Origin of the sequence: Micromonospora sp. NPDC005194 (genome assembly GCF_040608335.1) — a bacterium.
Classification (GTDB): Bacteria; Actinomycetota; Actinomycetes; order Mycobacteriales; family Micromonosporaceae; genus Micromonospora.
Genome location: NZ_JBEXIA010000002.1, coordinates 112,078 through 226,377, shown reverse-complemented (window position 1 = coordinate 226,377; position 114,300 = coordinate 112,078). Strand labels below are relative to the sequence as shown.

Sequence of the window (114,300 nt, the reverse complement as noted above, 5' to 3'; positions counted from 1 at the left end):
CGCAGAGCCGGGGCGCCAGGGCGAGGGTGTTGTTGCCGTCGTCCCACTGCTCGCGTTCCGCGGTGACCGGGTCCAGGCCGGTGTCGATGACCCGGAGCTGGTCCAGGTCCATCGCGTCGGCGGCGGCCCGCAGGAAGGGCGCCGGGCCGTCCACGCGCGGGTCCTCGCCGTCCGCGCCGGCGATCACGGTGTACGCCGAGAGCGTGCTGGCGATGTTCGGATACATCAGCACGGCGTCGGCGTCGACCATCGTGCACACGGTGTCCAGGTGCATGGTGGCCCGCTTCTGCGCGATCGGCACCACCAGGATGGTGTGGGCCAGCCCGGCGGCGAAGACCTGCCGGCCGAGGCGTTCGGCGCCGGCCGGGGTGGTCCGCTCGCCCACCCCGACCGCCAGGACGCCCGGTGCGAGCAGCAGGACGTCCCCGCCCTCCAGGTGCTCCAGATTGGGGCGGTAGACGAACTCGGTGCCGGCGAAGCGCGGATGGTGGCGGTAGATGGCGTCGGTCAGGGTGGTCTCCCGGCGGCGGGCCGGCATGGCCAGGCTGGTGACGCCGACCCGGTCACCGATCCACAGCGACGAGTCCCGGGTGAAGAGCAGGTTCGGCAGCGGGTCGATGACGAAGTCGTGCCGGTCCATCAGGGTGTAGACCAGCCCGCCCGGCCGCTCCGAGCTGATCCGCAGCTCCTCGTGGGCGAGCCCGGCGGTGAGCACATCGGCCAGCGCGGCCGGGTCCAGATAGGCGAGGTGGTCGGCGACCCGGGCGCGGAGCGTGTCGCCGAGTCGACGGGAGCGCAGCACCTCCTCGGTCAACTCGGCGCGGGCATCCTCGACGGCCAGCGTCTCGGCCAGCAGGGTGGCCAGATAGAGCACCTCGACCCCGCGCTCGCGCAGCGCGGCCGCGAACGCGTCGTGCTCCTCCTGGGCGCGGCCGACCCAGGGGATCGCGTCGAACAGGAGTGAGTCGTTGTTGCGAGGGGTGAGCCGGGCCAGTTCCGGGCCGGGCCGGTGCAGCAACACGGTGCCGAGCCGGCCGACTTCACTGTCGACGTAGTGGGTCACCCCCGCAGCGTAGGGCAGGGTTTGGCGGCATCCGACAAAAGAACTGTGGATGAATATGGCATTCATCCACAGTCACTCCGGCGCTCCGGCTTGCCGAACACCGGGAGTGGCAACGTAGGGTAGTGAGGACATAACTTCGAGGGACCTTTTGCCGGAGGTCGACGACGATGACTGTCTTTCCCGCACGACGAGCCGTACCGACCGCCAGGGCACTGCCGCCCATCGCGGTGCCCCACCCCCGCGTCGAGTCGCCCGGGGCTCTGGAGCCGGTCCGTCCGACACCGCTCGAATGGGCCCGCCGACGCCGTGCCGAGCGGGGAGCCCGTCGACTGGAGGCGGCCGGAGCCCGCGCGCTCGGCCAGCTCGACCATCTCGGGCCGGCCTGGCACGTCATCGAGTGGCCCCGCACCGACGTGGCGGACGTCCTGCTCGACCGCACCCAGGAGGACCGCGCCGGGTTCCTCGCCATCGGGCCGAGCGGCCTGTTCGCGGTGACCATCGCCGACCACGGCCGGGCCCGGGTGCTCGTCGCCGGGGACGTCGTGCAGATCAACGGCAAGCGGCCTCCGTACGTCACCGAGGCCCGGCGGGACGCCAGGCGGGCCAGCAAGGCCCTCTCCGACGCGGTGGGGCTGACCATCCCGGTGACGCCGGTGCTGACCTTCGTGGGCTCCGGCGTGATCAGCGTCTACGGCCTTCCGAAGGACTGTCTGATGGCCACCCACCGGGAACTGGATCGGCTCCTCGTGGCCGGTGGCAGCCGGATCAGCCCGGCCACGGCCGAGAAGCTGTCCCGGGTGGCACAGCACCCGAGCACCTGGCTGAACGGCACCTACCGTCCATCCGCCGACTACCGGTGGTACGACGAGGGCCGAACGGCCGCTGACAAGCCGGCCCACCGCCGGTAACGTCACCGGCGACGCCACGCGGCCCCGGTCCCCCACTACCCACCGGCTCCCGCGCCGTCGCCGGCCGCCCCGGTTCGAGCTGTGCGGTCCGGTGACCTGGTGCGCTCGGTGATTCCGTCGGCGACCGGCTAGCGTGGACAGTCCGTCGGTGGACATAGGAGGCGCGGTGGCCCACGTCGAACTCTCGCTCTCGGAAGTGTTCGTGCCGTCGGCGCGGGCCTCGACAGAGCTGGAGTCCGACAACGTCGGCCAGTGGTCCTCGACGGTCGACCGGGCCGATGAGCCCTGCCTGCTGATCGACGCCGACACCCGGGTCGTGGCCATCTCCGCCGCCGGCTGCGAGCTGCTCTGTCTGGGCGACCCGGCCGGCCTGATCGGGCGACCGCTGCTCGACGGCGGCCTGCGACTGCTGGATTTCACCGCCAACCGGGGCGAGCTGACCGAGGCCGAGATCGACAAGATCCCGCCTCTGCTGGCGCTCTCCTCCGGCCGGCTCGCCCGTGGGCTGCTGCGGGTGCAGGCCGCCTCGCCGGACAGCTCCGACGCGACGGTGGACGCGATCTCCACCCCGGTGCTCACCAACGGCGCCGTGGCCGGCTCGCTCACCTTCTTCTCCGAGGTCTGACCTGCGGCGCAATGTGTCGTTCGCCGCCTGACCTGCGGCGCAATATGTCGTTCGCCGCCTGACCTGCGGCGCAATGTGTCGTTCGCCGCACGCGGCGATGGCGGGATGGGCCCACACCCACGCCGTAAGGTGCCCTCATGCTCGATATCGCTCTGCTGCCGGGGGAGTACGCCGTGTGCCGGTTGCGGGCCGACACCGCCCTGCCGGCCGCGCTGTCGAGTGGGCTGGGCCGCGCCGACGTGGTCACGGTGAGCTGGACCGCCGACGGGATCTCGGTGATCTGCCCGACCGACCGGGTGCCCGCCCAGGCCGTGGTGGAGACCACCTGGCGCTGTCTGCGCGTCGTCGGCCCGACGGGCGTGGACGCCACGGGAACACTGGCGGCGCTCGTCGACCCCCTCGCCGCGGCCCGGGTCAGCGTGGTCACGTTCTCCACCTTCGACACCGACTACGTGCTGGTGCCGACCGTCCGGTTGACCGAGGGCACGGCCGCCCTGGAGCGCGCCGGGCACCGCGTCCTCGGCTGAGCTTCACCCCGCCGTCAGCTCGCCCTACGATGGGCTCGGCCACCCCGGCCGCGATGACGTTTCCCAATGTCCGAGGATCGGCCCGTGCCGTTCGACCCGCCCCGCCACCCGGCTCCCCCGCCCCGGGCGACAACCGCCATCACACCCGTGGCGGTTCGCGCGCTGCCCGTGGCCGGGGCCCTGCTGGCGCTCCTCACCATCGGGGCGCTGACCGGCTGCGGCGCCCCTCCCGAGCTGCGCGACCCGGCCGGGGTGCCCACCGGCGCCGGCACCCCGACGGCGACCGGCCCGACCGGCGTCCCGACCGGCACGCCGTCCACCGTGCCGAGCGCCCCACCGCTCTCCACCCCGTCGGCCACCCGGGACCCGGGTCTGGTCGCGACGGCCTGCCGGAACGGTCCGACCGGGCAGCGGGTGGTGCAGCTGCTGCGCGGCCGGGCCTCGGTGCTCCCGGACAACGTGCGGGTCCGGGTCCGCACCGGGCCGCTGTGCGCCGCCGACTGGCAGTACACCGTGCTGGAGGTGACCGGGCACGAGGAGCTTCAGGTCGTCACCCGGGGTCGGCCCACCGCCCCGGAACTGGTCACCGCCGGCACCGACGTGTGCACCATCGAGGTCCGCGCCACCGGGCCAGCCGGGATCCGTACGCTCGCCTGCGATGCTTCTCCGGCGGTCCAGCCGGGTGCGTAGTCTGGTCGACATGCCCGGAACACCGCCCACGCGCTTCGTCTACCTCGGCCCGGAGGGCACCTTCGCCGAGCAGGCCCTGCGCACCGTCCCCGCCGCCGAGCGTGGCACCCGGACTCCGGCCCGCAGCGTCGGTGAGGCCCTGGACAGCGTCCGGGCCGGGGACGCTGACGCGGCGCTGGTGCCGCTGGAAAACTCGATCGGCGGGGCGGTCGGCGTCACCCTGGACGAGATGGTCGAGGGCGACCCGCTGGTGATCACCCGAGAGGTGATCCTGCCGGTCGAGTTCGTGCTCGCCGCGCGTGCGGGCACGACGCTGTCGGCGGTCCGCACGGTCGCGGCGCACCCGCAGGCGTCCACCCAGTGCCGTGGCTGGCTGCGTGACCACGTACCCGACGCCGTGGTCGTCGACGTGCTCTCCAACGGCGCGGCAGCCGCCGGCGCCGGGTCCGGCGAGTACGACGCGGCGATCTGCGCCCCGATCGGGGCCGCCCGACACCGACTCGCCCTGCTCGCTGACAAGATCGCCGACCATCCCGACGCGGTGACCCGTTTCGTCCTGGTCTCCCGCCCCGGGCCACCCCCACCGCCGACCGGCGACGACCTCACCTCGCTGGCCGTCTACATCGCCCACGACCGGGTCGGCGCGCTGCTGTCGGTGTTGATGGAGCTGGCCGTCCGCGGCGTCAACCTGACCCGGATCGAGTCCCGCCCGACCGGCGAGGCCCTGGGCCGGTACGTCTTCTTCCTCGACTGCACCGGCCACGTGGCCGACGTACGCCTGGGTGAGGCGTTGCAGGGGCTGCGCCGGGTGTGCGCCGATGTCCGTTTCCTGGGGTCGTACCCGCGGCATCGCTGGGTCGACGCGGCGGGCGAGCGGCCCGTGCCCGCGCCGGCCGGCCTCTCCGACGTCGACTACGCCGACGCGGCGGCCTGGCTGGCCCGGCTGCGCACCGGCGAGTTGAGCTGACCGGCCGAGCAGGCGAGCAACACGCGTACGGGCGCTCCGGTGCGACCGGGAGCGCCCGTACCCGCGTCGGTGCTCAGCTCAGCAGACCGCCGAGCAGACCGCCCTCCTGCTGCTGCTGACCGCTGCCCATGACCGGCGGCTCCTCGGACGGCTGCACCACCACGAAGCCCTGACCGGCGAAGCTCATCGTGAACGACTCGCCGGTGCGCCGGCCCAGCAGCGTGCCAAGACCGAGCTGCTCAGCCCGGTGGTAGCCGGTCTGGAGGTTGGCCGACCAGCAGACGGCGGCCTGCGGGTCGACGTACGTCGGGGCGTCCACGTTGAGCACCACAGGGGTGCCCTTGGTCGTGATGGCGATCCTGCCGTACCCGCTGAACACGCAGTTGAACAGGCCGGACGAGGAGGCCATCCCGGCGCCGCCGACCATCCTGATGTCGTACTGCAGGGTCGAGTCGAAGGCCAGCACGCTGGAGCCGTTGATGGACAGGGCGTCGCCCGGCTCCAGGTCGATGATGTGCACGTCCTTGGCCAGCTCGGCGAGGAAGACGTCACCCTGGCCGGTGACCTTCATCAGCGGGACACCCTCGCCGGTGAGCTTCTGCTTGAGGAACTTGCCGAGCCCACCCGAGCCCAGCGCCTGGAACTGCACGTTGCCCTGGTAGGCGACCATCGACCCGACCCGGGCCATCGCCTCGCCGTTGAGCTCGATCTTCAACATCTTGGAGTTCTGCAGCCGCATGCCGGCCTGCGCGGACTCCTTCTCCAGATTTTCCGCCGAGAACAGCTCGCTGCGCATGAAAGGTGCCTCCTGAAACGGTCGCGGTCGCTGCACCGACGGTAGGCGACCACGGCAACCAGGGGCCATCGGCGAAGCGGCGTGCCGCGCTCTGACCTGGCGGTGTGCGGCCGGGTCAGCCCCAGCCCAGCGCGTGCAGTCGCGCGTCGTCGATGCCGAAGTGGTGGGCGATCTCGTGCACCACGGTCACCGCGACCTCGTCGACGACGTCCTCGTCGCTGTCGCAGATCCGCAGGATCGGACGGCGGTAGATGAAGATCCGGTCCGGAAGCACGCCGGCGTAGTCCCAACCCCGATCGGTGAGCGCGTGCCCCTCGTAGAGGCCGAGCAGGTCGGGGTCGGTGTGCGGTGGGTCGTCCTCGACCAGGATCACCACGTTGTTCATCAGGCCGAGCAGTTCCTCGGGCACCTCGTCGAGGGCGTCAGCCACCAGCTCCTCGAAGCGCTCGCGAGTCATGTCCACCGGCACGGCGTCCATTCTGCCCGACGCCGCACCGATCGGCCGGCTCACGCGCGGCCACCCCGGCCGGGGCCGCGCGTTCACGAAAGAGAGCGGCCGCCCGGGACCGGGCGGAGGCTCCTTCCGTGAACGTGCGGCGTGCGTCGCCGGGTCAGGAAGCCAGGCGAGCGGTGAGGGTGATCTCGGCGCCCGGCGAGAGCAGCCGGGAGATCGGGCAGTTGGCCTTGGCGGCCTCGGCGAGCTTCTGGAACTCCGCCTCGTCGACCCCGGGCACCTGGCCGACGGTCTCCAGGTCGATCCGGGTCACGCTCATTCCGGCGTCGGTCTTGTCCAGGTGGACCTTGGCGGTGGTCTCGACCGAGGTGGGCGTCGAGCCGGCGTCGGCGAGGGCCTTCGAGAACGCCATCGAGAAGCAGCCGGCGTGCGCGGCGGCGATCAGCTCCTCGGGGTTGGTGCCCTCACCCTCCTCGAAGCGCGACTTGAAGGAGTAGTTGCCGGACAGGCCGCCCTTACCGGTGCGGACGGTGCCGGAACCCTCGGTGAGATTGCCCTGCCATTGTGCGGAAGCGGTACGGATAGGCATGAGGAGAACGCTAGCGGAAAGGTGCCTCCCGAGCGACCGACCGGCACCGACGCCTGCCGTGCGATTCCCGTCACCCCTGGCGGAGGCGCGACGCGGGCGGTTTCGGCAGCGGCACCAGCACGACCCTCTGTGCCATGATTCGACGCAGGCCCGCGACCGGCGGAAGGATGGCCGATGTCCGAGGAGCTGCCCATCCCACGGCAGGGCGACCCGTCCGACGGGCCGGCCGTGATCGAGTGGGGTGCCGACGAGCCCGCCACTGGACGCCGTCGCCTCGGCGGGTCCCTGGCCGGCATCACCCGGGATCCCCGCCTGCCCGTGCTGCTCGCCGGGCTCGGGGCGGTGGCGGGGGTGGCCTCGCTGCTCGGCGAGTGGCTGGTGATGACTCTGCCGAACGGCGGCCCGGCCGGTGCCACCTCGATCGACGTGCCCGCCGGGGTGTCCGACGTCGGCGGCTTCGGCATCGGCTACCTGGTCGGTCTGCTCGGGCTGGTCTGCACGGTGGCACTGGCGCTGCGGGGCACGGCGGCCGTCCGGCCGAACGCCCGACTGGTCGGGTTCACCCTGAGCGGGGCGCTGCTGGCACTGCTGGTCGCGGCGACGGCGACACTCGACGACCCCGGTCAGCGCAACTACTTCTACGAGCCGGAGGACAACTTCCGGGTCGAGTACGGTCGCGGCCTGGTGATGGCGTTCGTGGCCTGCGTGCTGCTCGCCGCGGCCCTGCGGCTGGCCCCGAACGCGCCGACGGAGGACAACCGTTCCGGGGCCGCGACGGGGCAGGGCTGGCGCCGTCGGCACCTCGACCCGGTCGAGAAGGAGGACGGCCCGCCCGCGCCGGCCGACCTGACCGTGACCGCGGTGGCGCCGTTCGCCCGCCCCGAACACCCCAACACCTGAGCCGGCCAGGCCGACCCCGACCCACCGATCTTGCACTTTCTGCAGCGACAGAAGGCGCATTCCACCGCGTATCGGCGACCGGAAGTACAAGATCGCGGAGGTTGGGAACGGGCCTGGAGTTGGTGCCCGATTCGCCTGGAAGACATGGTTCGGGCCCGTTTCCCGAGGTACGGTTGCTGCCCGCCGTCACGCCGGGCCTCGCTTTCCCTGGCCTCGGCAGGTGCGACGGCGGCGGGCGAAGGAGGAACGATGACCCGCCCGGGACTGCCCAAACTGATCGCGACCGACCTCGACGGAACGCTGGTCCGCAGCGATGACACCGTCTCCGCGTACACCCATGGGGTGCTCGACCGGGTGCGGGCCGCCGGAATTCCGGTGGTCGGCGCGACCGGACGCGGCCCCCGCCTGACCGAGCTGACCCGCAACGACATCCGGGCCGCCGACTTCCTGGTGATGGCCGGCGGTGGACGGGTGGTCGACCAGAGCGACCCGACCGGCCCGGTGGTGCTCCGCGACGAGCGGCTGCCCGCCGAGGTGCTGGCCCGGCTGCTCGCCGACCTGGAGGCCGAGGTCGGCCCGCTGACCGTGATGGTCGAGGCGTCCGACGAGCACGACGCCCCGCTCTGGGGTGACTACCACGAGAGCTGGCCCTACCAGGACCGGTTCGAGGCGCGCAGCCGCGCTGAGTGCCTCTCCTGTGACGTGATCAAGGCCTTCGCCCGGACCGCCGACCACCACGTCGACGAGCTGCTGGCGGTGGCCCGCCGGATCGTCTCGCCGCAGGCTGCCTCGCTCACCCAGGCCGGGCTCGGGTTCATCGAGATCTGCCCGCCCGGCGTGGACAAGGCGACCGGGCTGACCGTGGTGGCGCAGAGCCTGGGGGTCGACCCCGCTGACGTCCTGGTCTTCGGCGACATGCCCAACGACCTGCCGATGTTCGAGTGGGCCGGCTGGTCCCGGGTCGCGGTGGCCAACGCGCACCCCGCGCTGCGTGCCGCCGCCGACGAGGTGACCCTGCGCAACGACGACGACGGGGTGGCGGTGTACCTGGACCGGCTACTGTCCCGGTGATGCGAGACACCCCTGCGCTGGTCGCCACCGACATCGACGGCACGCTGATCCGCGACGACCGCACGCTCAGCCCGCGCACCGCCGACGTGCTCGCGCGGATCACCGCGCGAGGCACGCCGGTCGTCCTGGTCACCGGCCGTCCGGTCCGCTGGCTGGAGATGGTGTACGACCAGCTGGCCGAGCCGCTGCCGGCGGTCTGCGCCAACGGCGCCGTGGTCTACGACCCGGTGCGGGACGAGGTGCTGCGGGCCGACCCGCTCGCGCCACAGCACCTGGCCGAGGTGGCCGAGCGGCTGCGGGCCGAGGTGCCCGGGATCAGCTTCGCCGTGGAGATCATGGACAGCCGCCAGATGCGGCACGAAACGGACTACCCGCTGCGCTGGGACGTCGACCCCGACGGGATCCGGCCGGTCGAGACACCGGAGGAGCTGCTCTCGCTTCCCGCGGTGAAGTTGCTCGCCCGCGCCGGAGAGCAGGACCCGGACGCGTTCGTCGCACTGGTGGCGGCAGCGGTGGCGGGGTTGGCCGAGGCGACGCACTCGTCGTCCTCGGGGCTCGTGGAGATCTCCGCGGCCGGGGTGACGAAGGCGGCCGGGCTCGACTGGTACTGCGACCGGATCGGGGTGCCCGCGGCGGACGTGCTGGCCTTCGGCGACATGCCGAACGACGTGCCGATGCTGAGCTGGGCCGGGCGCGGCGTGGCGGTGGCCAACGCGCACCCCGCCGTCCTCGCGGTCGCCGACGAGGTGACCGGGGCGAACTCCGAGGACGGCGTGGCGGCGTACCTGGAGAAGATCTTCGGGGTGGACTGACCGGCCAGGTCAGAGGTACTGGCCGGTGTTGTGGCCCTCACCGCCGCCGGGCTGGCCGATGCCCGGCATTCCGGGCACCACACCGCCGGGGCCGCTGGGCAGCGCCTGCCGGCCGCCGCGCATCTGCTCCAGCTGGACCCGCGCGGCCATCTGCTGGGCGACCAGGGCCGCCTGGATGCCGTGGAACAGGCCCTCCAGCCAGCCGACGAGCTGGGCGTGCGCGATACGCAGCTCGCCCTCGCTCGGGGCCTTGTCCTCCGTGAAGGGCAGCGAGATCCGCTCCAGCTCGTCGCGCAGCTCGGGGGCGAGACCCTCCTTGAGCTCGACGATCGACCGCTCGTGGATCTCGCGCATGCGGTGCCGGCTGGCGTCGTCCAGCGGGGCCGCCTTGACCTCCTCCAGCAACTGCTTGATCATGCTGCCGATCCGCATCACCTTGGCCGGCTGCTCTACCAGACGGGTCGGGTCCTCGCCCTGCCCCTCCTCGGTCTGCATGGTGCCGATCGGCCGGCCGTCCGGACCGACCACCACCACCGTGCCGGAGTGGCCGGAGTCGTCAGGGCCGGGCTGGTCGTTCTGCTCAGCGGAGCGCGCTTCGGTCATGGGGTCCATCTTTACCCAGTGGGCGCGACCCATGCCGCCCGGGACCGACTCCCAGGGCCGAACCACCCGGGCGGGGCGCGCTACCGTCGCGCCATGCCTGCCGACCCACGCGCCGTGCTGACCCGGCCCGCGCCGGAGCCGGACCTGACGGTGGCCTACGGCGACCACCCGGACCAGATTGCCGACCTGCGCCGGCCGGCCGGTGTCGGTCCGGCCCGGCCGCTGGTCGTCGTGGTGCACGGTGGTTTCTGGCGCTCCGAGTACGACCGCCGGCACACCGGCCCGCTGGCCGCCGCGGTCGCCGCCGAGGGCTACCCGGTGGCGCAGCTGGAATACCGGCGTACGGGGCAGCCGGGCGGCGGCTGGCCGGGCACGTTGACCGACGCGCTGGCCGGGATCGCGGCGCTGCCCGAGCTGGCCACCGAGGCGCTGCCGGGTCGGGTGAGCAGGGCCGCGCCGATCGTCATCGGTCACTCCGCCGGTGGCCATCTGGCGCTGTACGCGGCGGCCACCGCGCCGTCGACGGTGGGCGGGGTGCTGGCCCTGGCCCCGGTGGCCGATCTCGCGGCGGCGTACCGGCTGGATCTGGACGCGGGTGCGGTGGCGGCGCTGCTCGGCGGCGGCCCACTCGACTTCCCGGACCGGTACGCGGCGACCGATCCACGATCATTGGTACCGGTCCCGACACGGACGGTAGTCGTGCACGGTTCGGCGGATCTGCAGGTGCCGGTGGCGATGAGCCGGGACTTCGTCGCGGCGGCTCGTGCCGCAGGATCCGATATTTCCCTTGTTGAGCTGCCCGGATGTGAGCATTTCGGGCTGATCGACCCGGAGTCCTCGGCGTGGCCCCCGGTGCTGGCTGTGTTGCGGTCCCTGCACGATGATCACTAACCATTGACGCAGCGTCGCGGAGCAGGTAGAACGCCGGAGGGGCGGTGTTCTGCCCTGCAACGCTCCTGGAAGGAACTCGGTGTCGCAGATGAATCGCAGGCGGGCGCTCCAACTGTTGGCCGCGCTCGGAACGACCGGGTTCGCCGCCGCGTGCGGCTCCGACACCGAGGGCAAGCCGGCCGCCGCCAAGAGCCCGATCAAGATCGGTCTGATCGCGCCGAAGGCCGGCGGCTTCAAGTCCATCGGTGACGACATCACCAACGGCTTCCAGCTCTTCCTCGACCTGCACGGCCAGCAGCTGGGCGGGCATCCGGTCGAGCTGCTGACCGCCGACGAGGGTGACAACGCCAAGACCGGCAAGGCCGCCGTCGACCAACTGCTCAAGCAGAACGTGCTGGCGCTCACCGGCGTGGTCAACTCGGCGGTGATGGTCGGCATCCGCGACACCGTGGAGGAGGCCCGGGTCCCGCTCATCGGCTCGAACGCCTCGCCGAGCAGCCTGCAGAGCGTCGTCTACATCTGGCGTACGTCGTACGTGCTGGATGAGGCCGGCCGGGCGCTGGGCCGCTACCTGCGCGACCAGCTCCCGGCGAACGGCCGGATCGCGATCATCATGCCGGAGAACGTGGGTAGCCCGGACGTGGTGCGGGGCTTCAGGCAGGAGTTCGGCACCTCCGACCCGCGCATCGCCGACCCGGTGACCAACACCAACCCGACCCCGAACCCGGGCAAGGGCACCTACGTGGCGGACATCGAGAAGGCGCTGCGCAAGAAGCCGACCGCCGTCTTCTGCTTCTTCGCGGGCTCGGCCGCCGTGGAGTTCATCAAGCAACTGCGCGACCAGTTCAGCGGCCCCGTCTACGCGCCCGGCTTCCTCACCGAGGGCACCGTGCTGGAGAGCCTGGGCCGGGACGCGCTCGGCATCCAGACCGCGCTGAACTACTCGGCCGACCTCAACAACACGTCGAACCGGGTCTTCGCCTCCGCCTACCGCAAGAAGCACCAGAGCACGCCGACGACCTACGCGATGGCGTCGTACGACGCGGCGCAGGTGCTCGACCAGGCGATCCAGCTGACCGGTGGGTCACCCACCCCGCAGCAGGTCAACCTGGCGCTGGGCCGGATCGGCCAGATCGACAGCCCGCGCGGCATCTGGCAGTTCAACCAGCCGCGTACCCCCCAGCAGAAGTGGTACCTGCGCGAGGTCCAGCGCGACGGTCAGGTCATGTCGAACGTGCTGATCAACGAGCTGGCCACGCTCGGCTGAAACGCCCACCACAAGCAGCAGCAGGGGCCGGCCTCCGACGGGAGGCCGGCCCCTGCCGTACGCGGCAGTGTTCGGGTCAGTGCCGCAGCTCGGCGATGCAGCACTTCACGCTGCCGCCGCCCTTCTTCAGCTCGGCCAGCTCGACCGGCACCGGGTTGTAGCCGGCGGCCTTGAGCTTGCCCGCCAGCCGGGTGGCCTCGCTGTTGAGCACCACGTTCGCGCCGTCGCTGACCAGGTTCAGCCCGAAGGCCATCGCGTCCTCGTCGTCGGCGATCACCGCGTCCGGGAAGAGCTGGGTCAGCACCCGCTGGCTGGCGGCCGAGAACGCGCCGGGGAAGTAGACGACGTTGGCGTCGTCGATAGCGGCGAGCGCCACGTCCAGGTGGTAGAAGCGGGGGTCGATCAGGCGCAGCGACACCACCGGACGGCCCAGCGCCTCCTGCGCCTCGGCGTGCGCCGGGATCTCGGTGCGGAAGCCGTGCCCGGCCAGGATCAGCCCGCCGTGCGCCTCCGGTAGGTAGGCGAAGTCACCCTCGCCCTCGTTGGTCTCGCTCGGGGCGATGAACCGCCAGCCCTGCGACTCGTAGAAGGCGTGGTGCGCGGCGGCCTCGGCGGCCCGCTGCTCGTGCTTGAACCGGGCGCCGTAGACGCTGCCGTCCACCACGAACGCACCGTTGGCGGCGTAGACCATGTCGGGCAGGCCCGGCTCGGGGGTGAGCAGATGCACGTCGTGCCCCAGGCCGACGAGCGTCTCGCGCAGGCGGTCCCACTGCTTGACGGCCAACTCCCGGTCGACCGGGGTGGTCACGTCCATCCACGGATTGATCGCGTACTCGACCGCGAAGTGCTCGGGCGAGCACATGAGATATGTCCGCTTTCGCGAGACTCGCTGCTGGTTCACGGTCACCAAGAGTAGGTACCGTTGAACTTTGGTAACAGCCACAACCATTGCTTCCCAGAGGCGGAACGTTGCAGATAGACGCGGTAGACCAGCGGATCATTGCGTTGCTCGTCGCTGACGCCCGCGCGTCGTACGCCGACATCGGCGTCCGGGTGTCACTCTCCGCCCCGGCGGTCAAGCGCCGGGTGGACCGACTGCGCGCCACGGGCGTGATCAGGGGATTCACCGCCGTCGTGGACCCGGCGGCCGTCGGCTGGACCACCGAGGCGTTCGTCGAGCTGTTCTGCGCCGGTCGGACCACCCCGGCGCAGATCGGCGTGGCCGCCCGCCGGCACCCGGAGGTGGTCGGCGCGTACACCGTCTCCGGCGAGGCGGACGCGCTGGTGCACCTGCGGGCCGCCGACATCGCCCACCTGGAGGCGGCGCTGGAGCGGCTGCGCGCCGAGTCCTTCGTGACCTCCACCCGCAGCACCATCGTGCTGTCCCGGCTGGTCGAGTCCCCCGGCGTCGGGCCGTCCAACCGGGCTTGACCTCAAGCCCGGTTCAGGTGTTGGACTCGTGGCGGCCTGGGCACGACACGAGGGGGACTCCATGCGGGCGATCTGGTTACGTGAGTTCGGCGGTCCCGAGGTGCTGACGCCCGGCCCGGCGCCCGACCCGAGCCCCGGCCCTGGCCAGGTGCTCATCGACGTCGCGCACGCGAACATCACCTTCGTCGAGACGCAGCAGCGCTCGGGACGTCCCGGCCCGTTCCAGGTCACTCCACCGCTGATCCCCGGCAACGGCGTCGGCGGGGTGATCGTCGCCGTCGGGCCGGACGTCGACCCGGCCCTGACCGGGCGGCGGGTGGTCAGCGCCACCGGCGGCTCCGGCGGGTACGCCGAACGGGCGGTGGTGGACGCGTCCGCGCCGATCGAGGTGCCCGCCGGGCTGGCGCTGGACGCGGCCGTGGCCATGATGGCCGACGGGCGTACCGCCACCATGCTCGTCGAGGCGGTCGGCGTCCGCCCCGGCGACCGCGTGCTGGTCGAGGCCGCGGCGGGCGGCGTGGGCAGTCTCCTCGTCCAGCTCGCGGCGCGGGCCGGCGCGCGGGTGATCGGCGTGGCCGGCGGGCCGCGCAAGGTGGACCTGCTGCCCGGCCTGGGCGCCGAGGTGGCGGTCGACTACCGGATGCCGGGCTGGGCCGACCGCATCCGGGACACGGTGGGCGGGGTCGACGTGGTGTTCGACGGCGTCGGCGGCCCGGTCGCCCGGACGGCGTTCGAGCTGCTGGCCCCGGGCGGCCGGATGATCAGCTTCGGGTTGGCCAGCGGCGAGTGGTCCCCGGTGGCACCGGAGGCCGCCGCCGAACGTCAGGTCACGCTGGTCCGGCCGGACGTGCCGCCCGCGCGGCTGCGGGCGTACACCATCGGGGCCCTGGCGGACGCGGCGGCCGGCCAGCTCCGGCCGCTGATCGGCCAGCGCTTTCCGCTGGAACGCGCCGCCGACGCGCACGCCGCCATCGAGGCGCGGGCGACGGTCGGCAAGACCCTGCTGGACGTGGTTTAGAGGTACATGCCGGTGCGGTGCTCCGACTCGTCGCGCCGGACCGGCTTGTCGCCCTCACCGAAGAACCGCTTGCCACCGAACTCGCCGTGCAGGCGGTCGTCCAGCTCGTCGGCGAGGCCGGTCATCACCTGCACCGCCAGCATGAGGTGGGTGGCCTGGAAGTTGCGCCCGAAGACCGGGATGGACGCCCAGACCGTGTCGTCGGCGCAGTAGAGGCGACCGATCGGCATCCGGTTGGTCAGCTCCGACAGCTTGACGTAGAGCCGTTCGGTCGGCTCGACCTCGGTGAGCACCGGGGAGAAGACGTCCACCAGGGATGGATTGTCCCGCACCCGCACGAAGACCATCGCCGAGCCGGCCCGGATGGTGATGTCGCCGTCCGAGTCGATCTGCAACCGCTCGGCGTCGGACTTCAGCATCGTGGACACGACGGTGCGGACGCGGTCCGCCAGGTCGAGCACGTCGTCCCGCTCGGCGGCCGCCTCGGCCAGCGCCTCCTGGAGGTCACCCTCGACGTCGGCGTCCGGGCCGAACTCGCTGCGCGCGGTGCCCAGCGGCTCCACCGTCAACGGCTCACCCTCGGCGTCGTGCACCAGGTAGACGAGGAAGGCGGGATGCGGGGCGCCGTACACGTCGCGCAGCGTGCGGGACAGCAGCGGGGCGATCCGGGCCGCCTCCGCCGTCGTACCGTCCAGCCCGAACGAGCCGCCGGAGCCGGCCACCACCCCGGGCGGGGACCAGCCCAGCGCCACCATGTCCGCCACCGCGGCACGGTCCAGCCGGTAGCCCTGCGGCAGGGCGGCGTTGCCGACGGCCCGAGCCGACAGCCCGCCGTCGCCGGTCACGTCGACGCTGATCGAATAGACGGCATCCCCCGTACCGGAGGCGGTGGGGTCGAGGGTCAGTTCGAGGTGCGCGCCGGCGGGCAGCTCCCGCAGCCGCAGGGCGAGCATCCGGGCGAACTCCCGCCACGCCTCGGTCACCTTGGCACGCAGGTCGGTGGTGCTGGGCTCGTCGAGCAGGATCGACTCTGCCGGCTCGGATATGCCGCCGGGTTCACCGTCCGGCGCCGAGGGGTGGTCAGCCGTCATGATCGCCTCCGTCCGTTCCGATCACCCTACCCACGCCGTCCGGGCGTCGAATCAGCCCGGACCGGGATCGGACACCGCCGTCCTCTCGCCGTGGCGACGGTCTGGTCGCGGGGGCGCGGCGCAGCGGGTCAGGAGGTGGGGTCGTCGGGATCGGCACCGAGCCGGACCGGCCAGTCGGCCGCGAGGGCGCTGAGCCGGGCCGCGGCGTCCGCCGGGTCGGCACCCCTGCCGACGGCAAGCCCGAGCAGGTACGCGGTGACCGGCGCCCCTGGCCGCAGCACCTGGTGGGCGACATCGCGGGCCAGGTCCAGCACCGCCGACACCGGCACCTCGGTCGGGTCCAGACCCACCTCGGCACACGCTGCCGTGACCCAGTCGTCCAGCACCGTCATCGCACCCACTCCTCCGCCCGGCGTACGTCCTCGTCAGTGTCGCAGTCGAACCAGGGCGGCGGACCGTCACCGGCCCACGGCACCTCCCGGACGGCGAGACCGGCCAACAGCGCCCGTACCGGAGCACCGGCCAGGCTGCCGCCCCGCTCGGCGGCCAGCCGGGTCAGCCCGGCCCGCAGCGCGGCGACGCACCACACCCCGCAGAGCGACTGCCGCCGGCCGTCCGCGTCGACGAAGCACACCCCGTCGACTGGTCGCTCCCCGTCGAGGTGGGTCAGCAGGTCGCCGATCGCGGCGCGGGTGAGCAGTGGAAGGTCGGCGGCGAGCAACGCGACGACCGTCGTGTCGGGATCGAGCAGTGCCAGCCCGGCGGCCGTCGCGGCGACCGGCCCGCCGCCGGGCGGATCCTCGCGGGTGATCCGCACCCCGTCCGCGACACCGTCACCCGGACCGACCAGCACACGCGGCGCGGCATCGTCCACGGCGGCCAGCACCCGGTCACGCATCGACCGGCCACCAACCGGAAGCGCGGGCTTGTCCACCCCGCCCATCCGTCGGGCGGCCCCACCCGCGAGCACCACTGCGGCGTACGTCCCCACCCGGTCACGGTAGCCGGGCCGAGTGCCCGGTGGCGGCGTGCGCTGCCGGGTGCCTGATGACCGGCGGCCGTGCGGGTGTGCCGGGCCGGGGTGCAGGATGGCGGGATGGGACGGGCGACTGACCGACGGGGCGTACTACGGATCGACCTGGACGCGGCGGCCGACGGGCGCGCAGCCGTCCGACGGCCGGACACCCTCGCCGTGGAGGAGCCGCTGGAGATCCGGGTCGGCGCGGCGGGCCCGGGCCGGCGCAAGCCGCTCGCCGTCACCATGCGGACTCCCGGCGACGACCTGGACCTGGCGATCGGGTTCCTGCTGACCGAAGGGCTGATCCGGTCGACCGACGACGTGCTGACCGCCCAGCTCTGCGCCGGCGCGGAGACGCCGAACACGTACAACGTGGTGGACGTGGTGCTCGCCCCCGGCGTGCCGGAACCGACCACCGACCCGTCCCGGAACTTCTACACGACCAGTTCCTGCGGGGTGTGCGGCAAGGCGAGCATCGACGCGATCCGGACGCGGTCGCTGTTCGACGTCACGGCGGACCCGCTCACCGTGCCGGCCGCCCTCCTCGCCGAACTGCCCGACCGCTTGCGGGCCGCCCAGCGCGGCTTCGACCGCACCGGCGGGCTGCACGCGGCAGGGCTGTTCAGCCCGGCCGGAGAGCTGGTGGTGCTCCGCGAGGACGTGGGCCGGCACAACGCGGTGGACAAGGTGATCGGCTGGGCGGTGCGCGAACGCCGACTGCCGCTGGCCGGGCACCTGCTGCTGGTGTCCGGCCGGGCCAGCTTCGAGCTGACCCAGAAGGCGTGGATGGCCGGCCTGCCGCTGCTGGCCGCGGTGTCCGCGCCGAGCACCCTCGCCGTCGAGCTGGCCGAGGAGGCGGGCATGACGCTGATCGGCTTCCTGCGCGGCCCGACCATGAACGTCTACGCCGGCCCGCAGCGGATCACGGTCGACCAGCCAGCCTGAACCTCAGCGGCCGGTTTGACCAGGTCCAGCCGTGGTCGCCGGGCCGACCCCCGAGGTGGCCATGGACCCCGCGCCGAGGTGCGGGCTACCGGGCCTGGTACTTACCGAGCAGGCGCAGTTTCGCGGCCGAGCAGGGCCACGCGATCCCGCAGGTGCGACAGCGCCACGTCGGCTTGAGCAATGGGTGTTCGGTCATCTGACAGCCCGCACCGGGTCACGCCGAGTCACCTGGCGACTGGTCGGACCGGACGTCAGCAGGTCGACCCCTTCGCGGAGCACGAACAGCTCCCGCTTGGCCCGTGCCTCGCCGTTGGGTCCCAGCTCGTACGCCTCGATCCAGGTCCAGCCGTGGTAGGTGTGGCGGTCAGTGAGTTCGCGGATGACCCGGACCGTGATCGGCCGGATGAACTGCGGGCTCGCGGCGCGGGTCAGGCGAACAAGGTCACCGGCCTTGAGCGGTGGCGGGTTCGTGGGCTTGGGCGGCATGGTCCCCCTCCTCGTTGGGAGGGGCCCGCCCCGGAGTGCTCGCCCGCGGGGCGGCCCCGATACGAACGCGACCGCCGGGTCTCGGGGGGGTCCCTGCCGGCCGCGCCGTTCGGAAGGAACACTTCCAAGGGTTGCTATCCGAATACACTGCGTAGCAATATCTCCTGTGGACGTCTGGGACGTACGGGAGGGGTCGCGGATGAACCGCGCAGTCGCCGAGGCGATGTCAGCATCCGGCCTGACAGCGGACAGCCTCGCCGCCGAGATCGGGGTGGATCCAAAGACGGCGGCCAAGTGGGCGAACCCGGGACGGATTCCCCAGACGCGCCACCGGTCGAAGGTCGCGGCGGTCCTTGGCCGCGACGAGATGGACCTGTGGCCCGACCTGTTCAAGCGGCGCGAGCCAGCATGGCTCCGGCCCTGGACGGACATCGAGCGCGAGGCCGTCGGCTTGCGGTGGTACGAGTCCACCGTGTTGCCCGGTCTCCTGCAGACCGAGGCGTACGCGCGCGCCGTGCTGAGCAGCGGGCTCTGGGCCGACGACGACCTCGCGGCGCACGTGGAGACCCGGCTGCGCCGGCAGGCCGTCGTCTTCGATCGACCCCGTCCACCGCTGACCGTCTTCGTCATCGACGAGGCGGCGCTGCGCCGGGGAAGACCCGACATCATGGCCGAGCAGCTCGATCATCTGATGGTGCTCGCCGAACGGCCGGCCGTGATGATCCATGTGCTTCCCCTGACTGCTGGGTTCCACCCCGGCCAGGCCGGACCGTTCGTCATCGCCAGCACACCGGACGGCGGCGACGTCGGCTACCTCGACGATCAGGCGGCCGGGCGCCTCAGTAATGACGTTGCTCCACTCTGGGCGGTCTGGGATAGCGTGAGGTCGTTAGCGCTACCGCGAGACCTGACCATCGACCTGATGAGAGCGCGAGCATGGATGACGTGACCGGCGCCCGTTGGCGCAAGAGCACCCGCAGCAGCTCGAACGGTGGGGCGTGCGTGGAGGTGGCCGACAACCTGCCGGGCGTCGTGCTCGTCCGCGACACGAAGGACCGGGCTGGCGGCACGCTGGCGTTCCGGCCGGTTGTCTGGGCGAGCTTCGTCAGGCACGTGAGGCACGTCGACCCGATCAGCCAGGACACCTGATCGACTCGGGTTCGCTGAAATCGGCGTGTCCGCACGGTGGGGATGCCCCGTTCTTCTGAGGCGGGGTCAGTCAGGCGGCTTCGACCTCGACGATGCCGTGAGAGATCTTGAATTCGAACTCCAAGCCGGTCCCCGCGGACAGCTTGGCGAGCGTGGCGATGGACGGCGGCTGATCACCGGACTCCAGTCGCGCGATGACCGATTGAGTCATGCCGACCATGCGGGCGAATGCCGTCTGGGTCAGGCCGTTTTCGGCGCGGTACCGGACGATGCGGAGGGCAACATCACGGGCGAAGGCCGTCCGGTTCCACTCAGCGTGGAATGCCGGGTCCTGATCGCGGCTCTCACCGATGACCTGCTGCGAAGTCTTGAGATCACCAGCCTTCATCACTCCTCCTCCACCTCCTTGATCCTTTCCTCAGCCGCTGCCACAGCCCTGTTGAAGCCGCGCCGGTTGACACCGGCTTCTGGGCCGATGGAGCCGACGACGAACGCCGCGCCGACCCCGGAATAGAAGGCACGCCACCGGCTACGGCCTCCCCGTGGGCGAAGTTCCCCGGGCAGCGCGTTCAGCTCGACGATCGCCTCCGGGTGATAGAGGACTAGCCAGGGCACGCGCACCCACCATAGCAAATTTGCGATACGCGCTGTGGCCGTGCGGTGACACGACCATGGCCTTGTTGGCGGGTACGTGGGCAGGGACCGATCGCGCGCGGGTCAGCGGCGGCCACGTCGGCGGCGCTTGCGGGGGCGGACCACGCCGGGCATCCCGACCGACGGCCAGCCGTCCAGCTCGGAGGGCGGCACACCGCGCCGGAGCAGGTCGTCCAGGAGCAGGGCCAGCGAGTAGTCGGGGTGCAGGCTCAGCGTGCGCTCCAGCGCGACCGCCGCCAGCGCCCCCTGCCCCGCTCGCCAGGCCGCGAACGCCAGCAGCGCACCGGGGGCGGCGGTCAGCTCCGGCTCGGCCCGGCGCAGCACGTCGGTCCAGAGGGCGATGTCCCGGTCGCGGCCGTCGGTGCGTTCCCAGGCGTGGTCACGGATAGGCAGGTGGGTCAGCAGCAGGCTCAGCCAGGCCACCTCGTCGTCGTCGAGGCGCTCACCGCGCCGCTGCCGGCGTTGCGCCTCGCGGACCGCCGCCACCCCGGCGGAACGCAGTGCCCGGCCGCCGAGCAGGTCGCTGGCGGGCGCCTGCTCGACCAGCTCGACCAGTCGCCGTTCCGCCCGGACGGTGGCCGCGTGCAGCGCGTCGCGGGCCGGGCCGTCCACCGGCGACACCTGCGCCACGAGGGCCGCCCGATCGGGGAGGGCGACCTGACCGGCGAACACGGCCGACGCGGTCACCGGGTTGGCCGTCGGGTCGTAGCGCCGACCCTCGGGTGGGCAACAGTCGGCCTCGGTGCACAGGTAGGACCACCACCGGCCGTCGGTCACCCGCAGCGCGTCGAGCACCTCCAGGCCGGCGCCGGTCAGGGCGGCGCGCACCGCGTCCACGCTCGGGGTCACCCGGTCGGGTGGCCCGTAGCCCACCACGGTGGCCGCCTCCGCGCCCTGCCGAGAGATCACCCCGGCCAGGTGTCGGGCACGCTCGACCGGGTCCGTGGACGGTTCGGGCAGGTCGGCGCGGGCGGCGAAGATGATCTGCCGGCCGCGCAGCGCCACCGCGACCACGCTGTCGGCGGGATGGAAGCCGAGCAGGTACGGCACGGCGGCGATCAGGTCGGCGGGCGAGCGGACGGAGAGCTTCGCACGTTCGGTCGAGGTCATGCAGGAAGGCTGCGTCCGACCTGCGAAGCCTTCCAGACCCTGTGGATGACACGCGGCTTATCCACAGTTACTGAACGTATTCATGCAGGTGGACGCGTTTCGATGTACTCACACGACACCCCGGTGTCATGGGCAGCGGCTACCGTGCGCTGATGGACCTGGCGTACCTGCGCGCGCATCCGGCACACCTGCCGACGTTCCGGACCCATCAGCGACTCCGCGAGACGCCGGTCGCCGGAGGGGACATCTGCGCCGCCGCCCGGCTCACCCTGGACGACGGTCACTCGGTCTTCGCCAAGTCCTGGCCGGAGCGGGCCGACCGGCCGGCGCCCGAGGGCTTCTTCGCCGCCGAGGCCGCCGGGCTGCGCTGGCTGCGCGAGGCCGACGCGATCGGCGTACCCGAGGTGATCGTGGCGTTGCCCGACCTGCTGGCGCTCGACTGGGTGGAGCCCGGCGAGCCGACGCCGGACGCGGCCGAACGCCTCGGTCGGGAGCTGGCCGCCCTGCACCGGGCCGGCGCACCGACCTTCGGTGCGGCCTGGGCCGGCTTCATCGGCGCGCTCGGGCAGGACAACACCCCCGACGACGGTCCCTGGTCGACATGGTTCGCCCGCCGCCGGCTCGCCCCCTATCTGCGGCTGTCGGTCGACGGCGGTGCGCTCAGCAGCGCCGACGCCGCGCTGGTCGAGCAGGTGATCGGCCGGGTCGGCGAGTTCGGCGGGGACGAGCCGCCGGCCCGGGTCCACGGCGACCTGTGGCCGGGCAACGTGCTGTGGGGCGTCGACGAGCGGGCCTGGCTGATCGACCCGGCGGCGCACGGTGGGCACCGCGAGACCGACCTCGCCCAACTGGCGCTCTTTGGCGGCGTCGCGCACCTGGATCGGGTGCTGGCCGCCTACCGGGAGAGCTGGCCGCTGTCCGACGGTTGGCGCGACCGGGTGCCGCTGCATCAGCTGCATCTGCTGCTCGTGCACACCGCGCTGTTCGGCGCGGGCTACCGCGATGCGGTCGTCGAACTCGCCCGAGCCGCCCTGGGCAGCGTCGAGCGCGCTACGGTCGACCGGTGAGTGTCGCCCCACGGACCGACGGCGTCCTCGTCGACCGGTACGGCCGCGTCGCGCGGGACCTGCGCGTGTCTCTCACCGACAAGTGCAACCTGCGGTGCACGTACTGCATGCCGGCCGAGGGGCTGCCCTGGTTGGCCGGCCCGGAGCTGCTCACCGACGAGGAGATCGTCCGGCTGGTCCGGGTGGCCGTCGAGCGGCTCGGCGTGACCGAGGTGCGGTTCACCGGCGGGGAGCCGCTGATCCGGCCCGGTCTGCTCGGCATCGTGGCCGCGGTCGCCGCGCTCGACCCCCGTCCGCGGATCTCACTCACCACGAACGGCATCGGTCTGGACCGGTTGGCGCCCGCGCTGCGTACGGCCGGCCTGGACCGGGTGAACGTCTCGCTGGACACGCTGGCCCCGGCCCGGTTCACCCAGCTCACCCGCCGTCCCCGCCTCGACGCGGTGCTGGCGGGGCTCGCCGGGGCGGCAGCCGCCGGGCTCGACCCCGTGAAGATCAACTCCGTGTTGATGCGCGGCGTCAACGAGGACGAGGCGCCGGCCCTGCTCCGCTTCGCGCTCGACCACGGCTACCAGCTACGGATCATCGAGCAGATGCCGCTGGACGCGCAGCACGGCTGGGACCGCAGCACGATGGTCACCGCCGAGGAGATCCTGGCCTCCCTGCGTACCCATTTCGATCTCAGCCCTGACCCGGCCGAGCGCGGCGCGGCACCGGCGGAGACCTGGTTGGTCGACGGTGGCCCGGCCCGGGTCGGCGTGATCGCCAGCGTGACCCGGCCCTTCTGCGGCGACTGCGACCGCACGCGGCTGACCGCTGACGGCCAGGTCCGCGCCTGCCTGTTCGCCACCGAGGAGTCCGACCTGCGGGCGGCGCTGCGCGGCGGCGCGACCGACGACGAGGTGGCCCAGCGGTGGCGCACCGCGATGTGGGGCAAGCGCGCCGGGCACGGCATCGACGACCCCACCTTCCTCCAGCCGACCCGGCCGATGTCCGCGATCGGGGGATGACCGTGCAGCCGAGACCGCTTACCGTCCGCTACTTCGCCGGTGCGCGCGCCGCAGCCGGCCGCGCCGAGGAGGTCACCCCCGCCGGTCGGTCACTCGACGACCTCACCACCGAGCTGGCCCAGCGGCACGGCGACCGGCTCGCCGCCGTGCTGCGGGTGGCCAGTTTCCTCGTGGACGGCGTCGCCTGTCATGATCGTCGGGCACCCCTGCCGGGCGGGGCCACGATCGATGTCCTGCCCCCGTTCGCGGGCGGCTGAGGGGGGCGCACACATGTTGGCGGTTCTGGGGTTCATGGGCGTCCTGGCGCTGGTCACCGGGCTGATCCACCTCTACCTGTGGAAGCGCCTCATCCGGGACACCACCACGCCGGGTCGCTGGCGGCGGATCGGCGGGATCGCCGCCGGAGTGCTGGCGGTGCTCGTGCCGGCCACCCTGGTCGGCACGCAGGCCGGCCTCTACTGGCTCGCCTGGCCCGGCTACCTGTGGCTCGCGGTGATGTTCTACCTGCTGGTCACGCTCGTCGTGCTGGAAGTGCCGATGCTGGTCGTCCGGCTGGTGCTGCCCCGCCGGGTGACCGCCGCCGAGCCGACCACCGCCGCGCCCGAGCCGGTGCTGGTCGGGGCCGCCGGGCCCGCCGATCCGCCGGCCACCGGCGCCGTGACGGCACCGGACCACGACCCGGCCCGCCGTCTGCTGCTGGCCCGCGGAGCCGCCATCTTCGCCGGCCTCACCGCCACCGGCATCACGGGGTACGGCGTCCGCACGGCACTCGGCCCGCCCCAACTCGACCGGGTGCAGATCCCCCTCAGCAAGCTCCCGCGCAGCATGGACGGCCTGCGCATCGCCACCGTCTCGGACATCCACCTCGGCCCCCTGCGCGGGCGGGCGCACACCGAGCGGATCGTCGCCGCGATCAACCGTCTCGACGCGGACCTGGTGGCGGTCGTCGGTGACCTGGTCGACGGCTCGGTCGCCGAGCTGGGCCCGGCCGCCGCGCCGCTGCGTGACCTGCGCTCCCGGTACGGCAACTTCTTCGTCACCGGCAACCACGAGTACTACTCCGGGGTGGAGGAATGGGTCCAGGAGGTGGACCGCCTCGGCCTGCGGGTGCTGCAGAACCGTCGGCAGGAGATCCAGGCCCGGGGCGGTGTGCTCGACCTGGCCGGCGTGAACGACCTGGACGCGGACCCGGCGGGCACTGGCCTCGCCGCCGGTCCGGACTTCGCCGCCGCCCTCGGTGACCGCGATCCGAGCCGCCCGGTCGTCCTGCTCGCGCACCAGCCCCTCGCCGCGAAGCAGGCGGCCCGCTACGGCGTCGACCTGCAGCTCTCCGGGCACACCCACGGCGGGCAGGTGGTGCCGTTCAACCTGGTCGTCGGCCTGGCGCAGCCGGTGGTCAGCGGTCTCGGCGAGGTCGACGGCACGAAGGTCTACGTGACCAACGGCGCCGGTTTCTGGGGTCCGCCGGTGCGGGTGGGCGCCAAGCCGCAGATCAGCCTCGTGGAGCTGCGCTCGGCATAGCGGACGTCACGTCCGCGCGTGGCGGAGGGCGGGCGGCGCGACGGGCGTGACAGGATGCGGCGTGCCCCCGTTCAGCGCCGTACCCCCCGGTGGCCTCCCGCCCTTCGTCGCGGACCTGCACATCCACTCGAAATACTCGCGCGCGTGCAGCCGTGACCTGACGTTGCCGACCCTCGGGTGGTGGGCGCGGCGCAAGGGCATCGCCCTGCTCGGCACCGGCGACTTCACCCATCCCGCCTGGTACGACCATCTGACCGAGACGCTGCGGCCGGCTGAGCCGGGGCTCTACCGGCTCGCCCCGGAGGCGGAGCGCGACATCGCCCGCCGGCTGCCGCCGCGACTCGCCGGCACGACCGACGCGGACGCGGTCCGGTTCATGTTGAGCGTGGAGATCTCCACCATCTACAAGCGGGACGACCGGACCCGCAAGGTGCACCACCTCATCTACCTGCCCGACCTGGAAGCGGTGGCCCGGTTCAACACCGCGCTCGGCCGGATCGGCAACCTCGGCTCCGACGGCCGCCCGATCCTCGGCCTGGACTCGCGGGACCTGCTGGAGATCACCCTGGAGGCGAGCCCGGACGGCTATCTCGTCCCGGCGCACATCTGGACGCCGTGGTTCTCCGCGCTGGGCTCGAAGTCCGGCTTCGACGCGATCGCCGACTGCTACGCCGACCTGGCCGAGCACATCTTCGCCGTGGAGACCGGCCTCTCGTCCGACCCGGCCATGAACTGGCGCGTCGGCAGCCTGGACGGCTATCAACTGGTCTCGAACTCGGACGCGCACTCGCCGCCGGCCCTGGGCCGGGAGGCCACCGTGCTGACCGCCGAGCGGGACTACTTCGCCGTCCGGGAGGCGCTGCGCACCGGCGACGGCCTGGCCGGCACCATCGAGTTCTTTCCGGAGGAGGGCAAGTACCACGCGGACGGGCACCGGCTCTGCGGGGTCAACTGGTCCCCGGAGCGCACCCGGGCCGCCGGGGGGCGCTGCCCCGAGTGCGGCAAGCCGCTCACCGTGGGCGTCCTCAGCAGGATCGAGGAGCTGGCCGATCGACCCGACGGGCACCGTCCTGCACACGCCCGAGAGGTCACCCACCTGGTGCCGCTCGCCGAGATCCTCGGCGAGATCAACAAGGTGGGTGCCCGGTCGAAGAAGGTCGAGGGGCGACTCAACGAGCTGCTCGCCGCGCTCGGTCCCGAGTTGGAGATCCTGACCACGACGCCGTTGTCGGACATCGCGCAGGCTGGCGGCGAACTGCTCGCGGAGGGCATCGGGCGGCTGCGGCGTGGCGACGTACGCCGGGTGCCGGGTTACGACGGCGAGTACGGGGTGATCACGCTGTTCGACCCGGCGGAGCTGGGCTCGCAGGAGACCCTGTTCGACGTACCGGTGCCGGCGCAGCGACGACCCGCGGAGCCGGCGGCCAAGGCCACGGCCAAGCGCCCGGCGGCGGCCAAGGCGGAACCGAAGCGCAAGCCGGCCCCGGCGCCCGCGCCGCCGATCGCGTCGCCGCCGTCACCGCACGAACCGTTCGAGCCGATGCTCTCCGGCATGGAGGAGGTCGGCACCGGCCTGCTAGACCGGCTGGACGCCATGCAGCGGGTGGCGGCGTCCGCGCCCGGTGGGCCACTGCTCATCGTGGCCGGCCCGGGCACCGGCAAGACCCGGACGCTGACCCACCGGATCGCGTACCTGTGCGCGGAGTTGAACGTCTTTCCCGAGCGCTGCCTCGCGATCACGTTCACCCGACGGGCCGCCGAGGAGCTGCGGCACCGCCTCGACGGTCTGCTCGGCCCGGTCGCCGAGGACGTCACCGTGGGCACGTTCCACGCGCTGGGGTTGACCATCCTGCGGGAGAACGCCGACGCGGCGGGCCTGCCGGCCGGGTTCCGGATCGCCGACGACGCCGAGCGGGCGGCGGCGAAGTCGGAGGCCGGCGACGATCTCGCCGGCTACACGGCGCTGCTGCGCAAGCAGGACCTGGTCGACCTGGACGAGCTGGTGAGCCTCCCGGTGGAGCTGCTGCGGGCCGACCGGAAGCTGGTCGAGCGGTACCGGAACCGCTGGCAGTGGATCTTCGTCGACGAGTACCAGGACGTCGACGCGGTGCAGTACGAGCTGCTGCGGCTGCTCAGCCCCGCCGACGGCAACCTCTGCGCGATCGGTGACCCGGATCAGGCGATCTACTCGTTCCGGGGCGCCGACGTCGGCTACTTCCTGCGCTTCTCGCAGGACTTCACGGATGCCCGACTGGTCCGGCTCAACCGCAACTACCGCTCGTCCGCGCCCATCCTGGCCGCCGCCGTGCAGGCCATCGCACCGTCCTCGCTGGTGCGGGGCCGGCGGCTGGACCCGGCCCGACTCGACCCGGAAGCCCCACTCGTGGGGCGGTACCCGGCGGCGTCGGTGGCCGAGGAGGCCGACTTCGTGGTGCGTACCGTCGACGAGCTGGTCGGCGGCCTGTCCCACCGTTCGCTGGACTCGGGCCGGATCGACGGCCGGTCCACCTCGCTGTCGTTCTCCGACATCGCCGTGCTGTACCGCACCGACGCGCAGGCCGCCCCGATCGTGGACGCCCTGACCCGGGCCAACATCCCGGTCCAGAAGCGCTCGCACGACCGGCTGCGGGACCGGCCCGGCGTGGCGGCCATCGCCCGCGAGCTGCGGCACGCCGACGGGCTGGCCGGCTCGCTCGCCGCCCGGGTGCGCCTGGCCGGTCAGGTGGTCGCCGAGCGGTTCGCGGTGCCCACCCTGGACGGCGCCGGCAGCACGGTCCGCCCCGACGACGTCCGCTCGGCGGTGGACCTGCTGACCCCGCTGGCCCGCCGCTGCGGCGACGACCTGGAGACGTTCCTGTCGCAACTGGCCACCGGCGCGGAGGTGGACGCGCTCGACCCGCGCGCCGAGGCGGTCACCCTGCTCACCCTGCACGCCGCGAAGGGCCTGGAGTTCCCGGTGGTCTTCCTGGTCGGCGTCGAGGACGGGCTGCTGCCGTTGCGCTGGCCGGGCTCGACGCCCGACGAGGACGCGGTCGCCGAGGAACGCCGGCTCTTCTTCGTCGGCCTGACCCGGGCCCAGGACCGGCTGTACGTCAGCCACGCCGCCCGCCGGACCCGGCACGGCGTGGAGCGTGACTGCGCACCCTCGCCGTTCCTCACCGCGATCGACCCGGGCCTGTTCGAGCGGTTCGGTGAAACCGAGCCGCGTCGCCCCAGGGATCGCCAACTCCGCCTGATCTGAGCTACCCGGGGGCTGGGTGCCGTCGGCGTGGCGCGCTCGTGCCTAGTCACGCCGACGAGCGGTATACCTGAAAGTCATATTTATGACTTTCAGGTATACCGCTCGTGCGGACGACCGCTACCGGCGATGTCACTAACGGTGATTGCCCGCCGCTGAGCCCGGCAGTCGCGGCAACCGGCGCGTCGGCCACACGTTCAGCCCTGGTCAACCGATGAGCACGGCGAGCCAGGTGCCCGTCAGCAGGGCCGGTCCGAGGGGCAGCAACGTTTCGCGGTGGATTTTTCGAGCTGCTAGCAGGGCAAGAACCAGGACACCGTGCAGCAGGTGCGGCAGGAGCAGCCCGGCCAGCACGGCATCGCGGCCCAGCCAGCCGAGCGGCAGCCCGAGGACCGCTGCGAGTTTCACGTCCCCGAAGCCCAGCCGGGACCTCGGCAGCAGGGCCAGCAGCACGTGTGACGCGCCCGCGACCGCCGCACCCCCCAGCGCGCCAAGCAGCCGGCCAGGAGTGCCGGCCAGCAGCGCCGCCCCGGTCAGGCCCCCGAGGGCCACCGTGCCGGCGACCGCGACCAGCGGATCGGGCAACCGCAGGCACGCCAGGTCGACCACGGCCAACACCAGCCCCACCGCCGCCACCGCGAGCAGGACCGGCAACGCCGGGTCGTCACCCCGCGCGACGGCGAGCCCCACGAATACCACGGCCGCCACCGGTGGGCTCAGCCAGGCGCCGCGCCGCAGCCGGGCCGGGGTGGTGAAGCGCCGGGCCAGTGGGGGTACGACGAGACCGGCCGCCCCACCGAGCAACGCCACCCCCACCAGCCCAGCGGCCGACATGAGCCGGAGGTTACCGCCGGTCCGCCGTCGATGCGGTCCCCGTTCGTGATCCCGTGCCCGCCCGACGCGGGCGTTCCGTGCTCACCACCAGGGCCACCCCGGCGACGATGACCGCCCCGCCGAGCAGCACCCGCCCGGTGATCGGCTCGGCCACCAGCAGCGCCCCGAGCGCCACCGCGACCGCAGGGTTCACGTACGCGTACGTCGAGACCAGCGAGATCGGCGCGTTCTGCAGCAGCCAGACGTACGCGGTGAAGGCCACCAGCGAGCCGGCCACCATGAGGTAGCCCAACGCCAGCCAGGACCGGGTGCTGACCGCCGCCGGGTGGAACTCGCTCAGCTCGCCCCGGCCGGCGGCGACAACGGCCAGCGCCACCGCGCCGGCCACCATCTGGTACACCGTGCCGACGAACGGGTCGGCGGGCACCCGGATCCGTCCCGACAGGAACGACCCGACCGACCACGCGATGGCTCCCACCACCACCGTCAGCGCGCCGACCAGCGGGACCGCGTCCGCGCTGCCGGCGGGCAGCACCAGCAGGACCAGACCGACGAAGCCGAACGTGACCCCGGCGAACGTCCAGACCGGGGGCCGGTCACCGGTGGCGGAGCGCAGCAGCACCACGAGCAGCGGCACTGTCGCCACCAGCAGCGCGGCGATTCCGGACGGCACCGCCACCCCGGGCGGCCCGGATTCGGCGAGCACCACCAGGCCGTTGCCACCGGCGAGCAGGAGCACACCGACCAGCGCGGCGGAGCCGAGCTGCCGACGCTGCACGCGAAGCGCGCCCGGCCCTCGGCGCAACCGCAGCACCACCGCCAGCACCAGGCCGGCGACGGCGAACCGCAGGGCGGCCGACAGCAGCGGCGGCAGCGTCTCCACCGCGACCCGGATGGCCAGATAGGTGGAGCCCCAGAGCAGGTAGACCACGATCAACGCGGTCCAGACCAGGGTTGGCTTGGCGGCGGCGCGGCGGCCGGGCAGGGCGGCGGCGCTCGGTGGAGATGAGCTCATCGGTGGACCACGCTACGGTGACCTCGGAGTCGGCGTCGCGCATTGGTGGCCGGCCTCTCACCAGATGTGCAGGAGGGCGGCATGACGAACTACGGACCACCGGGTGAGGGCTTTCGAGGCCCGTGGCGTGGGCAACGGCCCGACGAGACGCCCGGCCGGCCGCCGCAGCAGCCCTATCCGTCGGGCCCCGAGCCCTACCCGCCGACGGTCCAGGCCTACCCGCCCGCCCCTGCGGAGCGCCCCGGGTCCTACGGGGACGGTCCGTACGGCGGCGTACCGGCGAGGCCCTACGGTGCGGGGCCCTCGTACGGCGGGGAGCGCGGGACACCGTACGGGGCCGAGCCGTCCGGGGCGCCCTACGGCGGCGGGCGGTACGGCGGGGAGACCGGGGCGCCCTACGGTGGCGCGTACCCGCCGGCCGCGGCGAACCCCCCGTACGGCGGAGAGCCGTACCGGCCCGACGACGGCCCGTACGGCGGTGACCCCGCACCCGACCCGTCCGGACGCGGCAGAGGGCCGCTGATCGCTGTGGTGGCCGTCGTGGTGCTGCTGGCGCTGGCCGGTGGCGGCGCGTACTGGTTTCTCGGCCGGTCCGACGACCCGGCCGCCCCGGTGGCCGCGCCGACCGTTTCGGCCGGTGTCGGGGCGCCAAGCGCGGACGTGACCGAGCCGGCCGAGCCGGTGCCGAGCGCCGCCGCACCGGAGTCGTCGGCCGACCCGCGGTTCGTCAAGGTCGGCCAGTGCGTGCGCAACGACGGGGCGGCCGGCGGCAAGCCCAAGCTGCTGATCAGCGGCTGCACAGCGAAGTCGTACGAGGTGCTGCGCCGGATCGACGGCGCGACCAGCGGCGAACGCGACGCCGAGGCCAAGTGCGCCAAGGTCGACGGCTACACCAACTGGTACTTCTTCGACAGCGAGCTGGACACCCTCGACTTCGTCCTCTGCCTGAAGCAGCGCTGACCACCCACCCCCTGGGGATGACATGACGACCTACGGACCATCGGGTTCCGGGCAGCCGGACGACCCGTACCAGCGCCCGCCGACCGGCCCCGATGGCCCGCCCCCGGTCGACCCGACCGTCCCCCAGTGGGGTCCGCCGCCACCGCAGCCACCGCAGTGGGGCCCGCCGCCGCAGCCGGCGCAGTGGGGTCCCCCGCCGCAGCCGGCGCAGTGGGGTCCGCCGCCGCAGCCCTCGGAGTGGGACGCACCGCCGGGCCCGTTCCCACCCGCCGGGCCCGCACCCGGCGAGACGGCGGCGCCGTGGCCTCCGCAGGCGCCCGGCGGGTACGGGATGCCACCCGCCCCGCCGGCGAGAAGGAGCGGCGGGAAGATCGCCCTCATCGTCGCGCTGGTGGTCCTGCTCCTGCTCTGTCCCTGTCTCGGCCTCGTCGGCTGGGCGGCGTGGAAGGTCGCCGACAGCGACAGCGACTCTGCCGCACCAGCCCCGTCGCTGAGCGCACCCGTCGTCCCGCCGGGCCTGCCCAGTGACGCCCCGAGCCCCGTCCTGCCATCCCCGGACGAGGAGGAGTTCGCCAAGGGGGACTGCGTGGTCAACGACGGCAGCGAGGACGACGCGGACCTGCGCAAGGTGCCGTGCGGCCCGAACACCTACCAGGTGCTGCTGCGCATCCCGGCGACCACCGACGGGGACCGGTGCGAGACGCTCGCGCCGCAGGCGACCGCGAACTACGTGCACGACAACGCGATCGACGTGTTCGATTACGTGCTCTGCCTGAAGAAGCGGTGATCCTTGCGCAAACTAGGGCTGTCTAGCGTGGACGCTAGACAGCCCTAGTTTTATCTCGACGGCCGCAACACGCCGGTAGCCTCATCTATCCATATCTAGCTTCGCAGCTAGAGGGCCCGATACTCTGCGATGCGTGGATCCGGTCCGCAACCCGTACGCCCCTGGCGCCGGCCAGCGCCCGCCCGAACTCGCCGGGCGGGGGCGGGAACTGGACGTCTTCGACATCGTGCTGGAGCGCATCGCCCGCGGTCGGCCCGAACGCAGCCTCATGCTCACCGGCCTGCGCGGCGTCGGCAAGACCGTCCTGCTGAACACCCTGCGTTCCCAGGCGATCAACCGGCTCTGGGGCAGCGGCAAGATCGAGGCCCGGCCGGACCAGTCACTGCGCCGCCCGGTCGCCGCCGCGTTGCACATGGCGGTCCGCGAACTCGCCCCCCGGCACCGCGCCCCGGACCGGATCGACGCCTTCCTCGGGGTGCTCAAGGCGTTCGCCCAGCGGTCCACACCGACCGGCCGCGCCGGGACCCCGTCCAAGCTGCGCGACCGGTGGCAACCCGGCATCGACGTGCCCGCCGCCAGTGGCCGGGCCGACTCCGGAGACATCGAGATCGACCTGGTCGAGCTGTTCAGCGACGCCGCAGCCGTGGCCAGTGACGTGGGCACCGGCGTCGCGCTCTTCATCGACGAGATGCAGGACCTCGGGCCGGAGGACGTCTCCGCGCTCTGCGCCGCCTGCCACGAACTGTCCCAGATCGGCGCGCCGCTGATCGTCGTCGGCGCCGGGCTACCGCACCTACCGGCCGTGCTCAGCGCCGCCAAGTCGTACTCGGAGCGGCTCTTCCGCTACCAGCGCATCGACCGGCTCGATCGGATCGCCGCCGACCAGGCGCTCTGCGCGCCGGCCGAGCGCGAGGAGGTGGAGTACGAGCAGAAGGCGCTCGACCTGCTCTACGAGAAGTCCGGCGGCTACCCGTACTTCGTCCAGGCGTACGGGAAGGCGACCTGGGATCATGCGCCACGGTCGCCGATCACCGCCGCCGACGTCCGGGTCGCCGCCCCCGAGGCCGAGGCCGAGCTGGCGGTCGGCTTCTTCGGCTCCCGGTTCGAGCGAGCCACCCCGGCCGAGCGCGAATACATGCGGGCGATGGCCACGCTGTCCCTGGTGGAGGGCGAGTCCGGCGGCGTGGCCCGTGACGACATGGACGCCGCGGTGCCCACCGCCGAGATCGCCCGCGCTCTCGGCCGGAAGCCGGCCAGCCTCTCCCCGGCCCGCGACGCGCTGATCAAGAAGGGGCTCATCTACTCCGGCGAACGGGGCACGGTGGCCTTCACCGTTCCGCACTTCGGCCGGTACCTGCGCACCCAGCCAACCTGACCGCCGCGCCCGCCAGCGCGTTCAGACCCTGGACCAGGGCGCCGGGAAGACCACCTCACCACGCGGCGGTGGACCCTCCTCGCTGGTGGACGGCGGCAGCACCAGCGCCTGCCAGGGCTCCCCGAGCCCGGCCCACGGGCTGGTGAGGCCCAGCTCCGCGGCCGGCCCGAAGCCGAAGCGGCGATAGAACGCCGGGTCACCGAGGACCACGACCAGCCGCTCGCCCAGCTCGGTGGCGGCGTCCAGCGCGGCCTGCACCACCGCGCTGCCGTGCCCGACCCGCTGTCGGTGCGGCGCGACCGCCACCGGCCCGAGCGCCAGGGCCGGCGCGACGGCACCGCGATCGGGCCGCACCCGCACCCGGGTGAGCAGCGAGTATCCGACGACCTCGCCGCCGTACTCGGCAACCATGGCCAGCTCGGGCAGCCAGGCGTCGGTGCCGCGCAGGTCGTCGACCAGCCCCACCTCCGGCGGCGTCTGCACCTCCGGTCGGGCGAACGCCGAGGCCAGCACCCGACGCACCGGGCCGGTATCGGCCGGACCTTCGGGGCGGAGCCGCAGCGTCGTCACCCGCGCGACGTTACCCGTGACGGCCCGTCCATCAGCGATGGTCGCTCGAATCGGCGTGGCGCACGTGCACATCGGCCGATCCGGATCCGGCGGTTGCCGGGGTAGCAAACGCCCCGACGGGGTATGACTGATCCATGACGCCCGTACGCTCCCTTGCCCGCGCCATGCTGAGCGGCATCTTCGTGGTCAGCGGGTACCGCAATTTCCGCAACCCGCACCGGCTCGCGGAGACCGCCAAGCCGGTCACCGACCGGGTCGCGCCGCTCCTGCAGAAGGCGCACCCGAACTTCCCCACCGAGACCGAGACGTTGATCCGACTCAACGCGGCGGTGCAGGTCGGCGCCGGGCTGATGCTGGCCACCGGGCGGTTCAGCCGGCCCGCCGCGCTGGTTCTCGCCGGCACGTTGGTGCCGGTCACCCTCGCCGGGCATCCGTTCTGGAAGAACGACGACCCGATCGCCAAGAACAACAACGAGATCCACACCCTGAAGAATCTCGGGCTCTTCGGCGGCCTCCTGCTCGCCGCCGCCGACACCGGTGGCAAGCCGGGCATCCGCTGGCGTACGGGTCACCGCATCGGCCACTCTCGACGTTCCATGCAGCGCGCCGTCCGCACCGCCCGCCGCGAGGCCCGGATCGCCGTCCGGTCAGCGGCCACCGCGCGTCGACTTCCCGGCTGACCTGCCTCGATCTGCTTCGGTGTCACCCCCACCCCCCGCTAAGGCGACGAATTACCTGAACCACCCGGTAGGCGTTAACGCGGTGGAAATGTCAAAAACATGTGTGGGATCGGACACGGTCGCATAACGCGGGAGGCACTGACGTGAGGCGCCGTTCTAGGCTCCGTGCAGGACCTGGACGGGTAGGACGACCTTGGTACGGGGGTGGCCACGCCATGCCGACGGCTGTCGGTAGACGGGCGGACCGCGTCGCCCCAGTTCAACGCATGACGCGGGGGATCGATCGCAGGAACGTCGTACGGGGCGCCATCGTGGCCGCCGTCGCCTATGCCGCATGGCTCGCCATCGGTGAGTTCGGGCGACCGTACAACTTCTTCGACATGAAGATCTACCACGGTGCGGTGGTGTGGTGGGCGAGCGGTCATGAGCTCTACGAGTTCATCGCGCCCGGCACCACGCTCGGCTTCACCTACCCGCCGTTCGCCGGGCTCGTCATGCTGCCCATGGCGCAGCTGCCGATCGACGCGGCGGGGATGGTCAACGCCCTCGCCAGCATCGCGACGCTGACACTGGTGCTGGCCGGACTGCTGCGCCCCATCGTGGACCGGTTGGCCTGGCCACTGTGGTTCACCGTGGCCCTGGCGGTGCCGCTCGCGCTCGCCATCGAGCCCAGCCGGGAGACGCTGGGCTACGGCCAGGTCAACCTCCTGCTGTTCGCACTGATCATGGCGGATCTGATCGGGCTGCGGTGGCGCTCGCGCCGAGGCACCCACTACGCCGCGACCGACGGCCCGTTGCTGCGCTTCCTCTACGGCGGCGCCTGGGCGGGTGCCGGCATCGGCCTGGCCACGGCGGTGAAGCTCACCCCGGCCTTGTTCATCGCCTACCTGCTGATCACCCGCCAGTGGCGGGTGGCGGCCACCGCGATCGGCACCACGATCGGCGTGACGATCGGGACCTTCGCGATCGTCGGCGACGAGTCGCGGACGTACTTCGGCAGCGTGCTCTGGCAGACCGAGCGGGTCGGCGCGGCCGACATGACGCCGAACCAGTCGCTCGCCGGCCTGCTGGCCCGGCTGTACGACTCGATCGAGACTCCCGGGCTGCTCTGGCTCGCCTTCTCGGTGCTGATCCTGGCGGTGGGTCTGTCCCGGGCGGCCAGCTCGCGCGCCGACGGTGACGAGCTGACCGCGTTCACGCTTGTCGGCCTGACCGCCAACGTGATCAGCCCGATCTCCTGGACGCACCACCTCATCTGGGTGATCCCGGCGATCATCGTGCTGGCCGACGCCGCCGTCCGTCGACGGGAAGCGAGCAGGGGTCTGGGGCAGCGCACCGGCCAGGGCGCCGCATTCGGTGGCCTGAGCGGGCTCAACGGTCTTCGCCCGCCGATCTGGTACCCCACGCTGACCGGGTTCCGGCACGGCGTCGCCGCCCTCGGCCTCTACCTGCTCTTCCTGATCTCGCCCATCTGGCCGTACGAGCACCAACTGCCGGAGGTGTCGCACTACCAGGACGGTCTGTTCGGGGCGCTGATGGAGAACTCGCTGGCCCTCGCGCTGATCGTGCTGGTCGCGGCGCTGCCCTGGCGGCCCGGCGCCGAGCCGGCGTTCTACGGCGAACGGCTCGCTCGGGCCGTACTGGTCAACGGCCGCCGCTGAGCGGTCAGGGACAGTTGACCCATTCCTCGGTGCCGTCGGCGAAGACCTGCCGTTTCCAGATCGGCAACCGGGCCTTGGCCTCGTCGACCAGCCGGGCGCAGGCCGCGAAGGCCGCGGCGCGGTGCGCGGTGCTCACCGCGGCGACCAGCGCCACGTCACCGATGGCCAGCGGCCCGACCCGGTGCGAGACGGCCACCGCGTAGACGTCGGGATCGGCGGCGATCTCGGCGGCCACCTCGCGCAGCACCTGCGCGGCGCTCGGGTGCCCCTCGTACTCCAGGCTCACCACCGGACGCCCGTGGTCGTGGTCGCGTACGACGCCCTGGAAGGAGACGACCGCGCCGGCCCGGCGGTCGGCCACCGCCGCCTCGTGCGCGGCGAGGTCGAGGGGCTGGTCGGTGACCTCGACGACGGTGATCGCCGGCGCGGTCACGACGCCCGCTCCCCGGGCAGCAGCGGCAACGGCACGATCGGCACCCGATCACCCTGCGCACCGTTGGTGCCCGGTCGGATGACGGCGAACCCGTCAGCGCCCGCGAGCCCGCGCAGCATCGCCGACCCGACGTGCCGCACCGGGTACGCCGTGCCGGCGGCCCGGTCCAGGCGGACCAGCGCGAGATGGGTGTGATCGCCGCGCCCGGGCACCGCCTCGGCCAGCGTGGCCTGGGGCAACACCGGCATCGAGCGACCCTGGAGCCCGGCGAGCAGCGGCGCGACCAGTGACACCAGCGCGACGATGGCGGACTGCGGGTTGCCCGGCAGGCCGGCGACGAACCGGACCCGCCCGTCGTGATCGGCCAGCCGGGCCAGCAGCATCGGGAAGCCGGGCCGGACCGCCACCGTGTTGACCACGTAGTCGGCGCCCAGCGCCTCCAGGGTCGGATGCAGGTGGTCGACCGGGCCGTACATCGTGCCACCGGTGGTGCAGACCAGGTCGGCGCTGGTCAGCGCCGCGCGCACCGCCGCCACGTGCGCGGGCAGCGTGTCGGCGACCGGGCCTACCACGTCCGACGGGCGGACGTGGCAGCCGTACCGACGTAGCCACGCGGGCACCGCCGGGCCCAGCGCGTCGCGCACCCGGCCCGCCCCCGGCGGACCGGACGTGAGCAACTCGTCACCGAAGACCAGCAGCGCGGCGCGCGGCGCCCGCCGGACCCGCAGCGTGTCGTGCCCGCAGGAGGCGGCCAGGCCGATCACCGCCGGGTCGACCGGCGTGCCGACCGGCAGAAGCTCCTCATCGGCGTACGCCTCCTCGCCCGGCTGACGCCACTCCGGCGTCGGCCGGGGCGTGCCGCTGACCAGGCCGCCCGTGACGGTGGACTCCTCGATGCGCAGCACGGCGGTGGCGCCCTCGGGCACCATGGCCCCGGTCGCGATCTCGACGGTCGTGCCGTCCTCGGCGAGTGGCGTGGGGGTGTTGCCGGCCAGCACCCGCCCGACGACGCGCCACGGCCCGGTGCCGCGCACCGCCCAGCCGTCCACGCTGGAGGTGGGGAACGCGGGCAGGTCGGTGCGGGTGGTCAGCGGCTCAGCCAGGGTCAGCCCGTCGGTGTCGACCAACGGCCGGGCGACGGCAGGCAGCGCGGCGGCCAGACCCACCGCGTACACCCGGGACCGTGCCTCCTCCCACCCTGCCGGCGGGGGCGCGGCGACCCGGCCCGCGGTTGGTGCGGTTTCCGTGCTCACCGACCGAGCCTATCGGGGCGGACCGACGCCCGCCGGGCCTGGGCGCGGACCGGCCGGTGGTCGCCGGCGCGGACCGATCAGTGGTCGCCGCCGCGAAGCTGGTCGACGGCGTGGCCGAGGATCGGCCCGAGCACGGCCAACCCGTCCCGGGCGCCGCCGGTCGAGCCGGGCAGGTTGACCACCAGCATCCGGCCGGCCACCCCGGCCAGGCCCCGGGACAGGACCGAGGTGGGCACCCGCTCGCGACTGTGCGACCGGATCGCCTCGGCGATGCCGGGGATCTCGTAGTCCAACAGAGCCCGGGTCACGTCCGGCGTCCGGTCGGACGGGGTGATCCCGGTGCCGCCGCTGGTCAGCACCACGTCGACACCGTCGCCGAGGGCGTCCCGCAGGGCGGCGCCGACCGGCTCGCCGTCGGGCACCACCACCGGCTCGTCGACCTGACAGCCCAACTCGCGTAGGCCGGCGACGAGCAGCGGGCCGCTGGTGTCGGCGTAGACGCCGGCCGCGGCCCGGTTGGACGCCACGATCACCCGGGCCTGGATCACGGCCGATCCTCCGGCCGGACCCACTCGCCGGTCTTGCCGCCCTCCTTGCGCAGCACCCGGACCGCCTCCACCGAGGCCGCCGGATCGACCGCCTTGACCATGTCGATCAGCGCCAGGCCGGCGACCGCGACCGCGGTGAGCGCCTCCATCTCGACTCCCGTCCGGTCCGCCGTGCGAGCGGTGGCGGTGATCTCCACGGTGTCCGCGGTCAGCCGCAGGTCGACGGTGACACCGTGCAGGGCGATCGGGTGGCAGAGCGGGATCAGCTCCGGAGTGCGCTTGGCCCCCATGATGCCGGCGAGCCGGCCGACCGCCAGCGCGTCACCCTTGGGCAACCCGTCGCGGTGCAGCAGGTCGACGACCTCGGGCGTGGTGCGCAAACGGCCCGCCGCGACGGCCACCCGGCCGGTCACCGGCTTGGCGGAGACATCGACCATGCGGGCCGCGCCGGCACGGTCGACGTGGCTGAGCTGCGCGGGTTCGGTCACGGCCGTGAGCCTATCGTCGCGGTACGACGCACCGGGGCTCGGAAGGGGCGGCGGCCCGGCATTCGCCGGGTGCGACAGCGCTCACCGGGCCGCGCCCCTTCCCTCGCTGGACCCGCCGCCGAGGTCGCTGGGGGGACCTGGCGGCGGGCGCGTGTCGACGACCCGGTTCTGCCCACGGGCAGAACCTCCCCCGTTCGCCGATACGCTCCAGAAGCTACCGGGCCCGGCGATAAGAAATCGATAAGCGACGTTCGCGCAGGTCAGCACCCCGCATCGACGACACTGGCAGCCAGTTCGGCGAGGCGGCGCTCGACATCGAGGCGTTCCGGTACGCCCATCCGACGGAAGATCGCCAACGCCCGCTCCCAGTGCCGCCGGGCCTCGGCCGGGTCGACAGCCTTGAAATGCTCCGCGAGGCCCGCCAGTGCACGCCCCTGCTCGTGCGGGTGTGCGATCCGCGTCGCCAACCGCAGGGCCTCGCGGTGCATCTCGGCTGCCGCACGGTCCCGCCCGCGTGCCCGCAGCGTGCGGCCCAGTTCGTTCAACGCCGCGGCCTCGACATGCCGCTCGCCCGAACCGACCGCGAGGGTCCGAGCCAACTCATGCTCCTGCTTGGCCTCCGCCAAGCGACCAAGACCGCGGTAGGCGATGCCGAGGTCGAGGCGTACCTCTGCCTCGCCGTAGCGGTGGCCGGTGCGGTCGCGAAGCGCCAGCGAGGCCCTGAGGATCCTGATCGCCTGATGGAAATCTCCCATTCGGGTGCGTACCGATCCGATATGGCTGAGAGCGTTGAGCACGTGGAACTCGTTCGAGTTGGTTCGGGCCCAGGCCAGGTGACGCCGGTGAATCCATAACGCCTCTTCGTAACGGCCCAGTGACGTGAGGGCGATACCAACGTTCGGTAACGCGTTCGGCGCTCCTGCGTTGCCGTAGCCCCGGTAGTCACGCAGATGTTCCATACCGAGTGCCACCGCCTCGGTCAGATTGCCGCTCCAGTAGTGGACCGGGGCAAGATTGGCCTGGTAGCGAGCCGTGTTCAGCACGTCCCGGGATTCCTTGGAAAGCTCGACCGCGCGGGTCAGATGTTTCAGGGCTTCTCGGTTGTCGCCGGTCCGGACGTAAGCGGAGGCCAGGTAGTTCTGCATCAGCGCCGTCGACTCGGCGTTGCCCGTCGCCTCTGCCGCTGCCAGCCCCTGCTGGTGGGTCACGATGATGTCCTCGAAGTATCCGCGGATGTAGCAGAATCGCCACAGGGCACGAGCCAGCCGCCAGGCGTGCTCGTGGAAGCCCGCCTCATGTGCCGACGCCACCATCGTCACCAGGTCCGCCCGCTCGGCTTCCAACCACTCGGCGCTCGGCTCGCCAAGAGCCTCCAGCAATTCAGGCCGACCGAACGGGAGATGACTGACCTGGCTTTCGATGACAACGGGCTCGATAATCTCAGCAATCCGCAGTGCCGCTGCCAGGGTGAAGTCGAGCAGTTGGGCCAGGGCTGACCAGCGGTCCTGCGCCGAATCGACGTACAGGCATAGCTCGACGGAGTACTGGCGCATGAGGTCGTGCAATCCGTATTGCCTGGAGTTCAGATCCTCCACCAGGTGCCTGTCGGTGAGGTCGTCGAGAGCCGCGTGAGCTTCCGCCACCGTCAGCCCGGTCAGTGCCGCGACCGCCGTTGGGCTGAACCGGCTACCGGGGTACAGACCCAGAAAGCGAAAGACCCGCTTGGTCGACTCGGGGAGAGGTTCGTAGGAGGCGGCGAACGCACCGGTGACTGTGCTGTTCTCCCCGGCCAGATGAGGGAGAACCGACGCCGCGCCGGCCATCTGTGCCGCGAGATCCGCCAAGCGCCAACCACGTCGGTGCGCCAGCCGGGCGCCGGCCAGCCGAATCGCCAGAGGAAGATGGCCGCACCGCCGGACCACCTCGACCGCTGCTTCCGGCTCGGCGTCGACCCGTTCCCGCCCCACACTCGCAGCCAACAGGTCGACGCCCTCTCCAGACGACATGACCGGCAGGGACTGCGACGCGCCGAGGTCCGGGTGGGTGAGTCGGCGTCGAGACGTCACCAGCACGACGGCGGTGGGCTCGATCGGCAGAAGCGGCAGGATCTGGTCGCTGCTGGCGGCGTTGTCCAGAATGATCACCGACCTCCAGCGGGCCAGTTCGCGTCGCCAGAGTTCCGTCCTGTCGTCGAGGTCAACCGGCACCCGCTCAGGCGGCACCCCAAGCTGGCGAAGCAGGACGACAAGAGCCGACGCCGGTCCAATCAGGTCCTTCTCGCCATGCCCCCGCAGGTCGACGTACAAACGGGCATCCGGGTACCGATCGCTCAGCCGGCGGGCCAGGTGCACGGCAAGTGTTGTCTTGCCGCTGCCGGCCATTCCGTCGATGACGTGCACGGCCGGTACGCGATCCTCGACACGCCGCGTCTCCGCCAACAGCCTGGCCACGACGGCCTCCCGACCAACGAAGTCGGTGACCGAACGAGGCAGATGATCCACCGCTGCGACTGTGGGCATCTGCTTCGTCGTCGGGTCACCCGCCGGTCCTGGTGGGGACCCAGCAAGGCGCCCAGCCGTGCCTTTGCTCAGGCCGGTGACGACGGGTTCCCGGCTCGGCGCCTCGGTGAGGATCCTGCGCCGCAACTTTTCGAGGTTGGCCCCCGGGCGCACCCCCAGCTCCGTCATCAGATGCCTGCGAATCTCGTCATACGCGACAAGCGCCTCCGCGTTGTCACCGCGCTCGTGCAGGGCCCGCATGAGAAGGAGGTATGTCGGCTCTCGGAGCGGATGAAGGGCAGTCACCGCGCGCAGTGACGGAATTGCGAGATCATCCCGCCCGGATCGCAGATGAACCTCGGCGAGGAGTTCCACGGCCAGAAGACGCTCCTCCTCCGCAGCGACGGTTCGAGCCGTCAGGACGGGCCCAAGCGGGATGCCGGCGAGCATGGGACCCTGCCACCGCACCAAAGCGCGGCCCAGCAGTTCCGACGCACGCGACAGGTCGCCGGCGCCCAGAGCATCCCGGCCAGCGTAAAGCTCGTCCTGGAAGCGGAAGACGTCGATCACATCCGGCCGCAAGGCGAGGCGATAGCCGTTCCCCTGCCGCACGAGAGTCGCGTCCGCGAGCGCTAACGTCTCGAACTCCCGGCGAAGATTGGCCGCATAGGTCCGCACATTCGCCACAGCGGAACGCGGAGGACGGTCGGCCCACAGCTCGTCTATGAGGCCGGACAACGTCACCAACTGGCCTGGCTGGACCGCGAGCATCGCGAAGATTACCCGTTGTTTGGGCGTACCCAGGTGCAACTTGTGGTCGGCAAGCAGCACCTCCAGGCCACCCAGCAGGTTGATCTCCACCGGCCCTCCGAATTCGCGTCTATCGGTGTCTAGCTGATCACACTGGGGAAGGTTAACGGTGGTCAGAATGCACGCCAACCCCCCAACGAGACACCCCAAATCCACACCGACCAGGCGACGGAGAGCAGATTCCGTCCGACCGGATTGACCCTGAGCCCAAACTGACGGATGAGGCCAGGCGCACATCCTGGCCACACTAGGGAGGAGGCGACAACGCCGATAGCCTCTCAGCAGCGCGCAAGCTGCGGATCGCGAGTGCAGCACGACCGCGCTCCGCTCAGGTGGCATGGACAGACCGTCACAAAGGCCGCTGGCTTGGCTAATGTTGCGTATACCGACATTTATCGCTACTAAAACTGCCTAACTCCTCTTAGGCTCCCATCACGAGAACGGATCCGGAATACGGAAACGGCCGGACGAGTGGAGGGAGCATGCAATGCGCGGCAGCGACTGGTTCTGACATCGAAGTAGCACTGAGCGGTAAGCTCCTGTCGTCAACAGGTAACTGTGGGCGACGACAGGAGCTTCATGAGCCAGGTGTCACCGCAGAGTCCCCGGGCAGATCGGTCGCTTCTGCTGCTCGTCGGTCTCATCGTGGTCATGGCAATCGTTCCCACAGTCATCGCTGGGGCCAACGTGTTGACCCGTCGCCCCGTCTCGGTAGGCGACGGTGCGACATTCGTAGCGCTGACCTTCATGACTGCGCTTGGCACGATCGTCATGGCACCTATCCGAATTCGCTCGACCACACACGGCATCACCTGGGTCGAGACGGCGATCGTGATAGGGCTTGCCGTGGCACCACCCGCCTGGGTGGTACTGGCGACCGGGGCTGGCGTCGGTATCGCATCAGCCATCATGAAGCTGCCGATGATCAAGGCGGCCTTCGGAGTCAGCAAGAACATTTTGGTGGCTGGTGGAGCAGGCATCACCACTTTGGCCATCCCCTGGCAGTGGCCGCCGGCCGGCGTGGTCGAGCTGGCCACCTTGCTCGGGGCGATCTACCTGGTGGCGGCACTCCTCGACGACCTGCTGGCCATCCCGGTGATCGCGCTGGCCACCGGGACACCGGTCTCCCGTCAGTTCTTGAACAACCTTGACCTGCGGATCGCCGGCTTCGGCGTGCGATTCATCGTGGCTGTCTGCACGCTACTCATCCTCCGCGAGGACCCCCGACTGCTGCTTGCCGTCCCCCCACTGATGTTGAGCCTGCACCTGGCCTACTCCGCGCGCATCCGAGGTCGCACCGAGCAGCAGGCGTGGCAGCGGCTCGCCCGCACCACCGACGCGCTCAACGTGGTCGACCTGGACAACGTGCTCACCACCGCCGTCACCCAGGCCGCCGAGTTGTTCTCCGCCGACGAGGTCGAGATCGAGCTGCGCGACGGTGGCCGCACCGTTCGAGGCGGCACCGGCGGCATCACCTTCGACGGACCGACCGGCACGCCCACCGACGTGGACGGCACCGTCGTGCCCACCCCGCTGGAAGGCCACGACCGCTCCGTCGACGTCGGCGTCCTGCGCCTGCGCTTCCGTGGGCCGGTCCAGCTCTCCGAGCGGGAGCAGTACACCCTGCGCACCTTCGCCTCGGCGCTCTGCACGGCGGTCCGCAACGCCCAGGCGTACGCCGAGCTGGCCCGCGTCGCCGACGAGCACGCGTACGCCGCCACCCACGACGCGCTCACCGACCTCGCGAACCGGCGGCACCTCCTCGACCGGGGCACCGAGCATCTCAGTGCCCGGCACGCCGACGGGGTGACCGCACTGGTGTTGATCGACCTCAACCACTTCAAGGAGGTCAACGACACCCTCGGCCACGCCGCCGGTGACCAGGTGCTGGTCCAGGTCGCCGATCGGCTGCGCGGGGCCGCCCAGTCCAGCGATCTGGTGGCCCGCCTCGGCGGTGACGAGTTCGCCGTACTCCTGCGCGGGCTGCCGGCCCCCGCGGTGGCCGCGCACCGGGCCGAGACGCTGCTCGCCGCCCTGCACGAGCCGTTCGAGCTGGACGGCATGCGGATCAGCGTCGAGGCCAGCGGCGGGATCTCCGTCGCCCCGGCCAGCGGCGGCATGGCCGAGCTGCTGCGCCGCGCGGACGTCGCGATGTACCAGGCGAAACGGGCCGGGCAGCGGATCTCCACGTACGCCCCGACCCGGGACACCGCCGACCTGAGCCGCCTCACCCTCGGCGGCGACCTGCCCCGTGCCGTGGCCGACCACGAGTTCATCGTCAACTTCCAGCCGATCGTCGACCTGGGCACCGGCGAGGTGACCAGCGCGGAGGCCCTGGCCCGCTGGCACCACCCCACGCACGGGCTGATCGATCCGCTGCGTTTCCTGGAGGCGGTGGAGCGTTCGGGAATGCTGCCGGCCTTCGCCGAGGCGATCCTCGACCAGGCCCTGATCGCCGCGGCCAACTGGCGCGACGCCGGCTTCGACGTACCGGTCGCGGTCAACGTGTCGCCGCGCAGCCTGCTCGACGCACGCTTCCCGGGCTCGGTGCTGGCCCGGCTGCGTGCCCACGACCTTCCGCCCGACCGGCTGGTGCTGGAGCTGACCGAGACGTTGACCCTCAGCCAGCTCGACGTGGTCGACCGGGTGCTCAGCCGGCTACGCGACGAGGGCGTGCGGTTGGCGCTGGACGACTTCGGCACCGGCTACTCCTCGCTCTCCCTGCTCTCCCGGATCCCGGTGCACGAGCTGAAGATCGACCGCAGCTTCGTGACGACCATGGAGAGCTCGGCCGAGGCCGCCGCCGTCATCCGCTCCACCCTCGACCTGGGCCGCAGCCTCGACCTGGCGGTGGTCGCCGAGGGCGTGGAGAGCGAGCCGCAACGACGCGCCCTCTGGGAGTTGGGCTGCGTGGCCGGCCAGGGCCACCTCTTCGCCCGGCCGATGCCCGCCGGCACCCTGCTCGCCGCGTTGCAGCGCGGGTCGGGTGGCCAACCCGGCACTCTGGCGCCACCGCTGCACGACACCGGCGCGGTGATCCGGCTGAGCCAGACCCGCCGCCAGGCCGGGCGCTCCCGCCCCGACCGCCTTCCCCACCTCCCCGCCTGAGCGGGGCACGAGCACGACACGGCGAGCAGAGGCGCCGCCGCCGGTGTGACCGAGGCCGGCCGGAGCCCCGCGGACAATCGGGTGAGCAGCGAGGTCTGCCAGACTGGCGCTCGTGATCGCCGACGCCCCGACCGCCCGCCGCCACCGCTGGCGGACGCTCGACACCGCCGCCGGTGGGCTCGCCCTCGACCTGGGCCTCTACGCCGTGTCGGCCGTCTTCGCGGCGATCACCGCGGTCACGTCGACCCTGCTGCCGCACCGGGCCTGGGGTGCGGTCGCCGCCGTCGGCTACCTGGTCGCGACGGTGGCGGTGATCGTTCAACTCCTCCTGCGCCGGCGCAACCCGGCGACCCGACCGGCCGGCCTTCCGGCCCGCTGGGCGGTGACCGGTTTCGCGTGGGCGAGCACCGCGCTGCTACCCGTGCTCTGGCAGAGCGTCGAGCGGGCCACCGGACGCACCGACCGCGCGCAGGAGGAGGTGCTGGTCGTCGAGCAGGCCGGCATCCGCCTGCTGGAGCACGGCACGCCGTACCTCGGCCGAGACGCCATCGCCGCCCTGCCGGCCGGTGAACAACTGCTCGGATACACGCCGTACCAACCGGGCATGGCGTTGTTCGGCCTGCCCCGGGCACTCGCCGACACCTGGTGGACCGATGCCCGGGTGTGGTTCGCGGTGGGCACCGCGCTGGCGCTCGCCCTGGCCGTGGCCACCCTGCGCGCCGCGCGCGGCACCGTCGGCGGCCCTCTCGTCGGGGCGCACCGGTCCGATGCCGCGCTACTGCGGGGCGTGCAGGCCGCCACCGTCCTGCCGATCTGCGCGCTCACCCTCGCCACCGGCGGTGACGACATGCCCGTACTCGCGCTCTGCCTGCTGGCCCTCGCACTCGCCGCCGCCGGTCGGCCCGGCCGGGCCGGCCTCGCGGTCGGGTTGGCGGGCGCGCTGAAGCTGTTCGCCTGGCCGATCGCCCTGGTCCTGATCGTCTGGGGTCTGACCCGGCGAGCCGGCGCCCGGGTCGCGGCCGGCGCGATCGGGTTACCCGTCGCCGCCCTGCTCCCGGCCCTGCTGGTCGACCGCGACGCGCTGACCGAGAACGTGCTGCGCTTCCCGCTCGGGCACGGCCTGGTCACCAGCCCGGCGCAGTCTCCGTTCCCCGGTCAGCTGATCGCCGCCACGCTGCCCGGGGGCCGGCTGATCGCCGCCGCCCTGCTGGTGGCGGCCGGCGTGGCCATCGCCGTCCGACTCGCGCGCCGCCCGCCGGGCACGGCCGCCGCCACCGCGCTGATCTGCGGGTACGGACTCCTCGCCGCGATCGCGCTGATGCCCTCCACCCGATTCGGGTACCTGCTGTACCCGCTGGCCCTGCTCGCCTGGGCACCCGCCCTGCACAGCCCGGACGCCGCACCGACCACCCCGACGCCCGACCGCCTGCCCGGTCGGACCACATCGGTCTAACCGGCGGGCGAAACGCCGCCGCACGGCGTACACCTGGAGGCATGACCACGTACCGCGACCGCGCCGAGGCGGGCCGGGTGCTCGCCGAGCGGCTCACCGCCCTCGTCGGCGAACCGGACACGGTCGTCCTCGGCCTCGTCCGCGGCGGCGTACCGGTGGCCCGGGTCGTCGCCGAACGGCTCGGCGCCCCCCTCGACGTGCTGGTCGTCCGCAAGCTCGGTATGCCCTGGGCCCGGGAGGTCGCCTTCGGCGCGCTCGGCCCGGGCGGGGTGCAGGTGCTCAACGACGCGATCGCCAGCCGCCTCAGCAGCGACGACATCGCCGAGGTCAGCCAGCGCGAACAGGTCGAGTTGGAGCGCCGCGAGCGGCTCTACCGGGGTGGTCGCCCACCGCTGGACCTCACCGGGCGCGTCGCCGTGATCGTCGACGACGGTCTGGCCACCGGCGCCACCGCCCGCGCCGCCGTCGAGGTCGTCCGCCGACTCGGCGCGCGCCGGGTGGTGGTGGCCGTGCCGGTCGGCGCGCAGGAGGCGTACGAACTCCTGGCGGCCGAGGCCGACCAGGTCGTCTGCGCGCAGCGCCCGTCGGATTTCGGCGCGGTGAGCGTCTACTACGACGACTTCCACGAGGTCTCCGACGACGAGGTCACCGACGCGCTCACAGCAACCGCTTAGCTCGACCAGGTACCGTCGGGTGATGAATAGCCTCACCTGTCCCAAGTGTCACGGCGAGATGCGTCAATACGAGCGCAGCGGTGTCGTCATCGACCAGTGCGGGGAGTGCCGGGGCATCTTCCTCGACCGCGGCGAGTTGGAGAAGCTGTTCGAGGCAGAGGCCAACTGGAGCCGCCAGCAGGCCGGCGGCCCGCCGCCGCAGCCCGTCCAGCAGCCGGGGGGCTACCCGCCGCCGCCCGCCCCGGCGCAGCACCAGCCCGGCTACGGCGCGGTCCCCCCGCCGCCGCCCCCGCCGCCCGTGCACGGCTATCCGCCGGCGCCTGCCTACGGTCAGCAGCACCAGGGCTACCACGGGCACTACCGGCACAAGAAGCGCAAGGGCTTCCTCGACGAGATGTTCGGCTGAGCCCGACCGCGGAGTCATCCCAGGTGACATGCCTCTGAGTCGCGGCTGTGACTCAGAGGCACGTCACTCGTGGCCCAGCACCCACGCCGTCGATGGTTGGCGGCCGAGGTGCGTCATGCGAGGCTGCATCGCATGACCGAGATCCGGCCGGACGAGGCTCTCGCCCAGGCGTACGACGGCATCACGGCGTTGGTCGACGGCCTGGACGACGCGCGCCTGCAACGAGCGACCCGCTGCCAGGGCTGGCTCGTCGCGGACCTGCTGCTGCACGTGCTCGGCGACGCCCAGCGGGCACTCGTGGCCCTGGCCAGCCCCGTCGATGGTCCCGCCGACGTGGACGACGTGTCCTACTGGCGCGGCTTCCCGTCCGGCGATGACCAGGCCGCCCGGCACGCTTGGTGGGTCCGCCGGTCGGCGTCCGCCTTCGACCGACCGGCATCGTCCGGCTCTGGGAAGAGACCGCCCCGGCGGCGGTCCGCGCCGCCGCGTCGGCAGACCCCGAGGGGTACGTGACCACGCAGGGGCACGTGCTGCGCGTACCGGATTTCCTCGCCACCCTGACCACCGAGGCCGTCGTGCACCACCTCGACCTGACGCCGGAGCTGTCGGACGCGCCGCCACCCGGCCCAACGGCGGTACGCATCGCCGTTTCCACGATGGACGGCCTGCTGAGCGACGACGCGGTCCGCCCCGCTGGATGGGACGACCAGGAGTTCCTGCTGAAGGCCACCGGGCGAATCCCGCTCACCGACCGGGACCGGGTGGAGCTTGGTGAGGCGGCGGGCTGGTTCCCCCTGCTCGGTTGAAGCCCTCGCCGCCGACGGCTCAGGACATCAAGCGGATCAGAAATCAGCGACCCAACATTATTTTCGCCGCCTCCGCCTTGCGAGCCAACGCAACTGTTGCTTCCGCATACAGCAGAGCTACGATCCTCTCGGCGGGTCCGCATGTCGTTCCGATCGTGTAGATCGTCTTGTGCGGACGAACAGAAAGGCCGTTGATGTCATGCCTTCGCAAAAATGTCACAAACGGCTCAAGCAGACGCTTGCTGCCTACCAGCCTGAATTGCGAGAACGTCGATTCGCTCGGCTTCGGTCGGCGGTAACTGCCGATTGATCCATCGCCGTCGACGACGCCACGCCAAAAGTCGCGTGATTCGTCGAGCTGTTCGCCGAGGGGACCATCGTATCTCCCCAGAGAGATCAGGCGCTCCGCCAAGCGAGCAGAGCGCACCGAAAACTGGCACGACCCATGAGTAGGGCTTGGCGCGGAGATGCTGCTGGTCGAACCCAGGAAGGTGCGCAGCGAGACAAGGTGGTCGCGGTCTCGCTGAGCGAGGCCCACCGAGATCTGCGGGAGGTGGCCCTCCCGGTACGTTACGCATCCGTCCGCGAAAAGAAACCCGAGCCAGTAGCACGCTTCCGGTGTCAGTACATCAAATGCGTCGTGTCGAAGAGTGTGCACGGTCCTGCGAAGCTCGACGCCACGGCGGACCAACAGGCCGCGCATCCCGGGCTCCGTAATGGCGAAGTATTTCGCCACCTCGGCTATAGATAGACCCTCGGTGTACTGCCTGACCGCCTCCGAGCGCTCTGGCTCGGTCAACTTTGCCCTCGACCGGGCTGGCACGCCCCGTCGTCTGAGCAGACCACGAATGGCCTGCCTGCTGACTCCGTACGAATGCGCAATTCGGGTTAGAGTCTCACCGCTCCCGCACGTTCAACAACAGCCTGGATTTGCGCCGCCGACAGACGAGAAGCCGTAGTGCTCATCCGATAGCCATGTCCACGAAACGTGAGAGATGCAGCTGGGCCGCGACCGTCACCGTGTCGGTTGGCCCATTCCGATGCTTAGCAATTATGAAATCCGCCTCCCCCGCCCGCGGCGACTCCTTGTCGTAGTAGTCGTCGCGGTGCAGAAGGATGACAACGTCGGCATCCTGCTCAATTGAGCCAGATTCACGCAAATCAGACAATTGGGGGCGCTTGTCGGTGCGCTGCTCGGGGCCACGGTTCAGCTGACTCACCGCGATGACCGGGCACTCGACCTCCTTGGCCAGCAGCTTCAGACCACGGGAGAGGTCGGCGACCTCCTGCTGCCGGCTCTCGGTGCGCTTCGGCGAGGTCATCAGCTGGAGATAGTCCACGACGATCATCTTGAGGTCGTGTCGCTGCTTGAGCCGGCGGGCCTTCGCCCGGATCTCCATCAGGTTCATGCTCGGCGTGTCGTCGACGAAGAGCGGCGCCTCGCTGATCTCGCCCATGCAGCGGGCCAGCTTGGTCCAGTCGTCGTCGGAGAGCTGCCCGCTGCGTAGCACGTGCAGCGGCACCCGCGCCTCGGCCGAGAGCAGTCGCATGACGATCTCGACCTTGCTCATTTCGAGCGAGAAGATCGCGGCCGCCTGGTTGGCCCGAATCGCAGCATTTCGGGCAAAGTCCATGCTGGCCGTGCTGTTGTGGGTGGGAATCATCGCCCGGCTGGCCAGGTAGAGATGCTCGGGGTTGTCGACCGTGACGCACCGGACCGGCACACTCGGCACCGGACGAACGTCGACGATGTACCGCGAGGTCGTCCGGACGTCGGAGGTGATACGGCGGCGTTCGACGTGCGCATCCTGCTTGCGCTTGAGCCGGAAGACGACGTCGGGGGTGGAGAAGTTCAACGTGTACGCGATCGACGACTCGCTTGTGCGGCCGCGAACCTGCTTCACGTTGACCGTGCAGCGGTAGCCGAGGCTGACGATGAGTTCGCGTACGTCCTCTGCCAGTCGCTTCGAGGTCGACGTGTACTGAAGGTTACCGGTGGGGGCGACGGTGCCGTCGGTGTCCATCAGGCCAGCCAGCAGCGCCCGGCGCTGCGCCTCGGAGGCGCGTAGGTACACATCAGGGATGTGTTTGTCCGCCGCTACCCCGATCTGACGCAGCAACCCGAGGAAGGAACCGTTGCGGTGCCGGCAGTCTGCACACCTCCTGGTCGCCGGCCTCTCAACCAACGCCCTGGTGGAAACGCCGCAGTCCGCGCAGACGCCGTGCGCCTGAGCAACCGGCGTGGGCTGCAGCAGAATGGTGTAGACCATCGGCCCGCTGGGCCGCACGGCGAAGCCGTCCGCCTCGACGTGCGTGAGCATGTCCGGATCTGCGGTGGTGAAGCGGCTGGCGCCGGTGTGCCCGTCCCCTAGCCAGGCCCCTAAGGTGTAGGACGGAACCACCAGATCGCGGTCCGGGAGTTGGAGCGGGGCGCAGTTCCGTACGGCATGGTTGAGCCGTCGGTCTGCGGTGTCAGTACGCAGCGTGGCCGCGATCTCGGCAGTGGTGACGACGCCATCATGGTCGACCCGGCTGCCTGCGTTGACCTCCCGCTCAGCCCGTTCAAGAAGCGCGTTCACCAGCGGACCGGCCGGGTAGCCGGGCGCCGTCCAGTTCCTTGTCTTGCCGTTGCGGACGATGGGGCGGGTGATCCGGCCGGTCGACCCGACCTGACGACGCGCGACCGTGTGCAGGACATGCCGGAACTCCGGCCCGACCTGCTCGAGCGTGTCGAAGAGGGTGATCGGCTGGTTTCCCGCGGCGCCGAGCGTCTCGTGGGCCGCCCGTAGGTTGGTCAGCGACGATTCGGACCAGTGCCGCGTCCGCCGCGCCGGGCTCTGGCGCCGGCTCGCTCGGGTGGTCGTCTTCCACAGGTGCTCCGCGTCCGCCACGATGACGGTGCCGTCGGAGAACTCCACCTCGTAGCAGGGACGGTCGTGCATCACGTCGAAGGCGTGTGTGACAGTGGTCGGGGAGCCGTCCGCCGCCAGTAGTTGATCGCCCGCCTTGACCTCACCCATCGTGGTCCAGCCGTCAGGGGTCGGCAGAGGGGTGTCGAGCGCGAGCGCCTTACCCAAACCAGGCCGGCCGGCCACGATGATCAACTGGCCGGCGTGCAGGCCGTTGAGCAGCCGGTCCAGGTCGGTGAAGCCGGTCGGCACACCGGTCATCATCCCGCCCTGCGCACCCACCGCCTCGATCTCATCGAGCGTCGGCTGGAGCATGTCGGCCAGGACCGCGAAGTCCTCGCTGACCCGCCGTTCGGTGACGTCGTAGACGGCCTGCTGCGCGAGGTCCACGACGTCGTCGACGTCGCGGCTGCCGCCGCTGGCGGTGCCGTAGCCCAGTTGCACGATCTTGGTGCCGGCCTCGACCAGCCGGCGCAGCACCGCCCGCTCGCTGACGATCCGCGCGTAGTAGGCGGCGTTGGCCGCGGTGGGCACGCTGGCGATGAGGGTGTGCAGGTAGGGCGCCCCGCCAACGCGGACGAGGTCGCCGGAGTCGGCGAGTGCCGCCGCGACGGTGATCGAGTCGGCCGGCTCACCCCGGCCGTAGATGTCCAGGATGATGTCGAAGATGGTGGCGTGCACCGGCCGGTAGAAGTCGTTGGTCTTGAGGATCTCGACGACGTCGGCGATGGCGTCCTTGGAGAGCAGCATGCCGCCGAGGACGCACTGCTCGGCCGCGACGTCCTGGGGCGGGGTCTTGTCGAACTGGCCGTCCCGCTGCACGGGCGGCTGGCCGCCGCCGGGCCGTGACTCCGCCCGCCTGTCGTCGGTGACCGACACGGGTCCCCCCTCCACTGCGTCGGATCCGGTCCCAGCTCTACCGCCGGGGTACGACAGTTCTCCTCCGACCAGGCCGGTCGATCGGGGGCCATCGCGCCGGCGGTCGAGGGCCAACCATACGGACCCCGAGGTCAGCGACTCAACAAGCCCGGTGGACGAGCCTCGGGACAACCTGTGGACACCGGTGCACAAGCATGTGCGCAGGGTGTGCACAGGCTGTGGACAACGGTTGGGGAATTCTCGGCCACAAGCCGCTGAGCTGCTGAAACGCGGTCCCCAGCCTGTGGAGGAGAATATTTCGGTCGGTTCTGTGACACGATCTTCCCGTACTATCTCCAGCGAACGGCTACACCTGGACAGCGGATTACGCTTTCGGTTCAGAAGGGTCACACTCCGGCCGTGAGTTACCGGGACTGGGGACGCGGGGAGGGCAGCCCGCGCGAGCGCCCGCCGACCGCCTCGTGGGGTGGCCCCATGCTGCCCGCTCCGGTCGAGCCGTACGACGAGGACGCGCGCTATCGCACCTCCAGTCGGCGACGCGCGCTCGACCGTGGGCAGGACGAACCGGTCGACGCCTACCTGCCGCGATGGGCGCTGGAGTCGGGGGTTCGGCACGCCGACGGCGGCGGCCGGCACGCCGCGCCCGACGAGGACGAGGACGCGCCCGAGCCCGAGTTCGAGGTCGAGCGTCCGAGTTCCGGGGGCGGCTGGCGAAGCACCGAGACGACGGGTGCCCGACGGCGTGCCGTCGAGACGGGTTGGCGTGAGCGGCCGGCGATCGGCGCGGGCCCCGATTCGGACCACACCCGGGAGTGGACGCTCGACCGACCGCAGGATGGGGGGTACGCCGGCCGTCGGCGTGCCAACGCGGCAGAGGAGGAGCCGGTCTCCGGCGCGGTCCCGGACCGTCGTCCCCGCCGTGCGCCCGTCGGCCGGCCCCAGGTGATCTGGTCCGGTGGGGACCTGGAGTCCGACCCGGCCGACGGGACGTCTCGTCCGGAGCCGAGCCGGCCGACGCGGCGCAGCCGACGGGCGGCGGAGGATTCCTGGACGCGTCCGGCGGTGGATCCGTGGGAACGCGGATCGGAGCGGGCGGCGGAGCCGGACCCGTCGTACGCGCCCGCGGTGGACCCGTGGGACGCCTCGGGTGTGCACGCCTGGCCGCCGGCCGGCCCGGACGGCGCCGACCTGAGCGAGCAGTGGTCGCAGGCGGAGAACATCGGTGGCTGGGAGCGGTCGGACCGCACCGGCCAGTGGGAACGCTCGGCGGTCGAGGACGACCAGTGGGACCGGACGCTCCCACCCCGTTCCGACCGGTTCACGGCGGCCGAGGGGTGGTCAAGCCGGGACAACGGTTTCTGGTCCGGCACGCGGTTGTCCGGCGACGATCCGCGCTGGATGGATGCGACGACGTCGGCACCCCGGTCGCCGGTGGTGGGTTACACGGCTCCGCGACCGCGCAGTGCTCCCGTACCCCCTGATGGCGCCCGGCGTCGGTCGGACCGGCCGCCGGTCGGCGCGGCGTCGGTCCGACGGCGGGTGGAGTCGGTGGCGACGGGCGGTTGGGCGCGTCGTCTGGAGGACGACCTGCTCGACCCGGATCCCGGTGGGTCCGTCCGGCCGCTGCTCTACACCGCCGCCTGCTACCTGGTGCCGGCAGTGCTGATCTTCCTGTGGTTGCTCACGCTGGACGGGCAGGCGCCGGCCGGGTGTGTCACCGACATCAGCGGGGGTGGCTGCGACTCCGCCCGGTCACGCGCGTTGGAGTCGCTGCTGGCCGGCTCGCCGCGTTTCGGGTTGGCGCTGGTGAGCAGTCTGGTGGTGGCGGCCCTGCTGCGGCGGGTCGGCACGACGTGGCGGTCGGCCACCATCGCGCTGGCCGCCGCGGTGGTCGGCGGTGGCCTCTCCACGGTGCTGATCAGCGCGGTGACCGGTCAACCGATCGGCTGACGGCGAGCCGGTCACGCCAGGGCATTGACGGCGAGCCGGGCACGCCAGGGCATGCGCGAGGGCCCGCACCGATCGCTCGGTGCGGGCCCTCGTCGTGGTGCAGCTGGTCGTCAGCCCTGAACGACGTTCAGGTTGAACGACGCGGTGACCTCGGGGTGCAGCTTGATCTTCACCGGGTAGGTGCCGGTCGACTTGATGTGACCGGGCACCTCCAGCCGGCGGCGGTCGAGGACCGGGCCGCCGGCGCCCTTGACGGCGTCGACGATCTCGGCCGAGGTGACCGAGCCGAAGAGCCGACCGCCGTCGCCGGCGCGGGCCTTCAGGTTGACCTTGAGACCCTCGAGCTGACCCTTGACCTCGTTCGCGTGGTCGAGGTCGCGGATCTCGCGGGCCGAACGGGCCCGCTTGATGACCGTGACCTGCTTTTCCGCGCCCTTGGTCCAGGCGATCGCGAAGCCCTGCGGCAGCAGGTAGTTACGGCCGAAGCCGTCCTTGACCTCGACGATGTCGCCCGGGGCACCGAGGCCGGACACTTCCTCAGTCAGGATGATCTTCATATCGGTGCCTCCTCTCAGCGGGCCGTTGCGGTGTACGGCAGGAGCGCCATCTCGCGGGCGTTCTTGACCGCGCGGGCGATCTGCCGCTGCTGCTGCGAGGTCACGCCGGTGACCCGCCGAGCGCGGATCTTGCCGCGGTCGGAGATGAACTTGCGCAGCAGCGCCGTGTCCTTGTAATCGATATAGGTGATCCCGTCCTTGTCGAGCGGGTTCACCTTCTTCTTCGGCTTGCGAAGTGCCGCAGCCTTGGCCATTGACCTTGCTCCTGGTTTGCGATCGCGGGCGCTCGGCGCCATTAGAACGGAGGCTCCTCGTCGAAGTTGCCGCCCGAACCGGCACGCGCGGGAGAGGGTGCGGCCGAAGCCCAGGGGTCGTCGAAGTTGCCTCCGCCGCCACCCTGGCCACCACCGCCGCCACCACCGAAGCCGCCGCCACCGCCACCGGAGCGGGACATCTTCTGCACCTTCGCCGTGGCGTAGCGCAGCGACGGGCCGATCTCGTCGACCTCAAGCTCGATGACGGTGCGCTTCTCGCCCTCGCGGGTCTCATAGGACCGCTGACGCAGCCGGCCCGAGACGATCACGCGGGCGCCCCGCTGCAGCGACTCGGCGACGTGCTCCGCCGCCTGACGCCACACGGTGCAAGCCAGGAAGAGCGGCTCGCCGTCCTTCCACTCATTGGTGGTCTTGTCCATGAAACGGGGCGTCGAAGCGACCCGGAACTTGGCGACCGCCGCACCGGACGGGGTGAACCGCAACTCGGGGTCATCGGTCAGGTTGCCGATGACCGTGATGGTGGTGTCTCCTGCCATGACCATCTCCTCGCGCACTCAGCGTCTCGTCGTACAGGCTCTCAGAGCCGTACGACAGAGTCGCGGAGGCTGATCCGGGCGAACCGGGTTGAATGCCGGACTGAATGCTTAGCGCATCTCCGGCCGGATGACCTTGGTGCGCAGCACGGACTCGTTCAGCCGGAGCTGACGGTCCAGCTCGGCCACGGCAGCAGGCGTAGCCTGCAGGTCGACGACGGCGTAGATGCCCTCGGCCTTTTTGTTGATCTCGAACGCGAGGCGCCTGCGGCCCCACACGTCCGTCTTCTCAACCGAGCCACCCGCGGTCCGAATCACGTTCAGGTACGTGTCGAGCGACGGGGCGACGGTGCGTTCCTCGAGGCTGGGGTCGAGGATCACCATGATCTCGTAATGACGCAAGACGTGCTCACCTCCTGTGGGCTAAGCGGCCACGGTCCTTCCGTGGCAGGAGGTCGTGCGTCGCTGCCCGCACGTGCCGGGGGAACCCGGCCGGACGCGGACAACCTGACCAGGATACCCGGTCCGGACGATCATGCCCGGGGCGGTCGGGCCAGTGCCCCGGGCGTGCCGACGGGGACCCACCACCCGACCGTCACTGGTCGGTGGCGAGCCCCCGTCAACGAGGCCGCGGAGCGTCCCGTCCGCATTCCTTGGGTGGGACCTGGGGAGGAACGACCACACCGATGAGGTTGGACCGAAGACGCCCCGCGGAGCTTTATCGTGTTGTTATCTGACGATACAACGGCTCTCGTCCCTTGTCGGGGCAAAAGGCAGAATTTTCCGAGATTCTGCAACGGCGGAGATCTGGTACGTCGAGGGGTCGCCCCCGCGGTGCCGGGCCGCGCCGCGGGGATGACCTCGCTCTCGGGCCGACGAGCGCCGACTGCCATGCGCGGCGGACCCGCCACGCGCAGCCCCGGGCCGTGCTCGCCGGGTTCCATCCCATCAACGATCGTCGAGCAGCCGGGGTGACGCGACGAGCGACGACACCGCGCCAGCCGTCGCCGCAGCCGTCGGGGTCGCGACGTAGGCTCGCTGCCATGCGTATCGGAGCCCACGTCGATTCGACCGACCCGCTGGCGGAGGCGGCCGCCCGGTCCGCCGACACCGTGCAGTTCTTCCTCTCCGACCCGCAGGGATGGAAGGCCCCCAAGCCGCGGGAGGACGCCGAGCGGCTGCGCGCGGCCGAGGTCGACCTCTACGTGCACGCGCCCTACGTCATCAACGTGGCGACCCTCAACAACCGCATCCGGATCCCCAGCCGCAAGCTGCTGCTCGGGCACGCGACCGCGGCGGCCGCGATCGGCGCCAAGGGCCTGATCGTCCACGGCGGGCACGTCAACGCCGGGGACGACCTGTCGGTCGGCTTCGACAACTGGCGCAAGACCTTCGCGTACGCGGCGGACTCCGGCGGCTTCGGCGTCCCGGTCCTCATCGAGAACACCGCCGGCGGCGACAACGCCTGCGCCCGCCGGCTGGACGCGCTGGCCCGGCTCTGGGACGCCATCGGCGACCACGAGGTCGGCTTCTGCCTCGACACGTGCCACGCGTACGCCGGTGGCGAGGAGTTGCTCGGCCTGGTCGACCGGGTGAAGGCGATCACCGGTCGGATCGATCTGGTGCACGCCAACAACTCCAAGGGCGCGTTCAACTCCGGCCAGGACCGGCACGACAACCTGGACGGCGGGACGATCGACCCGGAGCTGGTGGTGGCCGTGATCCGGGCCGCCGGGGCGCCGGTGGTCGTCGAGACCCCGGGCGGCGTGTCCGGTCAGGTGGCCGACATCGACTTCCTCCGCCAGCAGCTCGGGACGGAGCGCCCGGCCGCATGACCACCGGACAGCCCGGGAGCCCCCGGCCCACTCCGACCGACGACGCCCCGAGCCGACCGGCGCCGACGCGCGCCGGGGACCCGCCCGTCCCGCCGGCTTCCGCCACCGCCACGTCTTCCACCGACGCGACCGCCAACACCGACGCGGACCGCCCGACCCGCGCCGATGACACGCCATCCGGCGCCGCTGGGGCCGAGGGCGCCACCGCCCCGAACGGCCGACCAGAGCGCGACGCCACGAAGAACGACATCGCCAAGGTCGGCGGCAGGAAATCCGCCGCGAAGCGCGGCAGCACGAAGGGCGCCGCAGTCAAGGGCGCCGGGGTCAAGGGCGCCGCGGTCAAGGACGTCGCGGTCAAGGACGTCGCGGTCAAGGACGTCGCGGTCAAGGACGCCGACGAGGCCGAGGGTACGAAGGCGGATGACGCCGACGGTCCGCAGAAGGCCGACGGTGACGCGAAGCCGGGCGACGCGAAGCCGGTCGAGGCCGAACGCTGGGAGGCGTTCGCCTCGGCGCCGGAGCCGCGGCCCAGCCGACTCAGCCGAGCCGCCCGCGCCGTCGGACGGTTCCTGGTCCACGAGTGGACCCTGGCCACCCTCGGCGCGCTGGCGCTGGCCGTGCTGATGACCTGGCCGACGCTGCGCTACCCGCGCTACACGCTTCCGCAGGACACCTGGGACCCGAGCCTGCAGGCGTGGCAGATGGCGTGGTCCGGGCACATCCTGCTGGCCGACCCGGCGCGACTGTGGCAGTCCAACACGTTCTTCCCGGAGCTGTGGAGCTTCGCGTTCTCCGACACGCTGCTCGGCTACGCCCCGGCCGGGATGCTCGGCAGCGGCCCCGAGGACGCGGTGCTGCGCTACAACATCGTGTTCGTGCTGGCGCACGCGCTCGCCACGCTCGGGGCGTACGCCCTGGCCCGGCAGCTCGGTGCCGGTCGGATCGGCGCCGCCGTGGCCGGGGTCGGCTACACCTACGCGCCGTGGCTGCTGGCCCAGGCCGGGCACCTGCACGTGCTCTCCAACGGTGGCATCCCGCTGGCGCTCGCGATGCTCGCGCGGGGGCACGGCTGGTCGCTACGGCACGGCTACCGGCCGGAGCGGCGGCATGACGGCTGGGTGTACGCCGGCTGGCTGGTGGCGGCCTGGCAGGTCAGCCTCGGCTTCGGCATCGGCCTGCCGTTCGCGTACTTCCTGGCCGGCGCGGTGCTCGTCGTCGCGGTGCTGTTCGGAGTTCGCCGGCTGAAGTCCGGCCGGGCGCTGCCGTTCGGCCGCCGCCTCCTCGTGGCCGATGTGGTCGGTGGGGTGTTCTTCGCCGGGGTGGGCCTGCTGATGGCGTTCCCGTACTTCAAGGTGACCGAACTGCACCCGTACGCCGAGCGGACGATCCGCGACATCAGCATCTTCTCGCCGCCGGCGTCCGGCTTCGTGACCGCGCCGGCCGAATCACGAGTCTGGGGTGGGTTGCACGAGGGCGCCCGCGCGGCGCTGCCGTGGCATCCGGAGATGACGCTGCTGCCGGGCTTCGTGCTCTACGCGCTGGCCGCCGGTGGGCTGTTCTTCTCGGTCTGGCGGCTACGGCACCGGCTGCTGTTGCTCGTCGGGGTGCTGGTGACGATGGCCTTCGCGATGGGCACCCGCTTCTTCGACGGCACGTTCACCTACGTGCCGCTCTTCGAGCACGCGCCGGGCTGGAACGCGCTGCGTACCCCGGGCCGGTTGATGCTGTGGACCACGTTGCTGCTCGCGTTGCTCGCGGCGGGCGCGGTCACCGCCCTCACCGACCGGGTCCGTGAGCTGGCCGCGCAGCGGATCCCGTCCTGGCCGGGGCCGTGGCTGCGGATGGCCACCCTGCTGCCGCTGCTGCTGGTCACACTCGAGGGCCTGAACGCCACCCCGCATCCGGTGGTGCCGGCCCAGCCGGCGGCGATGCGCGCGGCAGAGGGACCGCTGCTGGTGCTGCCCAGCAACCAGAGCATCGACCAGCACGTGATGCTCTGGTCGACCGACGGGTTCCCGGACGTCGTGAACGGCGGCAGCGGTTTCACGCCTCGGCAGCTCGACGACGTCCGTCGGGTGAGCCAGTCGTTCCCCGACCAGACGAGCGTCGACTACCTGCGGACGTTCGGCGTCCGCACGGTGGTGCTGCTCCGCAGCCAGGTGCCCGGCACGCCGTGGGAGATCACCATCGACGCGCCGGTCGAGTCGCTCGGCATCACCCGCCAGGACGTCGGCGACGCCGTCGTCTACCGACTCTGACGCCTCTCGCTACCTGAGGTTTGCCTGGCAACACGTCCGCCCGCCGGACCAGTGCCATGGCGTGGTCACCCAGCGGCCTGCCGATGGCGTCGGTATCACGGCGGAGATCCATCGTTGGCAGCCAATGGGGTCGACGCACCCCGGGCCGCGCACCCGGATCGGCCGCAGCCACGCTCAGCGACGGCGCGTGACGGTCGGCCGATGTGACGGCGATGAGATAGCAATGACCACTCACCCCACCCTGAGGGCTCCCTGATCCCCCGGTGCCATCCGCGCGTTCTTCAGCCACCACGGCCCTTACGTTCCGGCCTTTCGCACGGCATCTGAAGACGAATGCGGCCGCATCGAGTCCGAGAGGAGTCCGATGGCTCGTCGACGTTCCCGATCTCCGGCACTACTCATCGCCGCGGTGGCCTGTGCGGTGCTGCTTCCTCAGTCGGTGCACGGCGTGGCATTCGCAGCAGCCGCGCCGGTTGCTCCGCCACCCCCGGCGGACAGCCCGTCGTTCACTGTCGATCCGCAGCGTCGGGCTGATCTCCTGACCGAAGGCTATAAGGAGTCGCAGGACGTCGCGTGGACGACGTCGGGAGACGGCGACGGCTTCCACGTGCTCGCCGCGACCGCCAGCAGCGGTTACACGTGGCGGACCGTGGCCAGTCTTTCCGAGCCGGGCTTCGATGCGGACCAGTGGATCGGCAACGCCTGCCTGACCGGTTCCGGTCGTCGGCTCGTTGTCGTCTACGCGCCGCGCGCCTTCACCAACAAAGCTGATCTTTTCGATCGCGGCGGCTTCACGGCAACTGTCGACCTGGTGACCGGCTCGGTGCGCAAGCTGCCGGTGCAGTCATCGCTGGCCTACTTCAACCCGGGCTGCGGCGCGGACGAGACGGCGGTCCTCACCCAACTGGGCGGCCAGCTACCGAACGACCAGGTCGACGGGCCCACCCGTACTCGACTGTTCCGCCTCGATGCCGGCAAAGGCGAGCTCTCACGACCGATCGTGGTCAATGCCGAGGTCACCTCTGCCCTGCCGGTGGGGCGCACCATCGTGGCCGCCGGGAGTTCGCGCCTGGTGCAGGTGCGGGGCGACGGCACGCTGACGCCCGTCGCCTCCACCTCGGGAACACCGTTCCAGCTCAAGGCGGACGGCGGCGGCGGTGTCGTGTTCATGGACCGCACGGGTGACCGGGTACGGGTCCGGCTTGCCGTTCCTCAGTCGAAGAACGAACCGCGAACGCTCGCGGAAGGGCAACTGTCCAAGCTGAGCGTCACGCCTGGCGCTGGTGGCCGGGCCTTCATCACCGGTCGAGCGGACCGGACGCACGCACTACCGAAGAACGTGTCGAAGGTCGAGGTGGCAGCCGGATCCCAGCTGTCTTCGCACGGGCAGTTGGCGTTGACCGAGGTCCGCTGGGCCGGTCAGGCCGACCCACGGGTTGCGGTCCCGGACCCGACGTCGCCGCGGCAGGTGAAGATTCAGGCCACCGTGTTGACCAACGGCAAGAAGGTCGATTTCCAGGTGCGACCCGGTGACGCTTCGGACGCCCAAGCCGCCGAGGGCAGGCGCATTCATCCAAAACTCTCGTCGGCCGGCGGGGGTAGCCGGGCCTCGGCAGCCGCCGCAGGCTCACCGACCAACCCCGTGGAGGCGGAAGCCTACTGCTCGGTCCCGCGCAACGATCCGCGCAACCAGGCATTGCAGCCCAAGCCGCGCCAGGTCGAGTGGGCAATCGACCAGGCAATCACCAATTCGCTCTACGTGCAGCGGGAGGCCAACTGGAAGAACCTCGGCATGTCTGCCTACCGACCTCAGGATCTGTTCCCGCCGATCCAGTTGGTAGGCGGCGGCCGCGTTCCGGCCCAGGTCATGCTGGGCATCGCAGCGCAGGAGTCGAATCTCTGGCAGGCGTCCTTCCACGCTGTCCCGGGCGTCACCTCCAGTCCTCTGATCGGCAACTACTACGGCCGCGACATCTACAACAACACCGACGTGGACGACTGGGACATCAGCTGGAAAGACGCAGACTGCGGGTACGGGGTCACGCAGGTCACTGATGGTATGCGGCTGGCGGGCCGGGAGAAGGATGGCGAGGTAGCCCTGCCCGCGTACAAGCAACGCGCCATCGCTCTGGATTTCGCCGCGAACATCGCTGCCGGGCTGCAGATTTTGCAGTCGAAGTGGAACCAGACCCGAAATGCCGGGTTGATCGTCAACAGCGGGGATGCCGGCGGGCTTGAGCACTGGTTCTTCGCTCTCTGGGCGTACAACAGTGGCTTCCACCCGGACCTGGGCGACGGATCCCCGTGGGGCGTCGGTTGGGGCAACAACCCGATCAACCCGAGGTTCCGGGCGGACCGCGAGCCCTTCCTGGAGTACACGTACGCCGACGCGGCGAACCCGCAGTTCTGGCCGTACCAGGAGAAGGTGCTCGGTTTTGCCGGCCACCCGCCGGAGTTGCTGGAGGGCCCAGATCAGTTGGTCTCGGGCTTCCGTGCCGCTTGGTGGAACGACACTCGGCAACGGATCACCGTCAAGCCGCCGATCGATCAGTTCTGCGACGACTCGAACGACTGCCACCCAGGGGAGTTGCACCTTCCGAATGATCCGGACGTGGTGGGCGAAGCCGCAGGCCCCTGCGCCCACAAGAACTCCGCAGGCCTGTATGACCTGAGATGTTGGTACAACCGGCCGGTGAAGTGGAAGGAGGGCTTCGAGGCCGGCAATGAGGTGCTCCGATTCGATCCCGGGTACGCCTACCAGGAGGATGCCACCAGCTACGCACCAAACTGCAGCCTGTCGGGCTTGCCGAGCGGCGCTCTTGTCATCGACAACGTCGTCGACGGCACCCCGTCGGTCCGGCCGGGCTGCGGACGGCCCTGGACGAACGCCGGAACCTTCAATCTGGACTTCGCCGCAGACAGCACCGGCCACTACCCATCCAAGGTCGATTTTCACCAGATCGGTGGCGGATTCGGGGGGCACTTCTGGTTCGCGCACACCCGCCGGCCCGATGACCTGGGGGGCAAGTTGCGGGTGTCCGGGACGTGGTCGCTGAGCCAGCAACTCCAGGGCTGGGCCCGGGTGATGGTGCACATGCCCGACCAGGGCGCGCACACCCGGCAGGCCGAGTACGAGGTAGACCTCGGACAGGGCTTCGACAAGGGCAAGAAGCGGGTCCTGCTGCAACGCACCCAGGAGCACCGCTGGGTGTCCCTGGGTGTCTTCAAATTCGCCGGCACTCCCCGCGTCCGGCTGTCGACCGACACCCAGGACGGCACCGGGGTGGAGGACGTGGCGTGGGACGCGATCGCGGTGCAGAAGCTGAACGCGAAGCCGCGTCACCAGGTGGTGGCACTCGGGGACTCGTACTCCTCCGGCGAGGGAGCCTCGGAGAACCGTGGTGCCGACTACTACCGCGAGACCGATTTCAAGCAAGTCAACGGCGATGTCGCGCTGTTCCAAAACGACTGCCACCGCTCCAAGTACTCCTGGTCACGGCAGGCGGTGCTGTCGGACAACTCGGCATCGATCGGCAGCCGGGCCGATTCCTGGGATCCGCAGATGGATTACCAGTTCCACGCCTGCTCGGGCGCCCGGACTCACAACCTGCTGCCCTTCCGTACCGTCCCCGCCGGGCAGTCACCGCCGGCGAACGCGTTCAACAAGACGGGCAGCGGCTCGTACGGCGAGGTGTCCCAACTGGACAAGGGTTTCCTCGATGAGAACACCACCCTGGTCACCCTGTCTATCGGGGGTAATGACTCCGAGTTCAGCAAGGTGATCCAGGAATGCATCTACGGGTCCGGCCTCCAACTCTGCCAGGACAGCACGTTGAAGGGCGACACCGAGCCGGTGAGCACGGCCACCAGAAAGCGCATCGAAGGGCCGGTCAAGGAATCACTCAAGATCGTGCTCAGAGAGATCCACAAGAAGGCGCCATCGGCCAAGATCCTGCTGATGGGCTATCCCAAGCTGGTCGAAGGGTATTGCGTCCTCGGTATCGGCGCCGCCGAACTGCCCTGGCTCAACTCCACAGCCGAACTCCTCGCGACGAAGATGGAGGAGGCGGTCAACGAGGTCAGGGCCGAGGGGGTCCAGGTGTGGTTTGGCAACCCGATCCAGCGCTTCTCAGGCAAGGGCATCTGCGGTTCACCGGAAACGGTGAACGGTGTCATCAAGGACCTCACCGCCGGTGAGGAAGGACCGCTCAAGAGCCCGATACCGGACTCGTGGAACGTCTACGGGGTGTCACAGCAGTCGTTCCACCCGAAGATCAGTGGCGCCGGTATCTACGCTCAGGTGATGAACGACGTCACGCAGGAAAAGATGGGGCTTTGACCAGACCTTCATCATCCGTGCCCGCGAGAAGGCTGCTCGGCCTTCTCGCGGGCACGGCCCTGGCCGCGTCGAGCCTCGGCTGCGGTGCCCCTGACCAGGAGCAGGAGGCCACGGATAAGGCCACGGCTGTGGTCCGCGACAAGGCGGAACGGTCCCGGCAGGCGATGGCGAACGCGCTGGCCGACCCGTCGGCCCCGCGCCAGGAGGCGCTGCTCGGTGCGATCGCCGAGTTGGTGGAAAGCGGGGAGCGCAACGGGTTCGTCTTCGATCGCCGGTCTGAGCCGGGTGATCGGATCTGGCTGGACGTAGCCTTTGACGGCACCGGCAACGCCGGAGGGCTCGCGCCCGCCGAGGTGACGGTGCGGCTCTGTGTACGGTTCAGCGGCGCCCGGAGTGCAGAGCCCGAGGTGACGATGTCAGACACCGATTGTGACACCGGCCTCGACCGGACACTCGGCCAGGCGGACACGACGGTCGGCCTACGGAAGTGATCGCTCCTCCGGTACGGCTCCGGTCAGGCGAGCAGGTGCTCACCGTCGGAACCGACGCCGTGCCATTCGCTCCCGGCGGCGGCACGTAACGGAGGTGCCGCATCCCAGCGCGGTACGGCACGCACAAGCCACAGCGTCAGACCCGCACGTCCCCCTCGGTGACAGTCGTCGGGGTGCTGGAGCGTAGGCGGAAGCGGTCGATCCAGCCGGCGTCGGGTGCGCCGTCGAGCACGCCGCCGTCCGGGTCGTCGGCATAGGTGGTCCGTACCGCGTCCTGCTCGGGGTGCAGGATCTCCCGGATGACCAGCACGCACAGGGTCACCACGGTCGCCAGCCGCAGCGTCGAGGCCAGCACGAACACGCCCTCCGGGAAGACCGGACGGCTGGTCGCCGCGCCGAGCAGCTCACCGTAGAAGGCCACGAAGTAGCAGACCTCGGCGAGCTGCCAGGCCAGGAAGGCACCCCACTTCGGGCGGGCCAGCACCACCAGCGGCAGCATCCAGAGCACGAACTGCTGGGACCAGACCTTGCTGAAGATGAGGAACGCGGCGACCACCAGGAAGGCGAGCTGGGCGAGCCGCGGCCGGCGCGGCGCCCGCAGCGCCAGCACGGCCACGCCGAGGCAGGCCAGCCCGAACAGGGCGTACGAGATGGTGTTGAGGACGGGGATGTTGGTGTTCAACCATTCGAACGGGCCCTGCTGGCCGGGGTCGTTGCCGACCTTGCCGTCGAGGTAGCGCCCGATGTACCAGAGCGTCCCCCAGTCGATCGGCCGGGTGGTGTTCAGCTCGAAGAACCGACCCCAGTTGTCGGGGTTGGCCCGGTAGGCGGGCAGGTTCACCAGCACCACGGCCACCACCGCCGCGCCGAGCGCGGTGAGCGCGGCGCGGAGCCGGTTGGCCCGCAGCGCCAGGATGAGGATCGGCCCCAGCAGGAACAGCGGCCAGAGTTTCGCCGCGCCGGCCAGGCCCAGCAGTACGCCGGCCACCGCTGGTCGTCGTCGGGCCCAGGCCAGCAGACCGAACGCCGCCAGTCCGATGGCGAGCAGGTCCCAGTTGACGGTGGCGGTGAGCACCAGCGCCGGGGCGAGCGCGAACAACGCGGCGTCCCAGGGTCGTCGGCGGCGCAACGCCAGGATCACCGCCACGGTGGCCACGGCGAGCGCACCGAGCACGAGCGCGTTGAGGTTGTAGAACCACTGACCCTGGTTGATGCTCGGGTCGCCGTCGCCGATGGCGTGCACCGGCAGACCCAGCGCCCCCATGAAGTAGCCGGTCAGCACCGGGTACTCCACCGGGTGGTCCCGGTAGGGCACCTTGCCCTCGTTGAGACCCTCGGCGTAGTAGAGGGCGAGCACGTCCGTGTAGCAGAACCGGGTGTACTGGACGTTCTTCTGCCAGGCGCCGTCCTGGCACGGGGATTTCTGCACCCAGTGCAGCGCGAGCGTGAGGCAGGCAAGCGCCAGGACGATCCGGACGGCGGTCCAGAACCGGCGTTCCTGCCCGGCCGGCCGATCCAGGGCCGTCGCGTGGTCGCCCAGCGGACCGCCGATCGCGCCGGAGAGGCCGCGGACGAACCCATCGGAGCGGGACGGGTGGTCGGTGGTTCCGGCGTCGTCGATGCCGGGCGTCGACTGGGTGCTCATAGAGAGGCATCCTGCCGTACTCGCAGTAGTACGTCATGTGTCCCGAGCCGTCCATTCAGGTGGCAACCCAGCGCGATCAGGGCCTGAGACCCGCCGGCCGCCGCCCGCACCCTGACCTGCTCCCCGCGCTCGGACTGTCCGAGCTGTGATCGATTGATGAGACAGCCGGACAGACTTCGCGCCAATCGGGCCACAGCATCGACTCGTTTGAGCCCTGCGAGCCCGTCATCACGGTGAGGGGATCGGATTGAAGGGTTCGGTAAGAACCATGGGGTGGCTGGTCACCGCCGGCGTGGCCAGTGCAGCACTCGCCGTACTGCCAGTGTCAGCGGAGGCAGCGGGAAGTACCGACAAGCCGGGCAGGGCGTCACGGACGCCTGCGGCCGCGGACAAGCTGTTCTCGGCTGACACCCAGGGCGCGACGCCGGCACAACGCGCGCGGATGGCCGCCGAGGCACCGCTGGCCGCAGCGGCGGTACGTATCCGCACTGCCGGCGAGGCGAGGCAGTCAGGCTTCGCGGGAGTGGCGCTTCGGCAAGGAACAGTGACTGTCTATTGGAGGGGCAAAGTCCCGGCGGACGTGCGCCGCGTGCTTGATCAGGAGGGTGCGCGCGTTCCGGTGAAGGTGGAGCCCGCCCGCTACGCGGCCCACGAACTCGCTCGAGCTGCCGAGAAGATCAGGGCCAGCGGCAACCGGTCGATACGGTCTGTCGCCTACACCGTGCGGGGCGACGGAATTACGGCCACCCTGTCGAGCGGTGCCAAATCTTCTCTCCAGCTGCCGGACGTCGGCGTGCCGGTCACGGTGCGGCGCGAGCCGGATCTGCCCGCGCTCGGCGGGAGGACCGGAACGTCAGATGGCCGCAGCACCTCTGCTGGAGTTGCTGCCGCCGCAGTCACCTGGCCCAGTCCGAGCCGCCAGGATGACACGACGCCGGCATGGGGAGGCGCACACATCATCAACTCGAGCACTAACCGCGGCAATGGCGGTTGGAGTGTTCGACTTGATTCCGGCGAGGTTGTCGATGCCGACACGAAATGGCACTGCACCTCAGGCGTCCCGATTCTGGACGACGCCACGAACACCGAACTGATGGTCGGCCCGGCGAGTTGTGGTACTCCCGGTCAGACCTACGTCGACCCCAGCGGGGACGTGGTGAACGAGACGGCGGGCGTCAACGCAGCCTGGCATAAGCCAATCCGCGGCGTCACCTTGACCAAGCCGAAGGGTGGTGCCGATCCGGCTGTTTATGACGGCACCGGCTGGACGCAGGACGGTTGGCAGATCGATGCCTGGGAGTCGCCGATCGCCGGCCAACAGGTTTGTGTTTCGGGCGCCGAAACCGGCACCTTCTGCGGGGTGGAGATGACCGAGTTCGTCGGCAGCAACACCGTATGGATTGAGAGTTACCAGGGAGAACTGGAGGAGACCAGGGGTGTATCGGTGATCAAGGCCGACATCAACGAGCCCGGCACCCTGTGGCCTGATCGCCGCACGTACATCCTGAAAGATGGAAGCCCATGTAATGGTTTCCCGTTCTACAAGGATTTCGATTCGATCGGGTGCAGCTCCATCGCGTTCGGCGATGGAGACATGGGTGGAGCCGTCTACACCATACCCAGGGAAGGACCCGAGTCCGGAATTCTGATCAAGGGGATCATCGTGCGGATTCACAGTGGGCGTGACGAGAACCCATTCAACTACGACATGGTGGGTGTCGACAAGATTGCGGCTGCGTACCCCAACATGACCGAACTGACCGTCCGCAACGACCGACGATGAAGGAGACTGGCATGACAGTTGACCCCATCAGGAGGGGGACCTTCCTGCGGTTGGCGCTGATGACTGCGGGTGCGGTGGGCCTCACTCTGGTGCAGGTTCCGGCGGCACAGGCCCGACCGGAGACAGAACCGAAGGCCGGAGCCGGTGTGCCGGCCGAAGCGGTTCCCAGCGCCGATCGGGACAAGTTGCTGGGCGCGTCGTGGCGCACTTCAACGGACCGGGCATGGACCACGGCGGGCGACGCCGAGGGCCTTCATGTGCTGGTGGCGGATGCCGCCGACGGCTATGCGTGGCGTACCGTTGCGACGCTGCGTGAGGGTGGCTTCGACACCGACCGGTGGATCGGCAATGCCTGCGTCACGTCGTCCGGGCGCCGCGCGGTCGTCGTCTACGCCCCACGCAGCTTCACCAACAAGACCGAGTTGAGCGGGCGGGGCGGTTTCACAGCTGTCGTCGATCTGCAGACCGGAAAGGTCACCAAACTTCCGGTCACGACGAGCCTCGCGTATTTCAATCCGGGCTGCGGTGCGGGTGAGTCGGCTGCACTGACGCAAGAGGGCGACGAAGGGTTGCCCGGCACCCAACTGCTGCGGCTTGACGCCGAACGCGGCACGCTGGGGTCCAAGGTCAAGATCAACGGCCAGTTCACCTCGGCGGTGTCGACGCGGGACGGCTTCGTCGGCGGACTGAGCGACAGGCTCGCCGCAGTCGACACTGCGGGCCGGGTGCGGATGGTGACGAAGAGCCGAGGCGTGCCGTTCGCGATCCGAGCAGACAAAGACGGCGGGCTCAACTTCCTGGAGGCGGATGGAACCGCCATGCGAGCACGTCGGCAGATCGACAGCAGGGTCACCACTCTCGCCGAGGGTCCGATCGGCACATTCGGCCTGGAGCGCGGCGACAGCGGTCGGGTATTCCTGACGGGCACTCCGAAGACGGTGAAACCGCTACCAGCGGCGGTGCGCCGACTGAGCGTGCCAGTTCAGGCAGAGATCTCCACAAACGGTGACCTGGCCTTCGAGCGGACGATGACGGCAAAGGAGAGCCTGCCCGGGTCCACAGTGTCAGTCGGCACCCGGGCATCTCTCCGGCTGGGTGCCCGCGTCATGAAGTCCGGCCGTGAGGTCGCCTTTCAGGTGAACCCTGTGGAGACGGCCCCCACGTCGGACAGTCCGGCCATCGGCGCGTCCCGACCGTCGTCGAGTGGCAGATCGATGGGGCCCAGCGCGGCCGATGACGTGCTGGAGCCGTACACGCCACAGGACCCGGACCCGTGGTGTTCGGTGCCGCGCAACGACATCGCCACACTCGCCTACCATCCGCGCCCTCGTCAGATCGAGTGGGCCGTCGACTACGGCATCTTCGGGGCGTTGACCCAGAGCCGTCCCGCCAACTACCGGGGCTTCGGCCTGCCGGCCTACTCGCCCCAGGGGATGTTCCCGCCCCGCGCGCTTGCCGGCGGCGGCCATGTTGCTGCCCAGGTCATGCTCGGCATCCTGGCTCAGGAATCCAACCTGTGGCAGGCGTCCCAGACGGAGTCCGGCGAGTATGGCAACCCGCTGATCGGCAACTACTACGGCCGCCGCTACTACGACTCCGACACCAGCGATGACTGGCGGATCCACTGGGACGAGGCCGACTGCGGCTACGGCGTCAGCCAGGTGACCGACGGTATGCGCAAGGCCGGAAAGGAGAAGCCGGGCGAGACCGCCAGACCGGCCACCCACCAGCGGGCAATTGCACTCGACTACGCGGCGAACATTTCCGCGGGCTTGCAGATCCTGCAGGACAAGTGGAACCAGACGTACAACGCAGGACTGAGGATCAACAACGCCGACCCGACCCGGATCGAGAACTGGTTCTTCGCTGCCTGGGCGTACAACAGTGGTTTCTACCCGGACAAGGGTGATGGCTCACCCTGGGGAGTGGGTTGGGGGAACAACCCCATCAACCCGCGGTACGACCCGACGCGACACCCGTTCCTGGACGTGCGGAACCCGCTCGACCCAGACGACAACGTGCCGGTGTTCAGCGACGCGGCACATCCACAGGACTGGCCCTACCAGGAGAAGGTCATCGGGTGGGCTGCTCAGTCGATCGATACCGGCGACGACGGGGTTGGTTTTCGCACGGCGTACTGGAACGGCGAACCGATCGAGGCGCGGCTGCGGCGCTCTGAGGCCAAGCCCCAGATCTGGACGTTCTGCGATTCCACCAACAATTGTGACCAGCTCCAGCGGGTGCAACCGAACGAGCCGGGTTTGGAGGGCGAGAAGCCGGGGCCCTGCCTACACAAGAACAGCGCTGGCCAGTATGACCTGAAGTGCTGGTACCACAAACCCGTGACCTGGAAGAGCGATTGCGAGGAGACCTGCGGTTACGAGGGCATTCGCTACGACGTACCGGACAACTACTCCGAGCCGGCAGATGGCACGCACAATCCGCCACGGTGCACGGCCAGTCAGCTGCCGTCTGGCGCGATCGTGGTCGACTACGTTCTATCCGGAACCAGCATGCCGCGTTGCGGCGGCGTCGGACCACGCAATGACGGGTCGGTGAAATTCGAGTTCGGGAGTGGATGGCCGAACGAGTACACGGCGAAGATCGACCTTCACCAGGTGGACAACGGCTTTGGGGGTCATCACTGGTTCACCAGGGCACGCGGGTCGGTCAAGTTCCAGGTGATCGGAACGTGGCGACCGCCGGCGTCGTACTCCGGTTGGACCGGAATCTATGCCTACATCCCCATGACCGGGGCTCGCGTGAATGACGCGATCTACGAAGTCCAGACGGGCGACGGCCGGACCCGTCAGGTACGGGTGGACCAGGACTACCACAAGGGCGGCTGGGTGTGGCTCGGCAACTTCAGCCTCCGCTCCGGTGCCAGCGTGAGGCTCGACTCCTTCAAGTCAGCACCCACCGAGAAGACCATCGGGTTCGACGCCGTGGCGTTCGTTCCCGGCGGCGGCTCATAAGGTAAGTGCCGCATCGGGCTGCTGCGAAAGTGCAGCCCGATGCGGCACCCCGCACGGCGATGGAACGGCAGAATCAGTACTTGGACGTCCACCAGGTGGTGGGGCCCGCAGAGGCTTCCGCTCTCGCGAGAAGCCCGGCGTCGTTCACCATCTGGGTGTAGTAGGCGTCAGCGAAACCGCTGTACGACGTACGGACGCGACCGTCGGAGTAGTAGCTGCGGACGGTCGGGTAGTAGAAGTCCGACCCGACCCGAGCCCAGGCGGTGCGGCAGCGGGGACTGTAGCGCAGCTCGAGGTTGATGCCGCTGGTGTTCGACGCGACAGTCGTCGCATCGTCCGCGCAGTAGTGGTAGCACGACGTACATCCACTGTAGTAGATCTTGTAGGTGGCCGGGTTCTTCCCGTCGCACGTCGATCCGCAGCCGGCACTGGCCAGCTCCGCGGCCGGGATCATCGTGGCGGTGCTGGGGTCCAGATCCTGCGCCCTGATCGTGGTGGACGAGCTGTCACTCGCCGACGGTGCCGACATCGCGGCTTGCGGGGCGACGACGGCACCCCCCAGGCAGATCAGCAGCGTGGCGCCCAGTCGGACGAGATTCCTCTTCAGCACGGTTGTACCTCCAACGTCGATGGAATGAGTGGAGGATCCAACCGTCGGCCATCAAGCCGTCACCAGCTCTCCACAGTTCGGCCAATCGACCTGATGGCGTCACCCGACGCAGCGCCGGACGACCAGCGCGTGCCGCGCCGCCGAGCGGCCGTTAGCCGCAGCGTCGACGCCAGCACGAAAGCGCCCTGCGGGAAGACCGGACGGATGGCTGTACCCAGGCAATCCATCCCCTCGGTACGGGGTTGTGGACCGCGCCGAGCCATTCGGGCATGAGGCCCATATCAGGCGTCCAGCTTCCACTCAGATGATCTTGAGGGACGCTTGACGGACATCCAGGACCGACTATGCTGAGTCACAACTTGCTACGGCAAAAGCACCGAACGCAACACGGGGGCTCAATTGGAAATCTCGTTTTTGGGGCCATTAACCGTTAAATCGGGCTTAATGGTTCTACCTCTAGGTGGGGACCGGAATCGCAGACTTCTCGCCGCTCTTCTGATCGATGCCAACCAACCGGTACCGATCGACCGGCTCATCGATGTCTTATGGGGCGAGCAGCCACCTAGCACCGCACGCCAGCAGGTTCAAAATCGGCTCGGCAAGCTTCGGCGCCTCTTCGGGCAGACGCACGACCCACAAATCAACCGGGTCGGGCGGGGCTATTCCCTTGAAGTGAGCGAGCATCAGGTCGACGGCCTCACGTTCCGCAAGCTCTGCGCCGAAGCCGAGTACGCTCAGCGACTCGGGCAATTCGATCGCGCGGCCAGCCACCTCAACGCGGCCCTCGGCCTCTGGCGGGGCTCCGCCTTGGAGGGCATCGATTCGCCCGCCTTGAGCGCAGACGCTCTCCGTTGGGAGGAATCCAGACTCAGGGCCATCGAGACGTTGGTGGAGCTGGAGTTCAGCTGCGGCCGACACAGCGCCGTCACCGCCGATCTCCGCACCTGGGTCCAGCGCTACCCCTACCACGAGGGTCTGCACTGCCGGCTCGCCGAGGCTCTGCATCTAAGGTCTCGCACGGGTGAAGCGCTGATGCTGCTACACCAGTTGAAGATGCGGCTCGCCACCGAGCTGGGCATCAATCCGGGCGCCTCGGTGCAGGAGATGCACCTTCGCCTGGTCGGCGCATCGCCGGATCCCGAGACGCCTCAGTCCGACCGAGCAGTTGAAGCGCTCCGCCGGGCACTGACTGAAACGACACAGTCTCTGAAGGTGCTCACCAACGCCTTGGAGTTCCTCAACAACTGAGTTGTACGCACATCCGCACTTGGAGGGGAGCGCACCGGTCGGCGCGTTCCCCTCCAAGTGGACATCTGCTCGACTCACCACCAACTGGTGCAGGTCCAGCCTTCACCCGGGCCGGTCGGGTCGAAACAGGCCTGCGCCTCCAGCCCTGCGTCATTGACCATGTTCGTGTATTCGGACGGGTAGAAGGCGCTCATCGACGTCCGCTGCGTGCCATTGGTGTAGCGGCTGACCACCTTGAAGATCACGTCGCTCGCGGCGGTCTTCGCCCAAGCCGTACGACAACGAGGGCTGTAGCGCAGGCTGACGCTGCCGGAGGAGTTCGAGACGCTGTACTGGGTGATCGCGTCGTCAGCGCACTTGTAGTAGCTCGAGCCGTTGTAGTAGATCTTGAAGTAGGGATCCTTCCCGTCGCACGACGATCCGCAGCCGCTCGTGGCGAGCGTCGCCGCGTCGATCCGGGTGCCCTGCCCCGCCGCGATCACCGCCTCGACGTCGGATACGGACGCGGGCTGGGCCGGCGCGGCCTGGGCCGGGGTGGGACCGGCGAGGAAGCTCAGGGCGAGAGCCGAGGCGAGGCCAGGGAGGAACAACAGTCGCTTCATGATTCTCCTGATCAGGTGAAGGGGACAACGGCAGCCTGGCATCCGCCGTCATCGCGGCCCCATCGACCACTCATCAGTTCTGGATAGTCATCATCAACGTCCTACTCAGGACGGTGAGCAAAGCAAAACGCCGCCGCCGGCCGGACGAGTCGTCCGGCCGGCGGCGGCGTCATGCGTGGTGCGGGTCAGTCCCGTGTGGTCGGTGGCAGGCCGGGCAGCAGACCACCGCCGTTTCCGCCGTTCCCGGGGCCGCCAGGGCCGCCGGGGCCGTTGCCGCCGGGGTTGCCCTCGGTACGTGGGCAGAACGGGTTGGTCAGCGGGTCACAGGGTGCCCCCGGCCCACCGGGCTGGCCGCCGGGCTGACCCGGAACGGTCGGCGGCGGTGGCGGCGCCTCCTTGCCGTTGCCCTTCGTGACGTCGCCCTCGCCGGTGACGGTGGGCAGGGGAATCTCCTCCTGGCCCTTGAGCGCCGTGTTCATGTACTTCTCCCAGATAGGACCGGGCAGCGTCGAGCCACCGATGTCCTTGCCATTGGCGAGACGGATCTGCGGCTTCTTCGGGTCCCGACTGCCCACCCAGACCGCGGTGGCGATCTGTGGGGTGTAGCCGACCGTCCACGCGTGGGCGTTGTCCTTGTCGTCGTACTCCCAGGTGCCCGTCTTGGCGGCGGCCTGACGGCCGTCTTCGAGCGAGAGATGGTTGGGGGCGGGAATCTGCTTGAGGACGCCGGTCACCTCATCGGTGATTTTCTTGTCGATCCGCTGCTCCGGCTTGATGCGCTCGCTGCCGACGACCTTCCACTTACCGGTGTCCTTGTCCTGCTGCTCCACCTTGATGACGAAGTGCGCCTTGATGTACTTGCCGTCGTTGGCGAACGTCGCCATCGCGTTCGCGTGGTCGAACACGGTGAGCGGGTACTTGCCGAAACCGGTGTAGTTGTCGAACGGGTTCTTCTCCTTCTTCGACAGGTCGTAGGCCCGCGGTGGGTTGACGTCCCACATGGTGGTCACGCCGGCCTTCCGGGCCATGTCGACGACCTTGTCGGCGCCGATGGTGTCGGCGACCCAGTAGAAGGGCACGTTGTACGACTGGACCGTCGACTCTTCGAGGGTGCAGTACTTGCCGCACTTGAGGTTGGTCCGGCCGGCGTTACCGATCGGGTCCTTGGAACCCTCGGGCTTGTACGGCGTGGGGTCCCAGTGCGACTTGACGGAGATGCCGGCCTCGATCGCGGCGGCGAGGGTGTAGACCTTCATCGAGGAGCCCGGCGGGTGACCACCAGTCAGGTCGCCATTCTTGTCGGTGTTCATGCCGGCGTAGTCGAAGTCGGCACCGCTGTCACCGCCGTAGTAGGCGAGCACGCGGCCCTTCTTCGGGTCGATCGATACCACCGCCGCCATCAGGTTCTTGGGCTGGTCGTTGAGCTCCGAGCCCTTCTTCGACTGCATGGCGACGTTCTCGGCGGCCGTCTGGAGCTTCGGGTCGATGGTCGTGGTGATCCGGTAGCCGTCGTCCCGCAGCGCGTCGACACAGCTCGTCTTGCCCTCCGCGCCGCTGTCGGAGCAGAGGCCCATCGCGTCCATCTCCTGACGGACGTAGTTGATCACGTTGCCTCGGGGGGTGTCGACGCCGAAGCCGTTGCCGCCCTTCTTCGGTGGCAGCACCTTCGGGTATTCGATCGGGGTGGCGGGGTCTAGCCAGCCCTCCTTCTTCATCCCGTCGATCACGTAGTCCCACCGCGTCTTGGCGTCGGTCGGATTGACCGCCGGGTCGTAACCCCTGTGGGTGTCGGTCGCGACCGGCTGCTTGATCAGCGCGGCCAGGACCGCGCCCTCGGCGGGGCTCAGCTTGATCGCCGACTTGCCGAAGTACGTCTGTGCCGCCGCCTCGATGCCGTACGCGCCGCGTCCGAAGTAGATGACGTTCAGGTAGTGCTGCATGATCGTCGGCTTGTCGTACTTGTCGTTCAGCTTGGAGGCGAGGATGGCCTCCTTCACCTTCCGGCCGTACGTGTCGTCCTTGAGGTTCTCGAACGCGTTGCGGGCGTACTGCTGCGTGATCGTCGAGGCGCCCTGCTTGTCACCGTTGGAGACGTTGTTCCACGCGGCCCGGACGATGCCCTTGTAGTCGACGCCCGAGTGCCGGTAGAAGTTCCGGTCCTCGGCTGCCGCCACCGCGTGCTGCACGTGCTCCGGGATCTGGTCGATGGTGACGAAGGTGCGGTTCTCGCTGCCCAGCTTGGCGAGCGTGGTCCTGCCGTCCTTGGCGTAGACGGTGGTGGACAGTGGCAGCGGCATCTCGTTGGGCATGACGACGTTCGTCGAGTAGTAGGTGAACCCGACCACGCCGACACCGGCGAGCATGATGAAGACGGCGAACCCGGCGATCAGCAGGTTCATCCGCTTGCGCTTCTTGGCCCGAGCCGCCCCCGCCGGGTCACCCGCGCCGCGACCGCCCCGGCCACCGCGACCCGGACCGTTCGGTCCGCCGGGGCCTCCGGGGCCGCCCGGTCCGCCGGAGACCGGCGAGACGCTCGCCCGGGCCACCGCGGCACGGCCACCCACCGACGCGGAACCGACGCTGGCCCGGCCCGCCGAGGCGGCGCCGACGGCGGCGGTGCCGACCCGCGCCCGACCTGCGGGCGCGCCCGGCGCCGGGGACACCGGAACAGAGGCCCGGCCCGCGCCGGCACGGCCCGCGGCCACACCCGGCGCCGGCGACACGGGCACCGAGGCACGGCCGCTCCGGCCCGGCGTGGCCGAGCCCACCGATGCGGACCCGGCCGCGGCACCGCCGCGCGGCGGCACGGCAGCCGAACCGCCCACCGACGCGCGACCGCCCGCTGCCGGCGGTGTCACCGAGGCACGGCCGGGGGGCGCCGCAGGCTCCGAGGCGGACCAGCCGCCCGCGCGGGAGTCACCGCCGGGTCGGCGGTACGCGTCGTCCGCGCCCGGTCCGGGGTCGCCGTTCGGGCCCGGGTACTGGGCCCGCCCACGCGCAGAACTGGGATCGCCGTACGAGTTCATTCTTCACACCCTGCCGGTCGCGGTGGAGCGCGACTGCGCCGCCACCGGGTTGCCGTGAGTTGCTTCACCCGGGACGCCGGCACGGGGGTGCCGGCTCGCCAAGGTCATTGCTGTATCAATCGGGCCAATCGGACCAACGATTGGTCGGCCGTCCCGGGTCATGTCCACAGCCTCGGGGCCGGTCGAACCAACTGAGATCACCGTTGCGCCTCTCGCCTCCGCCGACCCGCGCCTTCGGCGCCCGCCGCGTTCTGTTCGCCAGCGCCAGCACCGTCGCCGTCACCCGTGAGACCGTCCCGGCCGAGCAGGTACTGCTCGACGAGATGGTTCCAGTCACAGCCGAGGCACACCTCCACCACGAAGACCTGGAACTCACGTAGCGTCATCGCCAGCACGGGCAGCTCGGCCAGTGTCCGGGCCTGTCCGGCGGACTGCTTGAGTTCGTCCCCGTAAATGTAGTGGACGAGGGTCAGGTTCTCGCTGCGACAGATGGGGCAGCGGCGGTCGGTCGGTTCACCGTGGAACCGGGCAGCGTTCTTCAGGTACGGCGACGCGTCGCAGACGTCGTACGTGCCGACCCGGCCGGTTAGGAGCTCACGCAGCACCGCTCGCTTCTGTAGCGAGTAGTCGACGACCTGGCGCTGCGTACGCATGCGGAGAAGGGTACGCGGTCCGGCCCGACGAGGCGACCACGGTCACGATCCGTGACGGCGGGACCCCGGAACGGGGGTTTGCCCTGGCCCACGCGACCCGCTAACGTGCGATGTATCGGTCCGATACATCGCGGCGGTTACCGCTCCGCGCCGGAGGGTAAAGGGAGGGTGGCTCGTGCTCGAATTCGCCATCCTCGGCCTCCTGCAGGAGTCTCCGATGCACGGCTATGAGCTGCGCAAGGAGCTGACCGCCAAACTCGGCGCGATCCGGGCGGCGATCAGCTACGGCTCGCTCTACCCGACCCTGCGCAGGTTGCAGGCGGCGGGATGGATCACCGAAGCTGCCGAGACGCCCGCCACCGCCGAGGAGGTTCCCGCGCTGACCAGCCGACGTGGTCGGGTGGTCTACAAAATCACCGCGGAGGGCAAGGAACGCTTCGCCCAGCTGATCGCACAGGCTGGGCCCGAGACCTACGACGACACGGGTTTCGGTGTGCACTTCGCGTTCTTCGCCCGGACCGACCAGGCGACCCGCCTGCGCATTCTGGAGGGTCGCCGCCGCAAGATCGAGGAACGTCGCGAAGGGCTTCGCGACGTGCTGGGCCGGGCGGCCGAGCGCCTCGACGCTTACACCCTGGAACTGCAGCGCCACGGCCTGGACGCCTGTGAGCGTGAGGTCCGCTGGCTGGAGGAGCTCATAGCCAACGAGCGCTCCGGCCGAGCCCCGACGGTCCCGCACGGGACGGCCGGTGGCCGACGAGAAGACAACAGCCCGCCTCCACCTGGAGAGACCAGGAAAGAGCGGCCGTGACAGAAAAGAAGGAGGCAGACGCTATGGGCTCCGTCCGCGTCGCCATCGTCGGTGTGGGTAACTGCGCCTCGTCCCTGGTTCAGGGCGTCGAGTACTACCGGAACGCCGACCCGAACGACCGCGTCCCGGGTCTCATGCATGTCGCCTTCGGCGACTACCACGTCAACGCCGTGGAGTTCGTCGCGGCATTCGACGTGGACGCCAAGAAGGTGGGCATGGACCTCGCGGAGGCGATCGTCGCCAGCGAGAACAACACCATCAAGCTCTGCGACGTGCCGCCGACCGGCGTGTCCGTGCAGCGCGGTCCGACCTTCGACGGTCTGGGCCAGTACTACCGCGAGATCATCGAGGAGTCCGACGCCGCCCCCGTCGACGTGACGCAGGCGCTGCGCGACGCGCAGGTCGACGTCGTCGTCTGCTACCTCCCGGTCGGCTCCGAGCAGGCCGCCAAGTTCTACGCCCAGGCCGCGATCGACGCCGGCTGCGCGTTCGTCAACGCCCTGCCGGTCTTCATCGCCTCCGACCCGGAGTGGGCCCAGAAGTTCACCGACGCGGGCCTGCCGATCGTCGGTGACGACATCAAGAGCCAGGTCGGCGCCACCATCGTGCACCGCGCCCTCGCGAAGCTCTTCGAGGACCGCGGCGTCGAGCTGCTGCGCACGTACCAGCTCAACTTCGGCGGCAACATGGACTTCATGAACATGCTGGAGCGCACCCGCCTGGTCTCGAAGAAGATCTCGAAGACGCAGTCGGTCACCTCGCAGATCCCGCACGAGATGAGCAAGAGCGACGTGCACATCGGCCCGTCGGACCACGTGCCGTGGCTGGACGACCGCAAGTGGGCGTACATCCGCCTGGAGGGTCGCTCGTTCGGCGACACCCCGCTCAACGCCGAGCTCAAGCTCGAGGTGTGGGATTCTCCGAACTCGGCCGGCGTCATCATCGACGCGGTCCGCGCCGCGAAGATCGCCCTGGACCGCAAGATCGGCGGCCCGATCCTGTCGGCCTCGTCGTACTTCATGAAGTCCCCGCCGGTGCAGTACGCCGACCACGACGCCCACCAGGCCGTGGAGGAGTTCATCGCTGGCGAGGCCGAGCGCTGACCCGCTGAGCATCAGCACGGCCGAGGGCCGGGTCCGTCAGGGACCCGGCCCTCGCCGCGTTCCGCCCACCGTCACATACGGGCTCAGGACCAGGCGTGCCGCAGCGCGACGCTCGCCTCCAGCTCCAACAGCTTGACCTTGCGCGGCAGGCCCCCGCCGAAGCCGACCAGCTTGCCGCCCGCGCCGACGATCCGGTGACAGGGCACGATCACCGGGATCGGGTTGCGGTTGCAGGCCACCCCCACCGCCCGCGCCGCCCCGGGATCCCCGACCAGCCGCGCCACCTCGCCGTAGGTCAACGTCTCGCCGTACGGGATGCGCGTCATCTCCCGCCACACCGCCCGCTCGAACTCGGAGCCGCGCGGAGGCGACACGGGCACGGTGAACGCGCTCAGCTCGCCGGCGAAGTACGCCCTCAGTTCGGCGACGGTCTGCCGGGACAGCGCGTCGTCGGGCTCGTCGGCCGCCCCCTCGACGCGGCCGAAGTGGGCTCCGCGGACACCCGTGCCGTCGGTGGCCACGGAGAACTCGCCGATCGGTGAGTCGAGCACGGTCCAGCGCATCGACCCATTGTCCCTGTCGCGGACCCCTTCGCCGGCCCGGCTACCAGCGTCGAGCCGAAAGCCACTCCTCAGCCGCCGGACCGCGGCGGCAGCGACCCGCATCGGTAGCTCATCATCGCGCCTTGGTGACTGTTGAACCTTGCATCACGTCGATACCGTGCGGGTCGTGGCCACGGGGACGCTCATCTTTCTGATCATCGGTGGGGCGGGTGTCGGGGTGCTGGCACTCGCCCTGCTCGGCAGCGAGCTGCTGCACTTCGGGCACGCCGACGTGGACGGGCCGATCTCCACCGAGACGGTCGCCGGCTTCGCCGGAGCGTTCGGCTTCGGCGGGGCGATCGTCAACGAGCTGCTCGGCGCGCGTACCCCCGCGCTGATCGCGGGTGCGGCGGCCGGCGGCCTGCTCGCGGCCGTGCCCACGGCGTGGTTGGCGTCGCGGCTCAGTCGGGCGGCGCGCAACATGCGCACCGACCCCACCCCCACCCGGGACGACCTGGTCGGCGCGCTCGGCCTGGTGGTGACCCCGGTGCCGGTGAACGGGTACGGCGAGGTGCGGGTACGCGTGGCCGGCCAGCCGGTCAAGCTCAACGCCCGCGCCGACCAGCCGATCCCGGTCGGCGCTCAGATCTTCGTCGTACAGGCGCTCAGCGAGACCAGCGTGCACGTCGAAACCTACTGATTTCCTCCTCGCAGACGGGACTTCCCCTCCATGCCCCTGTTGATAGCTGTCGGCGGCGCGGTTCTCCTCGCGCTCGTCCTGGTGTTCTTCGTTCTGTCCCGGATCAAGGTGGCCGGGCCGAACGAGGCGTTCATCGTCACCGGCCGCAAGGGCCGCACCACGCAGACCGCCGACGGTGCCCGGTCGACCGACAATTCCGGGCAGAAGGTGGTGCTGGGCGCCTCGGTCTTCGTGCTCCCGGTGGTGCAGAAGCTCCAGTCGCTCGACCTGTCCAGCCGGCGGATCGACGTCGGCATCCGGGGCGCGGTCAGCAAGCAGGGCATCCGCGCCGACCTGCACGGCGTGGCGATCGTCAAGGTCGGCGGCACCGAGGACGCGATCCGCGCGGCCGCCCAGCGGTTCCTGCACCAGCAGGACGAGATCGACAACTTCACCCGGGAGGTGCTGGCCGGCGCGCTGCGTTCGATCGTCGGCCGGCTCACCGTCGAGGAGGTCATCCGGGACCGGGCGGCCTTCGCCAGCGCCGTGGCCGAGGAGGCCGAGCACTCGATGACCAACCAGGGTCTGGTGCTCGACACCTTCCAACTCCAGGACATCCTCGCCGAGGGCTCGTACCTGCAGGATCTGGGGCGACCCGAGGCGGCCCGGGTGCTCAAGGACGCGGCGATCGCCGAGGCGCGGGCCCGGCAGCAGGCCGAGCAGGAGCGACTGCTCGCCGAGGAGGCCATCGCCGAGGCGAACCGGAACCTGGCCCTCAAGCAGGCCGGCATCCAGGCGGAGATCGACGCGGCGAAGGCCAAGTCGGCCGCGGCCGGGCCGCTCGCCCAGGCGGAGCGGGACCAGGCGATCCTCTCCGAGCAGCAGAAGGTGGCGGAGCGCAACGCCGAACTCAAGCAGCGTCAGCTGGACACCGAGGTGCGCAAGCCGGCCGACGCCGCCCGGTACAAGGTGGAGCAGGAGGCCGAGGCGGCCCGCAACGCTGCGGTGCTGAGCGCCGACGCGCAGCGACAGGCGGTCATCGCCGCCGCGCAGGCATCCGCCGAGCAGGCACGGCTCACCGGTGAGGGCGAGCGGGCCCGGCGGGCCGCGCTGGCCGAGGCGAACGCGATCGAGGGCGCCAAGGAGGGTGAGGCCGAGCAGCGGCGGCGCTCCGCGATCGCCGAGGCGGTCGAGCGGGAGGGCACGGCCGAGGCGGCGGCCATCCTGGCCCGAGGACAGGCCGAGGCCGACGCGATGGCCCGCAAGGCCGAGGCGTTCGCGGCGTACGGCGAGGCCGCGGTGCTGGACCTCCTGGTCAAGGTGCTGCCGCAGGTGGTCGAGGCGGCGAGCGCTCCGATCGGGGCGATCGACAAGATGACCGTCATCTCCACCGACGGCGCGTCGTCGCTGACGAAGTCGGTGGCCGGCAACGTCGCCCAGGGACTGCAGCTCGGCAGCGACCTGACCGGCATCGACCTGGCCGGCCTGCTGGCGCGGCTGGGCTCGGCGTCCACGCCCAGCGGCAACGGCACCCCCGCGGGCAAGAGCCCGTCCGTGGACGGAACGGCCGTCGAGACGCGCTAGTAGGTAACGCCGATCGGGGCGTCGCTCTCACTCCGGGAGCGACGCCCCGGCCGCGCCAGCCAACGTCAGGGGATCAGGCCTTCGGCGCGGGCCCAGCGCAGCAGCTCGGCCTCGGCGGCGTCGCGGTCCAGCGGGCCGTGCTCCAGGCGCTGTTCCTTGAGGTGCTTCCAGGCCCGCCCCACGACCGGCCCCGGCGGTACGCCGAGCAGCTCCATGATCGCGTTGCCGTCCAGGTCGGGGCGGACCCGGGCCAGGTCCTCCTCGGCGGCGATCCGGGCGATCCGGTCTTCCAACGCGTCGTAGTCGGCGGCGAGCTGGGCGGCCTTGCGCCGGTTGCGGGTGGTGCAGTCGGAGCGGGTCAGCTTGTGCAGCCGGGGCAGCAGGTCACCGGCGTCGGCGACGTAGCGGCGCACCGCCGAGTCGGTCCACTCGCCCCGCCCGTACCCGTAGAAACGCAGGTGCAGCGCCACCAGCGCGGTCACCTTCGCGGTGATCTCCTTGGGGTAGCGCAGGGCCTTCATCCGGGCCTTGGTCAGCCGCGCGCCCACCACCTCGTGGTGGTGGAAGCTGACCCGGCCGTCGGGCCCGACGGACTTGGTCGCCGGCTTGCCCACGTCGTGCATGAGGGCGGCCATCCGCAGGATGAAGTCGCAGCCGTCCTCCTCGAAGGAGACCGCGTTCTCGACGACCGTCAGCGTGTGCTCGTAGACGTCCTTGTGCTGGGCGTGCTCGTCGATCTCCAGCTTCAGGCCGGTCAGCTCCGGCAGGAACCGCTCGGCCAGCCCGGTGTCGACCAGCAGCCGCAGCCCGGTGATCGGGTCGGCGCCGCAGAGCAGCTTGGTGAACTCGTCCCGCACCCGCTCGGCCGTGATCCGGTCCAGGTCGGCGGCCATCTCGGTCATCGCCGCGTGCACGTCCGGGTGCACGGCGAAGCGCAGTTGGGCGGCGAACCGGGCCGCCCGCAGCATCCGCAGGGGGTCGTCGCCGAACGACTCACGCGGGGTGCTCGGCGTACGGATGACCTTGGCTGAGAGATCGTCCAGCCCACCGTGCGGGTCGGTGAAGCGGTGCTCCGGGAGGCTGACGGCCATCGCGTTGATGGTGAAGTCACGCCGCTTCAGGTCCTCGTCGAGGCTGGTGCCGTACACCACCACCGGGTTGCGGCTGACCTGGTCGTACGACTCGGCGCGGAAGGTGGTGATCTCCAGCCGGAGGCCGTCGCGCTGAGCGCCGATGGTGCCGAACTCCCGGCCGGTCTCCCAGATCGACTCGGCCCAGCCCTTGATGATCCGCAGCGTCTCGTCGGGGTGGGCGTCGGTGCAGAAATCCAGGTCGTCACCGAGCCGGCCGAGCAGGGCGTCCCGCACCGAACCGCCCACCAGGTGCAGCTCGTGACCAGCGCGGACGAAGCGGCGGCCCAACTCGTCGGCGACCGGAGAGACCCGGAGTAGTTCGGCGACGGCGTTGCGCTGCGCGGCGGTGAGTTCGCGGCGGTCGGCGGCGTGAGGAGCGGAGGCTTCGGACATGGGATCGCCAGCTTATCGGGCCGGGGTGTGATCCGATCCGCCGGGCGCGGGTATCGGGCAGGGGTTGACTATGGTCTGTGACGTGCGGGTCGGCGCCCGGCTCGACGTACCCCTGGGAGGCTGGAGATGAGCGGCGGGCTCTACCGCAGCGCGAACGCCGCGCAGGACGGCGGTGCGGGAGCCAACGTCCGCCCCTCCGACGGCGCCACGTTCATTTCGGCCGAGCCACTGAACCAGCCGGCCATGGAGTCGACCGCCCCACCGCAGGAGCAGGTGGGCGAGGCGAGCGCCGCGACCAACAGCGCGGTGATGGCGGTCGGCAGCCTGGTCAGCCGGGGTACGGGCTTCCTGCGCAACCTGGTCATCGCGGCGGCGCTCGGCGGCGCGCTGGTCGGTGACGCGTACACCACCGCGCAGATCCTGCCCGGGATGGTCTACGAGTTCCTGCTCGGCGGCGTGCTCACCAGCGTGTTGATTCCGGTGCTGGTGCGTCGCCGCAAGGTCGACGTCGACGGCGGCCAGGCGTACGCCCAACGGCTGCTCACCCTGGCGGTGCTCGCCCTCGGCGTCGCGGCGCTGCTCGCGGTCGCCTTCGCCTCGACGCTGACGTGGCTCTACGGCAGCGGCCCGGCGAGTGGCGATTATTCGCAGCTGGTCACTGGGCTGGCCCGTCTCATGCTGCCGATGATCTTCTTCTCCGGACTGAGCGCGCTGATCAGCGCGGTGCTCAACACCCGGGGGCACTTCGCCGCGCCGATGTGGGCGCCGATCCTGAACAACCTCGTGGTGATCGGGACGGCGGGTCTCTACATCGCCGTGTTCGGCGCGGAGATCGTCCGCCCGGAGGAGATGACCACCGGGCGGATCCTGCTGATCGGCGGCGGCACCCTTCTCGGCGTCGCGGTCCAGGCGGCGGGTCTGCTGCCGGCGCTGCGCAAGGTCGGCTTCCGCTGGAAGCTGCGCTTCGACTTCCGCGCGCTCGGCCTACGCGAGCTGGGCCGACTCGGGGCGTGGATGATCTGCTACGTCGCCGTGAGCCAGGTCGGCCTCATCGTGCTGTTCAACCTGCTGAACCGGGCCGGCAAGGAGAACGCCGCCGGCCCGCTGATCTACAACAACGTCTTCCTGCTGCTGATGACCGCACACGGGATCATCGCCGTCTCGATCATCACCGCGCTGATGCCCCGGATGAGCGCCGCCGCCGCCGACGGCCGGTACGCCGACGTCGCCGCCGACCTGTCGCGCGGCACCCGCACGGTCACGGCGGTGCTCGCCCCGATCGCGGTCTGCTACGCCGTCCTCGCCACTCCGATCGCGTTCACGCTGTTCCGGTTCGGCGCGTTCAACGAAAACAACGCCACCGCCACCTCCGTCGTGCTGCTCGCCGCCGCGCTGGCGCTGGTTCCGTTCGCGGTGAGCCAGCTCTTCACCTTCGCCTTCTACGCCCTGCCGGACACCCGCACCCCCGCGCTGATCAACATTCCGGTGGTGGCGCTGCGGATCGGCGTGCAGATCGTGCTCTTCGTGGCGTTCTCCGCCAGCTTCGCCGGCGCCGGGATGATGATCGGCAACGCGGTCTCCTACCTGGCGGCGGCGGTCGGCTCCGCCTGGCTGCTGCGCCCCCGGGTCGGGCGCATCGGCCTCGGGGAGATCATGCGTACCGGCGGTCGGGTCCTGGTCGCGTCACTCGGCGCGGGGCTGGTCGGCCTGCTCGTGGTCAAGCTGTTGCCTGGCGACGACACGCCGACCCGTCTGGAGGCCATCGTCCAGCTCGTGATCGGTGGCGCGGTGATCGGTGGGACGTACCTCGGTCTCGCCATGGTGCTGCGGATCGGGGAGATCACCGAGGTGGTCGGCATGGTCCGCCGCCGCCTCGGTCGCTGACCGCAAGGATCCGGGCACCGAAAGTCGTAGCCACACGGAACGTGACCACGGATCACCAGGCTGGGGATGCACCTGTGGATAACTCCGCGATTCGCCGGTCAACAACCGGATCGACCTGTGGATAACCAACCGTACGGCTGAGCGTGGTCGCCCGATCGGCGGGAACAGGCGGTTGGCGAGGTCACCACGCCAGGCCCGGCCCCGGCGTCGGTCACTTGCGGTGAAGCCGTAGATTGGCTAGTACATGTGCCAGCAACGTGGCTGACAACGGTCGTAACCGGACGACTTCCCCGACTCCCGGCACCCCGCCGGGTACGGCAAGAAGATGACATGTCGGGGAGACGGGCAACCCGGGTAAGGTCGCTCTCGACGGGTACGGCAGGCGCCGACGCTGCGCGTCGACACCGGTTGGCCGGTTCCTTCGACGGCAGAGCGGGAAGCCACATGCCCAGCAGTGCGGGTCCATCGATCGACACGATCACCGAGGGAGGACGGGTGACCCAGGTCGGCGAGGGTCAGGAGGCGGACGAGAGCGCTCCTCCGGTCATGACCTTCGGTGCTCCCACGGCCGGTGAAATCCTCGCCGAGCGTTACGAGCTGGTCGAGCACATCAACAACGACAGCGCGGGTCGGCTGGTATGGCGGGGAGTCGACGTCATCCTGCGCCGCCCCGTCGCGGTGGTGCTGCGCTACCCGGGTGGCGACTCCGCCACCGAGATGCTCCAGGCCGCTGTCGCGGCCAGCCGCGTCATCCACCCCAACCTGGTCGGCGTCTACGACGCGATCGACGAGGCCGAGCGGGCGTACGTGGTCCGTGAGTGGGTGGACGGGCAGTCGTTGCGCGACCTGGCCGCCGATGGTCCGCTGGACCCGGCGCGGGCCACCGCGATCGGCAACGCCGTCGCCAGCGCGCTCGCCGCGGTGCACGCCACCGGGATGGTGCACGGCAACGTCCACCCCGGCACCGTGATGATCAGCGACGAGGGTCGCGTGGTCCTGGCCGACGCACGCACCGACGGTGACGACAGCCAGGAGAGTGACATCCGGGCGGTCGGCGGCGTCCTCTACTTCGCACTGACCGGTCACTGGCCGCACGCCGAGGCGCCGCTGCGCGGCGCCACCGCCGGCCATGGTCGGGCCGCCATCCCGGACGCGGTCCGGGACGCCGGGGGCGCCCTCGCGGCGCCCCGCCAGGTTCGGGCCGGGGTGCCCGCGTACCTGGACGACCTGACCATGGATCTGCTCGACGCCGAGATCGCTCCGCCGTCGTCCGACGTGCTGGCGGCCGAGTTGGCCCGGCTGGACGTGCCCGCCGAGGAGGAGCACTACCTCGACAACGGCGGGCCGCTGCGGTTCGCCGCCGACACCGAGGACGAGCCGTCGCCGCTGGCCGCGGCCGGTGGTCGCAAGGTCGCCATCGGCATCGCCGGCCTGCTGGCGGTCGCCCTGGTCGGTCTGCTCATCGGCATCAGCGCGCTGGGCGGCGACGACAAGGACCCGCAGAACAGCGCCGGGGCCACGCCCACCGCCAGCGCTCCGGCCGGCGAGGCCACCCCGGCCGCCGCCACGGTCCGCAACCTCGGCGTGCAGGGCATCCGGATCATCGACCCGGACAGCAGCAAGCGCGACGAACTCGGCGGCGCCGACAAGATCATCGACGGCGACAACGACAAGGGTTGGGAGACCGACCGCTATCCGAACGCCACGTACGGGAACCTCAAGGCCGGCATGGGTGTCTGGCTGGACCTGGGCTCGCCGCACACGGTGAAGTCGGTGCAGGCCGTGCTCTCCGGTCGAGGCGCCACCGCGAAGCTGCTCGCCGGCACGTCCGGCTACCCGTCGACCTCCAACGGCGACAAGCAGATGGTGGCGAACTACAAGACCGAGATCGGTGTCCTGAAGGAGCACGACGGCACCACGATGACCTTCAACGGCTTCAACGCCGACGAGAAGTACCGCTACCTGCTGCTCTGGTTCACCGAGCTGCCGGCCATCGGCGACGAGGACGGCTTCCGGCTCGGCGTGCAGGAGATTACGGTCCAGGGTTCGTGATCCGGCCAGCACGACCCGGGCACCGCATCCGCTGGACGTGGTGATGGACGGGCGCGACGCGGCAACGGACCTCGAGCTGCTGCGCGCCCACGTCGCCGGTGACCGGGACGCCTTCGCGGTGCTTTTCCACCGGCACCGCGACCGGCTCTGGGCGGTGGCCCTGCGGACGCTCGGTGATCGCGAGGAGGCCGCCGACGCCCTCCAGGACGCCCTGCTGTCGGCACACCGGGCGGCCGGCCGATTCCGTGGCGACTCCGCCGTCACCACGTGGCTGCACCGCATCGTGGTGAACGCGTGCCTGGACCGGATCCGACGCCGGCAGGCACACCCCACCGTTCCACTGCCCGACGGCAACCGGTCCGGCGACGGATCGGGCACCGGCGGGGTCGAGCCGGCCGCGCCGGCGCAGGACCATGACACGGCGCTGGTCGTCCGCGCCGCGCTCGCCGCGCTGCCGATCGAGCAGCGGGCCGCCCTGGTGCTGGTGGACGTGCAGGGCTACCCGGTGGCCGAGGTGGCCCGCATCCTCGGTGTCGCCGAGGGGACGGTGAAGAGCCGCTGTGCCCGGGGTCGGGCACGGTTGGCGGTGCTGCTCGGGCATCTGCGGCCGGCGACGCCATCGCAGCCGGTCCCGGCCGGCCGGAACGCGGACGTGCCCGGCGTCACGCCGGGGAACCCGCGCCCGGCCGAGGGCGTCGGATCGGGGTCGGTTCGGTACCGGCAGGACACCAGCCAGGAGGACGCGTGACGAACGAGGGGTTCAGGGAGGTCGACACCGACCTGCTCGCTGACTACCTCGGCGGCGCGTTGGACGGCACACCACAGCAAGCCCAGATCGCCCGGCTGGTCGACGCGGACCCGGCCTGGGCCGAGGCGTACGCGCTGCTGGCTCCCGCGGTGACGCAGGTCCGCGCCGAGCTGGCCCGCTGGGCCGAGCCCTCCCCGGAGCTGCCCCCGGCCGTCGCCGAACGGATCGCCGCCGCGCTGGCCGCGGCCGACACCCCGACGGACGACGCCTCGGCCACCCTCACCGGCGCCACCGGGTCGCCCGAGCCGGGTGCTCCCGCGACGCCGGTCAGTGTCCCGGCACAGGGCGGGCGTCGCCCCGGCGGCCCGTCGCCGACCGAGTCGGGTCGCGGCAGAGCCACCGGCCCGGGTCGCCGGCAGCGCCGCTGGGCTCGGACCGCCGCTCCGGTGGCCGCCGCGGCGGTCGCCGTCGTCGCGGTCGGTCTGGGCCTGCACCAACTCTCGACGAACACCACGGACAGCGGTGCCATGGACCGTCCGGCCAGCGCGCCCGATGGTGCGGCAGCGGCCGGGGCAGCCCGCACCTCCGGGCCGGCGTTGCACAGCGGAACCGACTACACCCCGCAGACCCTCGGCCAGACGGCGACCACACGGCCGTCGCCGCTGCTGGGGGACAGCAGCGGCGGCCCCCGCGAGCAGCACGGGGTGGACGCCGAAGGGGGTCGACGGCCCGCCCCCGACGGGTCGGACCAGCTGGCTCGGCTGAGCGGCGAGGCGGCGTTGACCGACTGCCTGTCGGCAGTGGCGGCGGAGCACGGCTCGGCCCCGCTGGTCGTCGAAGTGATCGACTACGCGCGGTTCCAGGGCGAGCAGGCGCTGGTGATCCGGTTCACCGACGCGACCGGGGCCCGCTGGGCCTGGGTGAGCGGCCCCGAGTGTGGCGTACCCGGGTCCGGCTCGGACAGCCGGTATTCGGCGCGGGTAGGGTGAATCCGCGGTCGTCGGTGCGATGAGCGTCCACGTGACCTGACCCACGCCGATACCCGGCTCGGGAATCCCCGCTTCGTACGATGACGTTCTGGAAGTCAGCTGCCGGCACCCCCCAGGCGTCGGCACTCGGATCAGCATCGGTGCGCGCGCCGACGCCGAACACACACAACTCGGGAGACGGCAGTGGACGAGGTCCGCAACCTGATCATCATCGGCTCCGGCCCGGCCGGTTACACGGCTGCGGTCTATGCGGCGCGCGCCAACCTGAAGCCGCTGATCATTGAGGGCGTGCAGTCCGGTGGCGCGCTGATGACCACGACCGAGGTGGAAAACTTCCCCGGCTTCGCCGACGGCATCCTCGGCCCCGAGCTGATGGACAACATGCGCAAGCAGGCCGAGCGGTTCGGCGCCGAGTTCCTCACCGACGACGTGACCCGGGTCGAGCTGGTCGACACCGGCGACTCCGGCGCCGGCGCGGTGAGCACCGTGTGGGTCGGCGAGACGGCCTACCGGGCCCGCTCGGTCATCCTCTCCACCGGTTCGGCCTGGCGTCCGCTGGGTGTGCCGGGTGAGCAGGAATACCTCGGTCACGGTGTCTCCTCGTGTGCCACCTGTGACGGCTTCTTCTTCCGCAACCAGCACATCGTCGTCGTCGGCGGTGGTGACTCGGCGATGGAGGAGGCCAGCTTCCTCACCCGCTTCGCCGACTCGGTGACCATCATCCACCGGCGCGACTCGTTCCGGGCCAGCAAGATCATGGCCGACCGGGCGCTGAGCAACGAGAAGATCAAGGTCGAGTGGAACAGCACCGTCGAAGAGGTCCTGGGCGCCGACGGCAAGGTCACCGGCGTACGGGTCCGCAACGTGCACACCGGCGAGACCAAGGTGCTGGACGTGACCGGTGTGTTCGTGGCCATCGGTCACGACCCGCGCAGTGAGCTCTTCCAGGGCCAGGTCGAGCTGGACGACGAGGGTTACGTGAAGGTCCAGGCCCCCAGCACCCGGACGAGCGTGCCCGGCGTCTTCGCCGCCGGTGACGTGGTCGACCACACCTACCGCCAGGCGATCACCGCGGCCGGCACCGGCTGCGCCGCCGCGCTCGACGCCGAGCGGTTCATCGCGACGCTCAGCTGAAACAGGAAACACATCCCGGAGGAGGGCAATAGTGGGAAATACCAAGGCGGTCACGGACGCGAGCTTCGTCGCTGACGTGCTGCAGGCCGACAAGCCGGTGCTGGTGGACTTCTGGGCCGAGTGGTGCGGGCCGTGCCGCAAGGTGTCGCCGCTGCTCGAGGAGATCGCGGGCGAGATGGGCGACCAGGTCACCATCGTCAAGCTCAACATCGACGAGAACCCGGAGACCGCCCGCGCCTACCGGGTCATGTCGGTACCGACCCTCACCGTCTTCAAGAACGGCCAGCCCGTGCAGTCGATCGCCGGCGCCAAGCCGAAGGGCGAGCTGGTCCGGCTCATCGAGTCGGCCCTCTGATCCGCAGAGACACCACCGAACCCCGTACCCGCCCGTCGGGTGCGGGGTTCGCTGTCTCCCGGCCGGCACGAACGGCGTTTTTCCAGGCCGAGCCACCTGGTCGCCCCGGAACGCATAACCTCAAGCCGGGGCCGCCCGGCCAGCCAGATTCGTGCAGAGGGGGTCGTGCGTGCGTCCGATCCGAGCCGGAGACCGGGGACCCGCGGTCACGGAGATCCGTACCATCCTCACCGGCCTCGACCTGCTCGCCGCCGCCGGTCCGCACACCGACGAGTTCGACCTGGACACGGAACGCGCGGTCCGGGCGTTCCAGCAGTCCCGTGGGCTCAGCGTGGACGGCCGGGTCGGCTCGGAGACCTGGGGGGCGTTGGACGCCGCCCGCTGGCGGCTCGGCGCCCGCACCCTCTATCACGCGATCCCCGAGCCGCTCACCGGCGAGGACGTCCGGTCGCTGCAGGAACGACTGCTGGAGATGGGGTACGACGTCGGCCGCGCCGACGCCATCTACGGCATCCGGACCTCCCGTGCGGTGGCGCAGTTCCAGCGCGAGGTCGGGCTCACCCCCGACGGCTCCTGCGGGCCGCACACCATGGACGCGCTGCGCCGGATCGGTCGCAAGGTCGTCGGCGGCCGCCCCCAGTGGCTTCGCGAGTCCGACGCGATCCGCCAGTCCGGGCCGGCGCTGGTCGGCAAGACGGTGGTCATCGACCCCGGCCACGGTGGCACCGACCCGGGCATGGTGGTGCCGGACGGGCCGCTGCGCTGGACGGAGGCGGATCTCGTACACGACCTGGCGAGCAGGCTGGAGGGGCGGCTCGCCGCGTCCGGGGTGCGGGTTCAGCTCACCCGCGGTCCCGCGCCCGACACGTGCCTGCCGGACACCGACCGGGCGCTGCTGGCGAATTCGCTCGGCGCCGACGTCTTCATCTCGCTGCACCTGGACGGGCACGCCAATCCGGACGCGGACGGGGTGGCGACGTACCACTACGGCACCGACAACGGGGTGACGTCGGCGACCGGTGAGCGGCTGGCCGGGTTGGTGCAGCGGGAGATCGTGGCGCGGACCGGGCTGCGGGACTGCCGTACGCACGCCAAGGCGTGGGACCTGCTGCGGCTGACGCGGATGCCGGCGGTCCGGGTCGAGGTCGGCTACCTCACCTCACCCGTGGACCGCGCCCGGCTCGTCGACCCCCGGTTTCGGGACCGGGTGGTGGAGGCGATCGTGGCCGCGGTGCAGCGGATGTACTACCCGATCGAACGGGACGTGCCGACCGGCTCCCTCGACGTCAGCGAGCTGCGGGCGGTGGTGACCGCCGGCACGGTGGTCGACTGACGGCGAGCGCGTCAGCCGCTGGTGGAGCGGGTGGCCGGGGCGGGCCGGACCGGCCGGAGCAGGGTCTCCGGGCTCATCGACCCGAGCAGCTTCTCCAGGGCGTACTCGACGTCGGACTTCCAGCTCAGCGCCGTGCGCAGCTCGAGGCGCAGCCGGGGAAACCGGGGATGCGGACGTACCGTCTTGAAGCCGACGGAGAGGAAGAAGTCGGCCGGTGCCACGCACCCGCCGGCCGGATCGTCCGCGTCACCGAACTTGGCGTCGCCGAACGCCTCGATCGCCTTGATCCCCCGCTTCGTCAGGTCCCGGGCGACGCCCTGCACCAACATGCGGCCCAACCCGCCGCCGGCGAACGCGGCGACCACGTTGGCGGTCATCAACAGGGCGGCGTCGGCGGAGACCGGCGACGTCGGGAAGGCCATCGAGCGGGGCACGTAGGCAGGCGGCGCGTACATCACGAAGCCCGCCGGCATGCCGTCGACGTACGCGAGCTTGCCGCAGGAGCCCCACTCCAGCAGGGTCTGGGAGACCCACGCCTCCTTCTCCAGGCCCGGGTCACCGGCGGCGCAGGCCCGGTCGGCCGAGACCGGATCCAGCTCCCAGTAGACGCACTGGCGGCAGGGGCGCGGAAGGTCCTCCAGCGTGTCGAGGGTCAGGCTGACCAGACGTCGCGACATATGGCGCATCCCCACAATAGGCTCGGTGGTGAGGCCGGCATGGAACGACAGCGCCGCCTTCCTGCCCCCGACGAGCGATCGTACGCCGCCGATCGACCGGACGGGAGGGGACGCGCAAATGCCCACCCCACCGGGGGACGGTCCGCCATGTGGTCGATCCGTCCCGGCGCGGAGGCAGGCTGGCCTGGGCGGACTAGGATCGACATTCGGTGTCCCGTCCGCCATGGTCAGGAGCGTGCGGGGTACCCGGGGCGGGAGCCACCCGAGCTGCGATCGAGGTGAGGTCATGACCGGCACGACACTCGACGACTACACCGACCGGTACGCCCGGCGGGTACGCGGGATGACCGCCTCCGAGATCCGAGCACTCTTCGCGGTGGCCAGTCGACCCGAGGTCGTCTCCCTCGCCGGTGGCGCCCCGTACATCGCCGCGCTGCCGCTCGACGCGGTCGGCGAGATGCTGGGTCGGCTCGGCTCCGAGCACGGTGTGACCACCCTGCAGTACGGCATCGGGCAGGGCACCCTGGAGCTGCGCGAGCGGATCTGCGAGGTGATGTCCCTCTCCGGGATCGACGCCGCGTGCGGCGCCTCGCCCGAGGACGTGGTGGTCACGGTGGGCGGGCAGCAGGCGCTCGACCTGGTGGCCCGGCTCTTCCTCGACCCCGGTGACGTGGTGCTCGCGGAGGGCCCGACGTACGTCGGCGCGCTCGGGGTGTTCCAGGCCGCCCAGGCGCAGGTGGTGCACGTGCCGATGGACGCCGACGGGCTGATCCCCGAGGCGTTGGAGACGGCCATCGCCGACCTCGCCCGTGCCGGTCGGCGGGTCAAGTTCCTCTACACCATCCCCACCTACCAGAACCCGACCGGCGTGACGCTCAGCGAGGAGCGCCGGGAACGCGTGCTCGACATCTGCGAGCGCGCCGGCCTGCTCGTGATCGAGGACGACCCGTACGGCCAGCTGGGTTTCGAGGGTGAGGCCCCGGCACCGCTGCGGGCCCGGCGGCGCGACGGTGTCTTCTACCTCAGCACCTTCTCCAAGACGTTCGCGCCCGGCCTGCGGGTCGGTTGGATCCTCGCGCCCCACGCGGTCCGCGACAAGCTGGTCATCGCGAGCGAGGCGCAGATCCTCTGCCCCAGCGGCTACGCGCAGGCCGCCGTGGCGACCTACCTCGGCACCATGCCGTGGCGGCAACAGCTCAAGGTCTACCGCGAGGTCTACCGCGAACGCCGCGACGCACTGCTCGACGCGCTGGCCGATCTGATGCCCGAGGGCACCAGCTGGACGACCCCGGCCGGTGGCCTCTTCGTCTGGGCCACCCTGCCGGACGGGCTCGATTCGAAGGCCATGATGCCGCGCGCCATCGCCGCCCGGGTCGCCTACGTGCCCGGCACCGGCTTCTACGCCGACGGCACGGGCACCGGCGCCATGCGACTGAACTTCAGCTTCCCGCCCCCGGAGCGGATCCGCGAAGGCGTCCGCCGACTGGCCGGCGTCATGGAGCAGGAGATCGCGACGCGCCGCGTCTTCGGCGCCGTGGGCGGTGCCGCCGGCCGGCGGGGCCGGCCCGGCTCCGACGTGCCGGGTCCCGACTTGGCATGATGCCGGCATGGGTACGACCGCTGCCGAGCGCTTCTCCGTGACCGATTCCGCCGTCGCGGCCGACCTGCGTGTGCTGGTGCTCGCCGGCGGGCTCTCCTACGAACGGGACGTGTCGTTGCGCTCCGGTCGTCGGGTGCTCGACGCTCTGCGTGCCGTGGGCGTCGAGGCCGAGCTGCGGGATGCCGACGTGGCACTCCTGCCCGCCCTCGCGGCCGACCCGCCGGACGCGGTCGTGATCGCCCTGCACGGCGCGACCGGAGAGGACGGCTCGCTGCGGGGAGTGCTGGACCTGTGCGGCATCCCGTACGTCGGCTGCGACGCCCGGGCCTCCCGGCTCGCCTGGGACAAGCCCTCCGCGAAGGCGGTCCTGCGCGAGGCGGGCATCCCCACGCCGGACTGGGTGGCCCTGCCGCACGACCGCTTCTCCGAACTGGGCGCGGTTGCCGTGCTGGACCGGATCGCCGACCGGCTCGGTCTTCCGCTCATGGTCAAGCCGACGCAGGGCGGCTCGGGTCTGGGCGCCGCGGTGGTCCGGGACGCCGCGTCACTTCCGGCCGCGATGGTCGGTTGCTTCGCGTACGACTCGACGGCACTGGTGGAGCGGTACGTGCCCGGCATGGACGTGGCGGTCTCCGTGATCGACCTCGGGGACGGCCCGCAGGCGCTGCCGCCGGTGGAGATCGTGCCGCGTAACGGCGTGTACGACTACGCCGCCCGCTATACCGCCGGTCGGACCACGTGGCACGCTCCGGCCCGGCTGGAGCCGGAGGTGGCCGCCTCGGTGGCCGAGGTCGCTCTCGCCGCGCACACCGCGCTCGGTCTGCGGGACCTGTCCCGGGTCGACGTGATCGTGGACGCCGCCGGCCAGCCGCACGTGTTGGAGGTCAACGTCTCGCCCGGCATGACGGAGACGTCGCTGCTGCCGCTGGCCGTCCAGGCCGCCGGCCTGGACTTCGGCCGCCTCCTCGGCTCGCTGGTGACCCGGGCCGCCGCCCGCCGCACGGCCTGACCCTGACCTCGACCCATCGCACTCCCGCCGGCCGTGCGGTCGGCGGGTGCCGCATCCGCGGACCTCTCGCCAACCCACGGCCGAACCGGCGGTCAGCGTGGCGCGCGTACGTCGGGTGGGATGCGCCCGTCGTCGGTGACGATGGTGGGGGCGCTGCGGGGGGACGGCATGACCGGACCGCGTCGATCGCCTGCCGACTCGGGGGCGTCTTCGGGGGCCGTCGCGGATTCGGCCATGGCTTCGGCAGTCGAGCTGTCGGAGTGCGTCGACGCGGCAGCGGACGCTGCCGTGGCGCCGGTTACCGTGGCGCCGGGGGACGCGGCCCCCGGGCTGGTGTCCAGGGCCGGGGTCTTCGGGCCGCCGTCCCCGTCAGCGCCAGGGTCGGGGGCGTCGGCGTCGGCGTCGCTCTCGACTGCTGGCTCCGGGATCTCCTCGGCCGCCTCGATGACCGACACGACCTCCTCCTGGGCGGCTGCGGCATGGGCAGCCGCCGCAGCGGACTGGGCCAGCAGGCTCGACGGCGCCTGCCACTGGATGCGGGGCGGCTCGGCCAGCGGCCGGCCACCGAACTCGGCGAGCCAGGCAGCGACGAGCGCCAGATTTTCCCGCCACTGCGCCTCGGAGATCGGCGGCAGGATCGAATCCCACAGGGACAGGAAGGTCCCTCGCAACTGAAGCCGGCCGTACGGTCGAGCCAGGAACCACATGTGCAGGTGGGCGGAGCCGTCGCCCCACCGGTTGACGTGCACCCGCGCCACGCCGTCCAGCGACCGGATGGCCCGCTCCAGACGTACGGTCATCACGCCCAGCTCGGCGGCGAGCAGATTCGGCAGGTCACCCAGGTCGAGGTGGGTCCGCGATTCCAGGATGAGCACCATCGGCAGGCCGGTCGGCCGGTCCATGGCGCGGACCCGCCACCGTTCTCCCACCCAGATGTAGGCGTCGTCCGGCGCGTTGCAGGCGGTGCATTCCCGGAGGCCCTCGCCCTTGCGTGGCGGTTCGACCGGGACCGGGTCGTCGAGCTGCTTCACGCGGAGGTCACCCTCGAAGGGAAACGAGGGCCACTGGGTGAAGTCCGGGACTGAGGGAGGGGTGTCGTGCACGACGCTGACCCTAACCGAGTCTGGCACCGCTGTCCCCTACCTGTTCGACCGGTCCCGACCCTCCCGATCAGCGTTCATCGTCGATCGCTGTTCCCGTCAGCGCTGACCGCCGGAGCGATATCCACAGGCTGCCGAGAACGCGAACACAGGCCGTCATCCACAGGCTGGCACCCGCTTTCACGCGGGGTTTCACGTGAAACGAGGGGTGCCTGTGGACAACGGGTGTGGATAACTTTTCGGCCCCTCAGTCGTTGCCGGCGTACCCCGTCGTCGCCGTGTTGGTACCGGGCGGCACCGAGGTCGCCTCGCCCGGAGGGTTGGGGCCTTGGCGGTGTGCCATGTGCCGGCGGGGCCGATGCTTGCATGGTCGCCGTTTCACGTGAAACGGGTGGCTCTGGCTCAGCCCCGCGACGGACGCCCTTCAGGGCAGACGAGCAGGTGCCCCGTGCGGCCCCTCAGTGAGCCGCTGCCGTCCCGAGGACGGAGAGGGGTGCCTCGGGTCGACCCGGCGCCCTGCGAGCGCCCCTCGGCGCCCGTGTAGGTCATCCGCCGTCCGGTCTGCCCTCGCGGGTCTCGCGCGCCGTGGGCTGGTCGGTTCCGTGCTCTGCTCCAGCTGACTCGGTGCTGCTGTCCTCGCTGATTCTGCACGGCTGAACCCGCACGGACATCGCGCGACCGTCGGCGCTCACTCCGCGCCACGCTCGCCAGCTTCGCGAGCGTGGGCCCACACTGACTTCGCGGTCGACCCACGCTGCGCTTCGCGCAGCCGGCGCTCGGCCTCTCGGGCCCGTCGACTCCCCAGGATCCGACAGCGCCCCGTCGAGGGACCGGCCGTCCCGGCCCAGATCTGGCACCGCGCCACCGAGGGCCGACCGTCCCGCCGCAGTTCTGGCGCCGCGCCGCCCAGGGGTCGACCATCTCGGTCTAGGTCTGGGCGCCGCGCCACCGAGGGCCGACCGTCCCGGCCTGGATCTGGCACCGCGCCGCCGAGGGGCCGACTATCGCGGCCCAGTCCTGGCACCGCGCCGCTGAGGCGTCGACCATCCCAGCTTAGGTACGGGCAGCGCGTCGCCGAGGGGTCGACCACTTCGACTTACCGAACTCTCGTGTGCCGCACCGAGATGGCACCGGTTCATGCGCTCGCCGCCAGGCACCTGCGGCCGAGCCGGCACCCGGGGCCGGGGGCTGGCCAGCCGAGAGCGAACAGGTTCTGACCGCTGAGCGCGTGGTGCCGTTTCACGTGAAACGGGGACGGATGCGGAACGGCCGCGCACCCCGGGGGGACGCGCGGCCGTAATGGGAGACGGGACGCTCAGTCCTCCGTCTCTTCCTCCTCCTGCGGCACGCCGATGATGCCGACGATCCGCTCCAGGTCGTCCACCGTGGCAAACTCGATCGTGATCTTGCCCTTGCTCCGGCCGATGTCCACCTTCACCCGGGTGTCGAAGCGGTCCGACAGTCGATCGGCGAGATCCGACAGGGCGGGCGCGTGCGGCTTCGGTCGCCGCTTGGCGGCCTGGCCCTTCGCCGGGCCGTCGTTCAGGGTGAGAGCCACGATCTCCTCGGTCGCCCGCACCGACAGCCCTTCGGCCACGATGCGCAACGCCAACTGCTCCTGGGCCTCCGAGTCGTCGAGGCTCAACAGCGCACGGGCGTGGCCGGCAGACAGGATGCCCGCGGCAACCCGGCGCTGCACCTGGGCCGGCAGGTTCAAGAGCCGGATCGTGTTGGAGATCTGCGGCCGGCTGCGGCCGATCCGGCGGGCCAACTCCTCGTGGGTGGCACCGAACTCCTCCAGCAACTGCTGGTACGCGGCGGCCTCTTCCAACGGGTTCAGGTTGGCCCGATGGATGTTCTCCAGCAGCGCGTCGCGGAGCATGGCGTCGTCGCGGGTGTCCCGGACGATCGCCGGGATGTTCTCCCGGCCCACCGCCTGGGCAGCCCGCCAACGGCGCTCGCCCATCACCAGCTCGTACTTCTCGTCGTCGAGCTGACGCACGACGATCGGCTGGAGGAAACCGACCTCCTGGATCGACGTCTTCAGTTCCTCCAGCGCCTCCTCGTCGAAGACCTGGCGGGGCTGCTTCGGGTTCGGCACGATCGCGTCGACCGGGATCTCCGCGAACCGGGCACCCGGCACGGGACTGAGCGTGGGCTCGGGCTGGTGGACTGTCGACACGACGGGAGCCGTCGACTGGGTCCCGGCGGTCGCACCGTCGTCGACGTCAACGTGCCCGTTCTCCGGCTCGGCCGTCACGGTGCCGGCGGCACCCGGCACCGGCCCGGTCGGGATGAGCGCCCCCAGGCCCCGTCCCAGACCGCCCCGAGGACGGTTTTTCATGCCACGCCTCCCAGCGACTTGTCCCCACTACGCATTCCGACCCACCGGCTCCTTGACGCCCCGCTCGGCGATCTCCTGGGCGGCCTCGAAGTAACTCGTGGCGCCCCGCGAACCGGGATCGTAGGTCATCACCGACTGGCCGTAGCTGGGTGCCTCGGAGACCCGCACGTTGCGGGGGATGACCGCTTGGAGGACCTTGTCGCCGAAGTGGTTCCGGACGTCCTGCTCGACCGCGTCCGCGAGGCGGGTACGCCGGTCGTACATGGTGAGCAGGATGGTGGACACGTCGAGCTTCGGGTTGAGGTGTTGCCGCACCAGGTTGATGTTGTTGATCAGCTGGTTCAGCCCCTCCAGGGCGTAGTACTCGCACTGGATCGGGATCAGCACCTCCTGCGCGGCAACCAGAGCGTTGACCGTGAGCAGGCCGAGCGAGGGCGGGCAGTCGATGAAGACGTAGTCGAACTGGCCCGGGTAGGCGGCGATCGCGCGGTCGAGGCGCGACTCCCGCGCCACCACCGACACCAGCTCGATCTCCGCGCCGGCGAGGTCGATCGTGGCCGGTACGCACCACAGGTTGGGGATGCCCTCGACCGCCTGCGCCACCTCGGAGAGCGGCACGCTGTTGATCAGACAGTCGTAGACGTCGGGGATGCCGGTGTGGTGCGGCACGTTGAGGCCGGTCGAGGCGTTGCCCTGCGGGTCGAGATCGACCACGAGCACCCGGTTGCCATGCAGGGCGAGTGCCACCGCGAGGTTTACCGTGGTCGTGGTCTTACCCACGCCGCCCTTCTGGTTGGCGACGCACATGACCCGGGTCCGGTCCGGTCGAGGCATGGTCACCTCGCCACTGGGATTCAGGATCTGCACGGCGCGCATCGCCTCCATAGCCAACGGTGGGTCATCCTCTTCGCGCGTCGGGGTTTCACGTGAAACGTACGTGGGATCGGCCGCGACCGCGGCCAGCGACTCGGTCGACGTGACCGGTACGTCCGGGACCACCGGCGCCGCATCGCGTGCCGCCGCTGCGGTCGGCTGGTGCGGCACTGCCGGCTCGAAGCGAACCGCCGCGGCCGTGTTCCGCCGGCCGAGCGGCTGTCGCACCTCGGCGGCGTTGACCGGTCGACTGGGTCCGTCCGATGCTCGACGACCAGCCGTCGGCTCGGGAGTCTCCAACCCGGCGAGGTGAACCGCCGGGTCGTCCCGCGATACCAGCGGATCGCTGTCCGCCGGAGGGGTGGACGCCCCGGTGGCACCGGGCGACCAGCTGGGGTAGTCGGTTTCACGTGAAACAGGGTCGCTGGTTGACCCGGTCACGCGTGGATCGTCGTACCTGCCGTCGTCATGCACCTGTCATCCCTGCCCGCTTCGGATGGTCGGTCCGCGCCCCGGTCAACTTGGCCACACCCGCGCTCGCACCCCGGAGCGTACGGCCCCTCGGGAGCGGTCGGAGTCCGCGACGTCCGTCGGCCGCTCCACATTATCGACGCGCGGTCAGCCTACGGCGGACGGGCGCGGCCGGTCCACGTCGGGTTCTCATTCCCTCGTCCATCCGTACCGGTACAACGAGGCAACCCTCCGACCGGACGCCCGATGGCGCGATGGTCAGCGGCGGCGAGCTCGCCCGCCGCGGGAGCGCTTACTGGCAGCCGGCCGGGCCGGACCGACCATCCGCTCACGGACGATCTCCACCACGGTCGTGGGCGGGTCGATCACCCCGACACCACAGAGGTGTACGGCGGCTTCCCCGCCACCGAGTCGCGCCACGACGTCGGCGTGCTCCTCGATCTCCGCAGCGGCGGACGATCCCTTGAGCGCCAGCAGCCGCCCACCCCGCACGGCCAGTGGGAGGCACCAGGTCGCCAACCGGTCCAGCGGTGCGACCGCGCGGGCCGTCACCACGTCGCCGCTGATCGGTTCCCGGCCACTCGATCCGCTGGCGGCTTCGTCGGCGCGGCCGCGGAACACCCGTACCGACCTGGTCAGGCCGAGCCGCTCAACGACCTCGATCAGGAACGACGTCCGTCGAGCCAGCGGTTCGATCAGGGTGACCGTCAGGTCGGGGCGCGCGATGGCCAGCACCAGACCGGGCAGACCGGCGCCGGAGCCCACGTCGAGCACGCTCGCCCCGGTCGGAATGCGTTCGACCACCGCGGCGCAGTTGAGCAGATGACGGTCCCAGATCCGGGGCGCCTCGCGCGGGCCGATCAGACCGCGGACCACACCGTCGGTGGCCAGGATTTCGGCGTACGCGGCGGCCAAATCGAGCCGGTCACCGAAGAGGGTCAGTGCGGCCGGGGCCAGCTCGGGCGGCAGCGCGACGTCCGACGGCGACGGTGTGCCGTCGGCCGAGGCGGCCGGTGGCGCCGAACCGTCGGCGGGGAGAGCCGAGGACGGGCCGGCGGCAGCCTCGTCGTACCCCGTCGGGTCGGTGTCGGCAGTGGCACGCCGGACAGCGGACGGCCCGGACGGCGTGCCGCCCGGGCCGGTCACGGCGTCAGCCGTGGTGTCGTCGTGGGTCACCCGGTCAGTCCGCCGGTCGCACGACGATGCGCCGGTTGGGCTCGACGCCCTCCGACTCGCTCTCCACGCCGGACATGGCGTTGACGACGTCGTGGACGCACTTGCGCTCGAACGCGGACATCGCCTCCAGGCGCACCGGCTCGCCGTACTCCTTGACCTTCTCGACGGCGTTCTTGGCGACGGCGGCGAGTTCCTTGCGGCGGTTCGCCCGGTAGCCGCCGACGTCGAGCAGCAGGCGGCTCGGCGTACCGGTCTGCCGGAAGACGGCGAGGCGGGTCAACTCCTGGAGCGCCTCCAGGGTGGCGCCGCGCTGACCGACCAGGTTCTGCAGTCGAGCACCGACCACCTCGACCACCGGACGGCCGCCGGCGACCAGTTCGTCGATGTCGCCGTCGTAGTCGAGGATGTCGAGCAGCCCCTCGACGTAGTCGGCCGCGATCTCGCTCTGCCGGAACAGGTCGGACTCGCCCACGGCCTTCTTCTCACGACCACCGGCGGCGGCCTCGGTGTCGTCGCCGTCGGCCTCGGTCTCGTCGTCCTCGGTGTCGTCGCCGTCGACCGCGAGCGTCGCGGTCTCCTCCTCGTCCAGGGACTGCTCGGCGCGGGGGATGCTGGTCTCGGTCACGGTCTCATCTCCGTACTCGCTCGGCCGGACCGTCGGGTCCGCTGGTTTCCCGGGGCCGGCGGGAGGTCGCCGGTGCCCACGGGCACGTCTGTACGGGCAGTGTCGCCCGTGACCGCGTCGTGCGCGGTCGGTTCCGCCCGGCGCCGGCCGTACGGCGGCTGCGCGGTGCGGGGTCGGGCCGCCGCCGGTTGCCCGGCGACGGGCCCTACGGGGTTCAGCCCTGCCGCTTGGCCGGGCGGCTCTTCTTCGGGTTGGCCGGCTTGGCGCCCGGCTTCGGGCCCGCCACCTTCGGCGCGGTCGCCTTGACCGGGGCCGTGGGGGCGGCCTTGCCGCGCCCGAACAGGCCGCCCGACTTGGCGGGCTGCACCGGGTTGCGAGTGGCCGCGGGGGCGGTGGCCTTCTTGGCGGTCACCGGCGGCGGGAACTTCCGCAGCACCCACTGCTGCTGCCCGAGGGTGAAGAGGTTGTTCGTGACCCAGTAGATGATCACACCGATCGGGAAGATCGAGCCGGAGATCAACAGCGAGGCTGGGATGCCGTAGAGCATCAGCCGCTGGATCATCCGCTGCTGCGGGTCCTCAGCCCACCCGGTCTTGAGGATCATCTGACGGCTGGTCAGGTAGGTGGTCGCGATCATGACCAGGACCAGGATACCGGCGATGATCTTGACCGTGGTGCCGTTGGCGCCGAGACGGGCCAGCTCGTCGGCGCTGGAGCCGAACTTGCCGGCGATCGGGGCGGTGAACAGCTTGGCGTTCGACGCGCTGTCGAACTGTTCGACCGTCCAGCCGTAGAGGGTCTTGCTCTGCTTGGCCGGGTCGAGGCGGCGCAGCACGTGGAAGAGGCCGAGGAAGACGGGGATCTGGAGGAACATCGGAAGGCAGCCCATGAGCGGGTTGGCCTTTTCCTTCCGGTAGAGCTCCATCATTTCCTTCTGGAGCGTCTCCCGGTCACCCTTGTGCTTCTCCTGCAGCTCCTTGACCTTGGGCTGCAGTGCCTGCATCGCCCGCTGAGACTTGATCTGCTTGACGAAGACCGGGAACAGGATCACCCGGACGGAGACCACCAGGAAGACGATGGCCAGGATCCAGGCGAAGTTGGTGCCGATCACCGCGTCGATGGGCACCCCGATGGCGTCCCAGGCGGAGTGCCAGGTCAGCAGGATCCACGAAATCGCGTAGTAGATCCAGTCGAGACTCAATTCGGTGCTCCAGTCACATCGGCACGGCGGCGACCGCCCGGCTCCGGCACCGGGTCATGTCCACCAGGGTGGAAGGGGTGGCAGCGCAACAGCCGCCGGACCGCCAGCGCGGCTCCCCGGAGCGCGCCGTGCCGGGCCACCGCCTCCTGGGCGTACGCACTGCACGACGGGTAGAACCGACAGCGAGCCGGCAGTGCCGGACTTATCCACCGACGGTACGCGATGATGGGCGCGATCAGCACCCTGGCACCGGTTGACGTCGGGCGCGGGGCGGTCGGGTCGGTGCTCACCGGGACCGCCTCTCCCGGGGGGTGCGGGCAACCGCGATGGCGGAGTCCAGATCCGCGGCGAGCCGGGGATACGACGCCTCGGCCGCGGCGGGCAGCGCCCGGACGACAAGGGTGCTGCCGGCGGGCAGCGCGTCCAGCCGCTCCCGGACCAACGCCCGCAGTCGACGCCGGACCTTGTTGCGGACCACCGCGTTTCCGACGGCCTTGGATACGACGAAGCCGGCGCGGGCCGGAGCGGAGGGCTGCTCCGCAACGGTGTCCCGCGCCGGCTCCGGCGAGGTCGTTGTGCTGGTCCCGGTGGCCGACGGCATGGTCAGGTGGACCACGACCGCGCCTCGGCCGACGCGACGGCCACCGCGAACCGCTGCGGCGAAGTCAGTGCTACGCCGCAGTCGCTGTGCGGCGGCCAGCACGACTGCCCACGTCCCCCGGACCGGCCCGGTCGGCTCAGGCCGACAGGGTGGTGCGACCCTTGGCGCGGCGGCTCGAGAGGATGGCACGGCCGGCACGGGTGCGCATGCGCAGCCGGAAGCCGTGGGTCTTCGCGCGCCGGCGGTTGTTCGGCTGGTAGGTGCGCTTGCTCACGTCAGGCTCTCCGTTTTCGTACGCGCCCCGCGCGACGGGATCGCCGGGGTCGTGGGGTGGTCCAGGCCACCTCGACGGTGGCCACCGATCGGTGCTGCCCTGCGGAGCCGAACCTCGGCGGTGCGGGGATGCGACCGCGGACAGCAAGCACCCATCACCCTAGCAGAGGACGAGAGAGCAGCCGCTCCAGCCTACGCAGGGGTGCAATGACCGTCAAACACCCACAGCGGGGGACATCGGGACGCGCCCGGGACCGAAGGGGCGGTTTTCGCTGATGCCGACAAGGCCGCTGCCGCGTCGCCGGTTGATGGGGCAGGGACAACGCTGTTACCGTGCCCGATTGCGGTGAGCGTCGGAAGCTCCGGTCGTCGCGCGCAGGCAAGACCGGACACGCTGGTGAATCGTTCGGCACGGTGAACCCGCTTCAGCGCACGTCCAGGCAGGGGGCAGGTCCCACCCGCGCCCGGCGGGCGGCCACAATCGGTCGGTACACAGGCTGTGGATAACCTGTGGACGACCGCTGGTCAGCTGTCCGGGTGGGTGTTGTTCCACCCGCGCACGCGGCGGGCCCGGGACGGCCGGCTGGCAGACAGCGGCGGCCGGGAGCAGAGGCGAGGGGGTGGCACGACGGTGGCCGGTACGACCGACCTTGCCGCGGTGTGGTTGGCGGCGACCGACGAGCTCGCCGACGAGATCATCTCTGCCCAGCAACGTGCCTACCTCCGGCTGACCCGGCTCCGGGCGATCGTCGAGGACACCGCGCTGCTCTCCGTACCGGACGCGTTCACCCGGGACGTGATCGAGTCGCGGCTCCGCCCGGCGATCACCGAGGCGCTGACCCGCCGGCTCGGCCGGCCGATCCAGGTGGCCGTGACCGTGCGGGTGGCCGAGGACGCCACCGGGCGCCCGGCCGGCACCGTCTACCGCAGCACCCCCGAGCCGGGGCTGCTCGACGTCGAGGATCCGCCGTCCGCCCCGCTCGGCGACGAGTACACCGGGCGAGGTGTGGCCGACGAGGCAATTGGTGAGCAGCAGCGCCCACCCGCGAGCGCCGTGCCGCCGGCACCGGCGGGTCCGCCTCCCGCGTCGGCCGTCGACGGGCACCGGTCCGGCCTGATCCCCGCCAGCCGGGACGGGCAGGAGGCCCTCTTCAGCGCGGCCTTCGTGGAGCCGATGCGGTCGCCCCGACCGGCGCCCGAGCGGCGCGGGTACGACGAACAGGCGGCCCGCCTCGACCCGCCCGGCCCCGACACCCGGCCCTACGAGCCCCGCTACCGCGAGGACGCCGCGTCCCCCCGGGACCAGCACGTGATCCGTTCGCTGCCCCGTGACGGTGCGACGGACAGCGGTCCGGGCCGCAGTGGGATGGAACACCGCGCGGGCGGCCGCGACGACCGCCGACTGCCCGGCACCGACACCGGCGGCAACCGGCTGAACCCGAAGTACATGTTCGAGACGTTCGTCATCGGCTCGTCCAACCGGTTCGCCCACGCGGCGAGCGTGGCGGTGGCCGAGTCGCCGGCGAAGGCGTACAACCCGCTGTTCATCTACGGCAGCTCTGGGTTGGGCAAGACGCACCTGCTGCACGCCATCGGGCACTACGCCACGACGCTCGGCAACGCCCGGTCGGTGCGGTACGTCTCGACCGAGGAGTTCACCAACGACTTCATCAACTCGCTGCGGGACGACAAGACCAGCGCGTTCCAGCGGCGCTACCGCGACGTTGACATCCTGCTGATCGACGACATCCAGTTCCTGGAGAACCGCGAGCGTACGCAGGAGGAGTTCTTCCACACCTTCAACACCCTGCACAACGCCAACAAGCAGATCGTCATCACCTCGGACCGGTCGCCGAAGCAGTTGGCCACGCTGGAGGACCGGCTGCGGACGCGCTTCGAGTGGGGTCTGCTCGCCGACATCCAGCCGCCGGATCTGGAGACGCGGATCGCGATCCTGCAGAAGAAGGCGGCGCAGGAGCGGCTGTACGCCCCGCCGGACGTGCTGGAGTTCATCGCCTCCCGGGTGTCGAACTCGATCCGGGAGTTGGAGGGGGCGCTGATCCGGGTGACCGCGTTCGCGAGCCTGACGCGGTCGACCGTCGAGCTGTCGCTGGCCGAGGAGGTGCTGCGGGACTTCATCCCGGACGGCGCCGGCCCGGAGATCACGGCGGATCAGATCATGGTCTCCACGGCCGACTACTTCGGGGTGAGCCTGGAGGACCTGCGCGGCCAGTCCCGCTCCCGGGTGCTGGTCAACGCCCGCCAGGTGGCCATGTACCTGTGTCGGGAGCTGACCGAGCTGTCGCTGCCCCGGATCGGGCAGGCGTTCGGCGGCCGGGACCACACCACGGTCATGCACGCGGACCGCAAGATCCGCCAGCAGATGGCCGAGCGGCGTTCGCTCTACAACCAGATCGCCGAGCTGACCAACCGAATCAAGCAGAACACCTGAGGGATACGTCGCACGACGCGGCGGACACGCCCGGCCGGAGATCCGGCCGGGCGTTCTTTTTTTCGACTCCGGCGGGCCTCGGCTCGCCTCCCGGGCGGCTTCGGCTTGACCCTCGACATGGTGCAGACCACAGGATCGACGCCGTGTCCACCTTGATACTCACTCGTTGTCCACAGCTCGTTATCCACCGTCGGTGGATAACTACGGTCCGTCCTCCGCCAGTTACCCACAGGCTGTGGAGAAACCCTGTGTACGACGCTGTGGACGGCTGGGGACAACGACGAGGTTGTCCACCGATGATCGTCGACCTGTGTACGAGCTGTTGAAGGTTCTGGGGACAACGGCAATGGTGATCTTCTCGGTCGTCCACAGGCATGGGGAGAAAGTCGGTGGATTACCGGTGGACAACCGGTGGACAACGGTGGACAACCGGCCGTCGTCGCCGGGCTGTGGACACCCGAGGCAGTTGTACCCCCGGTTCTCCACAGCCAACTCACCGGTGGATAACCTGTCTGAGCTGCGCAGACCCGAGTTCTCCACAGTTTGCACAGGTGCGATGAAGACGATGGGTTATCTCTTCTAAGAGAACAAAAACCAATCATCACCGTTGGGCTTTCTGTGGATCGGGCCGAACGCTGCCGGACAGGCCGGTCAGCATCGACACGATCCACGGGGTCGGGCGCACAGCCGATGTCCCTGCGCCCTAAGGTGCGATGGGTACCCGCACGGTCGGGCGGGACGGTAGGCAGCGGTCGGCATGAGAGAGTTGTCGCTGACGTCGACGCGGAGGCATTGATGAAGTTCCGAGTGGAGCGCGACGCGCTCGCCGAGGCCGTGGCGTGGACCGCGAAGAGCCTGCCGAACCGGCCATCCGTACCGGTGCTCGCCGGGGTGATGCTCCGCGTCACCGACGGCAACCTGCGGGTCTCCGGCTTCGACTACGAGGTTTCCAGTCAGGTGACCGTCGAGGTGCAGGGTGACGCCGACGGCGCCGCGCTGGTCTCCGGTCGCCTGCTCGCCGAGATCACCAAAGCGTTGCCGGCCAAGCCGGTCGACATCGCCGCGGTCGGCGCCCACCTCGAACTGGTCTGCGGCAGCGCCCGGTTCACCCTGCCCACCATGCCGGTGGAGGACTACCCCGCCCTGCCCGAGATGCCGCAGAGCGCCGGCACCGTCGACGCCGCGGCGTTCGCCACAGCGGTCTCCCAGGTGGCCATCGCCGCCGGCCGGGACGAGACGCTGCCGATGATGACCGGCGTCCGCGTCGAGCTCTCCGGCAACACGCTGTCGATGCTCGCCACCGACCGGTACCGGCTGGCGTTGCGCGAGATCCAGTGGCGGCCCGACGACCCCGAGGTCAGTATCAACGCCCTGGTCCCGGCCCGCACCCTGAACGACACCGCCAAGGCGCTCGGCCCGCTGGGCGGCGAGGTCACCCTCGCCCTCGCTCAGGGCGCGGCGGGCGAGGGCATGGTCGGCCTCGCAGGCGGCACCCGTCGCACCACCAGCCGGCTGCTCGACGGCGCCAACTACCCGCCGGTGCGCTCGCTCTTCCCGGCCACCCACAACGCCGAGGCCCGGGTGTCGGTCAGCACCCTGATCGAGGTCGTCAAGCGGGTCGCCCTGGTGGCCGAGCGCACCACCCCGGTGCTGCTCAGCTTCAGCGCCGACGGGCTGGTGGTCGAGGCCGGCGGCTCCGAGGAGGCACGGGCGAGCGAGGCGATGGAGGCCACCTTCACCGGTGACGCGCTGACCATCGGCTTCAACCCGCAGTACCTCATCGACGGCCTGGCGAACCTGGGCTCGCAGACCGCCGTGCTGTCGTTCGTCGACGCCTTCAAACCCGCGGTGATCTCACCCGCCGGCGAGGATGGCGAGACCATTCCGGGGTATCGGTACCTCATCATGCCGATCCGCGTGTCTCGCTGATCGCGCCCAGCAACACCCAGATCCACGGAGGTAGGAACAAATGCAGCTCGGCCTGGTAGGACTCGGCCGGATGGGCGGCAACATGCGCGAGCGGTTGCGGGCTGCCGGCCACGAGGTGGTCGGTTTCGATCACAACCCGCAGCTGAGCGACGCGGCAAGCCTCGCCGAGCTGGCGCAGAAGCTGGAATCGCCGCGGGCGGTCTGGGTCATGGTGCCTGCCGGCGTCACCGACGCCACGATCGACGAACTCGCCGGGGTGCTCGGCGAGGGCGACATCATCATCGACGGCGGCAACTCCCGCTTCAGCGACGACGCTCCCCGGGCCGAGCGGTTGAACGAGCGCGGCATCGGCTACGTGGACGTCGGCGTCTCCGGGGGCGTCTGGGGCCGGCAGAACGGCTACGGGCTGATGGTCGGCGGCGCCCAGGAGCACGTCGACCGGCTCATGCCGATCTTCCAGGCGCTCAAGCCGGAGGGTGAGTTCGGTTTCGTGCACGCCGGCCCCGTCGGCGCCGGGCACTACTCGAAGATGGTGCACAACGGCATCGAGTACGGCCTCATGCACGCCTACGCCGAGGGCTACGAGCTGTTGACCGCCTCCGAGCTGGTGACCAACGTCCCGGGCGTGTTCAAGTCCTGGCGCGAGGGCACCGTGGTCCGCTCCTGGCTGCTCGACCTGCTGGACCGGGCCCTCGACGAGGACCCGGAGCTGGCCGATCTGAGCGGCTACACCGAGGACACCGGCGAGGGTCGCTGGACCGTCGACGAGGCGGTCCGTCTCGCCGTCCCGCTGAACGTCATCACCGCCTCCCTGTTCGCCCGGTTCGCCTCCCGGCAGGACGACTCACCCGCCATGAAGGCCGTCGCCGCGCTGCGCCAGCAGTTCGGTGGCCACGCCGTCCACAAGCGCTGAGCGGTATCCACACCCTGTGTACGTCCACCGGCTGGAACTGGTCGACTTCCGCTCGTACGAGCGGGTCGCCGTCGACCTCCAGCCGGGGGCGAACGTCCTGATCGGCGCCAACGGCGTCGGCAAGACCAATCTCGTCGAGGCGCTCGGCTACGTGGCGACCCTGGATTCGCACCGGGTCGCCACGGACGCGCCGCTGGTCCGGATGGGCGCCACCTCGGCGGTGATCCGCTGCGCGGTAATCCACGACGGCCGGGAACTCCTCGTTGAGCTGGAGATCGTGCCGGGCCGGGCCAACCGGGCGCGGCTGGGCCGCTCCCCGGCGCGCCGGGCGCGGGACGTGCTCGGCGCCCTGCGACTGGTGCTCTTCGCGCCGGAGGACCTGGAGCTGGTCCGCGGCGATCCGGCCGAGCGCCGTCGCTACCTGGACGACCTCCTGGTCAACCGGCAACCCCGCTATGCGGGAGTACGGGCCGACTACGAGCGGGTCGTCAAGCAGCGCAACGCTCTGCTGCGTACCGCGTACCTCGCCCGCAAGACCGGCGGTTCCCGGGGCGGCGACCTCGGCACCCTCGCCGTCTGGGACACCCACCTGGCCCAGCACGGCGCGGAGCTGCTCGCCGGGCGGCTGGAGCTGGTCGCCGCGCTCACCCCGCACGTCGCCAAGGCGTACGACGCGGTGGCCGCCGGACGGGGCGCGGCCGGTATCGCCTACCGGCCGTCGATCGAGCTGGCCGAGCCGACCACCGACCGGGCCACGCTGGCCGAGGCGCTGACGACCGCGCTCGCCGCCTCCCGCACCGCCGAGATCGAACGGGGAACCACCCTCGTCGGCCCGCACCGCGACGAGCTGGCCCTGTCCCTCGGTCCGCTCCCCGCCAAGGGGTACGCCAGCCACGGCGAGTCCTGGTCCTTCGCGCTCGCCCTGCGGCTGGCCGGGTACGACCTGCTGCGCGCCGACGGTATCGAGCCGGTCCTGGTGCTCGACGACGTCTTCGCCGAGCTGGACACCGGGCGCCGGGAGCGGCTGGCGGAGCTGGTCGGCGGGGCGAGTCAGCTGCTGGTCACCTGCGCCGTGGACGACGACGTGCCGGCCGCGCTGCGCGGCACCCGCTATCAGGTCGGCGAGGGGACGGTACGACGTGTCGGATGAACCGGACGCCAGGCGGTCAGGCGCCAACCGCACCGGCAGCGGCCGGCAGGCCGGTGACGCCGCGAACGCGCGTACCGCACGGTCGGGAGCGACCGGAGACGGCGCCGGCGGTCCGGTCGTGGCCGGAAGCGGCGCGGCCGGTGTCGACGGCGGCGGGCCGGCGGACGGTGCGACCGGGCCGGAGCTGGCCCGGGCGGTGCTCGACGCGGCGCTGTCCCGCCGGCAGGCGGCGGCGCGCACCCGGCGTACCCCCGGGAGCGGCGCGGACGGCGCCAGCGGCTCGGGACGGCGGCTGCGTGGCTACTCGGGCCCCGGCCCCGACCCGCGCGACCCGCAACCCCTCAGCGCCGTGCTGAACCGGTTGGTCAAGGCGCGCGGCTGGCAGCAGCCCGCCGCCGAGGCCACCGTGTTCGGCGCCTGGGAGCGGGTGGTCGGCGCCGAGGTCGCCCAGCACAGCCGGCCGGTCAAGCTGGAGAACGGCGAACTGACCGTGGAGGCGCGCTCGACGGCCTGGGCGACCCAACTGCGGCTGCTCGCCGGCTCGCTGCTCAAGCAGATCGCCCAGGAGGTCGGGCACAACGTGGTGCGCAAGCTGCACATCCACGGCCCGGCCGCGCCGTCCTGGCAGAAGGGGCCGCGCCGGGTGCGCGGTCGGGGGCCGCGCGACACGTACGGCTGAGCCCGGCCCTCTCAGCGCCGCCGGTCGGCTTCGCGGGCCGCCCGCTTGCGCTCGCGCTGCTCCTGGGTGTAGCGCTTGCGCTCGGCCAGGTCGCGTTTCCACGCCTCGCGGGCCTCGGCCGAGCCACCCTGCACGGCGCCCGCGACCCCGTCGGCCGGGCCGGCGAGGTTCCGGAACGTCCACCGCATCAGGCGACCACCCTCGCCCGGCGTCCTGTTCGCCGTGCCGTCCTCGCTCATCCGCAGTCCCTCCACGCGATCAGTTGCCACACCAATGATTGGCACACCAACGATCGCTACGATAGTCAGCATGCAGTCAGCGAGCAACCGATGAGCGGGCAGCCGGAGGGCGTCGATCCGTTGGCGCTGGAGCAACAGGTCTGCTTCGCCCTGTCGGTCGCCGCACGCAGCGTGGTGGCCGTCTACCGGCCGCTGCTGGAACCGATGGGGCTGACCCACCCGCAGTACCTGGTGATGCTGGCGCTGTGGCAGCACGCGCCGTTGTCCGGCCGCGACCTCAGCCGCCTGCTGCAGCTCGACCCGGGCACCCTGTCGCCCCTGCTCAAGCGGCTCGAAGCAGCCGGCTACCTGCGCCGGGAACGCGACGCCGCCGACGAACGCAGCCTCGCCGTCACCCTCACCGCCACCGGCGCCGCGCTGCGCGTCCAGGCCGAGCGGATCCCGGCCGCGATCGTGCAACGCCTCGGGCTGCCCGTCGAGGACCTGCAGCACCTGCACGCGGTGCTCACGCAGGTGATCGCGGCGGCCAACCGGCCCGGCGGCGACCCGGCCGCCCCGCAGAGCGGGACGGCCGCTCAGGCGTCGGCGTAGACGGCGAAGCCGCGCTCGGCGCAGCGTCGGTAGAACGCCGCCAGCACGCCCAGCTCCGCGCAGGTGAAGTTCCACTGCGGCGGATCACCGCGCTCGTCGCGCAGCGCGTCGAGTCGGGTCTCCAGCCAGCGCAGCTGCTGCTCGGCCAACCGGCCGTCGCCGAGCAGCGCCCGCAGCACCGTGCTCACCGAGTCGAAGGTGACCGTCTCGCCGTACTCCCGGTGGCCGGCCACGAACCGCTCGATGCCGCCGGCGATCCAGGCGCAGCCGTCCGGGTCGATCACCGGATCCTCGTCCTCGGCGGCGGCGTCTGTGGCATACAACACACCTTCGAGGCCGAGCAGGAGATCCACCAGCTCGGTGTACGCGGTCGCCCGGACGGTGCCGGTCTTCGCGATCAGCTCGGCCAGCGCCGCCGTCGGCGCGGAGATCCGTGGCAGGTCGACGATCTCGCCGAAGTCGACGAACTCGGCCGGCGCCACCGGATCGTAGAAGCGGCCGGTCCGCGGCCAGTGCACCGCGACGTTGTCCAGCCCCATCTGTCACCTCTTAGAGAGCACGTGTCGGGTCGATCGGGTCGATCGTCCCGGTTCCGGCCGGTAAAGATCAAGGCCGCTTCCGGGGCGCCGCAAACGTACGGCACGGACGGTCCGGCCGCGACCCCCGACCCGCCCGAGCGCGGGTCAACCCGTCCGGGGGCGGCGCGTCCGATCAAAGCCTGGCGTGTGGGGGGAGTCGAGGGTAATGGGGTTCTGCCGGCTACGGACATCTCAGCCGCCTCGTTGAGGGTGCCGAGTGGTGGTTCTGTCCTCCGCGCACAGTAGGATTGACAGTGAGACGAAGACCCGGTGCGGGGCGAGGGACGGGGCCGGTGGCCCCAGCATCATTCTCCACTCCGGGTTGAGCCGATCGCGATCCGCGGGCAACCGCGGCGACCGGCGCGTTCGACCCGCTGTCCGGAGGTCTCGGGCACCGGTCCACGCGTCGACGTCGCGTCCTGTCCGCCGAACCCGCGCCCGACGCGCCCTCCCGGCGCCGACGACGCGAGAAAGTGGCCGAGGGTGGCAGCGCAGGACAAGCAGGAGTACGGCGCAGAGTCGATCACCGTTCTCGAGGGGCTGGAGGCGGTTCGCAAGCGGCCCGGTATGTACATCGGGTCCACCGGCGAACGCGGTCTGCATCACCTCGTCTGGGAGGTCGTCGACAACGCGGTCGACGAGGCGCTGGCCGGATACTGCGACACCATCGACGTGGTGCTGCTCGCCGACGGCGGCGTCCGGGTTACCGACAACGGCCGAGGCTTCCCCGTCGACCTGCACCCGAAGCTGAAGAAGCCGGGTGTCGAGGTCGCGCTGACCATCCTGCACGCCGGCGGCAAGTTCGACGGCAAGGCGTACGCGGTCTCCGGCGGTCTGCACGGCGTCGGCGTCTCCGTCGTGAACGCGCTCTCCACGCGGATGTTCGTCGAGATCCACAAGTCCGGCTCCGTGTGGCGGCAGCATTACACCAACTCCAAGCCGAGCCCGCTGGAGAAGGGCGAGGCCACCGACCGCACCGGCTCGGCGGTCTCCTTCTGGCCGGACCCCGACGTCTTCGAGACGGTCGACTTCGACTTCCAGACCATCTACCGGCGCCTACAGGAGATGGCCTTCCTCAACCGTGCCCTGCGCATCCACCTGCTCGACGAGCGGGTGGCCGAGGAGGAGGACGGCCGGCAGCGCGAGGTCACCTTCTTCTACGAGGGCGGCATCGCCGACTTCGTCCGGCACCTCAACGCCTCCAAGAACCCGATCCACAAGACGGTGGTCGAGTTCGAGGCCGAGGAGGAGGGCATGTCGGTTGAGATCGCCATGCAGTGGAACGAGTCGTACGGCGAGTCGGTCTACACCTTCGCCAACACGATCAACACCCACGAGGGCGGCACTCACGAGGAGGGCTTCCGGTCCGCGCTGACCAGCGTGGTGAACCGGTACGGCACCGACAAGAAGCTGCTCAAGGGCGACGAGAAGCTCTCCGGCGAGGACATCCGGGAAGGGCTCGCGGCGATCATCTCGGTCAAGCTGGCCAACCCGCAGTTCGAGGGCCAGACCAAGACCAAGCTCGGCAACACCCCGGTGAAGAGCTTCGTGCAGCGGGTCTGCAACGACCGGCTGGTCGACTGGTTCGACCGCAACCCGGCCGAAGCCAAGATGATCATCACGAAGGCGTCCCAGGCGGCCCGTGCCCGGATCGCCGCGCAGCAGGCGCGCAAGCTGGCCCGGCGCAAGTCGCTGTTGGAGTCCGGCTCGATGCCGGGCAAGCTGGCCGACTGCCAGTCGACCGACCCCCGCGAGTCCGAGGTGTTCATCGTCGAGGGTGACTCGGCCGGTGGCTCGGCCAAGCAGGGCCGCGACCCGCGGACCCAGGCGATCCTGCCGATCCGCGGCAAGATCCTCAACGTGGAGAAGGCCCGGATCGACCGGGTCCTGAAGAACAACGAGGTCCAGGCGCTGATCACCGCGCTGGGCACCGGCATCCACGACGACTTCGACATGGAGAAGCTGCGCTACCACAAGGTGGTGCTGATGGCCGACGCGGACGTCGACGGCCAGCACATCCAGACGCTGCTGCTCACCCTGCTGTTCCGCTTCATGCGTCCGCTGGTCGAGCTGGGTCACGTCTACCTGGCCGCTCCGCCGCTCTACAAGATCAAGTGGAACAAGAAGGGCGACGACGCGCAGTACGCCTACTCCGACCGCGAGCGGGACGGGCTCATCGCGCTGCGCCAGCAGAAGAAGCCGAACGCCAAGCCGGACGACATCCAGCGCTTCAAGGGCCTCGGCGAGATGA

The 114,300-nt window shown here is 70.9% G+C and carries 104 protein-coding genes and 1 pseudogene (2 of these 105 cut by a window edge); 59 read left to right on the top strand and 46 right to left on the bottom strand.

Features of this window, described 5'->3' with window-relative positions; genetic code table 11:
- Positions 1-1,063, bottom strand: partial view of an arginine deiminase gene (locus ABZU53_RS02630; RefSeq protein ID WP_355063441.1) — the 5' portion only. Its footprint begins 155 nt before the window's first position; only the first 1,063 of its 1,218 coding nucleotides appear in the window; the start codon lies at positions 1,061-1,063; its stop codon lies off the left edge, out of view.
- A gap of 167 nt (positions 1,064-1,230) precedes the next feature.
- Here ABZU53_RS02630 and ABZU53_RS02625 point away from each other — a divergent pair, with 167 nt between their 5' ends.
- From ABZU53_RS02625 to pheA, 5 genes are all read left to right on the top strand, one after another.
- Positions 1,231-1,971 carry a hypothetical protein gene (locus tag ABZU53_RS02625; protein ID WP_354855810.1) on the top strand — a complete coding sequence of 247 codons (741 nt, stop codon included), beginning with the start codon at positions 1,231-1,233 and terminating at the stop codon, positions 1,969-1,971.
- 166 nt (positions 1,972-2,137) lie between these two features.
- Positions 2,138-2,596, top strand: coding sequence for a hypothetical protein (locus ABZU53_RS02620; protein ID WP_354855809.1), 459 nt, complete (start codon positions 2,138-2,140; stop codon positions 2,594-2,596).
- A gap of 137 nt (positions 2,597-2,733) precedes the next feature.
- Positions 2,734-3,123: an ACT domain-containing protein gene (locus ABZU53_RS02615; protein WP_354855808.1), complete on the top strand. Its 390-nt coding sequence runs from the start codon at positions 2,734-2,736 to the stop codon at positions 3,121-3,123.
- Positions 3,124-3,207: 84 nt separating this feature from the next.
- On the top strand, positions 3,208-3,813 hold the full coding sequence (locus tag ABZU53_RS02610) for a hypothetical protein (protein WP_355063439.1): 606 nt from the start codon (positions 3,208-3,210) through the stop codon (positions 3,811-3,813).
- A gap of 10 nt (positions 3,814-3,823) precedes the next feature.
- Entirely contained in the window at positions 3,824-4,780 is a 957-nt protein-coding gene (pheA, locus tag ABZU53_RS02605; protein ID WP_355063437.1) for a prephenate dehydratase, read from the top strand.
- Between the two features lie 73 nt (positions 4,781-4,853).
- Here the strand turns inward: pheA and ABZU53_RS02600 are convergent, their stop codons facing one another.
- The 3 genes from ABZU53_RS02600 to ABZU53_RS02590 all read right to left on the bottom strand — a co-directional run bounded on the left by ABZU53_RS02600 (position 4,854) and on the right by ABZU53_RS02590 (position 6,619).
- The gene (locus tag ABZU53_RS02600; RefSeq protein ID WP_234582643.1) at positions 4,854-5,576 is read right to left on the bottom strand and encodes an AIM24 family protein; all 723 of its coding nucleotides are present in this window, start codon (positions 5,574-5,576) and stop codon (positions 4,854-4,856) included.
- Between the two features lie 115 nt (positions 5,577-5,691).
- Positions 5,692-6,039 carry a metallopeptidase family protein gene (locus tag ABZU53_RS02595; RefSeq protein ID WP_354855823.1) on the bottom strand — a complete coding sequence of 116 codons (348 nt, stop codon included), beginning with the start codon at positions 6,037-6,039 and terminating at the stop codon, positions 5,692-5,694.
- 148 nt (positions 6,040-6,187) lie between these two features.
- On the bottom strand, positions 6,188-6,619 hold the full coding sequence (locus ABZU53_RS02590) for an OsmC family protein (RefSeq protein WP_007453754.1): 432 nt from the start codon (positions 6,617-6,619) through the stop codon (positions 6,188-6,190).
- A gap of 174 nt (positions 6,620-6,793) precedes the next feature.
- On the opposite strand from ABZU53_RS02590, the gene ABZU53_RS02585 reads away from it, so the two are divergent.
- The 3 genes from ABZU53_RS02585 (at position 6,794) to ABZU53_RS02575 (ending at position 9,402) form a co-directional block, all read left to right on the top strand.
- A complete protein-coding gene (locus ABZU53_RS02585) occupies positions 6,794-7,519 on the top strand; it encodes a hypothetical protein (protein WP_354855805.1) in 726 nt (241 codons plus the stop codon).
- 249 nt (positions 7,520-7,768) lie between these two features.
- A complete protein-coding gene (locus ABZU53_RS02580) occupies positions 7,769-8,590 on the top strand; it encodes an HAD family hydrolase (RefSeq protein ID WP_355063435.1) in 822 nt (273 codons plus the stop codon).
- Positions 8,590-9,402: an HAD family hydrolase gene (locus tag ABZU53_RS02575; RefSeq protein ID WP_355063433.1), complete on the top strand. Its 813-nt coding sequence runs from the start codon at positions 8,590-8,592 to the stop codon at positions 9,400-9,402. The genes ABZU53_RS02580 and ABZU53_RS02575 overlap by 1 nt, the downstream gene beginning before the upstream one ends.
- Positions 9,403-9,411: 9 nt before the next feature.
- Here the strand turns inward: ABZU53_RS02575 and ABZU53_RS02570 are convergent, their stop codons facing one another.
- Entirely contained in the window at positions 9,412-10,014 is a 603-nt protein-coding gene (locus tag ABZU53_RS02570) for a bacterial proteasome activator family protein (RefSeq protein WP_354855802.1), read from the bottom strand.
- A gap of 84 nt (positions 10,015-10,098) precedes the next feature.
- Here ABZU53_RS02570 and ABZU53_RS02565 point away from each other — a divergent pair, with 84 nt between their 5' ends.
- A complete protein-coding gene (locus ABZU53_RS02565; RefSeq protein ID WP_355063431.1) occupies positions 10,099-10,896 on the top strand; it encodes a prolyl oligopeptidase family serine peptidase in 798 nt (265 codons plus the stop codon).
- A 79-nt stretch (positions 10,897-10,975) separates the two neighbouring features.
- The gene (locus ABZU53_RS02560; protein ID WP_355063429.1) at positions 10,976-12,163 is read left to right on the top strand and encodes an ABC transporter substrate-binding protein; all 1,188 of its coding nucleotides are present in this window, start codon (positions 10,976-10,978) and stop codon (positions 12,161-12,163) included.
- A 76-nt stretch (positions 12,164-12,239) separates the two neighbouring features.
- Here ABZU53_RS02560 and ddaH read toward each other — a convergent pair whose 3' ends face one another.
- Positions 12,240-13,073, bottom strand: a complete 834-nt coding sequence (gene ddaH / locus ABZU53_RS02555) for a dimethylargininase (protein WP_355063427.1) — start codon at positions 13,071-13,073, stop codon at positions 12,240-12,242.
- Between the two features lie 59 nt (positions 13,074-13,132).
- On the opposite strand from ddaH, the gene ABZU53_RS02550 reads away from it, so the two are divergent.
- Positions 13,133-13,594: an Lrp/AsnC family transcriptional regulator gene (locus ABZU53_RS02550; RefSeq protein WP_354855798.1), complete on the top strand. Its 462-nt coding sequence runs from the start codon at positions 13,133-13,135 to the stop codon at positions 13,592-13,594.
- A 61-nt stretch (positions 13,595-13,655) separates the two neighbouring features.
- The gene (locus ABZU53_RS02545) at positions 13,656-14,612 is read left to right on the top strand and encodes a zinc-binding dehydrogenase (protein WP_355063425.1); all 957 of its coding nucleotides are present in this window, start codon (positions 13,656-13,658) and stop codon (positions 14,610-14,612) included.
- Here ABZU53_RS02545 and ABZU53_RS02540 read toward each other — a convergent pair.
- From ABZU53_RS02540 to ABZU53_RS02530, 3 genes are all read right to left on the bottom strand, one after another.
- Positions 14,609-15,703: a hypothetical protein gene (locus ABZU53_RS02540; protein ID WP_354855796.1), complete on the bottom strand. Its 1,095-nt coding sequence runs from the start codon at positions 15,701-15,703 to the stop codon at positions 14,609-14,611. The genes ABZU53_RS02545 and ABZU53_RS02540 overlap by 4 nt on opposite strands.
- A 128-nt stretch (positions 15,704-15,831) precedes the next feature.
- Positions 15,832-16,095, bottom strand: a complete 264-nt coding sequence (locus ABZU53_RS02535) for a DUF6457 domain-containing protein (RefSeq protein WP_234582654.1) — start codon at positions 16,093-16,095, stop codon at positions 15,832-15,834.
- Positions 16,092-16,694, bottom strand: a complete 603-nt coding sequence (locus ABZU53_RS02530; RefSeq protein WP_355063423.1) for an NTP transferase domain-containing protein — start codon at positions 16,692-16,694, stop codon at positions 16,092-16,094. The genes ABZU53_RS02535 and ABZU53_RS02530 overlap by 4 nt, the downstream gene beginning before the upstream one ends.
- Before the next feature lie 105 nt (positions 16,695-16,799).
- On the opposite strand from ABZU53_RS02530, the gene fdhD reads away from it, so the two are divergent.
- On the top strand, positions 16,800-17,666 hold the full coding sequence (gene fdhD, locus ABZU53_RS02525; RefSeq protein ID WP_355063421.1) for a formate dehydrogenase accessory sulfurtransferase FdhD: 867 nt from the start codon (positions 16,800-16,802) through the stop codon (positions 17,664-17,666).
- 192 nt (positions 17,667-17,858) lie between these two features.
- On the opposite strand, the gene ABZU53_RS02520 is transcribed toward fdhD, so the two are convergent.
- A complete protein-coding gene (locus tag ABZU53_RS02520) occupies positions 17,859-18,152 on the bottom strand; it encodes a hypothetical protein (protein ID WP_355063419.1) in 294 nt (97 codons plus the stop codon).
- A gap of 199 nt (positions 18,153-18,351) precedes the next feature.
- Here ABZU53_RS02520 and ABZU53_RS02515 point away from each other — a divergent pair, with 199 nt between their 5' ends.
- Positions 18,352-19,101, top strand: a complete 750-nt coding sequence (locus ABZU53_RS02515; protein ID WP_355063418.1) for a DUF5753 domain-containing protein — start codon at positions 18,352-18,354, stop codon at positions 19,099-19,101.
- On the top strand, positions 19,098-19,301 hold the full coding sequence (locus ABZU53_RS02510) for a DUF397 domain-containing protein (RefSeq protein ID WP_355063529.1): 204 nt from the start codon (positions 19,098-19,100) through the stop codon (positions 19,299-19,301). The genes ABZU53_RS02515 and ABZU53_RS02510 overlap by 4 nt, the downstream gene beginning before the upstream one ends.
- Positions 19,302-19,371: 70 nt before the next feature.
- On the opposite strand, the gene ABZU53_RS02505 is transcribed toward ABZU53_RS02510, so the two are convergent.
- The 3 genes from ABZU53_RS02505 to ABZU53_RS02495 all read right to left on the bottom strand — a co-directional run bounded on the left by ABZU53_RS02505 (position 19,372) and on the right by ABZU53_RS02495 (position 21,065).
- Positions 19,372-19,689 carry a helix-turn-helix transcriptional regulator gene (locus ABZU53_RS02505; RefSeq protein WP_355063416.1) on the bottom strand — a complete coding sequence of 106 codons (318 nt, stop codon included), beginning with the start codon at positions 19,687-19,689 and terminating at the stop codon, positions 19,372-19,374.
- The gene (locus ABZU53_RS02500; RefSeq protein ID WP_355063414.1) at positions 19,689-19,916 is read right to left on the bottom strand and encodes a hypothetical protein; all 228 of its coding nucleotides are present in this window, start codon (positions 19,914-19,916) and stop codon (positions 19,689-19,691) included. Before ABZU53_RS02500 ends, ABZU53_RS02505 begins: the two co-directional genes overlap by 1 nt.
- A 102-nt stretch (positions 19,917-20,018) precedes the next feature.
- The gene (locus ABZU53_RS02495; protein ID WP_355063412.1) at positions 20,019-21,065 is read right to left on the bottom strand and encodes a DUF4192 domain-containing protein; all 1,047 of its coding nucleotides are present in this window, start codon (positions 21,063-21,065) and stop codon (positions 20,019-20,021) included.
- A gap of 152 nt (positions 21,066-21,217) precedes the next feature.
- On the opposite strand from ABZU53_RS02495, the gene ABZU53_RS02490 reads away from it, so the two are divergent.
- From ABZU53_RS02490 to ABZU53_RS02470, 5 genes are all read left to right on the top strand, one after another.
- Positions 21,218-22,132 (top strand): fructosamine kinase family protein, encoded by a 915-nt coding sequence (locus tag ABZU53_RS02490; RefSeq protein ID WP_355063410.1) that lies wholly within the window; start codon positions 21,218-21,220, stop codon positions 22,130-22,132.
- Entirely contained in the window at positions 22,129-23,142 is a 1,014-nt protein-coding gene (gene moaA, locus ABZU53_RS02485) for a GTP 3',8-cyclase MoaA (protein WP_355063408.1), read from the top strand. The genes ABZU53_RS02490 and moaA overlap by 4 nt, the downstream gene beginning before the upstream one ends.
- 2 nt (positions 23,143-23,144) lie before the next feature.
- Positions 23,145-23,399 (top strand): MoaD/ThiS family protein, encoded by a 255-nt coding sequence (locus ABZU53_RS02480; RefSeq protein ID WP_355063406.1) that lies wholly within the window; start codon positions 23,145-23,147, stop codon positions 23,397-23,399.
- A gap of 13 nt (positions 23,400-23,412) precedes the next feature.
- Positions 23,413-24,663 (top strand): metallophosphoesterase, encoded by a 1,251-nt coding sequence (locus ABZU53_RS02475; RefSeq protein ID WP_355063404.1) that lies wholly within the window; start codon positions 23,413-23,415, stop codon positions 24,661-24,663.
- A 61-nt stretch (positions 24,664-24,724) separates the two neighbouring features.
- Positions 24,725-27,904 carry a UvrD-helicase domain-containing protein gene (locus ABZU53_RS02470; protein WP_354855785.1) on the top strand — a complete coding sequence of 1,060 codons (3,180 nt, stop codon included), beginning with the start codon at positions 24,725-24,727 and terminating at the stop codon, positions 27,902-27,904.
- Between the two features lie 204 nt (positions 27,905-28,108).
- Here ABZU53_RS02470 and ABZU53_RS02465 read toward each other — a convergent pair whose 3' ends face one another.
- Together ABZU53_RS02465 and ABZU53_RS02460 are read right to left on the bottom strand one after the other, a co-directional pair.
- Positions 28,109-28,735, bottom strand: a complete 627-nt coding sequence (locus ABZU53_RS02465; RefSeq protein WP_355063402.1) for a prepilin peptidase — start codon at positions 28,733-28,735, stop codon at positions 28,109-28,111.
- Positions 28,736-28,745: 10 nt separating this feature from the next.
- A complete protein-coding gene (locus ABZU53_RS02460) occupies positions 28,746-29,750 on the bottom strand; it encodes an EamA family transporter (RefSeq protein WP_355063400.1) in 1,005 nt (334 codons plus the stop codon).
- Between the two features lie 504 nt (positions 29,751-30,254).
- Here ABZU53_RS02460 and ABZU53_RS02455 point away from each other — a divergent pair.
- The 3 genes and pseudogenes from ABZU53_RS02455 to ABZU53_RS02445 form a co-directional block, all read left to right on the top strand.
- Positions 30,255-30,710, top strand: a pseudogene (locus ABZU53_RS02455) (flagellar basal body protein FliL); the annotation flags it as partial.
- A gap of 331 nt (positions 30,711-31,041) precedes the next feature.
- On the top strand, positions 31,042-31,497 hold the full coding sequence (locus tag ABZU53_RS02450) for a hypothetical protein (protein WP_355063528.1): 456 nt from the start codon (positions 31,042-31,044) through the stop codon (positions 31,495-31,497).
- Positions 31,498-31,630: 133 nt separating this feature from the next.
- The gene (locus ABZU53_RS02445; RefSeq protein WP_355063398.1) at positions 31,631-32,872 is read left to right on the top strand and encodes an ATP-binding protein; all 1,242 of its coding nucleotides are present in this window, start codon (positions 31,631-31,633) and stop codon (positions 32,870-32,872) included.
- A 21-nt stretch (positions 32,873-32,893) separates the two neighbouring features.
- Here ABZU53_RS02445 and ABZU53_RS02440 read toward each other — a convergent pair whose 3' ends face one another.
- Positions 32,894-33,442, bottom strand: a complete 549-nt coding sequence (locus ABZU53_RS02440) for an N-acetyltransferase (protein WP_354855781.1) — start codon at positions 33,440-33,442, stop codon at positions 32,894-32,896.
- 134 nt (positions 33,443-33,576) lie between these two features.
- On the opposite strand from ABZU53_RS02440, the gene ABZU53_RS02435 reads away from it, so the two are divergent.
- Both ABZU53_RS02435 and ABZU53_RS02430 read left to right on the top strand, forming a co-directional pair.
- Positions 33,577-34,122 (top strand): DoxX family protein, encoded by a 546-nt coding sequence (locus ABZU53_RS02435; RefSeq protein ID WP_354855780.1) that lies wholly within the window; start codon positions 33,577-33,579, stop codon positions 34,120-34,122.
- 215 nt (positions 34,123-34,337) lie between these two features.
- A complete protein-coding gene (locus tag ABZU53_RS02430; protein WP_354855779.1) occupies positions 34,338-35,783 on the top strand; it encodes a glycosyltransferase 87 family protein in 1,446 nt (481 codons plus the stop codon).
- A gap of 4 nt (positions 35,784-35,787) precedes the next feature.
- Here the strand turns inward: ABZU53_RS02430 and ABZU53_RS02425 are convergent, their stop codons facing one another.
- The 5 genes from ABZU53_RS02425 to ABZU53_RS02405 form a co-directional block, all read right to left on the bottom strand.
- A complete protein-coding gene (locus ABZU53_RS02425) occupies positions 35,788-36,216 on the bottom strand; it encodes a molybdenum cofactor biosynthesis protein MoaE (RefSeq protein ID WP_355063396.1) in 429 nt (142 codons plus the stop codon).
- Complete coding sequence (locus ABZU53_RS02420; RefSeq protein ID WP_355063394.1) at positions 36,213-37,469, bottom strand: molybdopterin molybdotransferase MoeA; 1,257 nt, start codon at positions 37,467-37,469, stop codon at positions 36,213-36,215. Before ABZU53_RS02420 ends, ABZU53_RS02425 begins: the two co-directional genes overlap by 4 nt.
- 77 nt (positions 37,470-37,546) lie before the next feature.
- Positions 37,547-38,017 (bottom strand): MogA/MoaB family molybdenum cofactor biosynthesis protein, encoded by a 471-nt coding sequence (locus ABZU53_RS02415; protein WP_355063392.1) that lies wholly within the window; start codon positions 38,015-38,017, stop codon positions 37,547-37,549.
- Positions 38,014-38,505, bottom strand: a complete 492-nt coding sequence (moaC, locus tag ABZU53_RS02410) for a cyclic pyranopterin monophosphate synthase MoaC (protein ID WP_354855775.1) — start codon at positions 38,503-38,505, stop codon at positions 38,014-38,016. The genes ABZU53_RS02415 and moaC overlap by 4 nt, the downstream gene beginning before the upstream one ends.
- Positions 38,506-38,765: 260 nt before the next feature.
- Positions 38,766-41,864 carry a BTAD domain-containing putative transcriptional regulator gene (locus ABZU53_RS02405; protein WP_355063390.1) on the bottom strand — a complete coding sequence of 1,033 codons (3,099 nt, stop codon included), beginning with the start codon at positions 41,862-41,864 and terminating at the stop codon, positions 38,766-38,768.
- 600 nt (positions 41,865-42,464) lie between these two features.
- On the opposite strand from ABZU53_RS02405, the gene ABZU53_RS02400 reads away from it, so the two are divergent.
- The 6 genes from ABZU53_RS02400 (at position 42,465) to ABZU53_RS02375 (ending at position 48,260) form a co-directional block, all read left to right on the top strand.
- Positions 42,465-44,921 carry a bifunctional diguanylate cyclase/phosphodiesterase gene (locus ABZU53_RS02400; RefSeq protein ID WP_354855773.1) on the top strand — a complete coding sequence of 819 codons (2,457 nt, stop codon included), beginning with the start codon at positions 42,465-42,467 and terminating at the stop codon, positions 44,919-44,921.
- A gap of 112 nt (positions 44,922-45,033) precedes the next feature.
- Complete coding sequence (locus ABZU53_RS02395) at positions 45,034-46,374, top strand: glycosyltransferase 87 family protein (protein WP_355063388.1); 1,341 nt, start codon at positions 45,034-45,036, stop codon at positions 46,372-46,374.
- A 41-nt stretch (positions 46,375-46,415) separates the two neighbouring features.
- On the top strand, positions 46,416-47,048 hold the full coding sequence (locus tag ABZU53_RS02390; RefSeq protein ID WP_355063386.1) for a phosphoribosyltransferase family protein: 633 nt from the start codon (positions 46,416-46,418) through the stop codon (positions 47,046-47,048).
- Between the two features lie 22 nt (positions 47,049-47,070).
- On the top strand, positions 47,071-47,454 hold the full coding sequence (locus tag ABZU53_RS02385; protein WP_354855770.1) for a zf-TFIIB domain-containing protein: 384 nt from the start codon (positions 47,071-47,073) through the stop codon (positions 47,452-47,454).
- 132 nt (positions 47,455-47,586) lie between these two features.
- On the top strand, positions 47,587-47,967 hold the full coding sequence (locus tag ABZU53_RS02380; protein ID WP_355063384.1) for a maleylpyruvate isomerase N-terminal domain-containing protein: 381 nt from the start codon (positions 47,587-47,589) through the stop codon (positions 47,965-47,967).
- On the top strand, positions 47,964-48,260 hold the full coding sequence (locus tag ABZU53_RS02375) for a hypothetical protein (protein WP_355063382.1): 297 nt from the start codon (positions 47,964-47,966) through the stop codon (positions 48,258-48,260). Before ABZU53_RS02380 ends, ABZU53_RS02375 begins: the two co-directional genes overlap by 4 nt.
- Before the next feature lie 43 nt (positions 48,261-48,303).
- Here ABZU53_RS02375 and ABZU53_RS02370 read toward each other — a convergent pair whose 3' ends face one another.
- Positions 48,304-48,963, bottom strand: a complete 660-nt coding sequence (locus ABZU53_RS02370; protein ID WP_355063380.1) for a hypothetical protein — start codon at positions 48,961-48,963, stop codon at positions 48,304-48,306.
- 259 nt (positions 48,964-49,222) lie between these two features.
- Positions 49,223-52,063: a replicative DNA helicase gene (gene dnaB, locus ABZU53_RS02365; protein WP_355063527.1), complete on the bottom strand. Its 2,841-nt coding sequence runs from the start codon at positions 52,061-52,063 to the stop codon at positions 49,223-49,225.
- Between the two features lie 384 nt (positions 52,064-52,447).
- Here dnaB and ABZU53_RS02360 point away from each other — a divergent pair, with 384 nt between their 5' ends.
- A complete protein-coding gene (locus ABZU53_RS02360) occupies positions 52,448-53,998 on the top strand; it encodes a hypothetical protein (RefSeq protein WP_355063378.1) in 1,551 nt (516 codons plus the stop codon).
- 110 nt (positions 53,999-54,108) lie between these two features.
- Here the strand turns inward: ABZU53_RS02360 and rplI are convergent, their stop codons facing one another.
- From rplI to rpsF, 4 genes are all read right to left on the bottom strand, one after another.
- Positions 54,109-54,555: a 50S ribosomal protein L9 gene (gene rplI / locus ABZU53_RS02355; protein ID WP_355063376.1), complete on the bottom strand. Its 447-nt coding sequence runs from the start codon at positions 54,553-54,555 to the stop codon at positions 54,109-54,111.
- 14 nt (positions 54,556-54,569) lie between these two features.
- Complete coding sequence (rpsR, locus tag ABZU53_RS02350) at positions 54,570-54,809, bottom strand: 30S ribosomal protein S18 (RefSeq protein WP_007073789.1); 240 nt, start codon at positions 54,807-54,809, stop codon at positions 54,570-54,572.
- Between the two features lie 41 nt (positions 54,810-54,850).
- Positions 54,851-55,384 (bottom strand): single-stranded DNA-binding protein, encoded by a 534-nt coding sequence (locus ABZU53_RS02345; protein ID WP_234582687.1) that lies wholly within the window; start codon positions 55,382-55,384, stop codon positions 54,851-54,853.
- Between the two features lie 90 nt (positions 55,385-55,474).
- A complete protein-coding gene (rpsF, locus tag ABZU53_RS02340; RefSeq protein ID WP_007453836.1) occupies positions 55,475-55,765 on the bottom strand; it encodes a 30S ribosomal protein S6 in 291 nt (96 codons plus the stop codon).
- A 641-nt stretch (positions 55,766-56,406) separates the two neighbouring features.
- Between rpsF and ABZU53_RS02335 the strand changes: the two genes are divergently transcribed.
- The 4 genes from ABZU53_RS02335 (at position 56,407) to ABZU53_RS02320 (ending at position 64,286) form a co-directional block, all read left to right on the top strand.
- The gene (locus ABZU53_RS02335) at positions 56,407-57,198 is read left to right on the top strand and encodes a deoxyribonuclease IV (protein WP_355063374.1); all 792 of its coding nucleotides are present in this window, start codon (positions 56,407-56,409) and stop codon (positions 57,196-57,198) included.
- The gene (locus tag ABZU53_RS02330) at positions 57,195-59,456 is read left to right on the top strand and encodes a hypothetical protein (RefSeq protein WP_355063372.1); all 2,262 of its coding nucleotides are present in this window, start codon (positions 57,195-57,197) and stop codon (positions 59,454-59,456) included. Before ABZU53_RS02335 ends, ABZU53_RS02330 begins: the two co-directional genes overlap by 4 nt.
- Positions 59,457-59,820: 364 nt before the next feature.
- Entirely contained in the window at positions 59,821-63,795 is a 3,975-nt protein-coding gene (locus ABZU53_RS02325) for an SGNH/GDSL hydrolase family protein (protein ID WP_354855764.1), read from the top strand.
- Positions 63,796-63,959: 164 nt separating this feature from the next.
- Positions 63,960-64,286, top strand: a complete 327-nt coding sequence (locus tag ABZU53_RS02320) for a hypothetical protein (protein WP_354855763.1) — start codon at positions 63,960-63,962, stop codon at positions 64,284-64,286.
- A 136-nt stretch (positions 64,287-64,422) separates the two neighbouring features.
- Here ABZU53_RS02320 and ABZU53_RS02315 read toward each other — a convergent pair whose 3' ends face one another.
- Positions 64,423-65,931, bottom strand: coding sequence for a glycosyltransferase 87 family protein (locus tag ABZU53_RS02315; protein WP_355063370.1), 1,509 nt, complete (start codon positions 65,929-65,931; stop codon positions 64,423-64,425).
- Between the two features lie 268 nt (positions 65,932-66,199).
- Between ABZU53_RS02315 and ABZU53_RS02310 the strand changes: the two genes are divergently transcribed.
- On the top strand, positions 66,200-67,714 hold the full coding sequence (locus tag ABZU53_RS02310; protein ID WP_355063368.1) for a hypothetical protein: 1,515 nt from the start codon (positions 66,200-66,202) through the stop codon (positions 67,712-67,714).
- An 11-nt stretch (positions 67,715-67,725) separates the two neighbouring features.
- Positions 67,726-70,689: a hypothetical protein gene (locus tag ABZU53_RS02305; protein ID WP_355063366.1), complete on the top strand. Its 2,964-nt coding sequence runs from the start codon at positions 67,726-67,728 to the stop codon at positions 70,687-70,689.
- Between the two features lie 73 nt (positions 70,690-70,762).
- On the opposite strand, the gene ABZU53_RS02300 is transcribed toward ABZU53_RS02305, so the two are convergent.
- Positions 70,763-71,299: a DUF2690 domain-containing protein gene (locus ABZU53_RS02300; RefSeq protein ID WP_355063364.1), complete on the bottom strand. Its 537-nt coding sequence runs from the start codon at positions 71,297-71,299 to the stop codon at positions 70,763-70,765.
- Between the two features lie 399 nt (positions 71,300-71,698).
- On the opposite strand from ABZU53_RS02300, the gene ABZU53_RS02295 reads away from it, so the two are divergent.
- Entirely contained in the window at positions 71,699-72,547 is an 849-nt protein-coding gene (locus ABZU53_RS02295) for an AfsR/SARP family transcriptional regulator (RefSeq protein WP_354855758.1), read from the top strand.
- 74 nt (positions 72,548-72,621) lie between these two features.
- Here the strand turns inward: ABZU53_RS02295 and ABZU53_RS02290 are convergent, their stop codons facing one another.
- From ABZU53_RS02290 to ABZU53_RS02280, 3 genes are all read right to left on the bottom strand, one after another.
- Positions 72,622-73,149 (bottom strand): DUF2690 domain-containing protein, encoded by a 528-nt coding sequence (locus ABZU53_RS02290; RefSeq protein WP_354855757.1) that lies wholly within the window; start codon positions 73,147-73,149, stop codon positions 72,622-72,624.
- Positions 73,150-73,334: 185 nt separating this feature from the next.
- Positions 73,335-76,175: a transglycosylase domain-containing protein gene (locus tag ABZU53_RS02285; protein WP_355063362.1), complete on the bottom strand. Its 2,841-nt coding sequence runs from the start codon at positions 76,173-76,175 to the stop codon at positions 73,335-73,337.
- Between the two features lie 197 nt (positions 76,176-76,372).
- On the bottom strand, positions 76,373-76,828 hold the full coding sequence (locus tag ABZU53_RS02280; RefSeq protein ID WP_355063360.1) for a DUF5318 domain-containing protein: 456 nt from the start codon (positions 76,826-76,828) through the stop codon (positions 76,373-76,375).
- Positions 76,829-77,003: 175 nt separating this feature from the next.
- On the opposite strand from ABZU53_RS02280, the gene ABZU53_RS02275 reads away from it, so the two are divergent.
- Positions 77,004-77,639: a PadR family transcriptional regulator gene (locus tag ABZU53_RS02275; RefSeq protein ID WP_354862695.1), complete on the top strand. Its 636-nt coding sequence runs from the start codon at positions 77,004-77,006 to the stop codon at positions 77,637-77,639.
- A 23-nt stretch (positions 77,640-77,662) separates the two neighbouring features.
- The gene (locus ABZU53_RS02270) at positions 77,663-78,742 is read left to right on the top strand and encodes an inositol-3-phosphate synthase (RefSeq protein WP_354862696.1); all 1,080 of its coding nucleotides are present in this window, start codon (positions 77,663-77,665) and stop codon (positions 78,740-78,742) included.
- 83 nt (positions 78,743-78,825) lie between these two features.
- On the opposite strand, the gene ABZU53_RS02265 is transcribed toward ABZU53_RS02270, so the two are convergent.
- Positions 78,826-79,305 (bottom strand): methylated-DNA--[protein]-cysteine S-methyltransferase, encoded by a 480-nt coding sequence (locus ABZU53_RS02265; RefSeq protein WP_354862698.1) that lies wholly within the window; start codon positions 79,303-79,305, stop codon positions 78,826-78,828.
- Positions 79,306-79,462: 157 nt separating this feature from the next.
- On the opposite strand from ABZU53_RS02265, the gene ABZU53_RS02260 reads away from it, so the two are divergent.
- Positions 79,463-79,984, top strand: a complete 522-nt coding sequence (locus tag ABZU53_RS02260; RefSeq protein ID WP_344354343.1) for a hypothetical protein — start codon at positions 79,463-79,465, stop codon at positions 79,982-79,984.
- A gap of 30 nt (positions 79,985-80,014) precedes the next feature.
- Positions 80,015-81,547, top strand: coding sequence for an SPFH domain-containing protein (locus ABZU53_RS02255; protein WP_354862700.1), 1,533 nt, complete (start codon positions 80,015-80,017; stop codon positions 81,545-81,547).
- 65 nt (positions 81,548-81,612) lie between these two features.
- On the opposite strand, the gene ABZU53_RS02250 is transcribed toward ABZU53_RS02255, so the two are convergent.
- Positions 81,613-83,073, bottom strand: a complete 1,461-nt coding sequence (locus ABZU53_RS02250) for a CCA tRNA nucleotidyltransferase (RefSeq protein WP_355063358.1) — start codon at positions 83,071-83,073, stop codon at positions 81,613-81,615.
- Between the two features lie 126 nt (positions 83,074-83,199).
- On the opposite strand from ABZU53_RS02250, the gene murJ reads away from it, so the two are divergent.
- The 7 genes from murJ (at position 83,200) to ABZU53_RS02215 (ending at position 91,568) form a co-directional block, all read left to right on the top strand.
- Positions 83,200-84,957 (top strand): murein biosynthesis integral membrane protein MurJ, encoded by a 1,758-nt coding sequence (gene murJ, locus ABZU53_RS02245; protein WP_355063356.1) that lies wholly within the window; start codon positions 83,200-83,202, stop codon positions 84,955-84,957.
- A 444-nt stretch (positions 84,958-85,401) separates the two neighbouring features.
- Positions 85,402-87,009: a protein kinase family protein gene (locus ABZU53_RS02240; protein ID WP_355063354.1), complete on the top strand. Its 1,608-nt coding sequence runs from the start codon at positions 85,402-85,404 to the stop codon at positions 87,007-87,009.
- A 43-nt stretch (positions 87,010-87,052) separates the two neighbouring features.
- A complete protein-coding gene (gene sigM, locus ABZU53_RS02235; protein ID WP_354854816.1) occupies positions 87,053-87,757 on the top strand; it encodes an RNA polymerase sigma factor SigM in 705 nt (234 codons plus the stop codon).
- Positions 87,754-88,746 (top strand): hypothetical protein, encoded by a 993-nt coding sequence (locus ABZU53_RS02230; RefSeq protein ID WP_355063352.1) that lies wholly within the window; start codon positions 87,754-87,756, stop codon positions 88,744-88,746. Before sigM ends, ABZU53_RS02230 begins: the two co-directional genes overlap by 4 nt.
- 183 nt (positions 88,747-88,929) lie before the next feature.
- Positions 88,930-89,880: a thioredoxin-disulfide reductase gene (gene trxB / locus ABZU53_RS02225; RefSeq protein ID WP_354854819.1), complete on the top strand. Its 951-nt coding sequence runs from the start codon at positions 88,930-88,932 to the stop codon at positions 89,878-89,880.
- A 31-nt stretch (positions 89,881-89,911) separates the two neighbouring features.
- Positions 89,912-90,235, top strand: a complete 324-nt coding sequence (gene trxA, locus ABZU53_RS02220; protein ID WP_007453873.1) for a thioredoxin — start codon at positions 89,912-89,914, stop codon at positions 90,233-90,235.
- Between the two features lie 169 nt (positions 90,236-90,404).
- Positions 90,405-91,568 carry an N-acetylmuramoyl-L-alanine amidase gene (locus ABZU53_RS02215; RefSeq protein WP_354854821.1) on the top strand — a complete coding sequence of 388 codons (1,164 nt, stop codon included), beginning with the start codon at positions 90,405-90,407 and terminating at the stop codon, positions 91,566-91,568.
- Between the two features lie 11 nt (positions 91,569-91,579).
- Here the strand turns inward: ABZU53_RS02215 and ABZU53_RS02210 are convergent, their stop codons facing one another.
- Positions 91,580-92,245 (bottom strand): GNAT family N-acetyltransferase, encoded by a 666-nt coding sequence (locus tag ABZU53_RS02210; protein WP_234588686.1) that lies wholly within the window; start codon positions 92,243-92,245, stop codon positions 91,580-91,582.
- A gap of 286 nt (positions 92,246-92,531) precedes the next feature.
- Here ABZU53_RS02210 and ABZU53_RS02205 point away from each other — a divergent pair, with 286 nt between their 5' ends.
- Both ABZU53_RS02205 and ABZU53_RS02200 read left to right on the top strand, forming a co-directional pair.
- Positions 92,532-93,845 (top strand): PLP-dependent aminotransferase family protein, encoded by a 1,314-nt coding sequence (locus tag ABZU53_RS02205; RefSeq protein WP_355063350.1) that lies wholly within the window; start codon positions 92,532-92,534, stop codon positions 93,843-93,845.
- A gap of 7 nt (positions 93,846-93,852) precedes the next feature.
- Positions 93,853-94,854 carry a D-alanine--D-alanine ligase gene (locus tag ABZU53_RS02200; RefSeq protein ID WP_354854826.1) on the top strand — a complete coding sequence of 334 codons (1,002 nt, stop codon included), beginning with the start codon at positions 93,853-93,855 and terminating at the stop codon, positions 94,852-94,854.
- 92 nt (positions 94,855-94,946) lie between these two features.
- On the opposite strand, the gene ABZU53_RS02195 is transcribed toward ABZU53_RS02200, so the two are convergent.
- The 9 genes from ABZU53_RS02195 to rpmH form a co-directional block, all read right to left on the bottom strand.
- Entirely contained in the window at positions 94,947-95,957 is a 1,011-nt protein-coding gene (locus tag ABZU53_RS02195; protein WP_355063348.1) for a hypothetical protein, read from the bottom strand.
- A 1,312-nt stretch (positions 95,958-97,269) separates the two neighbouring features.
- Positions 97,270-98,298 carry a ParB/RepB/Spo0J family partition protein gene (locus ABZU53_RS02190; protein WP_355063346.1) on the bottom strand — a complete coding sequence of 343 codons (1,029 nt, stop codon included), beginning with the start codon at positions 98,296-98,298 and terminating at the stop codon, positions 97,270-97,272.
- A gap of 27 nt (positions 98,299-98,325) precedes the next feature.
- Positions 98,326-99,645 carry a ParA family protein gene (locus ABZU53_RS02185; protein ID WP_354854831.1) on the bottom strand — a complete coding sequence of 440 codons (1,320 nt, stop codon included), beginning with the start codon at positions 99,643-99,645 and terminating at the stop codon, positions 98,326-98,328.
- Between the two features lie 255 nt (positions 99,646-99,900).
- Positions 99,901-100,611: a 16S rRNA (guanine(527)-N(7))-methyltransferase RsmG gene (gene rsmG / locus ABZU53_RS02180; RefSeq protein ID WP_308195401.1), complete on the bottom strand. Its 711-nt coding sequence runs from the start codon at positions 100,609-100,611 to the stop codon at positions 99,901-99,903.
- 211 nt (positions 100,612-100,822) lie between these two features.
- Positions 100,823-101,443, bottom strand: coding sequence for a R3H domain-containing nucleic acid-binding protein (locus ABZU53_RS02175; protein WP_355063344.1), 621 nt, complete (start codon positions 101,441-101,443; stop codon positions 100,823-100,825).
- A gap of 214 nt (positions 101,444-101,657) precedes the next feature.
- On the bottom strand, positions 101,658-102,644 hold the full coding sequence (gene yidC, locus ABZU53_RS02170; protein ID WP_354854835.1) for a membrane protein insertase YidC: 987 nt from the start codon (positions 102,642-102,644) through the stop codon (positions 101,658-101,660).
- Positions 102,641-102,934, bottom strand: coding sequence for a membrane protein insertion efficiency factor YidD (gene yidD, locus ABZU53_RS02165; protein WP_354854837.1), 294 nt, complete (start codon positions 102,932-102,934; stop codon positions 102,641-102,643). The genes yidC and yidD overlap by 4 nt, the downstream gene beginning before the upstream one ends.
- Positions 102,931-103,347, bottom strand: coding sequence for a ribonuclease P protein component (rnpA, locus tag ABZU53_RS02160; RefSeq protein ID WP_354854839.1), 417 nt, complete (start codon positions 103,345-103,347; stop codon positions 102,931-102,933). Before rnpA ends, yidD begins: the two co-directional genes overlap by 4 nt.
- A gap of 34 nt (positions 103,348-103,381) precedes the next feature.
- Positions 103,382-103,519: a 50S ribosomal protein L34 gene (gene rpmH, locus ABZU53_RS02155; RefSeq protein ID WP_007453904.1), complete on the bottom strand. Its 138-nt coding sequence runs from the start codon at positions 103,517-103,519 to the stop codon at positions 103,382-103,384.
- Positions 103,520-104,149: 630 nt separating this feature from the next.
- Here rpmH and dnaA point away from each other — a divergent pair.
- The 5 genes from dnaA to ABZU53_RS02130 all read left to right on the top strand — a co-directional run bounded on the left by dnaA (position 104,150) and on the right by ABZU53_RS02130 (position 110,641).
- Complete coding sequence (dnaA, locus tag ABZU53_RS02150; protein ID WP_354854841.1) at positions 104,150-105,970, top strand: chromosomal replication initiator protein DnaA; 1,821 nt, start codon at positions 104,150-104,152, stop codon at positions 105,968-105,970.
- A 795-nt stretch (positions 105,971-106,765) separates the two neighbouring features.
- Positions 106,766-107,899 carry a DNA polymerase III subunit beta gene (gene dnaN / locus ABZU53_RS02145; RefSeq protein WP_354854842.1) on the top strand — a complete coding sequence of 378 codons (1,134 nt, stop codon included), beginning with the start codon at positions 106,766-106,768 and terminating at the stop codon, positions 107,897-107,899.
- Positions 107,900-107,939: 40 nt separating this feature from the next.
- Positions 107,940-108,812, top strand: coding sequence for a phosphogluconate dehydrogenase (NAD(+)-dependent, decarboxylating) (gene gnd, locus ABZU53_RS02140; protein WP_354854844.1), 873 nt, complete (start codon positions 107,940-107,942; stop codon positions 108,810-108,812).
- A 16-nt stretch (positions 108,813-108,828) separates the two neighbouring features.
- Positions 108,829-109,962 (top strand): DNA replication/repair protein RecF, encoded by a 1,134-nt coding sequence (gene recF / locus ABZU53_RS02135; protein ID WP_354854846.1) that lies wholly within the window; start codon positions 108,829-108,831, stop codon positions 109,960-109,962.
- A gap of 118 nt (positions 109,963-110,080) precedes the next feature.
- Complete coding sequence (locus ABZU53_RS02130) at positions 110,081-110,641, top strand: DciA family protein (RefSeq protein ID WP_354855010.1); 561 nt, start codon at positions 110,081-110,083, stop codon at positions 110,639-110,641.
- Between the two features lie 11 nt (positions 110,642-110,652).
- Here ABZU53_RS02130 and ABZU53_RS02125 read toward each other — a convergent pair whose 3' ends face one another.
- Entirely contained in the window at positions 110,653-110,880 is a 228-nt protein-coding gene (locus ABZU53_RS02125) for a hypothetical protein (protein WP_354854848.1), read from the bottom strand.
- A 90-nt stretch (positions 110,881-110,970) separates the two neighbouring features.
- Here ABZU53_RS02125 and ABZU53_RS02120 point away from each other — a divergent pair, with 90 nt between their 5' ends.
- On the top strand, positions 110,971-111,471 hold the full coding sequence (locus ABZU53_RS02120) for a MarR family transcriptional regulator (protein ID WP_354854849.1): 501 nt from the start codon (positions 110,971-110,973) through the stop codon (positions 111,469-111,471).
- Here ABZU53_RS02120 and ABZU53_RS02115 read toward each other — a convergent pair.
- The gene (locus tag ABZU53_RS02115) at positions 111,456-112,010 is read right to left on the bottom strand and encodes a hypothetical protein (protein WP_234584449.1); all 555 of its coding nucleotides are present in this window, start codon (positions 112,008-112,010) and stop codon (positions 111,456-111,458) included. The genes ABZU53_RS02120 and ABZU53_RS02115 overlap by 16 nt on opposite strands.
- 522 nt (positions 112,011-112,532) lie before the next feature.
- On the opposite strand from ABZU53_RS02115, the gene gyrB reads away from it, so the two are divergent.
- On the top strand, positions 112,533-114,300 hold the 5' portion of the coding sequence (gyrB, locus tag ABZU53_RS02110; RefSeq protein WP_354854851.1) for a DNA topoisomerase (ATP-hydrolyzing) subunit B. Its footprint extends 179 nt past the window's final position; only the first 1,768 of its 1,947 coding nucleotides appear in the window; its start codon is at positions 112,533-112,535; the stop codon falls past the right edge of the window.

Excerpts from the sequence above, each read along its gene's own strand:
- ABZU53_RS02280 (WP_355063360.1), bottom strand. The coding sequence starts at position 76,828 with ATGCGTACGCAGCGCCAGGTCGTCGACTACTCGCTACAGAAGCGAGCG.
- ABZU53_RS02200 (WP_354854826.1), top strand. The coding sequence starts at position 93,853 with ATGGGTACGACCGCTGCCGAGCGCTTCTCCGTGACCGATTCCGCCGTC.
- ABZU53_RS02535 (WP_234582654.1), bottom strand. The coding sequence starts at position 16,095 with ATGACGGTGCTGGACGACTGGGTCACGGCAGCGTGTGCCGAGGTGGGT.
- ABZU53_RS02325 (WP_354855764.1), top strand. The coding sequence starts at position 59,821 with ATGGCTCGTCGACGTTCCCGATCTCCGGCACTACTCATCGCCGCGGTG.
- ABZU53_RS02125 (WP_354854848.1), bottom strand. The coding sequence starts at position 110,880 with ATGAGCGAGGACGGCACGGCGAACAGGACGCCGGGCGAGGGTGGTCGC.
- ABZU53_RS02400 (WP_354855773.1), top strand. The coding sequence starts at position 42,465 with ATGGCAATCGTTCCCACAGTCATCGCTGGGGCCAACGTGTTGACCCGT.
- ABZU53_RS02210 (WP_234588686.1), bottom strand. The coding sequence starts at position 92,245 with ATGTCGCGACGTCTGGTCAGCCTGACCCTCGACACGCTGGAGGACCTT.
- gnd (WP_354854844.1), top strand. The coding sequence starts at position 107,940 with ATGCAGCTCGGCCTGGTAGGACTCGGCCGGATGGGCGGCAACATGCGC.
- ABZU53_RS02205 (WP_355063350.1), top strand. The coding sequence starts at position 92,532 with ATGACCGGCACGACACTCGACGACTACACCGACCGGTACGCCCGGCGG.
- ABZU53_RS02585 (WP_354855805.1), top strand. The coding sequence starts at position 6,794 with ATGTCCGAGGAGCTGCCCATCCCACGGCAGGGCGACCCGTCCGACGGG.
- ABZU53_RS02460 (WP_355063400.1), bottom strand. The coding sequence starts at position 29,750 with ATGAGCTCATCTCCACCGAGCGCCGCCGCCCTGCCCGGCCGCCGCGCC.
- ABZU53_RS02385 (WP_354855770.1), top strand. The coding sequence starts at position 47,071 with ATGAATAGCCTCACCTGTCCCAAGTGTCACGGCGAGATGCGTCAATAC.
- ABZU53_RS02540 (WP_354855796.1), bottom strand. The coding sequence starts at position 15,703 with ATGACGGCTGACCACCCCTCGGCGCCGGACGGTGAACCCGGCGGCATA.
- ABZU53_RS02430 (WP_354855779.1), top strand. The coding sequence starts at position 34,338 with ATGCCGACGGCTGTCGGTAGACGGGCGGACCGCGTCGCCCCAGTTCAA.
- ABZU53_RS02190 (WP_355063346.1), bottom strand. The coding sequence starts at position 98,298 with ATGAAAAACCGTCCTCGGGGCGGTCTGGGACGGGGCCTGGGGGCGCTC.
- ABZU53_RS02575 (WP_355063433.1), top strand. The coding sequence starts at position 8,590 with ATGCGAGACACCCCTGCGCTGGTCGCCACCGACATCGACGGCACGCTG.
- ABZU53_RS02570 (WP_354855802.1), bottom strand. The coding sequence starts at position 10,014 with ATGGACCCCATGACCGAAGCGCGCTCCGCTGAGCAGAACGACCAGCCC.
- ABZU53_RS02250 (WP_355063358.1), bottom strand. The coding sequence starts at position 83,073 with ATGTCCGAAGCCTCCGCTCCTCACGCCGCCGACCGCCGCGAACTCACC.
- ABZU53_RS02600 (WP_234582643.1), bottom strand. The coding sequence starts at position 5,576 with ATGCGCAGCGAGCTGTTCTCGGCGGAAAATCTGGAGAAGGAGTCCGCG.
- ABZU53_RS02590 (WP_007453754.1), bottom strand. The coding sequence starts at position 6,619 with ATGCCTATCCGTACCGCTTCCGCACAATGGCAGGGCAATCTCACCGAG.
- ABZU53_RS02390 (WP_355063386.1), top strand. The coding sequence starts at position 46,416 with ATGACCACGTACCGCGACCGCGCCGAGGCGGGCCGGGTGCTCGCCGAG.
- ABZU53_RS02520 (WP_355063419.1), bottom strand. The coding sequence starts at position 18,152 with ATGCCGCCCAAGCCCACGAACCCGCCACCGCTCAAGGCCGGTGACCTT.
- pheA (WP_355063437.1), top strand. The coding sequence starts at position 3,824 with ATGCCCGGAACACCGCCCACGCGCTTCGTCTACCTCGGCCCGGAGGGC.
- rpsR (WP_007073789.1), bottom strand. The coding sequence starts at position 54,809 with ATGGCCAAGGCTGCGGCACTTCGCAAGCCGAAGAAGAAGGTGAACCCG.
- ABZU53_RS02580 (WP_355063435.1), top strand. The coding sequence starts at position 7,769 with ATGACCCGCCCGGGACTGCCCAAACTGATCGCGACCGACCTCGACGGA.
- ABZU53_RS02370 (WP_355063380.1), bottom strand. The coding sequence starts at position 48,963 with ATGCGCGGCCTGTTGGTCCGCCGTGGCGTCGAGCTTCGCAGGACCGTG.
- ABZU53_RS02290 (WP_354855757.1), bottom strand. The coding sequence starts at position 73,149 with ATGAAGCGACTGTTGTTCCTCCCTGGCCTCGCCTCGGCTCTCGCCCTG.
- ABZU53_RS02515 (WP_355063418.1), top strand. The coding sequence starts at position 18,352 with ATGAACCGCGCAGTCGCCGAGGCGATGTCAGCATCCGGCCTGACAGCG.
- ABZU53_RS02115 (WP_234584449.1), bottom strand. The coding sequence starts at position 112,010 with ATGGGGCTGGACAACGTCGCGGTGCACTGGCCGCGGACCGGCCGCTTC.
- rplI (WP_355063376.1), bottom strand. The coding sequence starts at position 54,555 with ATGAAGATCATCCTGACTGAGGAAGTGTCCGGCCTCGGTGCCCCGGGC.
- ABZU53_RS02330 (WP_355063372.1), top strand. The coding sequence starts at position 57,195 with ATGACCACCGGACAGCCCGGGAGCCCCCGGCCCACTCCGACCGACGAC.
- ABZU53_RS02335 (WP_355063374.1), top strand. The coding sequence starts at position 56,407 with ATGCGTATCGGAGCCCACGTCGATTCGACCGACCCGCTGGCGGAGGCG.
- ABZU53_RS02285 (WP_355063362.1), bottom strand. The coding sequence starts at position 76,175 with ATGAACTCGTACGGCGATCCCAGTTCTGCGCGTGGGCGGGCCCAGTAC.
- ABZU53_RS02265 (WP_354862698.1), bottom strand. The coding sequence starts at position 79,305 with ATGCGCTGGACCGTGCTCGACTCACCGATCGGCGAGTTCTCCGTGGCC.
- ABZU53_RS02490 (WP_355063410.1), top strand. The coding sequence starts at position 21,218 with ATGGACCTGGCGTACCTGCGCGCGCATCCGGCACACCTGCCGACGTTC.
- ABZU53_RS02545 (WP_355063425.1), top strand. The coding sequence starts at position 13,656 with ATGCGGGCGATCTGGTTACGTGAGTTCGGCGGTCCCGAGGTGCTGACG.
- dnaN (WP_354854842.1), top strand. The coding sequence starts at position 106,766 with ATGAAGTTCCGAGTGGAGCGCGACGCGCTCGCCGAGGCCGTGGCGTGG.
- ABZU53_RS02305 (WP_355063366.1), top strand. The coding sequence starts at position 67,726 with ATGACAGTTGACCCCATCAGGAGGGGGACCTTCCTGCGGTTGGCGCTG.
- ABZU53_RS02505 (WP_355063416.1), bottom strand. The coding sequence starts at position 19,689 with ATGAAGGCTGGTGATCTCAAGACTTCGCAGCAGGTCATCGGTGAGAGC.
- ABZU53_RS02120 (WP_354854849.1), top strand. The coding sequence starts at position 110,971 with ATGAGCGGGCAGCCGGAGGGCGTCGATCCGTTGGCGCTGGAGCAACAG.
- ABZU53_RS02380 (WP_355063384.1), top strand. The coding sequence starts at position 47,587 with ATGACCGAGATCCGGCCGGACGAGGCTCTCGCCCAGGCGTACGACGGC.
- ABZU53_RS02435 (WP_354855780.1), top strand. The coding sequence starts at position 33,577 with ATGACGCCCGTACGCTCCCTTGCCCGCGCCATGCTGAGCGGCATCTTC.
- ABZU53_RS02475 (WP_355063404.1), top strand. The coding sequence starts at position 23,413 with ATGTTGGCGGTTCTGGGGTTCATGGGCGTCCTGGCGCTGGTCACCGGG.
- ABZU53_RS02270 (WP_354862696.1), top strand. The coding sequence starts at position 77,663 with ATGGGCTCCGTCCGCGTCGCCATCGTCGGTGTGGGTAACTGCGCCTCG.
- ABZU53_RS02495 (WP_355063412.1), bottom strand. The coding sequence starts at position 21,065 with ATGACCTCGACCGAACGTGCGAAGCTCTCCGTCCGCTCGCCCGCCGAC.
- sigM (WP_354854816.1), top strand. The coding sequence starts at position 87,053 with ATGGACGGGCGCGACGCGGCAACGGACCTCGAGCTGCTGCGCGCCCAC.
- ABZU53_RS02320 (WP_354855763.1), top strand. The coding sequence starts at position 63,960 with ATGGCGAACGCGCTGGCCGACCCGTCGGCCCCGCGCCAGGAGGCGCTG.
- ABZU53_RS02565 (WP_355063431.1), top strand. The coding sequence starts at position 10,099 with ATGCCTGCCGACCCACGCGCCGTGCTGACCCGGCCCGCGCCGGAGCCG.
- ABZU53_RS02240 (WP_355063354.1), top strand. The coding sequence starts at position 85,402 with ATGCCCAGCAGTGCGGGTCCATCGATCGACACGATCACCGAGGGAGGA.
- ABZU53_RS02310 (WP_355063368.1), top strand. The coding sequence starts at position 66,200 with ATGGGGTGGCTGGTCACCGCCGGCGTGGCCAGTGCAGCACTCGCCGTA.
- ABZU53_RS02450 (WP_355063528.1), top strand. The coding sequence starts at position 31,042 with ATGCCACCCGCCCCGCCGGCGAGAAGGAGCGGCGGGAAGATCGCCCTC.
- fdhD (WP_355063421.1), top strand. The coding sequence starts at position 16,800 with ATGGGACGGGCGACTGACCGACGGGGCGTACTACGGATCGACCTGGAC.
- ABZU53_RS02625 (WP_354855810.1), top strand. The coding sequence starts at position 1,231 with ATGACTGTCTTTCCCGCACGACGAGCCGTACCGACCGCCAGGGCACTG.
- ABZU53_RS02615 (WP_354855808.1), top strand. The coding sequence starts at position 2,734 with ATGCTCGATATCGCTCTGCTGCCGGGGGAGTACGCCGTGTGCCGGTTG.
- ABZU53_RS02315 (WP_355063370.1), bottom strand. The coding sequence starts at position 65,931 with ATGAGCACCCAGTCGACGCCCGGCATCGACGACGCCGGAACCACCGAC.
- ABZU53_RS02255 (WP_354862700.1), top strand. The coding sequence starts at position 80,015 with ATGCCCCTGTTGATAGCTGTCGGCGGCGCGGTTCTCCTCGCGCTCGTC.
- ABZU53_RS02465 (WP_355063402.1), bottom strand. The coding sequence starts at position 28,735 with ATGTCGGCCGCTGGGCTGGTGGGGGTGGCGTTGCTCGGTGGGGCGGCC.
- murJ (WP_355063356.1), top strand. The coding sequence starts at position 83,200 with ATGAGCGGCGGGCTCTACCGCAGCGCGAACGCCGCGCAGGACGGCGGT.